Source organism: Microbulbifer maximicatervae (SeqCode), from assembly GCF_052467695.1.
The window spans coordinates 7501-122843 of the sequence record NZ_CP174320.1; the positions used below are offsets into that span (position 1 = coordinate 7501).

The window sequence follows — 115343 nt, forward strand, 5'->3', positions numbered from 1 at the left end:
TCAGCGCCGACCGGTGCCAGGATTCGGCATGCAACCCCAGGGGTATCCGGCACTCCACGAATTGTCAGTTTTGCTTCATCGCGATTAAACGCGATACCGGATACAACTGGCTGTTCCATATCGTTATCTTCCTCATCCAGGCTAATCAGGGTTCCGTTACCCTCTTCAAAAGTTGAGAGCACGCGCAGGGGAACCTTGTATTTACCGGCGAACTCTACGGCGCGGATCTGCAGAACCTTGGAGCCAAGACTGGCCATTTCCAACATTTCTTCAAATGTGATTCGATCGAGTCTGCGTGCACTGTCGACCACTCGAGGGTCAGTGGTATAGACCCCGTCCACGTCGGTATAAATCTGGCACTCGGTAGCATCTAACGCCGCAGCTAACGCCACACCCGTCGTGTCAGACCCGCCGCGCCCAAGTGTGGTGATATTGCCGTCGTCATCCACCCCCTGAAAACCAGCCACAACTATGACTTTGCCTTCATCGAGGTCGGTGCGCATTCGCTCCACATCGATACTTTGAATGCGAGCTTTGGTATGAGCATTATCCGTAAGAATTTTTACCTGCCCACCCGTGTAGGAACAGGCGTCATAACCACGCTTCTTCAGAGCCATGCTCAAAAGGGCAATTGTGACCTGCTCTCCTGTGGAAACCAGAACATCCAGTTCTCTGGGGTCTGGTTTTTCCTGGATTTGATAAGCGAGATCAATCAGGCGATTTGTTTCACCACTCATGGCAGACAATACGACAACCATGTCATGTCCCTGAGCGCGAAACGCGGCGACTTTATCGGCCACAGCTTCAATTCGCTCAATTGAGCCAACTGAAGTCCCGCCATACTTCTGCACGAACAAACTCATAACTTACTGTGTTTCCTTAGCTCCACAATAAGTACGCTTCCTGCCCAACTCGTGCAGGCGCGCACTTAATCACCAAACCTCTGCGAAATCAACTCAACTACGAATTCAGACCACGAATTTGACAAAACTTAACTAGTTTAAGGATTGCTCAATCCAATTTGGCACTTCTTTCAGCATATTAGGGAGCGCGGACACATCGGTTCCACCACCCTGGGCCATGTCTTTTCGACCGCCACCCTTGCCGCCCAGCTTCCCGGCAGCAAAGCGCATAAGGTCACCCGCAGAAAGCCGATCTGTCAGGTCTTGGGTAACTGCGGCAACCAAAGCCACCTTTTCATCGCCCGGGGCCGCCAGCAACACCACGCCGCTGCCCAGCTTGTTCTTCATCTGATCCGCCAGATCTCTCAGTGATTTGGGGTCAGCTCCGTCAATAGAGGTTGCCAGCAACTTAAAGCCAGCCAATTCAATAGCCTGAGTGGAAAGGTCTCCGCCAGCATCGCTGGCCAACTTGGTTTTTAACTGGGCAATCTCTTTTTCCAGCTTTCGATTGTTAAGCAGCAGCTGTTCAACTTTGTCAGCCAAGGAGTCCGGACGCGCCTTAAGCAGAGTCGCTACATGCTCCAGACGCTGCTGTGCCTGATCGAACAGAGACATTGCGTGAGCGCCAGTAACCGCTTCGATTCGACGCTGGCCGGAAGCAATGCCGCTTTCCCCAACAATGCGAATCAAACCGATATCACCGGTGCGCTTCACGTGAGTACCGCCACACAACTCAACGGAAAAAGCCTTGTCATCGGATTTGCCCATGGAAAGTACACGCACAGTATCGCCGTATTTTTCGCCAAACAGAGCCATAGCGCCCATCGCTTTTGCAGACTCAATATCGGTTTCGTGGGTTTCAACTGGGGTATTTGCGCGAATTTGACTATTAACCAGGGACTCAATCGCGTGCAGCTGCTTTGCCGTTACAGCTTCGGGGTGGGAGAAGTCAAAGCGCAGGCGCTCCGAGTCCACCAAGGAGCCCTTCTGGGTGACATGCTCGCCCAGCACTTTGCGCAAGGCGGCATGTAATAGATGGGTTGCAGAGTGATTCAGGGCGGTGGATTGACGAACATCTGCTGATACGACTGCCTCAAGGGTTTCGCCCACAGCGATACTTCCCTTCAACAACTTACCAGTATGCAAATGATGCGCGCTCTGCTTGGTGCAGTCGCGCACTTCAAAGCGGGCATCACCGGAACTCAAATAGCCACTATCACCTACCTGACCACCGGACTCTGCGTAGAAGGGAGTCCGATCCAGAACAATTGCACCCTCTTCACCTTCTTCCAAGCGTTCAACCTGCTCACCACCTTTAACGATGGCCAACACTTTGCCTGTTGCCTCAGTCGCGTTGTAACCGAGAAACTCTGTAGCCCCTTCCAGTTCGAGGACATCGGTATAGTCCTGTTTAAATTTGCCGGCAGCGCGAGCTCTCTGGCGCTGGGCTTCCATAGCAGCTTCATATCCATCCATATCCAGGGATAGACCGCGCTCACGGGCAATATCCTGGGTTAGGTCTGTTGGGAAGCCGTAAGTGTCATGCAGAGTAAATACCAACTCACCGGGGATCTCACTGCCTTCGAGGGACGCCAGGGCATCCTCTAGCAGCGCCATTCCCTTATCCAGAGTCTTCGCAAACTGTTCTTCCTCTTTGCGCAGCGCATTCTCAATCACCTGCTGCTTTTCACGCAGCTCCGGGTATGCGTCACCCATCTGCTCGGCGAGCGCTTCTACCAGCTTGTAGAAGAAGATGTCTTTGTGCCCAAGCTTGTGGCCATGGCGCACTGCGCGGCGAATAATACGGCGAAGTACAAATCCACGGCCTTCGTTGGAAGGCATTACGCCATCGGCAATCAAGAATGAACAAGAGCGGATATGGTCGGCGATCACTCGCAGGGATTTCTCTTCCAGGTCGCTGCAGCCAACCACTTCTCCCGCCGCTTTCAGCAGCGCTTGGAACAAGTCAATTTCATAATTGGAGTGTACTCCCTGCATTACGGCGGCAATACGCTCCAGCCCCATGCCGGTATCCACTGAGGGCTTGGGCAGTGGGTGCAGTTCACCATCAGCGGTGCGCTCATACTGCATAAATACCAGGTTCCAGATCTCGATATAGCGATCAAGGTCGTCATTATCGGAACCGGGAGGGCCGCCGGGCACATCGGCACCGTGATCGTAGAAAATCTCAGAACTTGGACCGCAGGGCCCAGTATCACCCATCTGCCAGAAGTTATCCTCGTCGAGACGGGAGAAGCGCTCGGCACTCACTCCCATTTCCTTCAGCCAAATATCAGCGGCTTCATCATCGCTGATATGTACGGTTACCCAAAGACGCTCCTCTGGCAAATTCAATACTTTGGTCAGGAACTCCCAGGCAAAGCGAATCGCTTCGCGCTTGAAGTAGTCGCCGAAGCTAAAGTTACCGAGCATTTCAAAAAACGTGTGGTGCCGTGCGGTGTAACCGACATTTTCAAGGTCGTTATGCTTGCCTCCTGCACGTACACAGCGCTGTGAACTGGTGGCGCGATTGTAGGAACGCTTTTCCTGCCCCAGGAAGGTGTCCTTAAACTGCACCATGCCGGCATTGGTGAATAACAGCGTCGGGTCATTGCCCGGAACCAGGGAACTGGAGGGCACAATGGCATGACCCTGCTCAGCAAAATAATTCAGAAAGGCGTCGCGAATCTGTGCGCTTTTCATCCGGCGTAATTCCACTTCGTTAGTTGAGTTTTATTTGATTGGCGTCAGTGACACGGTGTCACTTCTGTTCCACTACTGTGCCAGCCCCTGTTCGGGCATTCTTTTTTGGGCAAGCAGGTGAACATGCAGGTGAAAAACGGTTTGACCTGCGCTTCGACCGTTATTAACTACCAGTCGATAGCCCTCGAGCCCCAGCTTGCGCCCCAATTCTGCCGCCAGCCACATAAGGTGGCCGAGCAGGGATTTATCCTCAGCCTGAGCCGCGGATAAATTCACTAGGGGTTTGCGTGGGATAATGAGGAGATGGGTCGGCGCTTGTGGCGCGCGATCCTCAATAACGACACACTGGTCGTCCTCGTAGATCATCTCAGCAGGGATATCTCCCGAGATAATTTGACTGAAAACGCTGGGTTCACCCATTGGTTTACTTTTCCAGCTTTTCCTCGGCTGTCAGCTGCCGCGCTTCAGATTCCAGCATTACCGGTATACCGTCTCGCACCGGATAGGCTAGACCACTGGCCTTGCAAACCAGCTCCTGTGTGTCCTCCCGGTATTCAAGCGGCGCTTTACTCACCGGACATACCAACAGGCTCAGCAACTTTTTATCCATGTTCCACCCCACTATTTTCCCTCGGTAATACTTCCGATGGGCAAAAATGACCGCGTATCATACAATGCTTCATACGCTTTTACACGGTATTCGCCATAGCTTCTGCTGCGCCACCTGCTGGCTTTGCGCTTTTTTACCCTTATATGACAGAAGCAGTCTCTACTGAAACAGAATTGAGATGGCTAAGTAACAGCTCCCGGGCTAAACGCCCCTCCTCTATTTCATTAAATACCTCGTGGTAAGACCTTGAGAAACAGTGCAACTGCTTGTTTTTTGACCCCACCTGTCCAAACCACTTGCGGCTGAGTTCCACATCGACAATATGGTCTGATTCCGGCAATAACAGAAGGCAAGGCATGGATATCCCATTCAACCGGCCAGATAAAAACTCCCGCTCCTGCAAAAAAGTCTTAAACCAGCGTAGAGAGATACTGTGATGCACAAGTTCATCACTGACATACCGCTTGACCACATCCGGACTACGAGATATCCACTGACTATTTATCTGGCTGGAAAGAGCCAACCCCGGAAACCAGCGAGCCAAAAATAGCGCGAGCCATAACAGAAGGCCTTTTGGCTCACTTTTGCCGCGAAAGCCCGGCGCGGAAAGATTTAAACTGTCGACAGACTTATATCGAATAGCACAGCCACAGGCGATAACAGCTCCCATACTGTGGCCAAGAAGATGCATCCCAAGTCCGGAGTTTCCACTTTTTACCAAGGAGATAAATTCATTTAGATCCTCACTATAAAGTGCAAAATCCTCAATATCCCCACGCTTCCCATCCGACAATCCGTGGCCATAATGGTCTAGGGCATAAACACTGTACCCTGCTCGATTGAGGTCCTCCGCCAGCTCACCGTAACGCCCACTGTGCTCTCCCAACCCGTGGGATATAACTACTACACCCACGGCTTCTTCTACCCACCAGCGCCGGTAATACAGCGTCACTCCCCTGGTGACAAACTCCATTGCAATCTCCTTATTGATTATTATTTTGCTAGCTAATCGCTATTCCAGGGTTTCGCGGTACCTGCCCAGCATGGCCAAATGATTCATGCGGGACCGTTTAAGTAGCGCTTCCTGGGCTGCTTCAACATTCTCCGGGCGCCCCTGCCAAGCAGCGAGTGCTGGCTCTTGTAGTGCGCGCCCATAGGAAAAGCTCAACTGCCAGGGGCCACCACCTTGCTGATTCATTGCATTGAGATTGGCCGTGGCCTCTTCTGGTCCCTGCCCCCCGGAAAGAAAATTAATTCCCGGCACTGCTGCGGGGACCGTTCGCCGCAAGCTGCGCAGGGTGTATTCGGCCACCTGCTCAGGATCAGCCGTTTCCGCCTCCGCACCTGGGGTTACCATACTGGGCTTGAGCAACATCAGTTCCAGTATTACCCCGTGCTGGTGGAGGGCGTGGAACACATAGTGCCAAACCCGCTCATTTACCGCCGCACTGCGCTCTATATCGTGCTCACCGTCCATCAGAACCTCTGGCTCGACAATAGGAACCACCCCTTCGGCCTGGCATACCGCTGCATAGCGGGCCAACATCTCAGCATTTGCGGTAAGCCCCAGGCGCGTGGGGTTGTGATGGCCAATAGGATAGACTTCACGCCACTTGGCGAAGCGAGCTCCTTGCTTTTTATATTGCTGCAAGCGCTCAGACAACCCGTCCAGCCCGTAGGTGATCATATCCCCAGGCGCTCCAGGCAGCGGGCCCTTGCCCTTATCCACCTTAATGCCCGGCACTATCCCTTGTAACGCAGCGACTTGGGGCAAGGGCTGGCCCTCAGTATCTTTTTGCCCCAGAGTTTCCTCGAACAAAATAACGCCACTGATACATTCACCCAACCCCTTACAGGACAGCAGCGCAGCACGGTAGTCGCGCCGGTTTTTCTCAGTGGAATCCACTCCAATCGTGGCAAAGCGCTTTGCAATAGTGCCGCCACTCTCATCGGCAGCCAGGATGCCTCTTTGACCATCGACCAATGTTGCTACAGTTTCCTCCAGCATATCGATATGTGACATCTCTACCCCTCCCTTAGGTTATTACGCTAAGAGGATAGGCGGTCCAGCCTAAAAAGCTTTACAGGCTTTTACCGCCCTCCGCCAACCAGCCAACAACTGCTCCCTCTCCGCCTGAGTCATTGCCGGCATAAAGTCCCGTTCAATTTCCTGCAAACACTCCGGTAATTCCCTTGGTCGCCAAGTTCCACTGCCAATACCAGCCAGCAACGCAGCACCAATAGCCGTCGATTCAATCTGCTGGGGCCGTTCAACACGCAAAGAGGAAATGTCCGCCTGGAATTGCATCAGGAAATTATTCGCGCAAGCACCCCCATCCACACGCATATGGGTAATCGGCAAGCCCAGGGCCTGCTCCATCAAGCGGGCCAGCTCATCACTCTGGTAAGCTATAGATTCCAAAGTGGCACGCACCACCTCAGCTCGACCAGCCCCCCGACTCAAGCCGCAAATAGTCCCCCGTGCCGATGGGTCCCAGTGCGGCGCACCCAGCCCACTAAATGCAGGCACAAGATAAACGCCGCGGGTATGAGGAATACTCTGGGCGATAATTTCGGTATCCACCGCCTGCTGGATCATTCCCATCTCGTCCCGCAACCACTGTATAGCGGAGCCCGCTGTGAAAACTGAACCCTCTACGGCATAGGCCGGATTACCCTGGGCATCACAGGCCACTGTAGCCAGCAACCCCGGGGGTAGCTCCGGGCGATCCTCGCCGGCAAAAGCCAGCATAAAGCAGCCAGTTCCGTAGGTGTTTTTTATACTACCGGGCTCGGTACAACCCTGGCCAAACAGTGCTGCCTGCTGATCCCCGGCAACACCACAAATCGGAGCCGATGTGCCGAGAAAAGCGTGGGGGTCTGTATCGGTAAAGTGGCCAGCCGACGGTAGAATTCTGGGAAGAATGGATTCAGGGCACTGGAAAAAATCCAGCAGCTCACTATCCCAGGCTTTATCTTTTATGTTGTACAGGAGGGTACGACTGGCATTGGTGTGATCGGTGAGATGGGCTTTGCCACCGCTCATTTTCCAGATCAACCAGCTATCTACGGTGCCGAAACACAGGTCGCCATTTTGAGCTCGGGTTAGTAAATCCGGGTTACGGCGGAACAGCCAAGTCAACTTACTTGCGGAAAAGTAAGCATCCAGCAATAGGCCACTGCGCTCTCGCAACCAATCAGACCTGCCGAGTTCCCCCAACTCCCGGCATACCTCCGCCGAGCGCCGGCACTGCCACACAATCGCAGGAAAAACCGGCTCGCCGGTATACCTATCCCAGACGATCGTGGTCTCGCGCTGGTTAGTAATTCCCACTGTGGTGATATCCGACGCGCGAACACCAGCGCGCTGGAGTGCTGCGGCACAGACCCGGAGAGTTACCGACCAAATCTCTTCCGCATCCTGCTCAACCCAGCCAGGCTGGGGATAACGATTGGGAATTTCCGAGTAACTGCGACCAATCAGGTGGCCCTTACTATCGAAGATAAAAGCTGTGGTACCAGTGGTGCCCTGGTCAATAGACAGGATCATAGGGTTCTCGCGCTTATTCTTTTAGTCTCTTTCTGTACCTGAAAAATGGCCGAAACCTATCGACCAGTCATTCAGGTAGTAGTCAGAGTATAAGCCCGATTAATTGCCGTCCAGCGCCCAGCTAATCGCGTCCGTGGGGAAGCCCCGGTAAGCCAGGTATCGCTGGCGCCGCGCTCGCTCCTTCATCCACTGATCACGTGGAAGCTCTGCGCTCATAGGGGCCCGGTATTTTCTCTGAAGCATTTCCGCAGCTAACTCAAACCAATCCACTTCCAACTGATCAAGCGCCTGGGCAATTAGTTCACCGCGCACGCCGCGCTGCTGTAGCTCCTGGCGAATACGCATCGGCCCCTGACCGCGCTGGACACGGGAGCGGGCAAAAACTTCGGCAAAGCGTTGATCGGATTGATAGTTGAGTTCGTGTAGGCGCTCAAAAAGCGTGTCGAAATCGGCGCTGGGGAATTTTGCCGCGAGCTTTTGCCTCAATTCATGGCGGGAGTGCTCGCGGCGGGTCAACAGCTCAAGCGCCGCGCTGAAAAGCGCTTGAGCTGGATCAACGGAAAAATCCGCTTTTGAGTACGGCATTTACTCTTCCGGTAATTCCGCAGCCTCTTCAGGGGTCGCAGGCACTAAATCACCGAGCAGCTGCGCACGCAGCTGACCTTCAATCTCGTTGCGAATGTCGGGGTTATCGCGCAGGAACTTGGTAGCGTTCGCCTTGCCCTGGCCAATCTTGTCGCCCTTGTAGCTGTACCAAGCCCCCGCTTTATCCACCAGCCCCATCTTCACGCCGTAATCGACGATTTCACCAATCATGTTAATGCCTTCGCCATACATGATCTGGAACTCGGTCTGCTTAAACGGAGGAGCTACCTTGTTCTTAACCACTTTCACTCGGGTTTCGTTACCCACCACCTCATCGCCATCCTTAACGGAACCGATACGACGGATATCCAAGCGCACAGAAGAGTAGAACTTGAGGGCATTACCACCAGTGGTGGTTTCAGGGCTGCCGAACATAACACCGATCTTCATGCGAATCTGGTTAATGAAGATTGCCAGGGTGTTGGTGTTCTTGATATTACCAGTGAGCTTACGCAGAGCCTGGGACATCAAACGAGCCTGCAAGCCCACGTGGGAATCACCCATCTCACCTTCGATCTCAGCGCGCGGGGTCAGGGCCGCAACGGAGTCCACTACCAGCACATCAACGGCACCGGAGCGCACTAGCATATCGGCAACTTCCAGAGCCTGCTCACCGGTATCCGGCTGGGATACGATCAACTCATCGACGTTGACACCCAGTTTTTCAGCATAGATAGGGTCGAGGGCGTGCTCAGCATCTACGAAAGCACAAGTACCACCATTGCGCTGGGCCTCGGCAATCACCTGCAAGGTGAGGGTGGTTTTACCGGAGGATTCTGGTCCATAGATTTCAACGATACGGCCACGCGGCAAGCCGCCTATACCCAGGGCCACATCCAAGCCGAGGGAGCCGGTGGAGATCGCAGGAATACGCTCGCGCTCCTTGTCTCCCATACGCATCACAGTGCCTTTACCGAACTGACGTTCAATCTGAGATAGCGCCGCTTTTAATGCCTTGTCTTTATTGGAATCCATGACCATTCCCGTATTTCTGAGCTGAATTGAGTGGTGGCAAGCTTAACGAAGGATTACTGTATAGGCAACCAGTAATTCCTCATACTGAGTACCAGCTTCAGGCTGAGCGAGCCTCGCTTCAAAAAGAAGTCTGAAGCTGGAGCAAACGAACAAAGATTGACCCGGCGGACAGGTTCAAACCGGGTGCTCACGGACAACCTTTAACATTCCCTTCAGCGCCTCAACGACCGTCTGCGATTGCACCTCTGCCCGGTTACCACTGAACAGAAAACACTTCGCATCAATCTGCACTGGCTCTTGCCCCTCCGCATGGGCCCAGGCGATCCAAACTGTACCTACCGGCTTCTCGGCAGTGCCACCATCAGGCCCTGCGATACCACTGACCGCAACGGCGAGATTGGCATCCATCATCGCCAGAACCCCACAAGCCATCTGCCGGACGACCGGCTCACTCACTGCCCCAAACTGCTTGAGATCATTGCTGTCGACACCCAGAACACCGTTCTTGATACGATTCGCATAGCTCACGATCGATCCATCAAACCAATTCGAAGCACCCGCTATAGAGGTAATAGCCGCCGCAATCGCACCACCGGTGCAAGATTCTGCCGACGTCACACGCCAATCTCTCTTTTCCAGCTCCCCGCCCAACTCTCTGGCAAGCTCAATTATCTCTCTGTATTCCACCGTTTCTTCCTATTCAACCGCTCCTGGGCCACAACCAAATATTACAGCACAGAAGTGGGCTCTTATTCTGGGTGCCGACCTGCAGCAAGCTTACAAATTCCACTTTAAGTAAGCTGCCCCATACCAAATATACAACCGCCTCTCAGTGGTGAAGCCACAACCCCTTCAAAAAATCAATCCACGCCGGCTGCACACTGGTGCCGACACCAAAAGATAAATCTCACGCTGCCGAAGCGCTCGCAAGCGGCGGCAGCACTCTAGAAAAGTAAAACTACCTATGGGAACCAGGTTGCCAATTCTAATTTCCGCCGCCGGCCCACCTTTAAATTAGAATTTAAATTTTAAAAGGGGTCTTAAATCAGCAAATAATTTCAAGCGGGCAATCCAATAAGCAACAACAAATTTAAAAATAAAAACGTAAACAATGTAAAAACACATTAATACGCACTGGCTGATTCTAATTTTAAAGCAGAAAAATTTTGTATATGCGATAAGTTGGACCAGTCTCACGATAAAGGGCCCGGGCTTTCCCTATGCAACAATCGGCTTTTTGTTAGTCTGTTACTGCTGTACTGAATATATAAATATCACAATAAAAAAGCAGATAAATCCCCAAGCCCAACAAGCATTAATCATCGTGGCAGATCACCGCCATTATAAAAATACAATGAAGTTGGCACCCCCATAGATAATTAAAGAAAGACAAAATCATGAATTTAAAAAAATCAGCGATCGCGGCTGCTATTGTAGGCGCCTGTGTGTCCTCACTTGCCAATTCAAAAACTTTGGTCTGGGAAGATAATTTCGACGGCGACAGTATTGATAAGTCCGTTTGGACTTACGATGTGGGCAACTCAGGCTGGGGTAACAATGAGCTGCAAACCTACACCGATGATAGCGCCAATGCCTATGTCGAAGATGGCAACCTTATTATTCAAGCACTGCAAAACGACGACGGCAGTTTTACTTCCGCCCGCCTGAAATCCCTGGGTCGTATGACTTATAAATATGGCACCATTGAAGCCCGCATTAAATTACCTGACCTGGATGCCGGATTGTGGCCTGCCTTCTGGCAGCTGGGTGGCGACTACGGCCAAGTGGGCTGGCCCGCTTGCGGCGAACTGGATATTCTCGAGGCGGGCATGGCCGACGCTCTCAGTGCCGGCACGGTCAACTCAGAAGTTTCCGGCGCTTTCCATTGGTGGCATGAATCCGATGACTACACAGGCCAGGCGGACTACGGTCAATCGAAAAACCTTATTGATGACTTCGGCTCCAGCACTGACCTCACTGAGGACTACCATATTTTCGGTATGACCTGGACACCGGATAGCATCGTCATGTGGGTCGACGACGAAGCCAATGAAATTATTAGCATCGGCAGTGAAGACCCCGCATTTGACGAGTTCCGTCAACACCACTTCCTGATCCTGAACTTAGCGGTAGGTGGCGTCTTCCCAGAGATTTACGCTAACAGTGAAATCACCGCACCGATGCCCGCCAAAATGTATGTGGACTATGTTCGCATCTACGATAACGACGACAGCAGCTACAGCACAGAAATCTCCCTGGCTGAAGACACCGCCAAAACAGGTGATATCGGCGTATTTTCCGAGGGCAGCAACCTCTCCGAATCCTTGGAGCTTGGCACCGATACCGAGCTGTATGTCTGGAACCAAAACAGCATGTCAGCTACTGTCAGCGCCGAAGCTGCCGAGGGTGATGAAGCCCTGGAGTTTGATATTACCGCTGGTGAATGGTTCGGCATGGGCTTCTGGATGCACTATGACCTAAACCTAATGAACTGCGAAAACGGTCATCTCAATTTCAAAATGAAAACCACCAGCAGCCAAACTATCGGCATTGGTATTTCCAGTACTGGTGGCGGAGATGCCTGGGTAGACCTGGTGGATGGTGATGGTACCTACGGCCTGAAGCGCGATGGCGAATGGCATCAGGTAAGTATCCCCCTGAGTAAATTGGGAGTGGACTTCAACACTATCAGTCAGGCATTTATGATTCGAGGTGATGCCGCCGCTGAAGATTTTGTCCTATCCATTGACGACATCTACTTTAGCGAAAGTGTGGAAAAAAGAGCCCCGACCGATGTCTTTTCTCTCTACACCGAAACTACAGAGGCCAATTCAACTTTCACACTGGGAACTGATGGCAACCTGTATATTTGGGGCGACACCCTGCTGGAGGCCACTCAAACCCCATTTGAAGGTGAAGAATCCCTCTCCTATTACTCCTCCGGGGCCGGCTGGTTTGGAATGGCATTTACTGCCGACAGCTACTACGATCTATCCGCTTTCGATAATGATACTGCAACGCTGAATTTCGCCCTGAAAACCAGCTCAGAAACCACCTTTAAGATTGGCATGAAGAGCGGTAGCGTCAGCGATATTGGCCAGCAGTGGATTGAATTTGCTAGCGGCTCCGATCCTTATGAATTCGCGCGGGATGGCGAGTGGCACCAGATATCAATCCCCGTTACTGATTTCAGTAGCGAGGTAGATATGTCAAATGTTATTCAGTTATTTGAACTACTGGGCGTCGATGGAGATATCAGCGATATTGAGATTGACGATATCTATTTCTCTGGCGGAAGCTCAGACAGCGATAGCAATGGCAACTGCCGTCCTCACTCTCACAAGTGCCACCCTCATCATAAAAGGCACAAGCATCGCCATGGAAACTGCACCCCACCTGCACGATGCGCACAGGGACCCCGTAGACATTAAAAATACAAGGGCGCCGCTAAATAGCAGCGCCCTTTTCTTTTTTACGCCACCCAATTTTTTCACCAGCATCAAAACCCGCCCTGTCTGCCGTCAGATATTATCTTTATAGATATGATCCTGTGTGAGGGAAAGCGCAACAACAATAAATCCAGATTAAATTTGCTTGCACTTTTGCCCAACACAGAAAGACCAAAAACAGAATTCCCGCACAAAACACTTGCAAACAAAAACACAAAAAGGAATTTATTTTCTTGTAAAAAAATTACAAGGAAATAATTTTTCAAGTGTATGCGATAAGCAGGACTACAACTGCGATAAGGGGTCCAGATTCGCTTTCCTGTGGAACAATCGTTTTGCTAGGCTTTGCCCGTGACCAGCACCTGTTTTTCGCGTGAATTTTAGGCAATTACAATTTAAGTAATCTGCATTCATTAAATCCACAAGTAACATTTGACTGAGTCACACCATTCCTATCAGGCATTTTATTCTTATAAATAATTAACAACGAAAGAAAATTATGATTATTAAAAAATCAGCGATAGCCGCAGCTATTGTCGGCACCTTTGTGTCCTCAATAGCCAATGCAAAAACTTTGGTCTGGGAAGATAATTTTGACGGAGACACTATCGACACCTCCGTCTGGACCTACGATGTTGGCAACTCCGGCTGGGGTAACAACGAGTTACAAAATTATACCGATGACAGCGACAACGCTTATATCGAAGACGGCAACCTGATTATTCAGGCCGTACAGGAAAGTGACGGCAGTTTTACTTCTGCTCGCCTAAAGTCTCTCGGGCGTCTGTCCTACAAATACGGAACCATTGAAGCTCGAATTAAATTGCCGGATTTGGATGCGGGACTATGGCCAGCATTCTGGCAACTGGGCAGCGACTACGGTCAAGCCGGCTGGCCAGCCTGTGGCGAACTGGATATTCTCGAAGCGGGTATGGCCGAGGCGCTAGAAGCCGGCGTCGTAAATTCTGAAATTTCCGGAGCCTTCCACTGGTGGCACGAGTCCGACGACTACACCGGGCAAGCAGATTATGGTGTATCGCAAAACCTGGTTGAGGACTTCGGTTCCAGCTCCGACCTCACCGAGGATTACCATATCTTCGGTATGACCTGGACGCCCGATAGCATCGTTATGTGGGTGGATGACGAGTCCAACCAAATCGCAGCTTTGACGGATACCAGTGATTCCGCATTCGATGAATTTCGCCAGCATAACTTTTTAATTCTCAACCTGGCAGTAGGCGGCATCTTCCCGCAGATCTATGACAACAGCGAGATCACTGCCCCAATGCCCGCCAAGATGTATGTTGACTACGTACGTATCTACGACAACGATGACAGCAGCTACAGCACCGAGCTCTCACTGGCTGCCGATACCGCAAAAAGCGGCAATCTGGGCGTGTTCGGGGACAGCAGCGATATTTACGAATCCCTGACGTTTGGCACTGATATCGAGCTCTACGTCTGGAACAATATGGAAAGCCAATCCAGCGTCGACGAGAGTGATGCCCTGGAGTTCCAAATCGATACCGGCGAATGGTATGGCATGGGTGTATGGATGCACTACGACCTGAATTTGATGAACTATCAAAATGGTCACCTGAACTTCCGCATGAAAACCACTAGCGAAGAGACTATCGGCATCGGTATCAACAGTACCAGCGGTGGTGAGTCCTGGGTGGATCTGAGCGTAGAAGGCGATACTTTTGGCCTGGAACGGGATGGGCAATGGCACGAGGTGAGTATCCCCCTGAGCAAATTTGGGGTGGACTACAACACCATTAGCCAGGCATTTATGGTACGCGGCGATGGACCGTCAGAAGCCTTTACCCTTTCCATTGACGATATTTACTTTAGTGAGAGCGTCGAAAAAACCACGCCAAGCGGCACCTTCTCCCTATACAGTGAAAACACCGAGGCCGACTCCAGTTTCGAACTGGGCACTGATGGCAATCTGTATATCTGGGGCGAAACCCTGATCGAGACTTCTCCTTCCCCTTACGAAGGCTCTGAATCCCTGTCCTACACCTCCGCAGGTGCTGGCTGGTTTGGTATGGCTTTCACTGCTGACTATTACTACGACATGTCAGCCTTCGACAACGATACCGCCACGCTCAATTTTGCTTTGAAAAGCAGCTCCACCACGACCTTTAAGATCGGCATGAAGAGCGGCAGCATTGACGATGTAGAACAAAAGTGGATTGACTTTGCCAATGGCGCCGATCCCTACGGTTTCGCACGGGATGGCCAGTGGCACCAGATATCTATCCCCGTAAGCGACTTCAGTGACGAAGTAGACATGTCTAACGTGGTTCAACTATTCGAGCTTCTAGGCGTAGATGGAGAAATCAGCGATATCGAGATCGACAATATCTACTTCTCTGGCGGTACTGGCGGCAACGATGACTCCGGTGACGATTCCGATAGTGGAGGCGACGAGGACGACGGCGAAGGCTCTGGCGATAGCGGTGAAGCTGGCAGCCAGGACCTGATTGCACAGGCTACCGTCACCGCCAGCAACGAAATCCAGCCCATCGCAAATGCAGTTGATGATAACAGCAGCACCCGCTGGGAAAGCGCCCATGGCGGTGACTCAGTATGGGTATTACTGGACCTGGGTGAGGCAGAAGCTCTGAACACCCTGACAATCGACTGGGAAACAGCCAACGCTGCGATCTATACGGTACAAGGCAGTAACGACACTATTTCCTGGACCACACTGGCCAACTTTAGTGGTGGTAGTGCTGGAGAGAGAACCGATGAGCACTCCCTGAGTGGAAGCTATCGATATGTGCGCCTGTACTTCACTGAGCGCAGCACAAGCTATGGCTACTCCATCTGGGAGCTGGGCTTAACTGGTGGCGACGGTCAGGCTTCAAGTATCTCTGCAACCTCTGAACTGCAAAGTGCTGAACTGGCAATCGACGGAGATAGCAATACCCGCTGGGAGAGCGCCCACGGTGTGGACAATGTCAGCCTGACTTATGACTTGGGCTCTGTACAGTCCATTGGCACCCTCAATATCGACTGGGAAACTGCCAATGCGGCTGCCTACACTCTGCTCGGCAGTACCGATGGCAGCAACTGGACAACTGTTGAGTCATTTTCTGGAATGGGAACCGGTGAACGCACCGACGCAATCACCGTAGAGGGAAACTACCGTTACCTGAAAATTGACTGCACCGAACGCAATACCGTGTACGGCTACTCCATTTGGGAAATTAGCACTTACTAATAGCAGCTGGTAGTAGCAACTCGGGCAGCACTTTTACAGTGCTGCCCTGCCTATAATCTGTCCCCGAAAGAACTAAAATTCCAAAGCTAGAGGTACTACACACCTTTGCACAGTAATTCGTTCTAATTCAAAGCCAACCTGAAAATAATAACCTTCCCAAGGCTAACGGTAGACCATCGCCAGAATCGAGCGACCCTGCTTCACGTAACCGCGGAATAAATCCCCAACAGGACCACTTAACTCATTCACTTCAACCCTCTCAAACCCCAAAGAGGAGTAAAAAGGCTCTAGGTGGTCGTAGGGAAATGTATAGGTGTCACTATCAAAACGTTCAGCAAGGAGCATCAACAGCTGCCTTGCAACACCCTGCCCTTGATGATCTGGTGCAACAGCAACTCCGGCCAGGAGCTTAAAGCTCTCATAGCGCCGCAAATAACCGCAGGCAATCACCTCCCCCCGTTCGCCGCGCACTATCCCGCAGTCCTCATGGCGTTTGGCTTTGCCACGAAATCCATACATGCGATAAAATTTGTTCGCTAGCGGAATCTCTATATCTGCCAGCCACTGAACACTATTAGAAGGCTGCGTTTTCGCCATAAACCTGCCCCTGTACCCCTGAAGTAGAAAAATGCCCAGAGAGACCTGTAGCACTTGCCTGCGCCCGCCCAATGTCTGCTACTGCAGTGCGTTGGTGAGCTTGGCTAATACCATAAAAGTGGTGATCATACAGCACCCACAAGAAGAGAAGCACCCGTTCAATACCGGGCGTATGGCGAACCTGTGTTTAAATAACAGTGAAATGCTTATTTCTGAAACTCTTCCTAATCAACAGCTGGAAAGGCTACTCGATACACCCAGCGTTCTACTCTATCCGTCACTATCATGGCTACCCCAAACACCCCGATTAGCTGAAGGGAACAATACCCTTAGCCACCAGAATCAGCTGGAAAAGATTGAACAGCTAATTGTTATAGATGCGACTTGGAAAAAATCTAAAAAGATTCTTCACCTGAATCCCAAGCTACAACAGCTTCCAAGAGTCAATCTCAGTGGGGACTTGAAATCCAACTACGCTATTCGGAAAACCACCGTTGCGGATGGTCTGTCAACCATTGAAAGTATTGCCTTGGCTATGGCTCAACTTGAAGATAAAAATGAGTATTCCAAGCTTCTGCAACCATTTGAAAAGATGATTAGCCTGCAACAGCAGAGCTATTCAGTAGAGCCAGCTTAGGGCATTTGATTGTCACAGTCAGTGAGACCTCAAACAGAGAACCTAAACAATCGCACCATCAGGAAATACCAAATTAGAAATTCCCTGATAAGTCAGCACACACATAAAAATTGATAAAGCATACCGAATAATCGAACGATATCGTTCTTCATCAATCCTCGATTGAAGCTTAAATCCGATAATTAGTCCAAAATATGCAAATACGGTAATTGCAGATAGCGACATCAACTCCAAATCATCAAAACTCAAGTAAACTGAAAGTACAGAAAGCTGTATCAGCTTGCCAATCAAGAAACAAATATTGGAAATAAGGATTACTTCCTTTGAAGACTTGGCAACTTCCAATAAATAAATCATTAGTAGAGGCGCAATCGCATTAGTCGCGCCACCAATCACCCCAGCCAAACCGCCCATAATGATAGGAAAAAATACTGGCCGACTGGAGAATTTGGACAGATAACCCCTTAAACGATTGGAAAACAGGTAAATCAAGATTGATACCGCCAGTAACAACTTGAGAATATCCGGATTTGCCCAGGTTAACAGCCATGTTCCGGCAAGGCTTCCAAGAGACACCAATAATATTACTAAACTATATTTAGAAAAATTAATCCTATAATCTCGGCACTTATAAAGACTGGATATAATTACCATAAGCGACGGCAAGATGGTTAACACCACCGCCGTTTTCAAATCATAAGCAAGTGCCAGAATAGGCGTCGCAAGCATTGGGAAACCAAATCCCAATGCTCCGTGAGCCATACCTGCTACCAGAATAAGCAACAACCCAACTATAACTATCTCTATGACCACCCGTTAAGCAACCCTCGATATAGCAGGCATATTAAAACGTATTCGTTTAAGGTGCCTTTTCCTATCCTTTATTCCAGTTCTTGCGTGAAGGTATCGTCGATTATCCAATAACAATATCTGATTATTATTCAACCTAACCTTAAACATATTATGTGGCAACGATATTTTTAGCTCCAGCTCACGTAAAGCATCAAGCTCGTCTGAAGAGCAATACTCACGCTCGATAATATCATACCTGTATCTGAAACCATGGCTCTCATCAATTAAGGATGCCTCTATAAACTCAGACGACTTCCGAAATTCTTCAGGAACACGCAGTTTAAACTTACTATGTGAAAGCACCTGGAAGGTTTTATCGGAGAGGCTCTCGATTATCCTGTCGGCACAGACAAGAATATTTTCTCCGCCTCCATGCATATCAGCGTGCACAACGAAGAGACCAAAGTAGCCAGGCATCTCCGATTCAAAAGCACCGTCATTGTGCAAGAAGAATTCTCTATCACTATGAGATATAGCCAATGCCTCATCGCCTGTCTCACCACCAATCCTCACATCCCAAACCGTTCGCCCCATAGAATCATGCTCATGTACCAACCCAATGGTATTGACAATATCCTCCATCACTTCAGCAGAATCATCAGAAAATTTGAGATGGATAAGCGCAATCCCCTTTTTAAACAAGGCTATCTTATAACTTTCATACTCTATGTCCGAACAGGACCCAAGTTCAAAGCAGCAGTAACTTGGGACTCTAAGTGGCATGGCATGCGATGAAAAATAGAGTGACGACATTTTCAGCTCCCTTGATGAACAATTCCTTTACGATTCCCACAATATGAACTTCTACCCACAAGATAAAAGGAGCAATCTTTATGCCAAATATCACATATGTACCAAACTCATACGTCTCCAACTTTAGTCCCTGATGGCGTTTAAAGCTCTTTAACACCGAAAAAGTAAGTGTCCCCGTGGAAACTCTCTGAATCGTCTATCACAAAGTAACCCAGGTCATCCTAATTAAGGCCCTGTTTATTTCACAAAACAGCAACAATCCCCGGTTCAGGCCAAGATAACCTACCTCCAAACAGATAAAATTTATCGTAGTACGGCAAAACCACAGCGAAATAGCTCTCTAGTCATGACCATTTAATAAAACCACAACAAATACCCCTTAAAAAAGAAAAGAAAGCGTCGCAAGATAAGAGCCAGTATCGGAGACAAGCATGCCCTATTAATTCTCCAATCAGGTGGAATAATAAAAAGTCAGGCGCTAACAATAAAATATATAAAGCGAACTAAGGTCCCACCTATAAGGACCAATTCTGCTTTCGAGCCAAGCCGAGGGGAAAAGTATGGAAGATTTAAAGACACGGGAGCCATTTAAATGCCGTTACCAAACAGCTCCCAAGGAAATATCTAAACAAACCCTCCCCGATGGCAACCATATAAAGTTGAGCGCCACAACTAAAGTACTCGTCAATTATTCAGAGACACGCAGACGCATACGTCTATTAAATGGGGAGGCCCAAATAAGCATCTGTGAAGAGGTAACCTGGCCATTTATAGTAGAATCACGACAAGCATTGATCCGTACACATAAAGCCACTTTCAATATTGACCAGCGATATGGAGTAACAGAAGTCACTGTTCTCGAAGGGAATATCACTGTCAGCCCAATAAAACAAAATAAAAATCGCGCCGAAATAAAGAAAGGGGAGATGCTCAAAGTAACTGAGCACAACACCGGTGCAATCAAAGATTTTGAGGTTTCCAGCTATAAGGATTGGGGAAGTGGATTTACAAAGGCTGATAACATCAGATTAACAGAACTCCTAATATCGCTAAATCGCTTTACAAATACCCCACTTGTGACGAGAGACCAGAACACTAGTAGACTACTTGTTAGTGGGGTTTATGACCTGAATCATATAGAAGATACCGTCCTCTGTCTGAGCAAATCTTATAACCTGAAAGTCACAAAAGAAGAGTCTCACACAGTGCTAGAGTTGCTTCCAGAATAATAACCTAGCTTGTTAAATACCAACAAAAGTGGTCCTGTGTACCTAACAATAAAGATAAAACAGTACTTTTCTGTAATTCTACCAGCAAATACGGTCAATCTTAGGGGCTCAGTATTACTAAAAATACGTAATTTGCTAGCCTAGTACCCTCAGCTGGCAAGGGGTACCAGGAATTCTCTTTCTGGTCCAGAGACTCCGAACCTTGCCAGCTTTTTTTATCACTTTCACTCAAAGTAAGTGACAGTAGAGCCAAAGAAAAGGCTGTAAATCCTACTCAACCGTGTCCTTATCTTCTTGCCTCAAATAACCAGCCGCATTTTCATCCTGAGCTAATTGTCCCTGTTCTGTCATTGGCAGAGCGCGACTTTGCTGATTAATAGCATGAATATTCGAAGTGTTTTCCAAGTCTCTGCTGCTTGTAATGGAGGCAATAGACTCTCTATCTTTCAAGAAACTAATTACGTCATCCCTGATTTCAGATAAGTCGCGTTCAGACTTGTGCATTTCAAGTATATGCCTTGGATACTCCAAGTTTCTCATGCCAGATGCGGCAAATGTACTTGAGACAACCCTGGTTACTATCACCCAAGGCGTAATCGAGCTTCTGACTAGTACATTTTCAGAACGAGTACTGTCGTGTATTCCAGTGCCCGTTGAGATCTTAGATTCAGTGAATGTCCCTTCGCATTTAAAATACACCAATAGTGATTCAAACTGCATCTCAGCAAAGAAGATATGTGCCGCATTGACCAACAAGCGAGCAAATGTATTAAGAATAAATCCTATCAATAGCAGGTGAATTAGCGTCATACAGAGAGCGCCGCCTGCTGAAATATACTGTTCTAGCAGAGCTAAGCGGCCAGCTTCCTCATCTAAGGCGCCAAACTCCTGTTTAATGGCTGTAAGAGATTCCGGCTGAAAGAAGTGAATAACATCAATCAAAGAGTATGCCAGCCAAATAGCTAGCGCAGTAACAACGATATAGAGCCCATTACCTGCGAAAAGACTAATATCGCGAATCAGCTTGAATTTATCACCCAAATTAACAGGACGAACGGTAGGTTGTACTTCCTGTATCATTTCCCCATTGAATGAACCTTTACCATCCACTTGCTCTTCAAGTTTAGGGTCAAGCTCTCTGTAAATACGATTGGGCACTTCCTTATAACGACGATTTGCCATCACAAGGTTATCCAAGTTTATAAAGATTTCCTTCGGGTGAACCGATTCCTGCCAGTTATCCCTTAATTCAGAAACCTCAGTGACCGGGTTTGCAATTTCGCTTCTAAAGCGCAGCATATAGACAACAGCGAAACTACAAGCAGCGCCTACAAATATAACCCCAAGAATATACAAGAACGGGCTAAAGCTCGGTAAAGCCTCAGTCAATACACTGGACACACTGATTATTTCATCTAGGGAAGTAGTACCTTCTCCCTTAAAAGCCTCAACGCCTAAGCTTAACCCCAATCCCAGTAACAGGGGCACCACAATCGAAAATAATATCGTTTTTGCAATACTTCCCCCCGTAAGACTCGCTACACTTTTCTGGGCTTCCCGCGAAATACCTTTACTCGCAGAGTGCCATACAATCAATGTATAAAGTAAAGCGATGGCAGAGTACATCGGGAATAGCTTTTCCCCCATATCACCAGCAAAACCACTGAGACAAATAAAAGCGACAATGACATAAGAGAGCAAGACAGTTAACGTACTTACCCATGCGCCAAACTGTGCCTGAGCCATATTTCGAATGGGGTATGGCATATAAAGCAATTTAGGGAAGATACTGTGTAATACCCGAGCCAAAAAGCCCTTAGGCTCTAGAAAGGTTGGATTCTTACGGCCAACTAACATCTCTTCTAAGCCGGAAGCGGTATAAGCCACTTCATTTTTCTCTTCTGATGCCGTACTCGTTTCAGATTTAGAATGATTAAAAGCTAATGATACCGGATGATTTCGACCAACAAAGAAGCGCAATAAGGCCAAAATGCCGCCTGATAGAGCCCTGATACCGCCGACCAGCAGGATTGCCCCCATTACGACAAGCACCCAACCACTTACGGGGTCCGACTTTACTTGGCCAGCAGCGGTAAACAGCAAGGTTAGGGCAACAAGAAACTGAACTCCCCCCCTAATTGCGGTAACCCGGCCTTCTTTCTTAAAAGGGTTCTTCAGGCCCAAATCAATCGAGCCGTAATCAAACGCCATAGAGTATCCCCTTAGTACTGGTACTTATGCCTAAAGCCTTAATCTGCTAAAAGAAGATGTACTTCTCAACTCAACGCAGCTTAAGGCTTTCCTGACTATTTTTCACTCACTTTCTATAAAGATACTTGCTATGCACTAGTAAGCTAATTGCAGCCCTCTATGTATTGCATGAATTTCTGTATAATTGGATATTCTTGAAGGCTTGGATAAGGAGTTGTAGGCTGCTCACATATGGCCTGTACAACGCCTAGCCGATAAGTTACCTATACCTGTTCCCAGGCCAGGACATAGAATCGAGTTAATTCTCTCCGGGGAGTTTGATCGATTAAATAGCTGCACAGAGTTTAAGATTGCTCGAAAAACGTAATATGCATTTAGCGTATTGGAAACATCTTCCGGTACGCGCGTAGTTGGAGCTGATATTAAATATGGCCAATTTTCATGGGAGGTAGCTACTAATACAGCTGATCCTATCGGGAGTTCTACATGAAAGTCGGATTTGATCCGTGCTTGCACCCGATCCTCTACTTGAAAACCGAGCCTACCCATAATTGGCAGATCCAACCCTCCATCCCTAATTCCGAAGCTATTGGCAGGGCTAACCATTGCGTCAACTGGCTTGGAAAAAAATTACCCTCGAAAACGCCTACAATTTCAATATCTTCAAATACTGGACTCCAAGCTTCCACAAGCTCCTTGGACTTATCAATTAAATAGATTTAATCTGGCAACATAGGTATCTCGGCCTTCAGAAGAAAAGAAACTTGTAGCAACATATAATCAAAAGTATCTACAAATTCACAACTCTCTCACCTGATAATCAACTGTAAAATCCTTTACCCATGTAATTCCGGAGCCACTCATAACTTCATTCCCAAGTTCTATATCGGCAATAAATAGACCCTTGGGGATTAAACTATTTCGAACTGCGTAATTCAGTAATTCCAAACCAGGAATAGAGGCAATCATGGAAGGTTGCTTGGCCCTAAATGATACATACACCCAATTATTATCATTTACTCCCGACATATCCTTCCAATTTTTATGGTACCAAACCTCCCATGCTGAATCATTAATCGATACCTCACTATGTTTTATCCCCGCAGGGTTGAAATGTCCGTCAGTAAAATATGTCCAGATCATAATTTCAGCAGCTATTACTGAACGATTTGGTTTACGCCCCCTATAAGCTTCAGAAATTAACCACATCGTCGTAGCCGTATTATAATCTCCGCTCGACTTGCTTTCTGTATGATGTGAAATATCAAGATTCGCCAGACTGGATATCTTTAAGGGGAATGCATCATCAAACTTAGGTTCCGGCGCCCAGGGGGAAGATCCTATTTTTATTTGTGGCTGGGAGTAAATTACCCGTCGACCCACAGGCCAAGACCATGACCAACCAAATTGTAACTCCCCCTCTACCATTCGTTTCTCCAAGCATTGGGACCAAGGGTCATCTTCTGCAGCATATTTATTCCAGACGTTATTAGTCACGATACCCAGCTTCGTAGGTACATTGTGAAAGTCTTCACAGCTGATAGCTGTAGATTCTGGCTTTACCCAATTAGGATCATTACTAACTTTAGTAACACAAGAAGCAGTCATAACAATAAAAAAACACAATATAAATCTCAAAACTTCACTCCCCAGTAGGTTACCAAATAGCATTTTAACTCTTAAACTACTCAATTCTTTATTCTTTATTCTTTATAAAAAAACAAGATATTTTTCATCCAATATTAGCTCCAATATTCATATTTGCGGCAACTGGTACATAACGTATATTGTCCAGCTATAATAGAGAGAAACAGTATACGTTTATATACTTATTCTTACCTAACTCCAATTTTGAAAACCCGTTCCACTCATGGATAAATTGAGCCGCATCTTCGGCGGTCACCGAAGGCCTTGTTTGCCATATTTCGCTGCTGAGCCGGTTTATAAAGACCGTAAACAAGTATGAATGTGACAGGCACTCACTAGGCATAACCCGAATTGTAGGTTCAACCTGTCAAGGCAACACCCTGTTTAATAACCTGCTTTGGTGTCGCAAAGTTCAGAGTTTTTCTTGGCCTGCTATTAAGCTCGTTAGCAACTTGATTGAGTTTCCTCTGAGTATGCTGTGCCAAGCATGTCCTTTTTGGGAAGTACTGACGGATTAAGCTGTTGGTATTTTCATTCGTTCCCCTTTGCCAGGGGCTCTGAGGATCGCAGAAGAAGACAGGAACACCTGTCTTTTCTGTAAATTCAGCGCGCTTCGCCAGTTCCATTCCTCGGTCCCACGTCAGTGATTGGCAAAGCTCTTTTGGAAGTTTTTTAAACTTAGCAACAAGCGCCTGGTTCACAGAAGCTGCATCTTTCCCTTTCAACTTAAGAATGATCGTATACCGCGATTTTCGATCAACAAGCGTGGCAATATGAGTGTTGTTTGAACCTGACACCAAGTCACCCTCCCAATGACCTAAAACACATCGTTCTTGTATCTCCTGAGGACGCTCCCTTATCGATGTACCGTTGACGATGTTGATAGTACCGCGCTCGCCTTTACGTGAATGTTGTTTGCTGTGACGAAGACTGTGAGACCGTCGCAAATGCTTTACTAGCTTATGATGAAGCGCTGAACGCACACGGAAGTAAAGTGTTTTATAGATAGTCTCTGCTGATATCTTCATTGATTCATCAGCCTGATATGTCTTCCGTAACCAACCCGATATTTGCTCTGGTGACCAGTTCAACTCCAATTTTTCCAAAACAAGCTTCTTTAGCCTCGGGTTTTGCTCTAGCAAATACGGCTTGGGGCGCCTTGCCATCCGCTTTGCACGGTTGTTTGCGTCTACTGCTTTATAGTATCGTCGCCCCCGATTTCTCTGAATCTCGCGCGAGATTGTGGATGGGTTCCGTTTCAAGGAGCGAGCGATTGCTCGAATACTTTGTTTTGCAGAAAGACCTGCACGTATTTCCTCGCGTTCGGCTAATGTGAGGTGTTGAGGAGATGGCTTTCTGGGTATTGGTTTAATTCCGCCAGTATCTCTCAAAACAGTAAAAATGGTTCCAGGCTTAGAATCTATGGCATTGGCAATTTCACTAAAGCCAATGCCCTTTTTCCAAGCATCGAAAATCCACTCTTTTTCTTCTGCTGTAAATATACGCTTCATTCAATGATCCCCCGATAGGCCATATTCCTACAGGGGTGTTGCACTGATCAATTAAATCTACAGCTGCCTTTTTTAGAAACTCAACCTCCTGACGAGCTTCATGCAGCTCCTTCTTGAGCTTGCGAACTTCAGCGCTTTCCTGTTTGAAATAGTCGACACCGTCTAAACTATTGAACTACTTCTGCTGTGTGCTGACTCCTAGTCCTCGTGCGACAGAAGCCGTTGTTATTCCAGGCTTTTCCGCTCTCTTAACTGCTTCTCTGCGGAACTCCTCCGTTTACGCCTGAGTTCTTTTTTTACCCATGATACACCTCCGTGTTAGGCCTAAACCTAACTATACAGGGTGTCTACTAAACGTGGGTAAGTCTTATTGCTAACGCTCAGCGCAGGCGCAGCCAGCGCTGAGCACCTTTTGTGTTAATGCTTGAGCGCCAGCGAGTAACACAAAAGGTGCGTAGCGTTGGCTGTCGCTCTGCCGCTGATTGTCAGTACCTTTAACGGGCTAAGGGGCCAAATAATTTGTGATAGTAACACTTTGAATATCAACCAAATCTGAAGAACCATCATAGTCACGGAGATTATCATTCAGCTCCCCAAGTTGATCAGTAAACTCATTTACCTGTGGGTAGTAATCCCTTGATAAAACAGTTTCTTTATCGCGCCCAGAAAAAAGAACCGCCTCTACATTTGTTAAGACGTTGCCTCGCACCAAATTATCATATGTACTCTTGGTGAAATTTCCATGATAAAGCATAGTCAACTGTAAATACCCTTCCACATTGGTGAACTCATACGAAAGATCGCGTCCTTCAATAGTACAACACCAACCCACAGTATCCCCATAGCTATACCTGAAGAAATACTCTGTTTGGCCGCAAATTTCAAAGTCAATCACAAGCCGACAGCCCGTACTATAAACGAGCGAAAAGTCCTGCCCCATGACATCACCACTTCCATCTGTAGCCACTACAACATTTACTCTGATATTGTCGGCGTCTTCTCGTGACACGTTATTTGCAAATCGCACAACGACCTCAAAAGAAGGGGAGGTCAATTGAAAGTATTTCGGAGGAGGTAAAGCTAGGGGGGTTCTCTACTGTATCAGGAGCGTCTTCGCCGCTACTGCTGCTATTGCCGCCGCCGCATGCGAACAGTAGGCCCGTAATAGAAACGAGAGCGATCAAATTTAGGATTTTATTAATCATATGTTACATCTAAGTTTTGGTTAATATATTTCGGGCAACACTAAGCACTAACGCCGCGTTCAGGGGCTACCAATGCGGCGCACCCTTTTGTGTAAAATGTGAGCGCAGCGAACTACACAAATAAGGTGCATAGCTTTGGGAGTCCCACTACAACGCTTTGTTAGGAGTTGCCTGGCCACTTTGGGAGAGCCTCTTCAATTACAATCCCGTTTTCAGTGCTTATCTTTAGTTTTAAACGATCTTCAAGCAACTCAATTGAGTACTTCCCTAAAGGACACTTACTCCCTTCATATGATGTGTCTACTTCGAAGGAATAGCTCCCAGCATCCGCTTTCAAAACTGCATACCTGAATTGGCCTTTACCACACCGAAATATGAGTGCCAGCCCTCCGTTAGCGCGCCTTGCCCAATGAAACTCTCGATAGAGCTCAGCACTTTCTGGAGCTTTAGACAATGATCCATACACGGCGATTGTAGTTGCCTGATCCTTCTCAGCGGCAGCAGCTGAATCAACCATTGCCCAACATAAAGCTATCAAGAATAAAGCACGCAATACTCTAAACTCCTAACACCGCTAGCAAGGGCAGCCGAAGTAGCACGTAGTCTGTCCAGCCCAGCCCCGAAGGGGTTGGGCGAGCTTGTCTAGCCTGATTATGGCTGGCGCGCTCGGGACTGCCTACTAGCACCTTACCAGCTACATTTTGGCTGGCCGCTGCCCAATATTCACGAGGAAAGAATACCGCACTTTCCCCAACCAATTCCTATCTTACTGGCACTCCACGAAATTGCAGCGGACTGCCCCTTTTTACAGCAGCTGAGCGAACACTCTAGGAGTGAAACTGCCGAAATAATAATCAATAAAATTGCTCAATACCGAGTGCTATTTAGTGACGCTAAAGTCCCAGTTACTGCGTAAAATCAATAAAGCCGACCGCCACAATAATGCCCATCGCAGGCGCAGCCAGCGCGGAGCGCATTTTGTGTTAATGTTTGAGCGCCAGCGAGTAACACAAAAGGTACGTAACGTTGGCTGACGCTCTGCCGCTGCTTGTATGGTTGTTCTTGATCGATTCTAATGTTGAAAATCCTTTTCACTAACGGGTAAATTGAAACTCACCTTCGGCGGCCACCGAAGGCATTGTTTGTCACAGTTCGTTGCTGCGCCGGTTTATAAAGACCGTTAACAAGTAGGAACGTGACAGACACTCACTAGGCATAACTCGAATAGTCATGTGGGCCTCGAGCCCGAATAGCAAGGCGGAGATAGCTTATCTTATGGAACCTCAAGAGATCAATGTCGGTATCGATACCAGCAGTAAACAACTCGATGTCTATGTGAGACCTACTGGCCAATTCTTTAGTGTTGCCAATGATAAAAATGGCATTAAGGATGCCATTAAACAATTACAACCTCTTAAACCTCAAAGAGTATTAATAGAGTCTACAGGAAGACTCGAATTAGAGTTTGTTTGCGCCGCTAACAAAGCAGGATTACCTGTTGTTGTTTGCAACCCTTCACAGATAAGAAGCTTCGCTAAATCCGCAGGGCGACTCGCCAAAACTGACAAGCTAGATGCAATGGATATTGCACATTTTGGTGAGGCCATGAAGCCAAGACTATCGGAGCCAAAGCCAGAACCGTGATAGCCGCAGCTTCCAGGGAAAGAGATATATTCGGGGTGGAAGGCATCGTGTGCGAACGGTTTTGTTTGTTTCCATCATGTCGGCCATACAGCATCATCCCAAACTAAAGCCGATGTATAAGCGATTAGTCGACGCTGGCAAACCTAAAAAGGTCGCTCTGATTGCCTGCATGAGAAAGCAGATTACGATCCTGAATACGATGGTAAAAAATAACACCTACTGGGATGAAAGTATGGCTTAATAACTTGACGAACAACCATAGTCACTTGTTATGTGTTTGATTTAGCGGCAATAACCTTACCTAAAACAACTAAGCCAGCCCCTAAAATTAATGTAGCCAATACATAGTTTTGGCCACCCTATGTAGCTACAACTTTATAGTAAGTGTGACTATCCTCGCCGGTAAAGAAATTACTTATTGTTATCCAAAAATCTACCGGCAAGAAATTGCTCATAAAAGCCAACCCTGAATATGCAATAAATATCCAACCAAACCTTACAAACCACTTAGAGATATTTTTCATGGATTACACATAACGCCCAATTCAGTGGCCCGATGCGGAGTGCTTTTAATTATGTTGTAATGTAATGAAAGCAAAATTAAAAGCGCGGAGTATCGGGTCCGACTGCAATTTCTTGTTATGTGCTCTTACTCCGTTTTTTTGAACCAACCGTTTTCTCTTGAACTAAGTTCCTGCCAGGACTCTCTACTTAGAATTTCCATATTTGAATGCTTAGTACCTACTAATACTTTTTCAGAATCCCAGGACAGTACTTCTTCTAGGTCTTCAGGAGGAACACCACCAAATTTCGGGAAATACTCCGGTTTAAATGCCCATACTCCACTTTCGATAGCTTCGACCAATTGCTTAACATTCTTCGGTTCAGCGCACAATATTGGTAAAGTACAAATTACTTTAGATAATTCTTCCGGCTCATAGTAATCATCATCGAGAACCCAACCCTCATCTCGCCATAGATAAAATGTCGAGCTAGCTTGTGATACTACAATTGCTGTTTCAGAAATATTTGGACCGCACTGGTAGAACACAGAATATCTAATTTCATTAATATCAATGACTCTAACAGAAATTTCAGAGGAAATGGGAACCTCGTCGATTATCTGAGATAGCAAATCTGCAATTAATGGGTGCGCAGCCCTAATGGAGCTTTGAGTCTCCAAAATTTGAGCTAGGCGCTTCTCGATACTTTTTCTTAAATCTATGACTCTCATCCTCTTGTCACATAACGCCGCAAGTAGCTGCGGCTTTGTAGTGGATTAGTTTGCGGTAGCGTAGCGTTAAACCGCAAAATAAGGAACGAAAAAACCGTCAGGCTGGCTTGTATTGTTATGGCCTAGCATATTCGAACTTGGATACATCTAGCTGTTGAGATTCCAATTTTATTAAAACTGTGTAGTAATCAGTGTACCAAATATTGCCCCTAGAAAAGCCTTCAGTCGAAGAGATCTTTACTATGAATAGATCACTGGAAAGGGCATCCAATTTGTCGAAAGGCGTGTTTTCTGATCGATATATCTCATGGCCGACAAATACAGAAGAAAGATCTACACTTTTTAGTTTTACGAGCTGCTCTTTCGGCACCGAGAAAGTAAGAGCACCGACATTTATTTCAGCTTTTGAAACACTGCGATTACCTTCGTGTAAAGAAATGCTGACCTTAAATGAACCGTAAGGCATAGGCAGCGATCCACTGAGATAGTTTTCATGAACTTCAGCAACTTCAGTTTCACTAGATATAGCAAGTTGTGAGAAAACCAGTAAAACTATAGCGAGATATTTGTTCATAGTTACCTTAGCCATAACGCCTAGCACACGGGCGGCCGAAGCAAAGCGTAGGCCGTCCAGCCCACATATTTTGTGGGCAATCGTGCTGCTTTTTGTTATGCATTAGCCTCTCCGCCAGTCTTTAATAGTTGCAATAAGTAGGGCTATGAAAATTACTAGAAGGAAAAAGGCAACACCATAGCCCACGGCACCATCTACTTTAGCTCCTTTGGCCTCCCAATGCCCATAGGTTATAAGCTGATATAGCATTGCAAAAGATATGAAGCCACTAGTAAATACAGCTAGTAACATATGCCGCAAATTGAAAAGCTTTTTCCCAAAAGCAAGCTCCCCCCATGAAGGAGTCTTGATTTTTCTATCGAGGCCTTTTCGACGCCATCGGCGGTCTTTGAGATTAGACATAGTTTTTATTCATAACGCCCACAGCAGGGGCAGCTTACTTTGTGCGCGTTTTGCGCGAAAATGGGAGCGTAGCGACCCGCGCAAAATGTGCACAAAGTAAGCTGTCCCGCGGAGGGCCGGAGCTCTACTGCCTGTGTTTGTTATGGTGGCGAGAGTTCATTGTTTCTAGACTCTCTCCTCTCGACAAGTAGATACTTTGTTTTGGATAAACTGAAGATCGTTAAATCCTTCAGGAATCTTCCGCCTCTTCCGGCTGCCACCATCTGGTAAAGTCCTCAAAAGCAGAATCATCACATGCTGTTTGGCAGCGTCCCAGGATGTAAATATCTTCCCACCAATTGAGACTCCATTTTGGAAAATTTCATTGGTACATTGATCTAAGATCGACTTTAACTCCGGATCTGAATCCGGAGCAGTTGGATTACCATCCGGTGTTAGATAAAAAGGTTCGGAGCCTTCATGATTTTGCAAAGAGTGCTTGTCGCTGCTTGCACAAGAAGCCAAAAAGCACGTACAAAAAATTACTATGGAATTTTTGATCATTCTACTTCCATGAACCATAACGTCTGCAGCAACGGCCGCAATGTAGCAGCGAAGCTGCGAAATGGAGGTCCAGCCCCGTAGGGGCAATGTTGCCTGCACTTGGTACGCCCAGCATGGGCGTGAACTAATGGGGTGAAAGTCCCCTGTAGGAGGATCACCGTTTAATGGATTCCATTAAATGCTAACTACTAGCGAATGGCAACTGCAACACCGTGAGGTCTTGTGGGGAGGAAGCCGCTAGCAAAACTACGAGCTGACGGACAGAAACATCATATAAGGCTTAGCCTGGAGGCGAGGTGGCCAAGAACACCGAAGCCATGTGATCTAACGGGTAGAGTAAATGATGCTGTTGTGTAGTGAAAGTTCACGTTCTTATCTGGGGAGATCTGTTCAACCTGCTGCTGTAAAGCTGTCAGCGTGGCCGCTGACTCATAAGTAGGCCCAGCCCGCTAGCCACCATCGCGGGGGTAAACAAAATTGGTGGAACACAGCAGCGCCTCGGCCAGTAATGGCCAAGGTGATTGAACAGAAGTCAGCCGACGGCATAGTAGCCTAATGCCAAGATTAATACCTTGGATACGGTGAAGGCCTGAACCCAAAATCCACGAGTTAAAAGACAGGGCTAGCCTACCGATGTGTTGCCAGCCGGATATAAAATTGACGTAGCGCACTGCCATGACACTCAACTCAAATGAAAATCTGCTTGAAGCCATCCTCAGCAAAGAAAATCTTAATGCTGCATGGAAACACGTGCGAAGCAACAAAGGTGCCGCAGGCATTGACGGGATTACTGTCGATAATTTTGTGCAGCACTTCAAGGCAGTTGGCGACGACCTCATCGAGACTATTCGACAGGGTCATTACCAGCCGCTTCCCGTCAGGCGCGTCTACATTCGCAAGCCAGATGGGGGCCAGCGTGGGCTCGGGATACCTACGATCTTTGATCGTGTTATTCAGCAGGCTATCGCCCAAATCATCGGTCCCAGTTTCGATAAAACCTTTTCGGAGTTCAGCTATGGGTTCCGCCCAAAGCGATCGCAGCATCATGCGGTGAAAAAGCTGCGAAAGTATATCGAGGGAGGGAAACGAATAGCAGTGGATGTCGATTTATCTAAATTCTTCGACCGGGTAAATCATGATTTCCTCATGAGTTTACTTGGCCAAAGAATCAGCGATAAGCGCTTACTCAAACTGATCGCAAGCTACATGCGTACAGGAAGTGTAGAAGATGGATGCTGGAAAGCCTGTCATGAGGGGGTGCCACAAGGTGGCCCTTTATCGCCGCTGCTGTCCAATATTGTACTCGACCTGCTCGACAAAGAGCTGGAAAAACGCCAACACCTTTTTGTCCGCTATGCGGATGATTTTGTGATTGTAGTTTCCTCTAAACGCGCGGGTGAACGGGTTATGGCGAGTATTAAGCGCTTTGTTGAGCGCAAGCTTAAGCTCAAAGTTAACGATACTAAAAGCCAAGTGGTTCCTGTCAGCCGTTGTAAGTTCCTAGGCTTCTCTTTTCGGGGGGCAAAGCTTGTCTGGCATGATAAGTCACTGCGCCAATTTAAATACTGCGTCCGCCAGATTACAGGGCGATCTCGTGGTATTTCGATGGAGAAGAAAATGAAAGAGCTTACCGTATTCCTCCGTGGCTGGATTAATTATTTTGGTATAGCACAAGGCTATCAAAAATGTATAGATCTAGACTGCTGGATACGTCGGCGATTAAGAATGAGCTATTGGAAGAATTGGCGCAGAGTGAGAACGAAAGTTCGAAATTTACTGCGTATGGGTGTGAGTGAGTCGCTGGCAGTTACCTGCGGCTCGTCCGGTAAAAGTTACTGGCGAAGCGCAAAAACTGAGGGTATTCATATTGCGCTCAATAATGGGTTCTTCGAAGAGATGGGGTTGATTTCATTGCGAGATCGTTGGGTAGAGATTCATTACGGATAGGGAACCGCCCATTGCGGACCCGCACGATGGGTGGTGTGGGGGCCGGTAGCTAGAAACTACCGGCTACCCGATTATGGTTGTTCTTGCCTAATTCTGATGTTGAAAATCCTTTTCGCTAACGGGTAAATTGAGACCCACCTTCGGCGGCCACCGAAGGCCTTGTTTGTCACAGTTCGTTGCTGCGCCGGTTTATAAAGACCGTTAACAAGTAGGAACGTGACAGACACTCACTAGGCATAACTCGGATAGTCATGTGGGCCTCGAGCCCGAATAGCAAGGCGGAGATAGCTTATCTTATGGAACCTCAAGAGATCAATGTCGGTATCGATACCAGCAGTAAACAACTCGATATTTATGTGAGACCTACTGGCCAATTCTTTAGTGTTGCCAATGATAAAAATGGCATTAAACAATTACAACCTCTTAAACCTCAAAGAGTATTAATAGAGTCTACAGGAAGACTCGAATTAGAGTTTGTTTGCGCCGCTAACAAAGCAGGATTACCTGTTGTTGTTTGCAACCCTTCACAGATAAGGAGCTTCGCTAAATCCACAGGGCGACTCGCCAAAACTGACAAGCTAGATGCAATGGATATTGCACATTTTGGTGAGGCCATGAAGCCAAGACTATCGGAGCTAAAGCCAGAAAAGCTTAGGGAGATCAGTGACTTACTGGCGGTAAGAAGTCAGTGTTTAGAGATGAGCACAATGCAAAAGAACCGGCTTCAGAGGATGCCGAAATCGGTACACAAACCTATCCAGACCATTCTAAACACCATAAAGAAAGAGTTACAAGGTATCGACAAGCAACTGGATAAACTGGTTAACAGTGTGTCTGAGTGGCGGCAAAGGCGCGACCTATTGTTGAGCGCTAAAGGGGTTGGAAATGTATTGGCTTATACATTGATGAGTGAACTTCCCGAGCTAGGAAAATTGAACCGTAAAGAAATCGCTGCACTTGTCGGTATCGCCCCGATGAACCGTGATAGCGGCAGCTTCCAAGGAAAGAGATATATTCGGGGTGGAAGGCATCGTGTACGAACGGTTTTGTTTGTTTCCATCATGTCGGCCATACAGCATCATCCCAAACTAAAGCCGATGTACAAGCGATTAGTCAACGCTGGCAAACCTAAAAAGGTCGCTCTGATTGCCTGCATGAGAAAGCAGATTACGATCCTGAATACGATGGTGAAAAATAACACCTACTGGGATGAAAGTATGGCTTAATAACTTGACGAACAACCATAGTCACTTGTTAAATGCTGCTTGCACTTACTTGCCTTATAATTTTTTGAATAAAACTACGGCCTTGTGACAAAGGCTTGTTAGTAAAATAAGTTATGACATATACCTTATTATTTATATGAAACACATTATGGTAATAATTTAACCTACTTTCACCCGATTCTCGAGCAGCCTCAGCAACTAGAAGAGTACACTTATTATCACACTTTGCCTCACCTAAGCTTTCACCGTACTCTGATAATATTTCATTACTTTCTTGGATTACTGCCTCAAGATTATCAGTGCTAGCCATGTGAATAACGATCATCTCATACGGATGGCCAGTTTTTTTATTAGGGACAAAGGCTGCGAAATCTATTGAAGAGCCTGTTTCTTCAATGTGATAGTTTGAAGGCAAAGAAATCTCAAAGAACTCACTCTTCCAAGAAGCAGAGAACGCTGTTTGTGCGAGAAACAATATTAAAAGTGGTATCAGACGCATAACGTTTTCTCTAAAGACATTTAACGTTGCCAACAAGGGCGGCCGAAGCGTAACGTAGGCCGTCCAGCCCAGCTCATAGCTGGGCGAGCTTGCTTGGCCTGGTTATGTGCTGCTGTGTCATCCATGGCTTCCAGACTTCAACATAGATTCACCTAATTACCACTCTTGCTAAGTCATGTGTAACTGTATATAAATACAGTTATCTCGTTGATCTACAAGGGAATACGCCATGGCTCGCAACAAGGTACAGTTTCAGAAGGGTATTAGTTTGACCCAATTCCTCAAAATGTACGGCAGCGAGGAACAGTGCTTCGATGCACTGTCGCAGTGGCGTTGGCCCAATGGCTTTAGTTGTCCTCACTGCGGGCATGACAAGCATTGCGACCTCGCTTATCGCAAGCTTAAGCAATGTAACCATTGTCGGCGTCAGACATCGATTACCTCTCGTACAATTTTTGACTCCACGAAGCTCCCCCTCACCACCTGGTTTCTCGGTATTTTCCTGATTACTCAGGATAAGAAGGGCATTTCCTCTATGGAGCTATCTCGACATCTAGGTATCTCTTACAACGCAGCATGGCGTATGAAGCAGAAACTCATGCAAGTGATGATGGAACGAGACCAACGATACAAACTGTCCGGTTTTATTGAGCTAGATGATGCCTATCTCGGTGGTGAGCGTACTGGATGCAAGCCCGGACGCGGAGCCAAGGGTAAAACTCCCTTTGTGGCGGCCGTTGAAACAACCAAGGAGGGACGTCCAACCCGTATTAAGCTCTCAATTATCAAGGGCTTCAAAAGCAGTGAAATTTCAACCTGGAGTAAAAAGTCCCTTTGCAGTGGCAGCACAGTCATCTCAGATGGCCTTCCATGCTTCAATGCCATTAAGGAGGCCGGTTGTGTACATGACAAAGTTGTTTGTGGTGGTGGCCGAGCTTCTGTTGAAGAGCCTGAGTTCTATTGGGTAAATACAGTACTTGGTAATTTAAAGAGTGCGCTACGTAGCACTTACCATGCTATTAGGCCGAAATATGCACAGCGCTATTTGGCAGAATTTCAATATCGCTTTAATCGGAGGTTTGATTTGTCGGCACTCATTCCAAGATTGATTTACGTCTCTCTTCGGACACCACCGATGCCAGAAAGGTTGCTAAAAATTGGCTTAGCATAAGTGGTAATTAGGTAGATTCAAATAAAATTATTAAAAAAGCGCCACTTATAACTGGTAAAATTATTCCGGCGATAAGAAAAATAACAGCCAATGAGTGACTACCCATCTTATAGCGTCTATAACCCTCTATGAACGGATACAAGAAGAATCCTATCAGCACGCTATACAAGATGAACTCCGGGACCTTCAGTAAAGCTCCGCCCCCTAACCTTTCTAGGCCCAGGAGATAGATTATTGGATAAAGCAAGCCAGCCACGACAAAAACAACTATTAGGTAAAGCCATTTACTCAAAGTTCATATCTCTTCGTTGAAGCACATAACGCCTGGCCTGTGTTTTATACACATTATTTAAATCCATTTAAAACCTCTGCTGCTTCAACATAATGGAGCAACTTAGCATATCCTTGCCAAACAGTTTTAACCCCTGGCTCGCCATCGCCTTTACGCCCTAGAAATCCTCCTAGACCTGCCAGCATACGCGTTATATCTCTCATGCTTGGAGGTATATTCGGTGGGGAACTTTTATCTCGCATCATCCATACCATGCGCCATTCTTTTTCAGAGTAAGCGCTCGTACATGGTTCATCAGGAAGACTTTTTGCTTGTGTAGTTATCGAATGTAGTCGCCATCCAATAATCATATAGATCGCAATACAGTTCAACATTCGCTGCTCTGTTCTAAAACGATTACTTTCTATCTGGCATCCGCCTTTTACCACCCGAAAATAGGTTTCAATTTCCCACCGGCTTCGATACCACTCAATGATAACTCTCGCCTGTTTATAGTCTTCAACTGGAAGATCAGTTAACAGCATCCACTCAATGCCTTTTTCACCCTCTGGTGGGTTTAATTCTTTAGCCAATACAGCATAGAGAGAAAGTGGTCGTTTAGATTTTCCTTTTCCAAGTAGCCGTATCTCAATAGTGGATACGCTGACTTTGGCTTTTCTTCCAGGTTCCCCATTCCGTTTGGGAATGTCTACCGTGTATAGACCAATAGATTTCTGCTCATTCATATGATCCCAAAGCAAAACCGTTTCTTCTCCATCGAGTTCTAAAGTGCGATTGGCCTTAGCTCGAACGATATAGCTCGCCCGCCGCTGTTCACTTTGCTCTTCAGCCAGCTGAAACCACTCATGAATATCACCCTCTCTATCAGCAATACTCACAATTGTGCTTTCAGGGCAGTGCTCTTGTATCTGACAAGCCGTTTCGTAATGGTCTAGCCAGCGTCGACTCTCCTTATCCTTTATCGACTTGGTATAGCGGGAATTAGAACTTGATTCCTTATCTCTCTGCCACATACTACCTTCAACAACACCCAAATTAACTCTGGATGGTGTTATTGCGATGGAGGTGTGCAAGAGTTGTTGGTTGGTCTCTTTACGCCTAAGAGTTCCCATCTCTTTACTTTCTAGGTCAGTGGCAAAATTTAGAAAGGTAGTATCTTGTGGGATAAGAACAACAGGCTGCGCTTTGATTCTCTCAAGAGTTGCCGATTTATGACCGCTCATAATAGAGTCAAAGTTGACTTTATCATTTTCGATAAAGCGATAAGCTGCAAACGTTTCTGCCCAAGTTTTGTTTGCACAAGGAATGCTATTGTTTGGGGCTGAACTTAAATTACTGAGAATATTAGACAAGCGCTTATTCAAGCGTGTATTCAAGCGTGTATCACCCATAACCTGATTTTTTACTTCGTCCATGACCCAGTCCTGCATAATTATCCAGCCAAATCTGTAGTTCTTACTGGGCTAAACTGTAACTTATTGATTTACATAATAAAACTTAAAAAACTTGTGTATAAAACTTAGCGCCAAGGTAATGGGCAGCCTTGTGGCGAAGCCACGCTTAAGGCTGTCCAGCCGAAGGCGACATTGACCGCCTTGTTATGTTTATGGGTAGGTCATACCCTCTCATTGTGTCCCAAACTAACTTTCCTTGGCACTCATAGTAAGAAAAATATACAGCGCTAATGCTTAGTGTTTCAATTTCAGATGGAGCTGCGTAAAAGTATGCTTTGGAAAAACCTCTTTCGTTTTCTAAGGCTAGCCCTGACGCTAGCTTAATCTTTCCTTGTTCTTTTTTATGCAGATTAATACTGCTCAAATCTCTTGAGTTGTATTTTTGAGGCAAGGAAATAGACACATAATATAACTCGCCATCAAATTCACTTTTTATTGAGTAAGCGTCTATATCCATTTTATACCCATGCTCAGTACCTTCTACTCGACTAGGGCATGGATTGGGCTCTTCGACAGCAAAACAGCTAACCGAGAGGAAACTTAAAATCACGAAAAGAACTTTATTCATAAGTAAACATAACGCCTCAATAACCGGCAGCTGGAACGAAGCGTAGCGTAGAGTAAGCTGTCCGGCGCCGTAGGCGCGTAGTTAATTGATTTGTTAAGCCTTCTCACTACCATGCTGCGATTAACCCTAAACCAAAAGCCGGCCCAAGAAGAAACCCAACTATATACCGCCAGCGAAGACCTACCGTTTTTGGTAAAAATAGTCCCAGGAGGAAGCCTACACCTGCCAAAATACAATATATAAACAAACTCATTGCAAACGCAGCCATGAACATTGAAGGCTCTTCTGAGGGAAACACGTAATGATCGATAGTGCCAACAATTAGAAGCAGGACCATAGGAGTGACTGCCCCAAGAACAGGAACTAGTAAGCTACGTTTAGCTGGCTTCTTCAATATGAGATAAACCAAAAGAGCCGGAAGGCCGAACTCTATTAGCATTGACCCAATTGTTAAAAACGTATCCATACTCTCCTAGGGGCTTAACGCTTAGATAACCTGCACTGCAGGCGGTAAAAAAAATGACCTGGCATTGAATTTAGGCCGAACTAAAGAGGCCCATTCCTGCAGTGTCTGGTTCATCGCCATGTTGTACATTCCCGCCGGCACTATCTTGCCGAGCCGCCCCCTTTATAAAGGAAATTCCTTTTTTCGCCTTAGACCACACTCTGCCAGTCAACTTTGTAGATTCATGGCACTGCCCACACTCTACCACCAGATCTTGGATTTGCAATCCAGCTGGGAGTCGTTGATCTTTCATTAAACCCACTTGATTACTACATAGATCGTGCTTTTTCTTATTACACCCAGCATATAATCCATAACTCCGTACCATGTGTTTTCCTATTGGAGGTATGTGCTGCAAGACACGTCTTAAGAACTCTTCAGGCTTTAACCTTAGTCGCTTGCGTCGCTGGTCACGGTGATCAAAATAACGAAATTCCAACCCCTTATGATCCACGTTTAATATCTGCTTTGGCTTCAGCGGGCCACCTTTGATATATCGTGAAAAATACAGAAGCACTCCTTGTCCATGCTCATATCGATCCTGAATACGAACTGACCATTCTTTGCGATAGCAAGCTTTAAAGAGAATATCAAACTGGCCAATGGGCCAACTGGGAGGGAGCTTGATTAACCCAGCACGATACTGCTCTAGTAACAGCGCTTGAAACTTCCCCCTATAAAGACTCTTAACCACTCGAACAGGTAATAAATACTCACCTGTTTCTTTCCACTTTTCCCTTAAGGTCAAACCACCAGCGGTTATCAAGCAGTGTATATGAGGGTGTAAAGTTAACTGTCTTCCCCAAGTATGCAGAGCCATAAGCATCCCGGGAGTTACTCCGTGATAGTCTTTACTCGCCATTAATTCAAACAGGGTTTCTTTGCTCGACAAAAAGAGTATATCTGTAAGCTTCTCTTCGTTGTATTGCCATAACGGCAGATACTCATGAGGTATAGTAAAGACCACATGAAAATGTTCTGTATCAAATAATTTACGACGCTGCTGATCAACCCACTGGAGCTGTTTTCTGCCTGAGCAGAGGGGGCAACTTCTATGCCTACAAGAATGATGCTGTTCTGTGACATGGTTGTGCTTACAACGATAATAACTGCTTCCCATCGATTTTGTACGGCATTCTTGTATCGAGGAGATAGCCTTTAAATTTTTTAGTGGCTGCGCAGTTTTAGATAAATAACCACTGTACGCAGAAAATATATTTTGCAATACCCGGTTATGCATTTTCTAAAATGCCTCTTATAATTTAAAAGTAGCACCACTCCCGCGCAGCGGGTTTGTACAAACGCCTTGCTCACCGGGATAAAAAAGCGAAGCTTTTTTTGATCCGGTGCAGCAACTTGTTAGGTGACTCTTGCTCTGAGCCACCTCTCATTGATTCGGATGTATTTTGACCGAGAATACAATAGAAATAGATCTCATAATCTTCGTATTCGCCTAGAAACTCCCATTCTTCAGATTGATGAATAGGCATATGCATCATTACAATGTAATTTGACGCCTTCAGGACTAACTTAATCTGAAATATCTTCTCATAAACTTTAGCTTCGTCATCCACTACTTGATGTTGCGTACTAACCATATTCCTTTCTGTACAAAAGCATTCATCAAAGGCATTGATGCCAAAAACGTCATACTCATCTCCACTTTTGAAAATCTTAAATTGGACTTGCATATATCCAATTTCATCCCTAGGTATTTGATCCATGCATTCACCTAACGAGGGTGTAGAAAAACAGATTGACCAAAACCCCTATCCAATCAATCATCGCCCATCTAAAATTCTAGAGATTTCTTCTGAAGAACTAGAATTATATCACTACATAGAATTTTGGCTTCTTAAGTCCATATTACACCCTCAATCAGTGGATATTGCCATATCTCATCAACTTTTCAATGTTATGTACTAAGCAAAACATCTGCCATTGGCCTTGAACCTTGCTCTTCCCTCGCAAGGAGAACCGATTCAACCCTTTATTGGTACCAATGTTCCCAAACACAGGCTCAACAACCGACATACGGTGCGCATAAATGGTTTTACCTTTTATGCTATCAATTCGCTTTTTCATCCAATCGGTAGCAGTACGCCCGTTTGTCCAAGTTAGTGATACCTGCCGACCATGTCCCTTTCTCGTATCTGCTGAATCTGGGCTTCGCATGCATTGATGTTTCAGGTCACAATTTCTGCAATCCGTTAAACGCCCCTCAAAAAAGAGCTTTCTTTTACCCTCGCTAACATATTCCTCTCTTTGAAGAGACATCTCTTTACCCGCTGGGCAAATGCAGGTTTTCTTTCTTTTATTAAAGGTAAAATCTTTGGCCGGTATTATCTGGGGAACTCCAACCTTTTTTCCTTGATTACGTTTACCATATTTCTCTTTTTGCTCAGAGAAGCTGCTATCTCTTGACCTGAATTTATTGTCAGGAATGTAGGCATTGATTCCATTATCTCTCAAGTACTTATAATTAGACTCATTTGAAAACCCAGTATCAGCAGTGATAATGACATCTTTGTCTAAGATATCTTCATCAATCTCGGTATTTTTATAGCGTGTACTAATACCATTCAAAATAGGCTTCAAGGTATGGTGCTCTTGCCCCTCACCAAAAGCTTGTGCTTCAACGACTATTTGATGTTTCTTATCCACTGCCGCAATACCGGTATAACCTTGAATAGTCCCCTTGCTAGTAGTCATCTTCGCTGATTCATTATCTGTGATATTGCTCTTTACTTCTTTCGGTCTTTTGCCTTGCCCCATCCTTGGGGATGACTCTTTAGGAACTGATCAATTTTTTCAAAGTGCTTTCGTAATGTGTCAGCAGCCTTAGCAACAGCCTGTTTTCGCTCCCTTTCTTGAGGTTTTCTTCCATCAAGCCTTTTGTGTTCACTGAGACAGGATTTGATCTTCTTACGAATTTTCTCCCGCTTCTTTTTAAGCTCTTTAAAAGTGCCAGAATGCGCTTTGCTAGCATTTGATGACATTTTACAGCCATCTATCGCAAAGAGCTCATTGCCAAGAAGCCCCTGTTCACTACACACCATCAAGACCTGTTCAAATACAGACTCAATTGCATCAGGATAGCTACTAACGAAGTTCGCGATACTGGTGAAGTGTGGAGTGCTATCACATGAGAGCGCCTTAAAAATGATGCTGTGTTCACACTGCCACTGAATCTCACGGCTAGAGGTGATGCCTTTGGAGTAAGCAAATAAAACGATCTTCAGAATAATCGCGGGATCATAAGCTGAGCGGCCACCACCATCATTTTGATACTTATCATTAAAGGCAGATAGATCTATGTGATCATTGATCAGATGGTGGAGAGTAAACTCAAAAGTTTGAGGCTGTAACTGCTCTTCGAAGTTAATTACAACCATGGCATCTTGGTTGTAATCATAGTGCTTAAAGTTGGGCATGTTGAGGATCTCAATAACGAGATCCCATTTTATCAAAAAATACTATCTTTTAAGAGTTTTTCTACAGCCTGAACGCCGCCGGCAGGGGCAGCTTGCCTTGTGCGCGTTTTGCGCGAAAATGGGAGCGAAGCGACCTGCGCAAAAGGTGCACAAGGTAAGCTGTCCCGCGGAGGGCCGCAGGCCCGGAGTAAATTGCCCGGCTTTGTTAAGCGCCTTCACCGAACAGCCAATCAGGGTATATTTCTTTTGCCTTATTCATAACCGATTTTTCCGAAATACTTATTTCCTTGTCAGTGATAGGCACGCCCAACAGCCATTTTACCGACTGTCCATTTGATAGTTTTAAATCAAATGGAGACGGAACATAAGCCATATGCCTGTAGGCACTCTTCCCATTTATTCTAATCACATCTTCACAAACCAAAGGCCATTCATCGGAGCTACGCTCAGCTAACCAGTATATAGAGCTTGCCAACGAATTCGGTAACCATTGTTCAGAACCCACCGCAGTAAACTCAAAATTACCTGCAGGTAATGACAGCCCCATTTCAAATGCACCAATTGTCGAGAAAAAAACCTCCCCGAAGTGACCAATTGGGATAGGTCTACTACCACTGTTATCACGATATGCAGTAACAGTAGGAGTACCTCCAACTATCTCCTTCAAGAAAATTGCTAATTCTCTATGGTGGCTCGGTGGCATTTAGTCTCCTTTATCGCTTAACGCCGAGCTCTGGGGCAGCCTACTATATGCTCCTTTCTGTGTGAACGTGTGAGCGCAGCGAGCCACACAAAAAGGTGCATATAGTAGGCTGTCCCTCAGCAGCGAATTGTTATGTGATTTCTAACTCACCGTAATATGGTGTCGTCTTCGAGAAAGGCTATGCTTTAATTTTTATAGCGCCCATTTTGCATCCCCACTCACTCCCTGAATCGTCTGAATATATTGCCACCTGTTTTCCAGAAACTTGAGCGGAAAGTGCTGTCGAAAGCAACATCGATACACCTTCGGGGATCTGTGAAATTCCACCGGCAGCTTGATTTGGGTAAACATACCCCGTTTTATTTACCTCACTAGCATCACATAAGTCATCCTCAGCGGTAATATAGAATGCTCCATTCTGTAGAACAGTTACATCTTTGATTTTGGTAATTATCCCGCTGTTGTCCCATGCACTTGCTGTTCCTGAGGCAAGCATAGAAGCAACTAATGAAAAGCGTAAAATTAATTGTTTGTTCGTAATTCTCATGTATATCCTCTAGTTTTTATCTGCACTCATATAACGCCCGCAGCACACGCGAGCGTAGCGAGTCGAGGCCGATAGGCCGGTGTGGCTGCGTTTGTTAAATTCCTGCTCATACATCAACGCATTGACCAGTGTATGTCATGAAATTCATACAAAAACAAAGAAATGCGATTTTGTATTTTTGTCTATCCTTACGGTGAAATAAGTCATGACATTTCCGCTAATAGACTTATAGTAACCGTTAGATCCATCACTCACCACTTTCGGTGTGTATGAATCCAGAACGCTATTATCTAGTCCGCCATATATTCTTCCCGTTGATCGGTTGACATGAAACTCTGTTCCAATCGCGTCTGTATAAAAATCTTGAGTTAAAGGACCCGCGTTAAAATCCTTGACGGTACACCAAAAGGAACTCCCATAGGCACTAATGCTCATGCTTATAGCAGCAAGAATAGTGATGTATTTCATTCGTGGCTTATCTCCGAGTGGAATTTAACGTTGCCAACAAGGGCGGCCGGAGCAAAGCGTAGGCCGTCCAGCCCAGCCTGAGGCTGGGCGAACTTGCTTGGCCTGGTTATGTGTTTGCTTAATCATCTAGCTGCCCGAATGCCCATGGCTCGTTTTCATTATCCCTTTCTGCATACATTCCCGGCTTTAGCAATGTGAGTTCATTAATTGATGGATCACGCTTTATTAAGTGGCCTACTCCAACAAGGTGAGGTCCACCCTCATCAGTGCATCCGTCAATGCCACAGAGAAACTGCCAAGATCCATCGGTGTCTCGTACAGAATCAAGAACTGGCCGAGAGTTTTCAAGCACATGAGAGCAAATATATACACCGTAGTCATTGCGAAACTTCATTATCTCTCCCAACACATAACGCTGCTAGCAGGGGCGGCCGGAGCGGAGCGTAGGTCGTCCAGCCCAGCCCCGAAGGGGATGGGCGATCCTGCCTAGCCTAGTTATGGCTGGCGCGATCAGCACTACCTACCTGCACTCTGCCCGCCATTCTTGGTGCAGCGTCTTGTCATGTCTTCTTGGTTACTGACTCAATAGCTCTGGTGTGGGCCAGCTTGGCTATCAGGCTTGAAATATATACGCACCACGCTGAGATCAAAATATACGCCAAGTATTCAAGAAGAAAAAATGGAAATTCCCTTTTCATGCCTGGAGAAGATTCAGTGGCGTGCTTGTATAAACTAATAAATTCTTGAAAGTGAGTGTATGCATAACTACCACCTAAAAACGCTATTCCGAGAGCGATAGAGGCTAGAGTCGCCCACGCCATAAATATAATCCATTTTTTCATTTTTTATACTCACTAAACAGAACATAACGCCTTGCCTGTGTTTTATACACATTATTTAAGTCCATTTAAAACCTCTGCTGCTTCAATATAATGGAGTAATTTAGCATATCCTTGCGAAACAGTTTTAACCCCTGGCTCGCCATCCCCTTTACGTCCTAGAAATCCTCCTAGACCTGCCAGCATACGCGTTATATCTCTTATGCTCGGAGGTATATTTGGCGGGGAGCTTTTATCTCGCATCATCCATACCATGCGCCATTCTTTTTCAGAGTAAGCACTCGTACATGGTTCATCAGGAAGACTTCTTGCTTGTGTAGTTATCGAATGTAGTCGCCATCCAATAATCATATAGATCGCAATACAGTTCAACATTCGCTGCTCTGTTCTAAAACGATTACTTTCTATCTGGCATCCACCTTTTACCACCCGAAAATAGGTTTCAATTTCCCACCGGCTTCGATACCACTCAATGATAACTCTCGCCTGCTTATAGTCTTCAACTGGAAGATCAGTTAACAGCATCCACTCAATGCCTTTTTCACCCTCTGGTGGGTTTAATTCTTTAGCCAATACAGCATAGAGAGAAAGTGGTCGTTTAGATTTTCCTTTTCCAAGTAGCCGTATCTCAGTAGTGGATACGCTGACTTTGGCTTTTCTTCCAGGTTCCCCATTCCGTTTGGGAATGTCTACCGTGTATAGACCAATAGATTTCTGCTCGTTCATATGATCCCAAAGCAAAACCGTTTCTTCTCCATCGAGCTCTAAAGTGCGATTGGCCTTAGCTCGAACGATATAGCTCGCCCGCCGCTGTTCACTTTGCTCTTCAGCCAGCTGAAACCACTCATGAATATCACCCTCTCTATCAGCAATACTCACAATTGTGCTTTCAGGGCAGTGCTCTTGTATCTGACAAGCCGTTTCGTAATGGTCTAGCCAGCGTCGACTCTCCTTATCCTTTATCGACTTTGTATAGCGGGAATTAGAACTTGATTCCTTATCTCTCTGCCACATACTACCTTCAACAACACCCAAATTAATTCTGGATGGTGTTATTGCGATGGAGGTGTGCAAGAGTTGTTGGTTGGTCTCTTTACGCCTAAGTGTTCCCATCTCTTTACCTTCTAGGTCAGTGGCAAAATTTAGAAAGGTAGTATCTTGTGGGATAAGAACAACAGGCTGCGCCTTGATTCTCTCAAGAGTTGCCGATTTATGGCCGCTCATAATAGAGTCAAAATTGACTTTATCATTTTCGATAAAGCGATAAGCTGCAAACGTTTCTGCCCAAGTTTTGTTTGCACAAGGAATGCTATTCTTTGGGTCGGAGCTTAAATTACTAAGAATATTAGACAAGCGCTTATTCAAGCGTGTATCACCCATAACCTGATTTTTTACTTCGTCCATGACCCAGTCCTGCATAATTATCCAGCCAAATCTGTAGTTCTTACTGGGCTAAACTGTAACTTATTGATTTATATAATAAAACTGAAAAAACTTGTGTATAAAACTTAGCGCCTTGCTTTGGGGCAACCGGAACAAAGCGAAGCGGCGAGTAGGCTGTCCCAGCCACGTAGTGGCGACAACAGCAACTTGTTACGTGTTGGGCTTACCAATACCAATTGTTTCAAAGTACTTACCTTCCGGTGATTCTGTTACAGGGCGCCACAGCCATAAGCCTAAATCCGGTATTTCAAAAGTATACCCATCATCTTCGGAATGTGGCACCAAACCTGTTATTTCTTGTATTTTTTCTAGGGACTGAGGTACCGGCAAGTTAAGTACCTTAATACCCGACATTAATATTTCAAAACCACTATCCCGTGACAACTCTATGCTTTCTACTTTTGGAGATGAACCCTCATAGAATATTTGAAAGCCTGAAGAATAGAATGCATCTGTGGCATGCACAGAAGTAGGAGTTTTTATGAAGCTCTCTGGTTCTACACCCATGAATTTAATGGCTTCGGAACGGTTCATTCCCAATTTTACAGGACCAATTCCTATTTTTGGTTTCACTTCAAATTGCATGACTTTCTTCTTTAGTGCTCACGACTTAAGACACGTAACGCCTGGCGCATAGGCCGGAGCACGCAGTGCGTAGGTCCAGCCAGCTTTGCTGGCGATTATGCCGCCACTTGTTAAGTTTCAGATTCACCTTGAAAAATTTTATATACCCAATGAGCACCAACTAAAATTGGAAAAACCCATAGTGTAGTAACCAGATTGAACACTTGATTAATACTGAATTCACCCACTAAAAATAAGCAAACAATACTGAGAACTCCAGCAAAATAGTAATAGATATATTTTTTTGACCTTAAACCTACTGCAAACTCAAGATGCAAAAACATTCTCCACAGTGAATATACTCCAACGATACCGCCAATGTAAGCTGGAATAATGAGTTCAGGGCGGAGTAATGCTCCAAACGGGAAAAACAAAGTGGAAAACAAAACAATGCCCGTAGATGGTAATACGACCACGATGAACTCAATCCAGTGTATAAAGCGCTTGATCATAAAAAACTTAACGCTTCACTCAGCTGCGTTTTTGGAGAAGTCCGTTTGTGCTATAAGCATAAAAAGGAGCGCCGGAAAAAACGTCAGCTGGAGTGACTTGTTAGCCATGTAATTCGCCGATTCTATTTAATACTTTTAATTCGATACGCTGCCATTTAGCAATACCATCCTCTTGAGACAATATTCTTTTTCTTACTCCCCGAAGGTAGTTTAACTCTTCGAAAAAGACAATTTCTGATTCTTTGCCCTTATAGGTTTCATCCTCCCCAAGACTCCAAATTGCCTCTGAAGTATCGATATTATCAAGCAGTAAAGTATCTATATCAACGTAATAGCGTTGTAGCCCTTGACTAGTTTCAACGGGACCAAGTAATACCGCTTGAATCAACCCGTCTAGACTATCCAGGGATATAATTCCTTCTAAGTAATCGCCTATTAATTCTTTAATCTCGTATTTATCCATGAGCTACTTCTTACGGCTAACAGTTAATTCAAAAGAAGCGTCTTTATATCACCCTTCTATATAATTCTACTCACTTCTTTCAAGATAACCTAAAAAACCCAATAATATCAAAAAGTTAAGAACTTTGGCATATTTCTCAACAGGTAGATATATAGCAGGCGCTATATATCTACCTGCTTTTTCTGCTCTTTATAACATTACCAACCCTATTAAAATCAAAGAGATAGATCGTCACCTCCAGAAATAGGAGAAGCTTCTCTTGAATTCTGATATTGACAGCAGGACAAAAGAATAAATACTGTATATAAAAACAGTCTAAGGGCAATATCATGGACGACATTCGCCACAAAATCCCAGGTAAGCCTGAACGATTTATGGACAATCTGCGATTTCATATTCGAAAACAAGGACTATCGTACCGAACAGAGCAAACTTACACCCATTGGATTAAACGTTTCATTCATTTCAATAAAAAGAAGCACCCTAACGATATGGGAGCTGTTGAGATTGAGACATTTCTCTCTCACCTTGCAGTTCAAGGTCTTTGCTCAGCAAATACACAGCGAATAGCCCTGAATGCTTTGATATATCTGTACAAGAGATTCTTAGGCAGGGATATTCAGGCTCTGGACTTTAAACTGGCAAAACAACAGAAGTACTTGCCTGTGGTTTATAGCCGTAGAGAAATATCAGCAATTTTGGATCACCTTGAAGGCACCTACAGATTACAGGTTGGGCTAATGTACGGTAGTGGCCTTCGCAGCGCCGAACTGCTTTCTTTGCGTATAAAGGATATAGACTTCGACAGCAATAATATTTTTGTTCGAGGTGGTAAGGGGGATAAGGATCCAGGGCTGTCCCATATAAATCGGTGTAAAAACGAACAAAATAGACCTAGAATAGCTATCTTTTTTGATAAATAGAGTGTTTTTCAGACAAAATGGATAGCGTAAGCCTTTTACATCACTTTGACGACATGGAAGATCCTCGAGTTGATCGGCACAAGCTGCACGCCCTGCCCGATATTTTACTTATCATGTTTTGCGGTGTTATTTGTGGTGCTGAAAGCTGTAGAGATTTTGTCGATTTCGCAGAATCTAAAATAGATTACCTAAAACGATTCACCCCGCTAAATAGCGGAATACCCTCAAAAAACACTTTTAGCCGTGTTATTTCAAGCTTAGACCCCGAACAATTTAAGCGCTGCTTTCTGCAGTGGGTCCAAGGTATTCAGCAAGAACTCGGTAACGTAATTGCGATCGATGGCAAGGCGCTAAGGCGCAGCTTCGATCAGGCCAGCAAGCGATCTCCTATACATATGGTGAGTGCTTTTGCGTCCGAGGCGCGACTTGTCCTTGCTCAGCAAAAAGTAGAAGAAAAGTCGAATGAGATTACGGCCATACCGAAGTTACTGGAGGTTCTTGATCTTAATGGTGCGATTATTACGCTTGACGCCATGGGCTGCCAGAAAACGATCACCCAGAAAATTATCGAACGAGGCGGCGATTATGTGATTGCTGTGAAGGGCAATCAGGACAAACTGCACCAGCAAATTACCACGCATTTTAATAATTTGTTCGATATGCAGTACCACAAGGATGTCGATACTGATTGTGTGGAAGAGGTGAGCCGAGGCCGAATAGAATCCAGAAAATGTCTCTCTACTAACAGTATTGATTGGCTCGGAGGTAAAGAGCAATGGCACGGTCTAAGAAGTGTTATCGCAGTCCAGGCGAAGCGAACTGTAGATGGGCGAACTAGTTGCGAAACGCGCTACTATATCAGTAGTTTAGAGCCGTGCTCAGCAGAACTTAATCATATTATTCGCTCTCACTGGGGTGTTGAAAACTCGTTACACTGGATTTTAGATGTGGTTTTTCGTGAGGATGATAGTCGCTTCAGATCAGGAAATGCACCAGAAAACATGGCGATCTTGAGGCATTCGGCACTCAATCAGTTGCAAGCGGCAAAGCCCAGCTTTAAAAAAGACATGAGCATTAAAAGGCTTCGGAAAAAGGCTGGCTGGGATAATGAAACCTTGGACAAGATAATTACAGCCACCATTTAGACTGATTTATATGGGACAGCCCTGGATAAGGATCGCACTACGATATTACCTAACGGGTTAATTGTGCAGCTACATAGGCAGGTAGAGACTGTTTCCCTATTACACCAACAAGATATTTTGGCTGGTTTTGGTTCGGTTTATTTACCTAACGCTTTGGAAAGAAAGTATCCAAGTGCAAGCCGACAACTGGCTTGGCAATACCTTTTCCCTTCCAGCACCATCGGCCAATGTCCTCGCTCCGGTGAAAACAGAAGGCACCATATGCACGCGTCAACTTTAGCGCGCCAGGTTCGTATAGCTGTCAAGCTAGCGGGAGTCAACAAGCCGGCTCGTTGCCATGCATTTCGCCATAGCTTTGCGACTCACTTGCTCGAAGCAGGTTATGACTTGCGTACGATTCAGGAGTTGCTAGGGCATTCGGATGTTAGTACTACTGAAATTTATACCCATGTCGTAAATCGGGGAAATAAAGGCGTTTTAAGCCCCTCAGATCGACTGCGCAACATTAATAAAATTGAGGAGGATGGAGCTAACTATTTTGTTGGGAGTAAAGTTGGGGAAGTACAGGGGCTTAGCTTATTGGCTGCATCTTAGTAGTGCGGAGACCGGATACCGGCTCCCGCCGGTATCTAATAGAAAAAAGCCGATCGAATTATCCCGGTGTTACATCGCCATTCTGCGCGCGATGGCGCAGTGCGTGATCGATCAGAACCAGGGCCATCATGGCCTCTGCGATAGGCGTTGCTCGAATACCAACACAGGGGTCGTGGCGGCCTTTGGTAACGACTTCAATGGGATTGCCGGAGCGGTCAACGCTGCGGCCGGGAATACGCAGACTGGAAGTCGGCTTCAGGGCGATATGAGCAATGATATCCTGGCCACTGGAAATACCACCCAACACACCACCGGCATTATTCGACAGGAACCCCTCTTCTGGAGTGATCTCATCTCGGTGCTCAGTGCCCTTTTGCTCCACGCTGTCAAAGCCAGCTCCAATTTCCACGCCTTTTACCGCGTTAATGCTCATTAAGCCGTGGGCCAGATCTGCATCCAGGCGATCAAAAATAGGTTCACCCAGTCCGGCTGGGACGCCGCTGGCGTGTACTGAGATACGCGCACCAATGGAGTTCCCCTCTTTGATCAGCTCCTGCATATAGGTCTCCATTTCGGGGACCCGATCAGCATCCGGGCAAAAGAAGGGGTTTTGCTCTACTTGGCCCCAATCCAGCTTTTGTACTTTGATCGGGCCCAATTGCGAGAGATAACCGCGCACTTCAATGCCATATTTTTGTTTTAGCCATTTTTTGGCGATGGCCCCAGCGGCAACCCGCATGGCAGTTTCACGGGCGGAGGATCGACCACCCCCACGGTAGTCGCGAATGCCGTATTTTTGCCAATAGGTGAAATCGGCATGGGCTGGCCTTACCTGTTCAGCGATATTGCTGTAGTCCTTGGAGCGCTGGTCGGTATTTTCAATCAACAGACCAATAGGCGTGCCGGTGGTTTTTCCCTCGAAAACACCGGAAAGGATTTTTACCTGGTCGGGCTCGCGGCGCTGGGTGGTATAGCGGGAAGTGCCCGGCTTGCGGCGGTCCAGCTCTCGCTGAATTTCTTCTTCACTAATCTCCAGACCCGGAGGGCATCCATCGACGATACAGCCGAGCGCGGGGCCGTGGCTTTCGCCAAAGGTGGTGACACAAAACAGCTTGCCAAAGGTATTGCCCGACATAGACGACTTTTCCAGCTAGTAGGTGGTAAAACAGGATGGCCCACAATAGGGGCGCGCATTATAAATGATCTGCCCGCCCCAGTGCGCAGACTGGGGCAAAAAGCACAAGTGTCCGCAGAACCGGGCTTGTACCCATAACCCGGCAACCGAGATGGCCGGGGAGGCAAAAGGAATTATTCCTTTTCGAAGTAGGGTTGGTAGGCGAGCAGTTCTTCCCGGCTGATGGCAAAAACACCGTGGCCACCATCCTCAAACTCGGGCCACATAAACGGCACCTCCGGGAAGGCTTTTTCCAGGGCTTCCCAGCTATTGCCCACTTCGCAGATCAACAGGCCGTCGGGCTGTAAGTGGTTGGCAGCCTCGCGCAGCAAGCGGCGGGTAAAATCGAGACCGTCATCGCCAGAGCCCAGGGCTATATCCGGCTCAGCGTGGTATTCCTTGGGCATTTCGGCCAGATCGCGGGCATCGACATAGGGCGGGTTGCACACGATCAATTCGTAACTCATACCGTGCAGGCCGGAAAATAGGTCCGACTGCACTGCGCGCACGCGTTCGTTCAACTCGTGACGATTGATATTGATCTGTGCAACTTCGATCGCGTCCTCGGAAATATCACTCACATCGACACGCGCTTCCGGGAAGGCCTCGGCACAGGCGATACCGATACAACCGCTACCACAACAGAGGTCCAGAATCGCCAGGGGCTCAACATTGAGCCAGGGCTGGAAATTGTGGCGAATCATCTCGCCAATCGGTGAACGGGGTACCAGTACCCGCTCGTCCACATAAAATGTCATATCGCAGAAATGCGCTTCCTTCGTCAGGTAGGCCGCCGGTACCCGCTCGCTAAAGCGCCGCTCCAGGATAGTGAGTACGTCGCGGCGCTCCTCCATGGTCAAACGGGCCTGGAGTATCTCCGGCTTACTGTAAGGGGGGAGATGCAGGGCGTGGGTTACCAGCAAAACGGCCTCGTCCCAGGCGTTGTCGGTGCCATGGCCGTAGTAGAGGTCGGCCTCATTGAATCGGCTGGTCCCCCAGCGGATATAGTCCAAAACCGTGGTCAGTTCGTGGAGGCTTGTTTCACGCCTTTCTATCATCAATCTATCCTTAAGTGCTTTGTATCTCGTCGGGGCCCACTGTCACTAGCGGGTGTCCTCTGTTGTTGCTGCAGAGGGGCCAATCAATGCCCGGGGAGTGTAGTTTGCTCACACCAAATAAGCGACGAGTAAGGTTAAGTGGCCATTTTACAGCTGCTACCTAAAGGCCCTAAGCCATTTTTCCGCCCAACTTCCTCTGCCCTGCTAACAAAACAGCCTTCGCCAGTGGTCGTCAAATAACAGCTAACAGGCTCCTGGGGCCGCGTGGATCTTTACTCTCGGGTTACAAACGCTTAGGGTAGCGCACCCGCCCTTCGGGCTGAGATGTTGGAAAGAGCAGCATGAACGAACATTACGCGCGAATTATTGAAGCAATCGGCGAAGATCCGCAACGCCCTGGGCTCAAAGACACCCCGGAGCGCGCCGCCAAAGCCATGGAATACCTGACACGCGGCTATAAACAGACCGTGGAAGATGTAGTCAACGACGCGCTCTTCCCGTCCGACTGCAGCGAAATGGTGTTGGTTAAGGATATCGAACTCTACTCCCTGTGTGAGCACCACCTGCTGCCGTTTATCGGCCGCGCCCACGTAGCCTATATTCCCAATGGCAAGGTCGTTGGCCTGTCCAAGGTAGCACGCATTGTGGATATGTTTGCGCGCCGCCTGCAGATCCAGGAGCAGCTGACCGTAGAGATCGCCGAGACCCTGCAAAACGTTACCGGTGCTGCCGGTGTCGGCGTGATCATCGAAGCCAAGCATATGTGCATGATGATGCGCGGTGTGGAAAAACAGAACTCTGTGATGAAGACTTCGGCTATGCTCGGTACTTTCCGCAGCAACCAGGCCACCCGCAACGAGTTCCTCTCCCTGCTGCGCCAGTAAACGCCACAGGTACCCAGCGGCCGCCAGGGCCGCTTTGACCGAGGAGTGACCGCTATGCCTCACCTGATCATAGAGTATGCGAAAAATCTGGAAGAGAAGATTTCTGTCGCTGCACTGGTCAGCTCGGCTCAGGAGGCGATGCACCGTTCCGGTTTGTTCGCCTCCCACAATATCAAGACTCGCGCCAAGTCCTACGATCAGTTTATCGCTGGGGACAATGGCAACAGCTTTATCCACGCAGAGATCCGCTTGCTTGAAGGGCGCTCTACGCGGGAAAGGGAGGCATTGAGCTCGGCGGTTTTTAACAGCCTGTGCCAATTTGCCGAGGGAGTTCCCGCAGTCTCGGTAGAGGTGCGGGAGATGGATGCCAGCTGCTATTCCAAGCGGGTTCCCTTCTAAGCGGTTTCACCGCGCAAGAAAGGCCCAAACCACTCTGCAATCGCCCGGGCACCACTCTCCTCCAGGTGTAAGTGGTGGCTTCCGGGAATCTCACGCGCCTCAATACCCGGAAACTCTTGCAGTACAGGGCGCAGGCGCTTGAGCATATCTGCAATACCGTCTTCAGCGAGAACCAGCTGCACCGGCATCTTCAATCGGGATAAGTAAGCTTTAATCTGTGGCTCATTGAGCTTGGCCGTGGAAGCCGCCATCAGCCGGGGGTCATTACTCCACATATAACCCCCCTCCACTTCCCGGGTGCCCCGCTCGGTCAATACCTGCGCAGCCCACTCAGTTAGCGGGAACATGCCATTTTTGCGCGCTTCGACCGCCTCTTCGAAGGTACCGTAAACCCTCAGCTTGCGCGTGCCGTAACGGGCTCTCTGGGCAATGGCCTTGGCCAGATTCTCCGGAGCTTTTTCATCTTCGGTGGAGGGGGGCACCAGGCCATCGATCAGTGCCAAGCGCTTTACCCGATCGGGAAAAGCACCAGCGGTTATCACCCCGGCGATAGCGCCTCGAGAGTGCGCCACAATGGAGAACTTGCGCCAGCCGAGCGCGTGTACCGCCCCCAAAATATCTTCCGCCTCTTCCCAGATGTTGTAGTTGGCATCGAGTGAGCGGTGATAGCTGCGTCCGTGGCCCGGCATATCTATCGCTACCAGATTAATTCCGCTGAGCAGGGGAGCCAGCCGACTGAAGGTGGCACAGTTATCCAACCAGCCGTGAAGAGCAATTACCGGCTCTCCCTCTGGATCGCCCCACTGGCGTGCAGCAATCGACTTGTGATCAAACTCAAGGGTGATTTCACGGGGAGTTATTTGATTTATCGCCAAAGTGATATCCACCGGATAGTGACTAAAACAGGTGGTGAAATGGTGCGGCCCACCAACAACATCCGCAATGACAGTTGTGATCAGCGCAATAGGGATTTACTGGCAGACACAACCGGAAAAGTTACTCTGCGTGCTGCAACCACTCCAGGTCAGCGCAGCCATTAGCCCATACATCCGCACTGACGCAGGCGAGGCTGGAAGTGCCCATCGGATGCTCGTTACCGCTGCCACAGAGGCCATTGAGCAGGCTGCCCACCAGAGGCTGGTGACTAACCAGCAGAAGCGGAAAGGTATCCTGGGTTTGCAAATGATCGAGCAGTTGCTGTGGGTAAGTATTGCCGATGAGCAGCGGCTCGGTAATAACGGGCAACCCCAGTTGAGCGGCAGCAATCTCAGCGGTTTCCTGGGTGCGTACAAATGGGCTGGCCCAAATAGCCTTTACCGCCGCCAGTTCCTCGGCGCGCTTTTTACAAACCTGTGCAACCTGCCTGCGCCCGCGCTCTGTCAGGGCTCTTTCTGCATCATTGGCGAGCATGGGCTCGGCTTTACCGTGACGCAAAATAAACAGCTGCATGGGGCTTCCTCAAGGGTAGGTTGTGACTTTGTTGATATCTGCGGGAATATTCACAGGGAGGGCAGCAGATATTTATCCGGTGCCCACGGATAAGGCACCGGATAAATTAGCGATAGGAAAAGCGATCAGTTCTTGTCGACAGGTTTGTCGGCGTCGTCGGCACTTTCCTCTACTAGCTCGGGCTTTTCACTGCTCTCGGGCTCGGAGCTACCCAGGATAATGGCATCCTCGGCTTCGTCTTCAGCCTTGTCCTTTTCACGCTTTACTTCCGTAGAAACCACTTCTGCAGAAACATCTTCGGCGCCCTCGTAACCGGACAAATCTTCTACTTCAGATTCAGGCCACTCGGCAAACGGGAAAGGTTTTTCGTCGGAGTTGTAGATCAGGAACTGGATCGCCTGGTAAACATAGGAGGCGAGCTGATCGCCAAAGCGACGCAGATTATCGTTGGATTTCCCGCTGATAATCGAAAACAGGAATTGCAGTATCACTACCGCCATCAGTAACCACGCGGCAACCTGAAGGCACACTGCAAACAGCACCATATAGATAAGGCGCACCCACTGGTTGCCGGAAGTAAGATTGCGCTTTAGATCGTCATTTTTCATATGAGGCTTCCATTTAAGGCTTGGCCGAGTAGGCCACATCAAAAGTTTGTGCGCCCGACATCAAATTACGAATCACCTCAGGAATCGGCCGCTGTTCAAATAATATGGCGTGAATCGCGGAAACCAAGGGCATGTAGACACCCATTTCGTCAGCTTTCTGTTTAATCAGACGAACCGTATTCACACCTTCGGCCACCTGACCGATTTCTGCGACAGCCTGATCGAGCGGCTTGCCTTTACCGACCATATACCCCACCCGATAATTTCGGCTGAGGTCTGAGGAACAGGTCAGAATCAAGTCGCCGACACCGGCGAGGCCGATAAACGTCATGGGATCGGCACCCATCGCTTCGGCAAAACGCATCATTTCTGCCAGGGAGCGGGTGATCAATAAACTGATGGTATTTTGCCCGCGCTCCAGTGCCGCAGCCATACCAGTGATGATCGCGTAGATATTTTTTAGCGCACCGGCAAGCTCGACTCCAAACACATCGCTACTGGAATAAACCCGGAAAGTCTCCGAGTGCAGTGCCGATTGAATCGCTTTGCAAAGTGCCTCGTCTTCACTGGCCACCACCGTTGCAGTGTAGTGCCCCGCAACAATTTCTTTTGCAAAATTTGGTCCGCTCAAGACCCCGACACGCATGTCGGTGGTTTCCTCGCGCAGGATATCGCTCATTAAGTGGAAGTTGTCGTGCTCGATTCCCTTAGTGGTGGAGATCAGCATGGTGCCCGGCGCTAACAGCGGGGCTACTTTTTTTACCACCTCGCGAAAGGATTTACTGGGTATCGCGACAAAAACGATACTGCAACCATCGACCGCTTGCTCCAGGTCGCTGGTAAGTTGTAATTCCGGGTGCAGCGGCACGCCGGGCAGGTATTTATGGTTTTCTCGAGTGTCGCGACACTCAGCCGCCGTCTCCGCGTTGCGCATCCACTGGCGGGTGTCGTGGCCGTTGCCCGCCACAATGTTAGCAATCGCGGTTCCGAAACTGCCGCCGCCCAATACGGCAATAGCGAGGGGGTTGGAAGTTTCTTTTTGCATTGTCACACCGATAAAGCTTCTTATAAGACTTGCGGATTATAGAGGCATGACCCGCTGAGCCCAATGGGGTCAATTTGTTTTAAACTTCTGCCAATTGTGCGAAACGGCACAGTAAATAGCAAAAACGGCCCTCTGCCTTGACCAACCGATAAAACACCGTTCGATCCGGCAGGGGCCGCTTCTGGGACCAGCAAAGTCTAAAACAACTCCGCTGGCCATCGCTTAGCACCAATCAATAGCGCTGACTTAACCGTGCATTTCCAGCAACAGCGTGTTCAGGCGGCGCACATAATCCGCCGGATCTGCCAACTGGTTACCGGCGGCCAGGTTAGCCTGGTCCATCAGGATATTGGTGAGGTCCGCAAAACGATCTTCATCCGCCTCCTGGTCCAGACGCTTTACCAGTGGGTGGGACGGATTGATTTCAAAGATCGGCTTGGCATCTGGCAGGGCCTGGCCGGCCTGTTCCAGGATGCGGCGCATTTGCGGGCCCATATCCTGTTCGCTCACCACCAGACACGCTGGGGAGTCCACCAGGCGAGTGGTTGCGCGTACGGATTCAACGCGACCTTCCAGAACTTCCTGTACCCGCTCAACCAGGGCACCGGACTCCTGCTCAACTTTTTCGCGCTCAGCCTTGTCCTCATCGCTCTCGGCTTCACCCAGATCCAGCGCACCTTTGGCCACGTCTTGGAACTGCTTGCCGTCGAACTCGTTCATATGGCCCACGAACCACTCGTCCACCTGATCGGTGAGCAGCAGCACTTCGATACCCTTCTTGCGGAATACTTCCAGGTAGGGGCTGGACTTGGCCGTAGCGAAGTTGTCGGCACACACGTAGTAGATCGCCTTTTGGCCATCCTTCATGCGACCCACATAGTCTTCCAGGGATTGATCCTGCTTCTCGGTATCGGTATGGGTGCTGGCGAAGCGCAGCAGCTTGGCAATTTTCTCTTTGTTGGAGAAATCTTCAGCCGGACCTTCTTTCAATACATTGCCGAACAGATCCCAGAACTTCTGGTATTCATCGCCATCTTTCTTCGCCAATTTATCCAGCATATCCAGAACACGCTTGGTCAGCGCACTCTTGATCGCATCGGTATTGCGATCTTTTTGCAGGATTTCACGGGATACGTTCAGCGGCAAATCATTGGAGTCCAGAACACCTTTCACGAAACGCAAGTACAGCGGCAGGAACTGCTCCGCATCGTCCATGATAAAAGTGCGCTGCACATACAGCTTGAGGCCGCGAGCGGCATCGCGCTGGTACAGATCAAACGGTGCGCGCGCAGGGATGTAAAGCAGGCTGGTGTAATCCTGTTTGCCCTCTACGCGGTTGTGGCTCCAGGTTAAGGGATCGTCAAAATCGTGGGAGATATGCTTGTAGAACTCCTTGTACTCCTCAGATTTCACATCGGAGCGGGGACGAGTCCACAGAGCCTGGGCAGCGTTTACTGCTTCAAACTCAGGCGCCTTCTCTTCTTTCGGCTCTTCGCCCTCTTCCGCCGCCGGCATCTCCTCTTTCAACATCTCCACCGGAATGGCGATGTGATCGGAGTACTTTTTAATGATGGAGCGCAGGCGCCAGTTATCGGCAAACTCTTTCGCTTCTTCTTTCAGATGCAGAACCACTCGAGTGCCGCGCTGGGGCCACTCTACAGTCTCTACGGAGTATTCCGCTTCACCGTGACACTCCCAGTGCACGCCCTGGTCGGAGTTCAAGCCGGCGCGACGGGTGAATACGTCCACTTTGTCGGCAACGATAAAGGCGGAGTAGAAGCCCACACCGAACTGGCCGATCAGGTGCGCATCTTTTTTCTGGTCACCGGTCAGCTGCTGCATAAATGCAGAAGTGCCGGAGCGAGCGATGGTGCCGAGGTTTTCGATAACTTCATCGCGGCTCATACCAATACCGTTATCGGTAATGGTGAGTGTGCCCTCTTCCTTGTCAAACTCGATGCGAATGCGCAGGTCTGCATCTTCACCCAGTAATTCGGGCTTGGACAGCGATTCAAAACGCAGCTTGTCGGCGGCATCAGAAGCGTTGGATACCAGCTCGCGCAGGAAAATCTCCTTATTGGAGTAGAGCGAGTGGATCATCAGGTGCAGTAGCTGCTTGGCTTCCGTCTGGAATCCATGGCTCTCTTTTTGGGCCTCAACGGTCATCTATTCGGTCTCCCCGTAAACGTCAATCGGAACAGGGAGCAAATATTGGGATCAGCCAGCAGGTTTCAAGGGGGGGAGGGACAATCACTTACCAGTGGAGATCAGCGATCTCCACTGGTTTGAGCGGTAGCGAGATTGCCTTTGCCAGTAATATCGATCACGAAATTGGCAGTGAGATCTGAGATCACACGGGACTCCGCATTCATCAGGATGGCAATACCCACTTTCAACTTTTCCGAGTAGGCCACCGCCGCACGGAAGCCCGCAACCCAACCGCCGTGGTAAATAATGCGGTCATCACCAATGGTATAGAGGCGCCAGCCCAGACCATAGCCCGCGTGAGACAGGTAATCTCTCCAGATACGATGGCGCATATGGCGCTGGGTAGCGACTCGCTCAGTAGTCATATCGGCGATCACTTCCGGTGACAGCACCTTCGGGTAGTAGCCCATCTGCGCTTTCAGCCACTGGGCCATATCGGAGATACTGGCATTCACTCCCGCCGCCGGTGCAGCAAAGTAGTATTCCTTCTCCACTTTTACCGGGCGCCAGCCGCTGCCTGTCTGAATATGGGGTGCCGCACGGTTATCGGAGGCCATAAAGCTCTCCCAACCGACCGATGCGTTCTGCATTTTCAGCGGGACAAAAATTCGCTTTTTCAGCTGGCTGGCAAAGGAGACCCCGGTCGCCTCAAAAATCACATCTTCAATAAGGCTGAACAACACATTCTGGTAGCCGTAGCATTTTCCCGGCGTGCAGCGCGGATCGATATTGGCAAACTTGGGCAATATCTTGCTGAGAGGCTTGTTGTCCTCAAGGTAGTTGTCGTAGGCGTTGGGGGTCAGGCCCGAGGAATGGCTGAGCAAGTGCTCCACCTGAAGCTGGCGAGACAGCGAGGGCGTCTTAAAGCTCAGGTCCGGCACATAGTTGACCACCTTGTCATCCCATTTGAAGCGATCTTCATGCTCCAACATAGTGGCCATACTGGCAGCGAAGGTCTTGGATACCGAGGCCAGACGGAACACCGTGTCCTGATCCACCTTGCCGGATTTACCCCTGACCCTGACGCCATAGGTATCCATCGCGACCACCCGGTTGCCATCCACGATGACATAGGCGCCGCCGGGTATAGATTTACCCGCCATCATCTGTTTGAAGTATCGGCCAAACTGTTTGGCCCTGTCGTCTATATCAGCCGCTTGCGCAGGCAGGGACAGACTCCCCAGAATCACCAGGAAGAGGAAAAAACGTGCCATAGAGGCGCGCATGCCGTAGACGATATTTGAAAGAATTGCAGGTCTCATAAGCAAATCGAGCCGCCAAAGCAATCCGGTAGTTGCAGATAAGACTAGCAGCCAGCGGGCAAAAACTCTATTTAGGCGCCACGCAGGACTGACCGCTGAATTCTAGTCTGCACTTTTCTCCGGCGCGGGGACGGCCATGCCAATCAGCGCAGATCAGCGCAACAAGGCTTGTACAAACAAAAAAACCGCCTTGCGGCGGTTCTTCTTTTGGGGCCCGGGGACCCCAACGCAAAAAGCGTCTTACAGCTTCTCAGCGTTCTCGCTCAGGTAAGCCGCTACACCTTCCGGAGAAGCGTTCATACCTTTGTCGCCTTCCTGCCAGCCGGCGGGGCAAACTTCACCGTGCTCCTGGTGGAACGCCAGAGCGTCAACCATGCGCAGCATTTCGTCAACGTTACGGCCCAGCGGCAGATCGTTAACTACTTGGTGACGTACAGTGCCTTCTTCGTCGATCAGGAAGGAACCGCGGAAAGCAACACCAGCGTCAGCTTCTACGTCGTACGCCTGGCAGATTTCGTGCTTAACGTCTGCAACCAGAGTGTACTTAACCGGGCCGATACCACCGTCGTTGACGGAGGTATTACGCCATGCGTTGTGAGAGAACTGGGAATCGATGGATACACCGATTACCTCAACACCGCGCTTTTCAAACTCAGCGAAACGGTGGTCGAAAGCGATCAGCTCAGAAGGACATACGAAGGTGAAGTCCAGCGGGTAGAAGAAAACTACAGCCTTCTTACCTTTGATTGCTTCTTTCAGGTTAAAAGTATCGACGATTTCGCCGTTACCCAATACCGCTGCAGCGGTGAAATCCGGAGCCGGCTTGCCTACCAGAACTGCCATGAAAACCTCCTCAATCCAATGATGGGTTGTTGATGATACGTAGAGTGTTCAATTTATGAGCAACAGCTATAAATCGAATGGGAATTAATAGTGGGCCGCTATGATACACACCCACTTATTTCAGGCCCATAAATTTTTTAAATCAGGCTGATAGCAGAACGGCTATGCGTGAACTAACACCCAAAATAGGATGACCTACCCGCAAAAATGTACAAATAGCAAACAAAGAGGGCGAAATGCGACCATTCCGGAATCTTATTGACACTCATTCTCAATTGCAATAGGATTCCTACCTGACTACTATTGATTAAGAGTTGAACAGAGCCACCGCCATGTATGTATGTATTTGTAAGGGCATAACTGACCGCCAGATTAAAGAGGCGATCTATGATGGCTCCACTTCGGTGAAGGCGTTGAGACGCCAGCTGGGCGTTTCTTCTCAATGTGGACGCTGTGCCGAGCAGACCAAGGAGATCATTGATGAGACCATGAGCGGTGGGATGGTATCCTCTGCCAATAACGGCCTCTTCTACTCCGCCAGCTGATTTTGGCTTTTGACCTGCGATCGTGTCCCTGGCGATCGCCTCCCCTCTTCTTATATCTCAGCTTTCACTCAACACCTGCTAGTTATGTCAAGCTCCTTCCTTTAACGGCTTAGCGCGGTTCAACTGAAATTCAAAAACGGTGCCGCAGTTTCCCTGCTACGCACAAAAACGATTGTATTTAGATATAGCAACATTCCTAATCCATACATTTTTGTACCGCCCACTGACAACAACAAGTGCAGTGAACTGAACCAGAAATATGTATTTGTAAGTGCTTAGCAAACCGCCAGATCAAAGAGATAATCTATGGTGGCGCTATCTCGGTAAGGGCCTTGGGGCACCAGTTGGCGGTCTCATCCCTGTGTGGGAGGCCGAATAAACAAATTAGCTTATCGAATAGACCATGAACGGGAGCATGGTCTACTCAGCTAACTACCGCCGATTCTACTTCACCAGCTGACCCCGAATCCCGGCAACCACAATCTATAACCACTAAGTTACCTTCCCGAATGCTCCCTCTAAAGCTCATAGGCTAAGCTGATAGCACGCTGGCGTGCCTTTCTCCATCTATGAAGCAGTATCTTATACACCTCTATGAACGCCTCCACTCCAGTTTCTGGAGCGTCCCGCTGATTATGATCCTAGCGGCGCTAGCGCTCTGCGCCTTTACCGTTCACCTGGACACAGCGCTTCCTGCTCCTCCCCTTTTATTCCGGGGCAGTTTGCAATGGTTTAATTTGGGTAATATCGAAAATGCTCGAGCCCTTTTGTCAGTCATTGCTGGCTCCACTATCACGGTAGCCGGAACGGTATTCTCAATAACAATGGTTGCCCTCTCCCTCGCCTCTAATCAATTCGGCCCCCATTTGATCAGAAATTTTATCCGGGACCGAGCGACCCAGATATCCCTCGGGATTTTCCTGGCGACCTATGTCTATGCCATTGTCACTATGCGTTCGATTGGCACAGCGGAAAACGAAATAGCTAGCTATGGCATTAGCGTGCTCACGGCTTTGGTGCTGACTTTAATCAGTGTTATCTACCTTATTTACTTTATTCACAATGTCGCACAGTCAATTCAGGTCGATAACATTACCCACCGTATTAATCTCGAGTTTCAGCAGGCGATAGAGCGTGAATATCCAGATTGCCATGAATCTACGAACAAAAAAGTATTCGATGCTAAACGCCTGGACCTCGGCTCAAGTTGGATCGACATCCCCACCCCAAAGGGCGGTTATGTCCAATTTATCGATAAGCAAAGAATTACTCGCACAACCCAGAAATTCCAGTGCTGCCTAAAGCTGAACTGCCACCCGGGAAGCTACCTGCATCACTGGGAGATGATCGGCCAGGTTTATCCGGCAAATAACCCAGAAAGAATAATTCCTGCAATTCAGTCTGCAATACAGATCGGCACCCAGCCAACGGCAGAACAAGATGTGGTCTTTTCTATCCAGCAGCTTTCACAAATTGCTGTGCGGGCTTTATCTCCAGGCATTAATGACCCATTTACTGCTTATTCCTGCGTTGATCGCCTGATTGAGGGGCTTGGTACTGTATTATATCGACCTGAGCCCGCAAATTGTTTTACCGACTCATCGGGGGAATTGCGAATAATTTGCAGTAAGCTTGAGTTTTCTCAACTGCTCCAAGCTTCTCTCGACGAAATTGTCGAACACGGCAGATCAAGTAGTGTATTTATGTGCCATTTACTCAACGCACTAGAAACACTTGTTGAGGTTTGCCATAGGAAAACAGATAAACAGGCATTAAAGGACTATTTAAAGCGCCTGAATGACGACAACTCAGTTTTTATAAAAAGCAAAATCGATCAACAAATCATTAATGACAAATTAGTTTTTATTAGAGAAAAACTAAAAAGCTGAAATATTGCCCTGCAACCTAAATGAGAATTATTTTCGTTGCTATTTTCGGCTAAATTTGCGTTAAAACCCTTGTTTTTCCTGCATTCTGCAAGAAAAATTTTCTCTTGACTTGCCGCAAATCGCAACGCAAACTCGGCCCCGATTGCAGCTGAAATCCTAAAATAAAATTAGGTAAATCAGGCAGCCGCAGACTTTAGTGACTAATAAACTTTAGTAACTAAAAATATCAACTAATCTCTAGCGACTAACAAATAGGAACTCTCTGCAAACCTTATTGAGTTGGCAGGGCTTCAGGAGCACAGGCTATGAAAGGCGACCCCAAGGTAATTGAGCATTTAAATAAAGTACTGGGTAATGAACTGGTAGCTATTAACCAGTATTTCCTACACGCCCGCATGTACGACAATTGGGGTTTAAAAGAGCTGGGCAAACAGGAATATCACGAATCCATTGATGAAATGAAGCACGCCGATTGGCTGATCGAGCGCATTCTTTTCCTCGAAGGTATTCCCAACCTGCAGCACCTGGGCAAACTTCTGATCGGCGAAAATACCGAAGAGATGCTCAAGTGCGACCTGAAAATTGAATCCAAGGCCATTCCCGACTTGCGTGAAGCCATCGCCTATTGCGAGTCCGTTCGGGATTACGGCAGTCGTGAATTGCTGGAGAAAATCCTCGAGTCTGAGGAAGAGCATGTAGATTGGCTGGAAACCCAGCTGGAGCTGATCGACAAAGTTGGCATTCAAAACTACCTGCAAACTCAAATGGAAACTGCAGCCGGCCACTCTGGCAAGTAGTTTAAGTCCTCTCACAGGCATAAAAAAACCGCAGCTTCCGCTGCGGTTTTTTTGTTTCTACAGTATGCCTACCATCTATAGCAGCAGACATATTGGAGCAAAAGCGGAAATTAATCCTCGCCTTCGCTCTCCGCTGATGCCTCATCAATCAAGGTTTTCAGCTCACCGTTCTCATGCATTTCCATAATGATGTCACAGCCACCGATCAGCTCGCCCTTTACCCACAGCTGGGGGAAGGTCGGCCAGTTCGCATACTTAGGCAGCTCAGCGCGGATGTCCGGGTTAGCCAGAATATCAACGTAGGCAAAGCGCTTACCGCAAGCCATCATCGCCTGGGAGGCCCGCATGGAAAAGCCGCACTGGGGGGCATTAGGGCTACCTTTCATATAAAGCAGAATGGTGTTATCAGCGATCTGCTGCTTGATGTTCTCCAGTGTATCCATAAGCGTGAAAAACCTCAGGTGGTCGAAGCAAAAAGTAAGTGTACAGGCACCATACCATCATCTGGTATAGCGCGCCGGCATCCATTGTACCCCAGTGGGGCCGGCAATAAGTACACCATCCCCTCGATGAAAGCAAAAACCGCAGATCTGCAATACCGGATACCATGTTGAAAATTCAGCCAGCCAGATAGCACACAGCTTATAAAGGCTGTGTTACCATTGCTCCAATCGATATAAAGTGCAGATTAAAAAGCTTAAACAGAATTTTCTGCGGAAAATAAACAGTCCAAATAGTCAATATTTAAGGAGATGCCCCGGTGGCCACCCCGACACTCATGCAAAACTATGGCGATCGAACCCTCACACTGGTGCGGGGTGAAGGCAATTATGTATGGGATGATCAGGGCCGACGATACCTGGATGCAATCTCTGGAATCGCCGTCTGCGGCCTTGGCCACTGCCACCCCAAAGTGACCCTGGCCCTGCACGAGCAGATTCGGACCCTGTTACATGTATCCAATCTCTACAATATCCCTGCGCAGGAGAAACTGGCAGACAAGCTGGTACAACTATCCGGTATGGACAATGTGTTTTTCTCCAATTCTGGAGCTGAGGCCAATGAAGCAGCGATTAAATTAGCGCGGCGGCTAGGCAATAGCCGCAACATTGAAACCCCTCAAATCCTGGTAATGGAAAGCGCTTTCCACGGCCGCACCCTGGCTACCCTGACAGCAACCGGCAATGAAAAAATCCAAGAGGGCTTCGGCCCTCTGCCCGAGGGTTTTTTGCGTGTGCCGTTTAACGATACCGCAGCCATCGAAAAGCTCGCAGGTGAGCGCAACGATATTGTCGCAGTGCTGGTTGAGCCGGTTCAGGGAGAGGGCGGTGTACGCGTGCCCACTTCCAACTACCTGGGGCAATTACGCGAACTCTGCGATCAATATAACTGGCTCCTGATGCTGGATGAAGTGCAAACCGGAAACGGGCGCAGTGGCAAAATGTTTGCCTACCAGCATGCAGACATATTGCCCGACGTGGTGACCACTGCCAAAGGACTGGGTAACGGTGTCCCTATCGGAGCCTGCCTGGCCAGGGGAGTTGCCGCACAATTATTTTCTGCGGGCACCCACGGCTCCACTTTTGGCGGCAACCCTCTAGCCTGCAGTGCCGCACTGGCAGTGATCGATACGCTGGAAAGTGAATGGCTGTTAGAGCGCGCCGAGGCATTGGGGCAACGCCTGCTGCATCAACTCAAACAACAGTTATCCGATTGCGACCAGGTCAAAGAGGTGCGGGGCTTGGGGCTGATGATCGGAATAGAATTGCAGCAGCCCTGTGCCAAACTGGTGGACATAGCCCGCGAGCGCGGACTGCTGATTAATGTTACCGCCGGCAATGTAGTACGCCTGCTCCCCCCACTCACACTCAGCGACGACGAGTGCCATCAATTGGCAAACGATGTCAGCTCACTGATTCACCAGTTTGCACTGCAAGCAGTCTGATGCAAAAAAAGGAGAACAGCTTATGGCGATCAGACATTTTCTCACCCTGACAGACTTGTCCTCGGAAGAGCTCAAGCAAATTATTGAGCGCGCGATCGAACTCAAAACACTGCGCACTCAAGGAATAAATACTGACCTTTTTCGCGGCAAAGTGCTGGGGATGATTTTTGAAAAATCCTCTACTCGTACCCGCGTTTCATTTGAGGCCGGTATGGCACAGATGGGAGGCAGCGCCCTCTTCCTATCTCCCCGCGATACTCAGTTAGGCCGCGGGGAGCCCGTTGAAGACAGCGCCCGAGTAATTTCCAGCATGGTGGATATGGTGATGATTCGCACCTTTGGCCACCAGGTACTGGAGCGCTTCTCAGAATATTCAAAGGTACCGGTGATTAATGCCCTCTCCGACAGCTACCACCCCTGCCAGCTGCTCGCAGATATCCAAACCTTTGTGGAGCACCGCGGCAGCCCTGAGGGCAAGGTGGTCGCCTGGGTCGGCGATGGCAACAATATGTGCCACTCCTATATTAATGCTGCCCGCCTGTGCAATTTTGAGCTGCGTATAGCCTGCCCGCCCGGCTACGAGCCCAACGCCAATATCCTCGCTTCGGCAAGTGATCGGGTCACCGTAGTACACGATCCGGTGGAGGCTGTTAAAGGGGCCGATTGGGTGGCCACCGATGTGTGGGCTTCCATGGGACAGGAAACTGAACAACAGATCCGCCTGAAAGCCTTCGAGAGCTTCCTGGTGGACCATGAGCTGATGAGCCACGCCAATAGCGATGCCATCTTTATGCACTGCTTGCCCGCCCACCGTGGAGAGGAGGTGAGTGCCGAACTTTTAGAGGATGGCAACATCTCGGTGGTATGGGATGAGGCTGAAAACCGCCTTCACGCGCAAAAAGCCCTGATGGAATTCCTCCAAGACCACAGTCGCTAACCCCTGAAAGGGTACAGCCACTCCTACGGTTGTACCCTGCTACCTGTACCCACTCTCCCGCGCCTTTCCCCTACAATGTATAAAAGATGCGATTGGCGACAAAAAATCCAAGAGATCGCTAAATTTAGCAATCGGCGCCAACGACTAATTTACAGCCAGCCAAGATGTCAGAATTAAATAAGCGTCAGTAAATTGAGCAATTGAGTACCACTTTGCTCAAAGAGCAGCCATTTGCAAATGGTTATTGCCGTTGTTAATTTACAGCGCTCTAGCTATTAAAAAAAATTGTAAGACACTGTACCCAGCGTTCTTTCCCGGCACCCACTCCTTTGCAGCCCAGGGCTGGCGGGCTCTGCCGCGAAAGTGGCTACTGACTCAGCACCTCTACCCACAATTTATCCACAAACAACTACATAGTTATTCGCCTTGAACTGACCCGCCTACCGCATTATCTTGTAGCGCACTCGAGGCCGACCCCCTATATATTGGGGTAGAGGCTCAAGAGCACCCCCATTATGTGGGGCAAATTCCGGCGCACCACCACACTTTTTGGCGGTGGGCGTCAGGCGCTGCTTTTTTCAAAGCAGAATCAGAGGTAAGCGGGCGGAATGGAATTTCCGCCACAGGCAGCAGCTGGCAAACCTTTTCAGATAGCCGGTGACAAGCCGCCTGTTTCCAGTGTCCACAGCTGTGGATAAACACTGGCAAAGCGAAGGACACGCTCCGCCATGCCACACAGTCATGTGGCCGCCGTTCTTTTGAACGCACGCGGACAGACAACAGAACAAACCTTTCGGAGATTTACATGCACACAGAGACAGGGCGCTCTCAAGCCGTGCCTGCGGAAAAATCAGGCACCTCCAGCGACCAGGCGACTGGCGGCACGACTCTGGCCGCTACTGCACCGGGCCAGATCCGCGTAATCAAGCGCAATGGCACCGTTGTACCCTACGACGACAGCAAAATCGCCGTCGCCGTAACTAAAGCCTTCCTCGCTGTTGAAGGCGGCACCGCCGCTGCTTCCAGCCGTGTCCACGAGCAAGTTGAAGAACTGGTCGGCCAGATCAGTGCCACTTTCAAACGCCGCATGCCCTCTGGCGGCACTATCCACATTGAAGAGATCCAGGACCAGGTAGAGCTGGCCCTGATGCGCGCCGGTGAACAAAAGGTTGCCCGCGACTACGTACTCTACCGTGAAGAACACGCCCGCCTGCGCGCAGAGAAAGAAAAAACCGCTCAAATTGCCGAGCAAGCTGTCGATGCCCACCCCAGCATCCGTGTAAAGCAGGACGATGACAGCCTTGCACCCCTGGATATGGAACGCCTGCGCACCGTTGTCAAAGAAGCCTGTGAAGGCCTGAAAGATGTCGACAGCGCGGCAATTCTTAACGAAGCCCTGAAAAACCTGTACGACGGTGTTTCCGAAAACGATATCAATACCGCGCTGGTAATCACTGCGCGCACCTTGGTTGAGCAGGAGCCCAATTACACCTTCGCTACCGCCAGCCTGCTGCTGGACAAGCTGCGCTCCGAAGCTCTGCGCTTCCTCGGTGTTGCCGAGCGCGCCACCCAGCACGAGATGGAAAAGCTGTACGCCTCTACCCTGCCCACTTACGTGAAAAAGGGTATCGAGCTGGACCTGCTGGACCCTGCGCTGGCCACCTTCGACCTGGAAAAACTCGGCGAAGCTCTAAAAGGCGAGCGCGATCACCAGTTCACTTATCTGGGCCTGCAGACTCTGTACGACCGCTACTTCCTGCACAGCGACGATATTCGTTTCGAGCTGCCGCAAATCTTCTTTATGCGCGTCGCCATGGGCCTCAGCATCAATGAAGAGAACAAAAACGATCGCGCGGTAGAGTTCTACAACCTGTTGAGCTCTTTCGACTACATGAGTTCCACCCCGACCCTGTTCAACGCCGGCACCCTGCGCCCGCAGCTGTCCTCCTGCTACCTGACCACGGTACCGGACGACCTGCACGGCATTTACGGCGCTATTCGCGATAACGCCATGCTGTCCAAGTGGGCAGGCGGTCTCGGCAATGACTGGACGCCGGTGCGCTCCCTGGGTTCCTATATCAAAGGCACCAACGGCAAGTCCCAAGGTGTCGTGCCCTTCCTGAAAGTGGCCAATGACACCGCAGTAGCCGTCAACCAGGGCGGTAAGCGCAAAGGCGCTGTCTGTGCCTACCTGGAAACCTGGCACCTGGATATCGAGGAATTCCTAGAGCTGCGCAAAAACACTGGTGACGACCGCCGCCGCACCCACGATATGAACACCGCCAACTGGGTCCCCGACCTGTTTATGAAGCGCGTGTTCGAAGATAAAGAGTGGACCCTGTTCTCCCCGGCCGATTGCCCGGACCTGCACGATCTGTTCGGCACCGCATTCGAAGAGCGCTACAACCACTACGAGCAACTGGCTGCCGAAGGCAAGCTGCGTCTGTTCAAGAAGATCCGCGCACTAGACCTTTGGCGCAAGATGCTGGGCATGCTGTTCGAAACTGGCCACCCCTGGATCACCTTTAAAGACAGCTGCAACCTGCGCAGCCCGCAGCAACACGCCGGTGTGGTTCACAGCTCCAACCTGTGCACCGAGATCACTCTCAACACCAAGGCCGACGACGAAATCGCCGTGTGTAACCTGGGCTCCGTCAACCTGGCTCAACACATCGGTGAGAACGGTGAACTCGACCGCACCAAGCTGGCTAATACCGTAAAAACTGCGGTGCGTATGCTCGATAACGTTATCGACATCAACTACTACGCAGTTGAAAGTGCACGTCAGTCCAACATGCGTCACCGCCCTGTGGGCATGGGCCTGATGGGCTTCCAGGACGCACTGTACAAAGCCGGCATCGCCTACGCCAGCGATGAAGCCGTCGCCTTTGCCGACAACACCATGGAAGCGATCAGCTTCGAAGCCATCTCCGCTTCCAGCGACCTGGCTGCCGAGCGCGGCAAGTACCAGACCTACGAAGGCTCCCTGTGGAGCAAAGGTGTTCTGCCGCTGGATTCCATCCAGATCCTGGCTGAACAGCGCGGCCAGCAGTTTATCGAACAGGACACCAGCTCCACGCTGGACTGGGACGGCCTGCGCGAGAAAGTAAAAGCCCAAGGTATGCGCAACTCCAACGTGATGGCGATCGCTCCTACTGCGACCATTGCCAATATCACCGGGGTTTCCCAGTCGATCGAACCGACCTACCAAAACCTGTATGTGAAGTCGAACCTGTCCGGCGAATTCACCGTAGTAAACCCCTACCTGGTACACGATCTGAAAGATCGCGGCCTATGGGATCAGGTCATGGTTAACGACCTGAAATACTATGAAGGTTCTGTACAGAAAATCGATCGCGTACCGGAAGACCTGAAAGCAAAATACCGCACCGCGTTTGAAGTGGAGCCGCGCTGGATCGTGGACGCTGCCAGCCGTCGCCAGAAGTGGATCGACCAGGCCCAGTCCCTGAACCTGTATATTGCCGGCGCCGACGGCAAGAAGCTGGACCTGACCTATCGCATGGCTTGGTTCCGTGGCCTGAAAACCACTTACTACCTGCGCGCACTGGCTGCCACCACCACAGAGAAATCTACGGTAAATAGCGGCACCCTGAACGCGGTAAGTGCACATGGCGGTAGCAACGGAGTGGCTTCGGCAGCACCTGCTGAGCAAGCTGCACCTGCACCGGCCGCAGTGCCTCAGGCCTGCTCACTGGACGACCCGGATTGCGAGGCCTGCCAGTAAAATTTAAGCCCCTTTTTTATAGGGGCTGCACTGACTCTCGGGGGAGAGCGTCGTAACCGCAAGTGCGGGCATGACCATGCGCAGCGACCCCGGTCCACCCATTATTTTAATAGTGGGTAATACCATAGGGACCGGGGATCGGCTGCGGCTTATTTTCCCGAGAAAACCCAGTGCAATTGCCAGCGAAAATTCAGTGCAAATAACGCAGCAAAAATTGATCTGGCACAGGATTTTCTGTGCCCAGGCGAGTTAAAAATACGAGCCTGTAATGAATTATTACCGGTAAAAAATATCACCGGTATGTCATCCCTGGTTGCACACAATTAGTGAGTAATACACCAGGAAGATTTAAGAATTTTTTATCGAACTTTCGATAGTGAGACCGATCAAAAGGGCCAACTATGCTGAGCTGGGACGACATCGACACCAAGCCCCAACAACCTGAAAAAGCAACCGAACCGCGACCGACGCCGGAGGCCCAGGCAAAATCCGTGCAGGAGCCCAGCGCTTCCTACACAGCCGCTCCGGCGTCGCCTGCGGCCCAAAGCGGCTCCACTGCCGTTGATGCCGCCCGTGCCGCAGTTGCTAATATGGACCCGGCTCCCGGCCTGGAAGAACTGGAAATGGGTGCGGCCCGTATCCAGGTAGATGAAAAGCGCATTATTAATTGCCGCGCTGACCTCAACCAGCTGGTTCCCTTTAAATACGACTGGGCCTGGCAAAAATACCTGGACGGCTGCGCCAACCACTGGATGCCCCAGGAAATCAACATGAACAAAGACGTGTCCATGTGGAAAGACCCCAACGGTCTGACCGAGGACGAGCGTCGCATCGTGGAATACTCCCTAGGCTATTTCTCCACCGCAGACTCCCTGGTTGCTAACAACCTGGTATTGGCGATCTACCGCCATATCACCAACCCTGAGTGCCGCCAGTACCTGCTGCGTCAGTCTTTTGAAGAAGCCATTCACACCCACGCCTACCAGTACTGTGTAGAGTCCTTGGGTATGGACGAAGGTGAAGTCTTCAATATGTACCGCGAAGTGCCAGCGGTTGCCAAAAAGGCGGCCTGGAGCCTATCCCACACCCAGGCCATCGGTGATCCCAACTTCAAAACCGGCACCGTAGAATCCGACCAGGAGCTGCTGCGCAACCTGATCGCCTTCTACGCTGTCACTGAAGGTATCTTCTTCTACTGTGGCTTCAGCCAGATCCTGTCCATGGGTCGTCGCAACAAAATGACCGGTGTTGCCGAGCAGTTCCAGTACATCCTGCGCGACGAGTCTATGCACCTGAACTTCGGCATCGACGTCATCAACCAGATTAAGCTGGAAAACCCACACCTGTGGACAGCGGAATTCCAGCAGGAAGTCACCCAGATGATTCTCGAGGGTATGGAGCTTGAAGTAGCCTATGCCCGCGACACCATGCCCCGCGGCGTACTCGGCATGAATGCGAATATGATGGAGGAATACCTCCAGTTTATCGCCAACCGCCGGCTTAGCCAGCTGGGCCTGAAAGAGCAGTTCCCAGGCGCCCAGAATCCATTCCCGTGGATGTCCGAAATTATGGACTTGCGCAAAGAGAAAAATTTCTTTGAAACCCGCGTTATCGAATACCAAACCGGCGGCGCACTGCAGTGGTAAGCGCTTCCTGGTTAGCGAATTACTAAAAAGGAGAAAGTAGTCGCTCACAGGAAGAGAAGTATTGAAAACGGGCTTAATGCCCGTTTTTTTTATTTTGAGCATCCCAGTTTACTCTTCACTCTAACCATAGACTTAAGTTCTATAGAAACTCTTTCTCTCCCCCTGGCGCTGACCATCTCGGCAAAGCATTTGGATAGCGGCTTGTATTCGCGCATAATGCCCCGCATTAATTGGTATAACAGCTATGCCTCTAGATGAGCAGGCCTTCAGTTATCCCTACTCGCCTATTACCTAGCTACAATGAATTGATATATGAGCACCCCAGATTTAAGTGAAATAACTAATCTCAGCTGTGAAGATCGCTACGAGTATTTTCTGAGCATAGCCGGAGAAGAGCGGGAGATCTGGATACTGATCGATAGCCAAAATTGCTTTCTTAAAATACATACCGATGAAGATGGTGGCTTTGAATATCTGCCAGTATGGCCAAGCGCTGAATTTGCCCAAGCCTATGCTGAAAATGAAGCGGGCCTCACCCCTAAAAGCATTCCCTTACCACAGTTTTTAAAGAAGTGGCTTTCTGGCTTAAAAGGTGACGGCATTGAAATAGGTGTGTTTCCTGCGCCGGATAAAAGCGTATGGATTACTAGCTCAGAGGAACTAGAGATCGATCTACGGGAAGAGCTGAACAACTTCTAAATAGGCTATTCACGTTGACGCTACCGCTTCAAAAATCCGACAAAGAAAGTTCAGTTCTATTGAATAAAAGTGAGATAACAGAGTAAACACCTGTTATCTTACTTGGGTAATATACAATTACAGATTCGCCGCCTGATATTTATATATACTATTCACTTGAGGCGTTGCAATGAAAACCAGGAATAAAATAAGTTTCGACGCCACCAAAAACTATAAGGAAGAGAAAGATATAAAGCCGGCCTTGCCCGCTTATAGCAGCACAGTCGCCAGTGCAAAGCATTCGGAAAAGAAAAGCAAATAGTATCCGGTTGGATAACTTTCACGTCATCTAAATCTCCCCATAAGTCGATATCCGAACTCAAAGCAAAATCCAAAATTCTTCCTCTAGAGAGCAGGTAGATATTAACTCCCTGATCCAGAGACCACCAATCATGTAGGATAACTAACACTTTATCGAGAAATTGGTATTGAGCAACAATCTCTCTACCATAAACGGGTATAGCTCTTTGGTTGGAGCCATCAATTAATACGACTTTACTATTATCAATTGGATTAAGCTTGAAGTTATTCACCTCAGAGAGAAAAGCGTTCGTCACTACCCTCCCCCCTTAAATTCCAGACCTCTAACTTTACTACAAACTTATGATCCAAAATATAGCTCCCTGAATTAGCAGGGTATTTAAAAAAACCTTAATATGTTCCCCTAATTGGGTAATGGTTATCAGGATTTCGGATAAACTCGATACCCACCAATAGCGTTTGCAAGTCAGGCCTCGCAAAAGGTGCATTGGAAATGTCGACTATTTGCAGCCTTCCAGATTCGTTGATGACAAAAACACCCGGTTCAGCAAAGGGCCTATCTGTTTCTTCAGGGGAGCGGGGTTTTGAAATATAGAGCCCAAGCTGCTGCATTTGGGGTATTGATAAACCGTAACCGATAGTAAATCCCGGCTGAATTGTTTCCATATGCAGAGAAGCTTTTTCCTCCGTATCGGCAGAGACAGCGACCACATCAATACCCTCCGCGTGATAGCGGGGTAGTAGCACACTCAATACACGCAAATACTTGGTACAAAGAGGGCAGTGCTTACCTCGGTAAACGACTACCATCTGCCAAGGGAAACTACCTTCGGGCTTCCCCAGTACCAACTCACCTCCACCAAGTCGCTTTACTTCTATAGCAGGAAAATCGATACCAGCAGCAAGCTTTATATTGCTCATTAGCACCCCACTTGAGAATATAAGAAGAGAATTAGTCAACCAATGAATCCCACCGTTAGTATAGGAGACTCGATGAAAAAGCCCCTTATTCGTTTTCTATCAACGCTATTAGCAGCCGGACTGCTAAGTGGCTGCCCTGCTAACCACCAAAGTAACTCTTCTCCTGAAAGCCATTCCCAGCCTCTTGAATTTTTGCCTGCCCTGAAGGGGGACTACTTTAAGCTGGATTCAACAATTATTGGGCGCCCCTACCATATCTATACTCGCCTGCCTGAGGGCTATAATCCAAGCGAAGGTACAACTTACCCGGTCATTTATCTCCTTGACGGGGATTCCCTGTTCCCAATTTTGGCTACTAATCACTTATTTATGCATTACGATGATTACGCCCCCGAGGCGATTATCGTAGGTATTACTTACGGTTCATTTAAACCCGATATCAATCATCGCAGTTTTGACTTTTCACTACCCGGTGACAGTGACACACTTAAGTATGGCGGTGCACCGCAGTTTCTCAACTTTCTAGAGCGGGAGCTCTTGCCAGCAGTTGAAAGCCGCTACTCGGTAGACCCTCATCAACGAGTTCTCTTCGGTCAAAGTCGAGGGGGATATTTTGTGCTTTACACGGCATTTTCTAAGCCCGACTTGTTTAAAGGATTGATAGCCAGCAATGCCACCTTCCTACCACAACAGGAATTTTTCTACAGGGAACCTGTACAAGCGACAAGAGAGGATCTGACTCTGATAGTAACCAGTGGCTCCAAAGACATGCCAACCCTGCGCAAAGATGCACTCTCCTGGCATAAGCACTGGAAAGAACGAGAGAACACTCCCTGGCGCATTGCATTTACAACGATTCCAGGCGGTACCCATGCGGCAAATAGTACTGACAGTTACCGTTTCGGCATCCACGAGATTTTTGCAGAAGAGATCGAAATATCTCGTATGAAAGCAGAGAACAATTTGCAAGTGGTAGAGGATCACTAGAGCTAAATATTAATAGCAGTAGATATGTGATTCCCGCAAACTAAAAAGCCCACTTTTAAGCGGGCTTTTTTAAAACGATGAGCTAGTTACTCTGTACAGGCAGCAATACGACCAGCCGTATTTTTACCGGCACCACAGTTCAGGCCATCGGGGATACCAGTGTAGTCTGGGGCCATAATACCGCCGTTACGCTGAGCGTCATGATCGGTATAAATACTCGCCAGGTTATAGGAACGCGCTGTCCCCTTATTGTCATTATCGCAGGAGAAGATAGCGCTTCCGTAAGCGATACCCAGGAAGGTCTTGTATTCCTTCAGGTTTGACCACAAGTTGCGCTTAGCAGAACCAGAGCAGTTCATCTGGGAAGCCAGATTGATGTAACCATCGTCCTCACCGCCCAACAGCAAAGAGCTAGCACTCTCAATACCAGGGAAACCGGCGTAGCCTCCAATGGTATAAACCGGTGCAGCCAGGTTGGTGCCGACATAGTTGCGCACAGCATAGACATCATTAGTCTGCAGGTAACGTACTGCTGCGCACTCGCGACCGATAAACCAATCGTTGATCAAATCTTCGATCCAGCTACCGTTACACAGTCGATCAACCCCCTCAGTACCGGTGATTGCACCACCAGTAGTAAAGATTGCCGCGATACCGCTAATGGCAGTGTCAAAGTCCACTTCAACCGCGTAACTATCATTCAGGCCTGCGACATTAACGGTTTCGGTTTTCGTCTTACAGCTTTTCCAGAACCAGGAGCCAGTACAAACCTTCGAGGTTTCGGTCACAGTATTGGAATCCAGCTGGTTGTAAGCACGGTTATAGTAAGGGGACCCCGGTACGGCATTGCCTGCGAGGTACATCATCTGGGTGGCACCCTGACTGTGGGCAATCACGTAGAAAGTATCATCGGCAGCACACTGGTTTTCATGCTCATAATCATCGCCTTCGCCATTGCGAATAGCGATTATCTGCCGAGCGATTTCACCCGCTGTGCCGTCATGCCAGTAGGGCATCTCGCCCTCATCGGTTGAGTTGTAACCAACCACACCGTAATTGCCACCATTTACACGTAATTGTTCAATAAAGTCACTACCCGCGTATTCATCGAAGTAGGCCTCACTCCAATAATCTAAAGCCGGCTGCTCAAGATTACCCTGGGAGTTAGTACGCTGCTTGATATGGCCCTCAGTACCATGGCCATGAACCAGGATGTAGCAGTTATCCGCACTTGCAGAGGCTGATCCCAAAAGCCCCGCTAATAGTAAAGAGAAGCTCGCACCCAATCGTTGATAAAGTGTCATTGTGATGTCCTTTTATTTTTGCTCAGGCTTGGTCCCAATTTTTTAAATTGTCTTTTTATGTTGCCGAGACTGTTTTATGGCTTGCGAAAGGTATCCGGTTAATAAGTGCCAAGAATATGACTAATAGCGCCAAATAGAATCTTAGGGCGACAAGCAATATGACTTTTTAGTCATAAAGAGAAGGAGGCTTAGATGAATGTGACATAGTTCGCAAAAACTAAGAACCGCGACTTCGCTCTAGGTCACAGTATTGATGAAGCTAAAGGTGAGTGAGCACTTCTAAAAAACTTTTGGAGCAAGCTATCTTTTCGAAGAAATAACTTACGTAAAGAAAAGGTTGAAATCGTTTAAATTTTAATCAACCCCTATCGTAGCACACAAGTATCGTAGCCACTTTTCTATCGATATACCTATGACACGTTATGCACCCTTTCCATAAAAAATTGTGGCACTAAATTAAAACATGCAGCAAGAATTACAAGGTATAAATATATGAGCACCTCTACGGAGATAATTTTTAGAGTCTAACGATTCGGGAAATATACTACATACACTTAAAATCAAAAGATAACCATCTAGTAGTAGGTTATCCACCGATCGAATGCATACTCATTGAACATCTACGATAGGAAGGGAAAAATGATAGAGCCAAAAAGGTTTTGGGATAAAACTGCAGCGCGCTATGCCAAAAGCCCTATAAAAGATTTAAAAAGTTACAAGAGAAAACTGGCTATAACACAAGAATATTTGCAGGCAGACTGGTCTGTATTGGAATTCGGATGCGGTACCGGCAGCACCGCTATTCAGCACTCTCCATATGTGAACAGCATCATAGCTACAGATATTTCTGGGAAGATGCTGGATATTGCCAAACAAAAAATAAAAGATGACTCTATAAAAAATATTAGCCTCCAGCAAGGATCTCTGTGCACGTTAAAATTTGAACCTGAGAGTTTCAATGCCATCTTAGGGTTAAACATTCTGCATCTTTTACAAGATATAGAATTAACCATAGACAAAGCCTACAATTTATTAAAACCCGGGGGTATATTTATTTCCAGCACAGTCTTGCTGAGTAAGAGCAAGTGGAGATTTGTATTACCATTTATGCAGCTCTTAAACTTAGCACCATATGTACACCTACTCGACAAACACAATTTATTAAGTAAACTCACCCAAGCAGGGTTTACAATAGAAAAAGAATGGCAGCCGGGAATAGACTCTATTTTTATTGTTGCGAAAAAACAGTCTCCATATCTTTCAAACCTACAATTACAGACTGACCTTTTGCCCACTTAAACATCCTTATAAGTCATGCATAAAAATACTTTACATAGAACTAAATATTGAACACACACAAACACACCGATAAAATACATTAAAGATAAAAAATCAGCTAAACCAATCAGGCTTAAATTTAAACTCAAAAAGGACAAATACCTATGAAAAAAGTACTTTCTTGTCTGCTCATGTTAGGCATATCCAGCACCGCACAATCATTTACTGAGTGCACTTTCACACCAGAGCACGTTTGGCTTGGGCTTGACGGTGAAAACGTTTGGATAAAGTTCACTCAAGGAAATGCTGTATTTAAAACAACTGATACTGCAAGTGAACGCCAACTTAATTCCATATTATCTATGTCGATGGCGGCTATCAGTGCGGATAGGAATATAGTGGTAAGATATAACGATGATGATGTAATCTGTAGCGCTTTAACTAATGGCGACCAAACAAATAACATCCTTGGTATTAAATTTAAGTAGGAGTAGTCTTGGGCAGGCTTGGGGCTATATTTAAATTGTAGCCCTACCAACCTGGCGGCCGTGTAAAATCGACACATTGAAAACCACAACTCAGAGAATACCTTTACCTCAATTTTCAGCCCCAAAACTAACAGCTAAAATTAAAATACAGCTAACAATTCTTATCACCCATGAGAGGTAAGAATAAAACCCCTGAGAAGGAAATAAATTATATCTCGCAAAGAGTCCCTAAAGAACCCCGAAATTATTTAGAGTTTTATTATTTTAAATAGACTGCTAAAAATTACATTAATCATAACGTTCAGCAGTCACAAAAACACTTAGCAAGTATACAATTAACTATCTGATATCATCCAAGGAGAATTGGAGTCAGACCAAGTAGGCTGCTCAGCACAGGCTCCACCTTCATTATACTGCACCTTGATGGCCGACTGCTGTGCAATTGATGACAAAATCAATGAATACCAGCCTCTACAAGTTTCCGGAGCAACACTATTCCAGGAACTGGACATATTACAAATAAGCCGCCCTTCAGATGATCCGTATAAGTCATTAGAAATCAACTCGACGTTGCCAACACGAGTTAATTGCACCCTATCAACTACCCCCTCACAGGTAGAGCTTGCACCGACATTGACTGCGGCCAATAAAAGGAAAAAACCAAGTATATTTTTCATACTAACCTTTAAAATTTATCAATTGACTAACCTCATATATAAAAAATAGATAGCGTGGGATATATATTTTTTATACCATCTCCCTACCCCCACTTGGTGTATTGCAACTACATCAGGGAAAGGATCTAAGTATCGATTATATCACTGTGAGGCATCAAAATTAAAAGCTACAATCTTGCACTAGTGATATAAGGTATCCAAAGGTTAAGAAGTCAAAGCCCAGGCGAGAGTTTGTACGCTTATACCTTGCAGATGAAAGAGCCCTTGCTGCCTAAATGGTCTATGTCGACCTTAAGCCTATCCGTGCCAATATGACAAAAATACCAGAAGATCCTGATTACATCTTCATTCAGCTGCGTATTCGCCCAGCAAGTTCAGATGGACTACCCAAAGACCTGCTGCTACTTGTGGGCGGCGCGCACCTAAATATGCCGAAGGGACTGTCCTTCCAGTTAGACCAATACTTGGGACTGGCGTGACCGACATTTAGACACAAGAAAGCACGATACTATTTATCAAGGCACCTTCCCTACCCTCAAATGGCTGGGCACTTCACCAAAATACCGCTGCACCTCTATCGAAAATTTAAATGCCGCTTATAGGCCTAGTGAGCACAGAAGAGGCTGTATCCAGCTCGATAAACGTTAATTGCAGGGTATAAGCGATTGCAAGCGTTTCTTTTCTGCTAAAGTCTGCTAATTCCCATACAGTTTTCCAATGCTATCCTTCTACTTTTATCCAAATTCACCATTTCGAGCCCCAAGTGAAACTCAGCATAATTTCATAGCTCTTAGCTCTAAACTAGGTTAAAACGATCGCTTGAGATACCCGCCAGTAATACCGCTAACGCGCCTCTCTAAGCTACGGAAGTCGAGATTTTCTCTTGGATTTGCGGTGCAATAATATATAGCTATCCTAGATAGTTAATCAAAGTGCTATTTCTCTCCAAAATATATCATTGGGCAAATCTGCGTCACTTGCAAAAGCTACAAAAAGTTCAATTGCCTTTTCAATATTAAACCACTCATCATTCCGAAGCGGGATGTCTCCACCAGAAAAAGAAAGTATTGATCCATCAGGAAAAGGCACACTGGGACTATTAGAATAGGCTCTGTATTGAGCCCCATCGCTTGATCCACGTTTTTCCAATAAACAAGTAAATCTACCACCACCAACCTGAACATAACTTCCTGACGGTGACGTAAGTGATGCGTAAGAGCTTGGGCCTTCACTTTTAAGTGACCTCAAAGCACGCTCAATATCCTTTCGGGTTGGACTTTCTATCTTGGCTCTATTCTCGACTTCTAATATCATGATTATTCCCAATCTATGGTATATAAACCGTATTCACACTTTTTACAGTCTGACCACTTATAGCACCAGTACCTCGCGCACCAAAGAGGTTTATATATTGATCGGTAAAACGCTGATAACCTGTCTTTGTCGCACCGCCACTTTTCACCTCTATCCCATGTAAATTTCCTTTGGCATCACGAGTAACAATATCTAACCTTCGCTTGCCTACAGGGCCCCTAACAGTTAATTCTTCACCTACAACATCCATGCCATTCTTGCGTAAAAAATCTGCAAACTCAGTTGATTTCTTTGTTCCCGGAGATGGCGATCCAGACCGGCTAGCAAATTTACCATCTGGTGTGCGAAGACTTCCATCAGAATATTCCTTAACATTGACCTTTGCTGCCTGCGTTAAAGAATCCTCAAGCTTCTCCTCCTGCTTCTCAAGCTTCGAGACCATATTAACTGCTTTCAGAGGCTTTACGACAGTCTGTGCTGCCTTAGAAAGGGCCCCCCCTAGATTTCCTGCTGCCGCTTCATCTACCGAATGCAAAGCATCAGCAATAAACACCTCAAATATCGTGGTTGACCCAACATAGGTAAATGCCCCTAAGAGCCCTCCTTGTTGAACACCATAATCCTGGATCTTCTGGAGGTTGCGCATGGCCGCTTCATAGGCGCCAAGGTTATCGATCCAAAAACTTCCATTCTTAGGTGGATGACCAACCACTATGATTTCGCCATCATCAAGAACCCCAGGGTCATTGAAACGATGAGTAGACTGCTCGCTATTACCAACTACATAGTAGCCACTGGGATCAACAAAGCTGAGCGGGTTATTAAAGGTATAGGTATACCGGTTGAAGCTCTGGCTATTGTAAGGCGACTGAATAAACAGATCCGTGCTCATAAAGCGGCCAATGACTGGATCATAGACCCGCCCATTCATATGCACCAAAGAGAGCTGATCCAGCATTTCATGGCCGGTGTAACCCTTTGTGGTCGGTAGAGTCTCTGGGTCACCATTAGTTGGATCGCCATCACTCCAATCATCCATACGGCGCAATCCAAATGGGCTGTAAGCTAACCGCTCCACCAGGTTGCCATCGTCATCGGTAATACTCTCTACAGACCCCAGGTGATCCAGGTGCATATAGAGTATTTGTGTATCGCCGGAATCAGCTTCACTGTGCAAAAGGTAGCTACCCAGGTAGCTCTTTTGGGTGGTGCCGTTCTCCCCAACCACTACCTCATACTGGCCTCCCGCCAGGTAGTAAGTAGTTACTGAATCATTGACCTGCTTATAGCGAGCGCGGTCCGGGCCATAACTGAAGTAGGTGCTATCAATACGGGTGGGCTTATTAAATACATCGTACTCCGCAGCAACATCTGCCCGACTAGTCATATTGCCGTAAACATCGTACTGGTATGAAAGACCGCCCGCTTCAGTTACTGCATGGACGCCAGCATTACCGCTACGCTCGTACTTAAGGGTCCCCACATCGGTACGGGAGGTCAGATTACCCAGGTCATCATAACCGTAATTGATAACCCGACTGCCAGAGGAAAGGCCGGTGGTACTCGCTTTGGTCAGGCGGTTAAGGTCATCAAAAGTAAAGCTCTCGACAATCGCTTCCTGCGCTGAACCCGCACTGTCCTCTCTGCTACTCGCCCGATTCAGCAGGTTGCCCATGCTGTCATATTGATAACTTAGGGATTGGATATTGCCGGTAACCGCCCCCCCCAGGTTTCCATCTCCGGTAATAATTCCGGTTAACAAGCCACTGTCGCTATCGTAAATACTTTTACTGACCAGGCCATTGCCGTACTGCTGATAAATCAGGTTGCCCCGCTCATCCTCAGTATCATCCGCCTGCCACAGCAAGGCTGGGGCACTGAGATCGGTAATATCGTAGGCGTACAGCGGGAAACCTTTGCTGTCATAGCTATGCTCAACAGCAAACCCTCCGGGATAAGTAACTGATTGCTCCCGACTGAAAGCATCGTAACTATAAGAAAAACTCTTTGTGCCCAGCCCAGTAATTGATGTCGATATCTGGTCAACTCGTGTCAGGCTGTCGTAATGATAGGATTCACTAAAGTCCGCCTTGGATTTACTACTGAGCAGACCGTACTTGGTTGTATCGTAAACCCAACTGCTGGTCTCAGACGTATTATCTGCCGCAGTATCTATACGGGAGGTAACCCGGCCCAGTAAATCAAACTCCTGGGTAAAATACTTTTCATTAGCCGTTCCCTGCGCCCAAGTCTGCCTGCGCAACTGACCCAGCCCATCGTATTCAAAGTTGAGCTGCCCCGAGTCGGGGTCTTGTATCTGAACTTTATTGCCAGACAAGTCGTAATCAATAGAAATCCGACTATTCGAATCACCATTAACTTCAGTTTGCACCAGGTTACCCTGGCTATCGTACTCATAGGAGATAGGCGTGCCGTTGGCATCGACTACACGAACAACCTGCCCCAAACTATTTAAGTAGGTGTAGTGCTCTTGCTGGCTACTGCCTCCATCACCATCTTCTACCGTCACCGTACGCTTTATTTTTTGTGCGTAAGTGCTGTCGCTACTGTAACTAATTACAAGGCTGCCACCTGCATCACGCTGCTTGGTCTCCATCCGTAACAGCTCGTCATAGGTATAAGTCGTCCAGGCCGTCGCTGAGCTTCCAGTAAAAGGCTCTGATTCACGGTAGACTTGGCCAGCCGTATTGTATTCAGTATCCACTTTAATGCTGCCGCCACTCATGGTGAGTTGCTCACTGCGCACCTCTCGCCCCAGCATATCGTAGTAGACCGCTGAGGTCGGAGCGCCGAGATAGCCTGGCAAGGCATCATTGGTTATCTCAGAAATTACCACATATACAGCGTCTGCAGGGCAAGACACCTCAACAGAGTCACAGAAGTAACGGAAAATCTCTGTGTAGGTGCCATCTGCAGACTGCTCAACCTCAGCACGGCCAAATGCGTCATACAGCGTAGTTTGGGTCAGCCCGTTGGCATCGGTAGTAGAGTTAACCAGGCCATACCGTGTGTCATAGGTTAAGGTGACGGTATGGTCCAGTGCATTTTTTACAGTCTGGGGATAGAGCTGATCCAGGAAATCACTGAGCGTTTCAATGGAGCGGCTACTTAAATTACCGCCATCGATATCGCCGCCGGTAATCTTGGTATTGGTCACCAAGCCCTGGCTATTGCGTGTGTAAGTGGTTTGCAGCCAGTTATCCTCGCCCACAAACTCCTTGCTGACCGCTACCGCAAGAGTATCCGGTTCTGCAGTGTAGGTATGGGTATAGGAACGCTGATCAGAGCTACTACCATTATTAGTAGTTACCGTACGGCTATCTACAAAGGAAATCAGCCAGTCACTTTCATTGGGAGATACACTACTAACTGTTTTCTTAGTGCCCTCCACCCCTGTCACCGTACTGCCAGAGAGGCCTGCACCGGAGGTTAAAGTAACCGTTAGCGGGTTTCCGTAGACATCAAAACTACTCTCTATTTTGCTAACTTTTAGAGGAGACGATGTACTACTCGTTGTTAAGCCGTATTCACGGGTAATACTATCGGCCAAATAGGGGAAACGATCATTACTGCTATGTAGCTCGTAGTTATTGTCGATTATCTCTACCAGCTTACCGCTGGAGTTTTTAATTGTTTTGGAAGACAAAAATCCAGTATAGGGAAACTCTTGCAAGTATTCGCTAGTAGTTACCAGGCTGGAAACAGCATCTTCAACTATCTGCTCTTCAAAGCCCAAGAAACCACGACCGTGTAGATCGCGCTTGAATCCCTCGTAGTGATAATAACGATTTCTATCTCCTCCTAAGCCATCACTGGTTTCCGTTTGGTAAACCACATAGTGGCCACTGACATCATTAATAACTGGGAAATCAGAGCCCTGTACACTGGTATATACGTTATCGCCATTCACTGAACGACTAGATATCAGGGGACTGTATGAAAATTCTACGCCAGCTCCAAGACTGTTAGTGGCACTCTTTAAGAGATCAGTCCTACTCTCAGCTCCCATTAATAATTGAACAGGGTCTCCAGCTCCTCCAACCTCAGGTGGAGCCGCCCTACTATAGTAAACATCTGCTTGGCCATCGCTATTGATATCAAATATCACTGGAGGGTTATCTTCAGAGATATCGTAATCCAACAGGTGCTCCAGAATTCCACCAAAGGGGTCAACATCGAGCTCTACAAAAGCTGGAGTTGCCTGCCCCTGCGAATCGGTTACTTGTGTCGACAGCAATACTCTCCAGGCTGAACCATCTGCCTTCTGGGCGACGATATCCATTAACCCATCGCGGTTATAGTCCATTGGGAAGGACACCTGATTTTGATGATCACCAGTACTAATACCGGTGTCAATTTCATCACCAAATGTACCGCCCTCGTTTAAATAGATCCGCCAGCTACCGTTTGTTGCACCATCATCTGTAATTCGGACCAAGAAGTCTTGCAGTCCATCACCATTAATATCGGTAAATATACCGTTATAGTTAGTGTCGTAATGCTTGTGTTTCGTCGTTTTTATATGCCACTTATTAGTCCTAAAAATTGATCGGTTTGTGCCTGACAATTCGGAAACCTGCACAATATCTACATCTTCACCATCACCGCGCGGTAAAATCGGTGTGGAATCATATTCAAGAGCTCCATCGCCCTTGTTTCTGAGAATGTAGCGCCCACTACTGCTATGAACAGAAAGATCTAGCAGACCATCATTATCTACATCAACAAGCAAGGGGCTTCTTGTGCTGAAACGATCCGAACTCCCGTACATGGAGCCATCACCTTTATCTACAAAATTATCCCCGCCATCATCCCATTCAGCGTCATTTCTCAACCATACAGAACCACCAAACCCAATGCGACTTAGGAAAAAGTCATCGCGACCATCGCTATTAAAATCCGCAACTATCACAGTAGCCTGGGGGGAAACCATATTGGCACAACAGTCATCATCCTTAGGGAAAACCTTGGTAATTGTAGAGTTACCAGAACCATCGAGATCAAATCGGACTACATATAAAGCTAAATATGCTTGGCCTGTAGGAGCAACGGACCGGTCTCCCAAAAGCATCCCGTACTCACTACCAAGCCTAATGGGCTGAACGATATCCCCATCATCGGTGCCCTCTATAATGACACCATCTGCCGTGGTTACCGCTGTAGAAGTAAAACAACCCTCCTCAGTCCCCCGGGCAACAAACCAACTATCCCCCTTAAAAACAATGTCCTTAATACCATCATTATCGACATCCATGATCAAAGGAGATACAGAACGGAGGTAATCAGCTGGATCATTTTCACAGTGACTAAAATCTGAGCTCTCAAAGCCCATTTCACCATCTTGCCAAGCAAAAGTAGCCGGGCGCGCGCAATCCTGGGTCACCCCATCATCGCGATACCCACACTCGGTGATACCCGCCAGGCGATATCGGTGAGTAATACCACCGCGCTCATAGTGCAGGTTATATACCCGCACAGGGGTTCCACTGGTGGAATTTGAAGGATTGGTAACATCAATATAGGTGGTTACAGATTTAAGTAGCTTGCTAGTGACGATACTGCCACCATCGTCATAACCCCAGGGGCGATCTGTCAGGTAGCTGGCACTATCAGTTTCGCGATCTTCATATTCAAAACGAACAGCTGAATCGGGACCATAATCCACTCGCTGAGGATAAAACTCACCAGAAGAATTATTCTCGTAATAGGTAACCGTATAACTATTACCAAAACGGTCTGTTACTTTATTGACAGCCCAGGTACCTATAGGACCGCTGGATTGGCCCGGAGCTTCTACCCGACTATCGGAAGTATTACCAAATTCAAGAATTAGGCCACTTCGGGTCCAGGCTTTAAAATACTTGGGGCCATTACTTTGTGAACCACTGGAAACAATCTTGGTAAATACATCAATCTCAGTGCGGTACTCTGTACCGCTTGCCCAGTATTGGCTATTGGTTGCAGGATCACTAGAAGCACTGATAGCAATCAGTTTTTTCCCATCCAGACAAAGACGCTCACTGGTGCTGTAGCGCTCCGCCCCCGATTGGGCAGACGTGCCCTCTGTTGCCAGTGTAGGCTTGCAGCGATGAATGTAGGAAAGGCCGTTTAGTTGCCACCCCATTCCCAGCAAACCATTACCACTTTGACTGCTGTATCCTAAAGAGAGCTTGGGCTCAATCCCGTTAATGCCTGCAGGGATCTCAAGGGGCATATTGTATGAAGCTGCCCCAGTAGGACCCACTCCAGCATCGCCTTTGGAGAGGGCAACAAAACTACTACTGTTGTCCAGGTAAGTTTTAACTGCTGATAGCTCACCATTGCTATCACCATAAGCTACTTCATGAACACCATTAGAGCCCTCCAGTAGCAGATCATCTACCCCATCTCCATCGACATCCGATACCGACACAGATGCCCGATTAGATGCAAATAAATTGCTGTCCAAGTAATCTGAGATAACTAGACTGCTCCCTGATAATAAGATCAGGCTGTCATCACTGGCGCTGGCGCCTTGCAGGAAATAGTCAGTATTACCATCCCCATCAAAATCGCCCGTCAAAAGTGATTGGCGCGCACTGGACCAACTGACACTATCGAGCGTTGACTGATTGGGAGAGGCGACTACGCTATAAGTCCCATCACCTTTAGAGAGCAGTACAATTGCCTCGTACAACGAATCAGTAACAATAGGGGTAATTACATCTCCGTGAAGCAAGATGTAATTGGGATTTGGTGACAGGTAGAGGTCATCATTACCATCTCCATCATAATCACCCGTTAAGATTTCATGGCCAATACTTGTCCACTCTGCTTCATCAGCGTTTGCCACTCCTGAAAAAGCTGCAAAAGTCAAAAACAATGTTAATTTAATTGGTTTTAGAAATCCCAGAAGACGACCCAACATCGATTTCACTTTTAACATATTTCTTCATTCCCCAGAATGATGCTCTTGTAGGCTACTTACACTTCTTTAGCTTAAAAATAGAGACCAAACTCTTACTATTTTAAACGCGGAATTAGAAGGTGTACCCCCGAGACAACCGCACTCATAAGCATTTGTGAATCGTATAAATTTGGCGAAATACTATTCCGTAAAAAAGAAATTTACAAGGAAACCCTAAACCAACAAGATCAAATTTGGGAAAAACATTAATGCATGAAAAGTCACATCTTAATTTCGTATATTTACTGAGATTTTTATAGGTGTGCACAAATAGCAATCCCGCAATCCCGCAATCCCGCATTACCGCATTACCGCATTACCGCATTACCGCATTACCGCATTACCGCATTACCGCATTACCGCATTACCGCATAAAGCGTCCGCACCACCTTAAATACAGAAATGGCACTTGACATCAAAAGAAAAGAAAAAACAAAGGTCACTATCAAACGAAAAGAAAATGAGAAGTCGAAAAAAAACACTAAAAAATTGCAATTTAGCCCAAGAAGAAGCTGGGAACGACAAAAACTGTAAAGAACACCTATATTCATCAACAAGGGGGAGACATAGCTCCCCCAATATGATTAATTCACACTATTCGAATGATACACCATCGCCTGCCAAACATTTTGCTGACCACTCACATAGTTATCGTGAGTGGGGTTTTTAATATAAGTCCAAGCTACTTTTCCATCACCTAAGTACATAGGCTCATCCAAACCACCCCATCCATAATTAGGTAACTCGATTGGCCCTTCAAGTACGTTTAGATCTGCATCAACTTCCATTACATAATAGGCTTTTGGCACTAATAATCTTTTAGAGCCGCTGTCGGCATAAATACGGTTATAGGCTAGGTTATCAGAAATACACTGGAACTTTGCATACCCAAATAAGTAACGTCCATTTTTTAAATCAATAAGTTGTGGATCACTAATTTGGCAATCATCATCCTCAACCAACCAATTAAAACCCTGGCCTTCCATACTACCGGTAGAGCTGACTTTAGCGATGCCAATACGGGTTAAAGAGCTGGAATCTAGTGCATCACCGGAATAAAGTCCCTGCCTTGTTATTGTGGAGAAACTATCATCATCTTCCCAATAGTTATAACTCATATAGGACAGGAAACAGTTTGTGGTGTCGTAATCTGCACAATCTTCATCGAACGGACCTTCCCCAGACGGATCAATACCGACTTCATCCTGGAGAAAGCGATCCATATCCGCATCCTCAATATATTTAGGCGAGACGATCAAAGAAAGGTTCGTATTGGCATCCACTGGTACAACAGTATGACCACCACCATTAGATACCATCGCAGACGTTGATGGTACGAAGTGATTAAAGCGCCCTTCTGTAGACGAACTGGAAGTTTCCATTTTCACTGCAATGGTACCCAGTTGCCCATGAGTGCTACCTATCCAGTCGTTCCAATCACTGGTGCAAATTGCACCAAACATCTCATTGTCTGGATTATAGAATGAGCGAATGTTTACTACGTGACCATCGCCGCAGGCCCAATACCAACCGCGATTATCTGAGCTGCTCATATCCAGGGACCAATTACTACGGTCAATAACCGTTAAGCCCGCCGAATAGTGAGAACTCCCATTTCCATCAAATACCCGTGCAGAAACTGAGAAACCATAGCTACTACGACCCTGGCTGTCATCCTCAACATAAATCAGCTCTTGTGCGCCAAGATGAGTTCCACCGTGCATTTTATTTACTACGTAAGCATCAGGAACTTCACTTAAAGGCTGATTTTCCCACTCTAGCAGCCAAATCTGCTCGTTATAGCTGTAACTGGCATCTCGAATGTGCTGCAGTAAATCGTCATAGTCGCCAGAGGAAAGACTGGAAATAATATACTCCATCTCCTCTTGCATATCGGACCCTTTAATAGTGGTAAAGGATGGCGAGTCCCCAAAATCAGTATCCGGGAAGTTTGCCTTCAAACCAGGAAGGAAATCGTCAAACGTCAGCGTAGGGTGTTCAGTAAAAAAGTCGATATATTTACCGTGATTGGTCGCAACCAGAAGACCAATTTCATTCGCAATACGGGATTCAATGGTGTCAATGTTATCTTCCATTTTCATCCACGTTGAACCGTATTGCTCAACAAGGTCAGCTTCAACCTCATAACGCTCATTGGCTTGATAATCTGTATTGCATAGAACTGCTACTGTGGAGCAATCAGAGCTTACAGCCACACCGTGGGATTCATAACACTGATTTAACAGCGTTGCATTACCTGTTGGCTCAAAACTGGAAGTATCCGGATCATACTGTAGCTCATAAATAGAACCGTGAGTTGTATCCGCAGCAGTGTCCCCCTCTGACAAAGTAGTGGAAACAAACATTCTCGGAGTATCAGTATCTGTTGCACAGGTCGCAGTATAACTACGAATCGGGATATCAATATCCTCTTCATCCTGCTCCCCGTCAGTTCGCGCTATATAGTGTGCCATCTGGTAAACCTCACGGGCATTGTTCATACCTTCTGGCAACGTTACGTCAATGGCAGTCAATGAGGCGAAGCCTAAATCTGTATGCTCTACGTCTCCCACCACAACTGTAGTGCCCACATTATCCGAGATCGGATTATCATCGCTGCCGGACGAACCCTGATCGCTACCGCCACTATTATTATCACTACCGCTATTATCTGAGGAGGGGTTATCCGAATCCGAAGAGGAGCTCCCTCCACCACCTCCACACGCGGCCAGCAATGCCGTCAAAGAAAGCGCTATTAACTTCTTATTTATCAGTAAACCCATCAGTTCTGCCCAACTCGTATGTCACTAAGATAATTTGTTATTGCTTGCTGTCATCCATTGAATTTTTATACTCAATTGATGACCAAGTGCGCACTTTAAAGTGATGCAATCGATTGTCTGTGAACTGGTTTTAGAACCTGGCTGAGACCGATAAGTGGTAATTTTGCAGCGATAAACGGTACTAAAATACCAAAGCAGTAATAGTCATATCATGAATGGTAATTGGGCGATATTTTGCGAATATACAACTACAACGAACGGTTTCAGCTGCAACAATTGGATAGAAACTAGGAAAGCCGATATAGTGCTATTGATCGGCTATAAGCCAGTTTCCTGATAGATTGTCATTTATTCACAGTTTGGAAGTGTCAATATGAAAAGACTTGCTCTTTTAGCTTCGCTACTCATTCCCAGCCTTTCAATGGCAACCCCAGAGATTAAAGGCTCCCCCCAGGACTTACGTGACCTAATTTACCCAATATCAAGAGTTGTGACTCTCCACGGCAGTGCAAAAGAAACGGCTTATTCAGACCAAGCTATAGTCAATATTATTGTCACCACTGAAGAGTCTCTCCTATCAGACGCCATTGCCAGCAATAGTTCTTTGCGTGAACAAATAACCGAGAGCTTAATAAAGGCTGGCATAGACCGAGCTAAGATTAAAAATTCAAAATTTTCATCTTCCCCACAATTTGGTTGGCTAGGCAAAAATCCTTCCAGCTATAAAGTTATTAACAGGGTCGCAATAACTATTAACAAGGAGGGACATTTACAGTCTATCGCAAGGCTAACCGATGAAAATAAAGAAATAGAAATAGTGAGTACTTCTTTTGAGCATTCAGAAGTATCTGAATATACAAAAAAGGTCCGATCTAAGGCACTAGCCAAAATCATGGAACAAAAAGCTGACTATGAGAGAACCCTGAGTATTCAGTTAACACCAGTTAATGTCCGTACAAATAATATCGGCTATCATGGGACAGCGGGAGCTGGAGCAATAGAAGAGGTTATCGTTACTGCTTCCAGAACTCGAAACAGTAAATTTGAAGATAGCTTTTCAGAAGCATATATAGAAACAGAGGTTAGTTCCTTCGACGAAGTTCAGTATGAGGCTTCGTTGTCCGTGGACTTTCAGGTTGTGCCGTCAGCTACAACCGATTAACTTTCGATCAAGTATTCAGGTTGGTAGGAGTGAAATAGATACTTCTACCAACTAAATACCCCAGTTGATTAACCTACCGAAAGTGATAATATCTGGCTAATCTCATTCAAACTACGACTTGACTGGGACTGCCAAGTTTCGATGGCTGCTTTTAGTGCAGCCCAGTCTTTCTTGGAGGAGGGAGACTTGTCGACTACCCCTTCTCGGATTAGGGCTCGAATGGTATCACTTGCAAAAACCAAAGTATCAACTCCCATTCGTCTTAGAAATACTTGGGCAGTCTTACCGCCGAGTCGATCACCACCTTTACGCAAGTAGAGAAGATTCTCAATATAGTTGCCTGTATTCCAGCTAGAGAAATACGCTCCCAAACTTCCATGCTCATTAGATAAATGCCAAAAGAAGTCTGCATTTCTCTGAATGGAGCGAGTTTTAGTCCAGTGCTTGATCATTCCTTCCTGCCGCATTAGGTCATCTAATGCCTCCTCCGGTAAGTAACGACAGAATGAAACATCAAAGCCATAAAAGATCTTCTCTATATCCGGCCACTTTTTTTCAACAACCTTCCAACTAAAACCGGCTTGAAAAACAGCCCGGGATGCCGATGACAACCACTGACTGTCATGTATCTCTCTCAAGAGCTGCGCAGGCTTTGGCTTAACCAGCTTCGACTGAAGTCCGTCTAACCCTCCAAATCGATCAATCACAGGTGCCTCAATGGCGGCGAACTCACGCATAATTCAGACCTTCCAGTAAATCTATCTCCATTCTACGCCTATAAATAGAAATTCAAAGCATTTGGAGTTTTAGCGGAATACTAAAAAGGTGGTGCGTGTTTATCCTGCCCAAACAACACGAAAAGCCAATTGACTCTAGAAGTTAATATTTCAGAAAGCTGAAAAAGAAAAGGACATTTCAACTTCCCCAACAAATAAAGGGGAGCTAGCTCCCCTTTATTTACATGATACTTAAGTAGAGATATAAAGAATAATTAGCTACCCATAATCAGACCTATATCTCTAAAATAAGCATAACATATTTATTACTTAACCTTCTTATCAGTCTCTCCATTTTTATACCCAAGTAAATCGAGGTAAAATGCATACTGTAAAGCGGTCTCCTTATAGCGACGGAAACGACCCGAAGAGCCACCGTGACCTGCTTCCATATTGGTATTGAATAACAACTGATTTTCATCGGTCTTCAATTCGCGTAACTTTGCCACCCATTTCATTGGCTCAAAGTATTGCACCTGGGAATCATGTAGCCCAGTGGTTACCAACATATTGGGGTAATCCTGAGCTTTCACCTGGTCATAGGGAGAATAGGAAAGCATATATTCATAACTATCCTTATTATTAGGATTGCCCCACTCGTCATACTCATTAACAGTCAGGGGAATTGACTCATCCAGCATGGTAGTTACCACATCAACAAATGGCACCGCCGCAGTAACACCCCGGTACAAACCCGGTTCCATATTGACTACCGCGCCCATCAACAGCCCCCCAGCACTACCACCTGAAGCAAAGATCTTATCAGGGGCCCCATATTTTAATTTCCCCAACGCCTTGGTAACGTCGATAAAATCAGTGAAAGTATTCTTTTTATTGAACATCTTTCCATCTTCGTACCAGGCACGTCCCAGTTTTTGGCCGCCACGAATATGGGCAATAGCAAATACAAAACCTCGGTCAAGCAAGGACACCACTGAAGAGCGGAACCAGGGGTCTACGGTACTACCGTATGAGCCATAGGCATATTGCAGTAATGGATTAGAGCCATCTTTCTTAAATTTATCTTTACGATAAACCAAAGATACCGGCACCTTAACGCCATCTCGTGCCGCTACCAGGATACCCTCGCTCTGATAGTGCTCTGGGTCAAAACCACCCAGAACTTTGTCTTGCTTAAGCAATTCCAAATCGCCACTATCCAACTTGGCTTCATAAACACTATTTGGTGTCGTTAAACTCGAATAAGATACTCGAACACTCTCTGAGTCCAAGTTTGGGTTTGAACTCAAGCCCAGCCTGTATACTGGATCATTAAACCCGACTTGAAGGTCCTTATTATTCTCTAAATTAATAATTCGGAGACCCGTTTGCCCCGCTTTTCGTTCTATTACTGCCAGATGATGATCAAATAAAGTGAAATCTTCCAACAAAACTTTACTACTATGAGGTATGACTTCCTGCCAATTAGACTTATCTTTTGCGTCGTCCATGGCAACCTTCATAAGGCGGAAGTTTTCAGCTTGCCAGTTGGTCATGATATAAAAATCATTCCCTAACTTTAGCGCTGAATACTCATGATCCTCTTCCCGAGGGTATAAGGGAGCAAAATCCGCGAGAGGGGTGTTTGCGTCCAGGATTGACTGGCCACTGCTAGTTGTAGAGCTGTGGTGAATGCGTATCAGCTCTCCATCCCGGGATTTGGAAATCCACGTATAGAAAGCCTTATCCATCTCTTCGTAAACAACAACATCTTCACTCTGTGGCGTGCCCAGCTTATGGCGCATTACCTGATAGCCGAGCAGAGTTTGATGGTCTTTATTGATATAGAAGACAGTCTGATTATCATTTGCCCACACGGCAACTGGTGAAGCATTCTCCAATTTATCTGGCAGCATCTCACCAGTCTTTAAGTCCTTGAAGCGAATCGTGTAAACACGGCGCCCAACGCTATCTTCAGGATATGCTACCAACTGATTACTGGGAGAAACCGCCAGGCGCCCTACACTAAAGTAGCCGTGGCCTTCAGCCAGCGTATTCACATCCAGCATAACCTCTTCAGGTGCTTCCTGGGTGCCTTTACGTCGCGCGTGGATCGCGTATTCTTTCTCGGGAAGATAGCGGCTGTAATACCAGTAGCCATTATAATAAACGGGAACCGTTGATTTATCTTTCTCCAGACGGCCAGTCATTTCCTCAAAGAGTAATTCCTGTAACTCTTTGGTGTGGTGCATTACCGAATCGGTATAAGCATTTTCTGCTTCGAGATGAGCAATAACATCTGGCGCTTTACGTTCATCATCGCGCATCCAGTAGTAATTATCGATACGCTCATGGCCATGCATAACCATTTTATGAGGCACTTTCTTGGCTACAGGAGCGGAAGCCTGCTCGCTAAACAAGGTTTTGTCATCTGCTACTTGGTTATTTTCTGTCTCGCCACACCCTACTAAACCAAGGGTGAGTAACAGCGTTGCTGTGGTTTTATTCATAGAGCTCTATCTCTCCTACCTATTTTTCTTTGTTCCATTGATATTTTATTATCTGAATTTGATCCTCAGAGACTCAATCAGCGTGTGAATTCCAAAGCCCAACCGTTAAATACATATTCTAACAACTATTTAAGCCCTACTTTTATGGCCTTGGCGAACACTAACCAGCCAGGATCAACCAACTCATCCCCGCTATTATCAGCGATGCCGTCACACTAAGTATCGCGCCCTCTCGAACCATATCCTGTATACGTACTTTACCGGTTCCATACGCAATCGCATTAGGCGCTGTAGCTACAGGCAACATAAATGCACAACTGGCACTCATCGCCGCAGGTATCATCAGCACCATGGGCTCAAAACCCGCTGAAGTGGCGGCTACAGCTAAAATTGGCATAAGTAGGGTTGCCGTAGCTGTATTGCTGGTTATCTCTGTCAAGAAGGTCACACTAAGGCATAGAATTACCAACAACAACCACAGTGGCATCGCCGTCAGGAAAGAAAGACCGTTGCCGAGCATATCGCTCAGTCCGGAACTGGAGAAACCTTTTGCTAGCGCTATACCACCAGCAAACAGTAATAGCATTCCCCAGGGGATCGTCTCTGCCGTCTGCCAATCCAGCAAGCGCCCTCCCTTACCGTTGGGCACTAGAAACATAGCGACAACGGCTGCTAGAGCCACGGTTCCATCACCGGCAGCATCAATACCTATCAATTCGCTCCAACCACCAAACGGTGCATTGCGAGTAACCCATAGGAGAATTGCCACACCGAAAACCATTAAGGTTCGCTTTTCCTCTTGCCTCCACTCTCCCACTTGAGGGGGCTCAATATCATTTTTCAGATGCACATGACGGGTCAGCCAGAGGGCCATTATAGGCAGCGTCACCAAAGCAACTGGGACTCCTATTTTCATCCAGCCCAGGAAGCTAAACTCTCGTCCGGTTACTTCCTCGTATATTCCCATAAAAATAACATTGGGCGGCGTGCCCAGAGGAGTACCTACCCCACCCAGACTTGCGGCATAGGCAATACCCAGGATCAGGGCAATACTTAAGCGCTCGTTGTCGATCTTACTGAGAATTGCCAGGGCTATAGGCAGCATCATCAATGTGGTAGCAGTGTTGGAAATCCACATGCTCAGGAAGCCTGCTGCCAGCATAAATCCGAGCACCAGCCTGCGGCCGCTGGAGACGCCCACAATACGCAACATATACAGGGCAAGGCGCTCGTGGGCCCCACTTTTCTCCAGGGCCTTGGACAAAATAAAGGCCCCCATCAGCAACAGAATGACATGACTTCCCAAGGAAGCTGCCACCTCCCGATGATCCGCTACTCCAAATAGAGGCAAGAGGACAAAAGGCACCAGTGACGTTGCGGGGATTGGCAGTGCCTCCGTTATCCACCAAATCACAGTTAACAAGGTAATTGCAGCAGTTACTGCCGGTAGATACTGCATTCCCAACGCTGATACAAAGAAATAGAAGGCCACAGCAAAAAGAGGCCCCAAAACTATAAAGCGCTGTCGCGCGATTGACATACCTGCCCCCAACTACTCAAGGGTTTATTTTTTTAGTTTGAATCTTAGGAAGGGTGTAAACCCCTCGGTCAAGATGGACAATAAAAATACAAGAAACTTACCCTTTTGCGCAGACCTATAACCAAGAAATTATTCAAAATTCAAAGCACCCACATCTTCTCTTATCCTTACCACCATCCAAAGTTGGCGCTCACTTACTAGTAGATCCTTACTAAAACAAGGTTAATAACTTTCAGCTGAGGCGGTACAAGTGTAAAATAAGCAGATTGGTACAAACTACTTAAACTCTGCTGTATGTCCCATTTGAATACAGAGATATCGCGAATCTATGACCAATCGTTAGTTTTCTTTTATAGAGGTACCCCTTGAGACGCATCACTCCCCTATCCCTGTCCATTCTCGCATTGGCATCAGGTGCCAACACTTACGCTTCAGAAAAACCCTTTTATGCCAAAGCTACACTGGGCTATATGAGCTTTGATACCAGAGCCCGCTATACAGAGAGTGAAGACCTTAATTCAACTGGATATAGCTTTACTCTTGGCTATCGCATAAATAACTATTTAGCTGTCGAAGGTGGGATGGTGGATTTGGGAGAGATTCGCCAGGAGTATAAAGGTGATGGGGAGTTCTATTATTCGGACTATTACCAAGGCCAGGATGTAAATGTAGTTGATAGCTATACTTACGATTCGAACATTAAAACTGACTATAAATCCTACAGCCTGGGACTTGCTCTCACCCAAAAATTCCAGCAAAACTTCAATGCAATTGTTCGCTTAGGTGTACACCAGTGGTGCGCGAATAAAAGCGGGCAAAGACAAATTACAGGCACTCGTAGCTACTACGAAAACGGCGGTATTTATGATGTCTATATGACGTCGGAACCCTACGAAATCAGCTACAACCCAGATAGCGCCACAGACGGCTCAGACCTCTACTATGGTGCTGAGATATCCTGGTCTACCGGCACTTGGGATATTGGCCTTGAACACACCATCTATGAAGTCGAGGATGAAAAGGCCGACTTTACTGCACTGGGAGTAACTTACAACTTCTAGCCCGGGTTGTAAGGCCCTAGCTGTAGGTAATCACTTACATTTAGGGCCTGCTTTGGAACATCTAGAGCCACCCCCGTAGTCCAAACTTTCGAATCTGGTCATCTCCCCTGTACATCTCGCTGGCATCCGTCAAACTATCGCCCACAATAGCTAGAAGTAGAATGAGGGCGGAAAGGAATCATGAGCACTATACCCAATACCGTGGAAGTCCTGGAGAAGCTCCGCTGGAATGCTCACCTGTGCAAACACAGCCACTTTCGAGCCTCTATGAAGGGGCGCAATTTGCATGTGCTTTGCGGGGTGCCCATCGTTGTCGTCAACTTATTCCTCGGTTCGCTTTTCTTCTCCTTGATCAATGCGGAGCTGCCTGATTGGACCAAGTGGAGTGGTGCGGCGCTGGCCCTGCTGGCCGCGCTATTGGGCGGTGTGCAAACTTTCTTCAATTTTAAAAAGAACTATGAGGGACACCGGCAGGTAGGCAACGAGTACCTTGCAATCGCCAGGGAGTGCGAGCGGCTGATCGCCCTTTACTTCGACGATATCCTGGATCTTGAACATCTATCCAAGAAGATCTCAGAACTGAATACACGCTACAGCGAAATCAACCAGCGAGCGGAAGAGTTTATTGTGTCAGATAAGGTATACAGGCAAGCGGTGCATATCCAGAATCAAAAGGCCAACCGAGAGCCCTCTCTGGTAGAGCAGATGCGTAATCGCCAGGCTGCTGCGCAAAGAGTCGCCGAGGAGGCTCTCGAAATCGCAGAGAGCAGCCACTAACTCCCCCATCAATACCGCAGTACTTTCCTGGGGAAGTTGTGACTTCCCCACTTCCTATAGTAACAAACCGAAAAATGCAGACAGATCACAGTAGTCATCAACCCAGCACAGACACTTACCCATTATGCTATTTAGCCACCGATATCGGTACACCGAGCAATGTCGGCGGCCTATTTCGTATCGCCGATGCACTCGGCGTAGAGAAAATTTATTTAACTGGTGAAAGCCTGGTTCCACCTAATTCCAAAATTCGGAAAGTTTCCCGGTCTACAGAAAAGTACGTTCCCTACGAATATCACTCATCTGCAGTCAATATCGCGCAAACCTTAAAAAATAAGGGCTATCGATTAATTTGCCTGGAGATTGCCTCAAATAGCGTCGAACTCAAAGATACCCCCGTTTCCAAGGGGAATAAAATATGTTTGGTATTGGGTTCTGAAAAAGATGGGGTCAACCCTGAACTTCTGGAACTGGCAGATGCTGTGGTACACATACCTATGCAGGGTATCAATTCCTCAATGAATGTTACTTCCGCCTGCGCTATAGCGACCTATGCTTTGTTGGAAAAAATTTAATCGGGCACTTTGACCATTATATTTTTCTGATTAACATAATCGGGATCACCGCCCAACCTTTTATTGCAGTTCAATCCATTAATTGCCTGGATCTCCGCATTGCTCAAATTAAAATCAGATAATAAGAAGTTATTGCGTATGTGATCCAGGCTTTCCGCCTTGGGAATAACTATGCGATGCTGCTGGATATTCCACTTAAGGATAACCTGCCCCGAAGTCACCCCGTGATTTTTCGCAATATCCACAATTACTGGATCTATGAGAGGTTTTTCATGAGCCTCGACACCGCTCCATGTAGATCCCGACCCCAAAGGAGACCAGCTGCAAATCGCAATTTTATGGAACTGGCAATAATCTACTAAAGGCTGCTGAGTGAAGTAGGGATGCAGTTCAATTTGATTAAAAACAGGGCGCACTTCCGAGAAAGTCGCCAGTTGTTCAATATCAGATTTACGAAAGTTTGACACTCCCAGGGCCCGCACTTTTTTCTGCTGGTAAAGCGCCTCCATTGCACCCCAGGTCTCCCGGGTATAGGCCGGCATGGGCCAATGGATCAGATATAGGTCCAGGTATTCCAGCTGCAAACGCTCCAGACTACGGGCAAAAGCATCGTGAGTTTTACTGGTTCCCTGCTCCGTATCCCAAACTTTACTGGTAATAAAAAGCTCTTCCCTCGCTAGGCCGGATTCTTTGATCGCTCTTCCCAGCGCTCGCTCATTTCCGTAGACAGATCCTGTGTCAAAATGACGATACCCAACAGACATGGCTTTCAAAATAACTTCTGTTACATACTCATCATCCTGCTGCCAGCTGCCAATCGCAGCCATTCCCATGCCGAGCTGAGGTATCTCTACACCGTTATTCAATTCGAGAAAATACATAGTTAATATCCTTTCAGACTACTGAGCGGAAAATCAGCAAGGACCAAGAGGGAATAGAACCGGGGTCACATTTATTTCGCTGAGTGTAGGCCGTACAGAAGTCAACGCGTAGAAAACGGCGAACTCACGCCAACTCCTGACTGCTATTCACTCACCATGCAATAAAAAAATTAATTTTCTAAGTTCAGTGAATATAAGCGATTATTTTGGAGGAAGTGAGCCCGCAAATATCGCTCCACGACTGACCCAGTTATCCAAATCTTCTGCGACAGCATCTTCTTCCACATACACCATGCCTTTTAAGGGGCGCCCGGTGTAATCCATAGGCCGGGTATAGCGTTCGGCCAACGCAGTTTGATACTCATCGGGCCCAACCCGGACCATCAACTCCTCTCCAACAACCCCACAGGCCATATTGCCATTCAACATAAAAGCGAGACCTCCAAACATCTGCTTTTCACTGAGGCCTTCATTTCCCTGAAGTAATTTGCGCACTTTTTCAGCCAGAGTTTCGCTGTACGCCATAGTTTTCTCCTTAATCACTTTTACCAGGCAGGAATACCCCCTCAGAGACTGCTTTTTTCTGAAAAGGTTAAAAACGATGAAATTTGAAAAGAATCGAGCGGAATTAAATGTGAACCCTAATCCCAACAAGACATTGGATGGAGCAATGAGCAAGTAAACTGCAAATACAACAGATAACTGCACCATAGCAAAAACGTTATTTCGAATAATCGTTTAAGTATAGCAGTAGCTGAAGTTTCTACTTTAAGGAAGGGAAAAAATACGCCAAGAAATGAAAGGGCTGAAAAATATTACAGAAATATTTCTATTTTTACTAAAGAGTGTGGTGACCTGAAACGGCCACCACAATCTTTACGCGTACCTCGGCAGGCAAAAACCGAGGGAATGACTTGTCTTAGTCGACAAACACCCGCGCGTTGCGGAACAAGCGCATCCAGCCGGAATCTTCTTTCCACTCATCTGGATGCCAGCTATTGCTGACAGCTCGAGCAACACGCTCAGGATGCGGCATCATAATAGTCACGCGGCCATCCTCAGAACTCAGGGAGGTAATACCATTTACCGAGCCGTTGGGGTTGGCCGGATAAGTTTGGGTGATTTCCCCTTTGTTATTCAGGTAGCGCATCGCGATAGTGCCGGAAGCTTCACACTTCTCCAGCGCCTGCTGGTCAGCAAACTCTACGCGCCCCTCACCGTGAGCAACGGCAACCGGCATATAGGTACCCGCCATACCTTTAAACAACACGGAAGGTGAGTCTTCAATGCCTACCAGTGCGAAGCGCGCTTCATACTGCTCAGAGAGGTTGCGCACAAAGCGCGGCCAGTGATCAGCACCTGGAATCAGCTCTTTGATCACCGAGAACATCTGGCAACCGTTACACACCCCCAAGCCGAAGGTATCGTTGCGATTGAAGAAGCCCTCAAATTGATCGCGGGCACGATCGTTAAACAGGATGGTTTTAGCCCACCCCTCACCAGCACCCAGTACGTCGCCGTAAGAGAAGCCACCACAGCCCACCAAGCCTTTGAACTCATCCAACGCTACACGGCCAGACAGGATGTCACTCATATGTACGTCGACAGCGTTAAAGCCAGCGCGGTGGAAAGAGTGCGCCATTTCCACTTGGCTATTCACGCCCTGCTCTCGCAGTACAGCAACTTTCGGGCGAACACCTTTAGCGATATAAGGTGCGCTGATATCGTCGTTGATATCGAAAGTGAGGTTTACTGTCAGGCCCGGGTCTTCCTTGGCAATTGCAGCGAATTCCTGCTCGGCACACTCGGCGTTATCACGCAGGGACTGGATACGGTAGCTGGTTTCCGACCAGATCTGCTGCAATTCAGCACGGGAGCGCTTGAAGATTTCAACACCGTTATTAGTGATGCACAGGTGTTCGTTATTGTTCAGGTAACCGATCTTGTGGGTGGGTACACCCACAGCGGCAAAGCGCTGTACCAGCATATCCGCTTCACAGGCGGGAACCTGCAATACCGCACCCAGCTCTTCACTGAACAGCGCCGCAATCGGGTCTTCACCCAATTCGTAGATTTCCACATCCATACCCACGCGGCCGGCAAAGCCCATTTCCGCCAGGGTTGTAAACAGACCGCCGTCAGCGCGGTCGTGGTAGGCCATGATCAGGTCTTCATTCAGAGCCTGCTGTACCACCTCGAAGAAACCTTTCAGCTTCTTGGCATCGTCCAGGTCTGCGGGCTTGTCACCCAGCTCGTTGTAGACCTGCGCCAGACAGGAGCCGCCCAAGCGATTTTTGCCGGCACCCAGATCGATAAACAGTAACTCACTCTCACCTTTATCGGTGCGCAGCTGCGGTGTCACTGTCTTGCGAACATCAGTTACCGGAGTAAAGGCAGAAATTACCAGAGACAGCGGTGCAGTAACCGATTTCTGCTCGCCCTCTTCCTCCCAGGCAGTGCGCATAGACATGGAGTCTTTACCCACAGGGATGGTAATGCCCAATTCAGGACACAACTCCATACCCACCGCTTCTACGGTGCGATAAAGTTTTTCCTCTTCACCCGGATGGCCCGCTGCACACATCCAGTTGGCGGAGAGTTTGATATCGGACAGTTGCTTCACTGGGGTACAGGCGATATTGGTAATTGCCTCACCCACTGCCAGGCGGCCCGAGGCCGGTGCATCCAGCAATGCCACCGGGGTGCGCTCACCCATAGACATGGCTTCGCCTGCGTAGCTGTCATAGGCAACGGTAGTTACCGCGCAATCGGCCACCGGCACCTGCCAGGGACCAACCATTTGGTCGCGGGAAACCTGACCGGTTACAGTGCGGTCACCGATAGTGATCAGGAAGCTCTTGCTAGCCACTGTGGGCAGGCGCAGCACCCGCTCAGCCGCTTCATTCAGGTCGATATCCGCTGTGGAAAATGCCTTGCTTTCCACCTGGCGAGTCGCTGCTTCACGGTGCATGCGCGGCGGCTTGCCGAACAACACCGACATCGGCAGGTCTACTGGCTTGGATTCGAATTGCTTGTCATTTAACAGCAGGTGCTTGTCTTCGGTAGCTTCACCGACAACGGCGTAAGGCGCGCGCTCACGCTCACAGATTTGCTCGAAGCGCTCCAGATCTTCCGGCATCACTGCCAGTACATAGCGCTCCTGGGACTCGTTACACCAAATTTCCAGCGGGCTCATACCCGGCTCATCACAGGGCACATTGCGCAGTTCAAAATTACCGCCGGTACCGCCATCTTTCACCAGCTCAGGGAAAGCATTGGACAAACCGCCCGCACCCACATCGTGGATAAAGGCAATGGGGTTGCTCTCACCCAACTGCCAGCACTGGTCGATCACCTCTTGGCAGCGACGCTCGATTTCCGGGTTTTGGCGCTGTACTGAAGCGAAATCCAGATCTTCAGAGCTGGAGCCGCTGGCCATACTGGAGGCTGCACCACCACCGAGGCCAATCAACATCGCCGGGCCACCCAGCACTACCAGTTTGGCGCCAGGGGAAAACTCGGGCTTGTCTACATGCTCTTCGCGGATATTGCCGTAACCACCAGCCAACATGATCGGCTTGTGATAGCCGCGACGCTCGCCATCGAAATTTTCTTCAAAGGTACGGAAGTAACCGCAGATATTCGGGCGGCCAAACTCATTGTTAAATGCTGCACCACCGATCGGGCCTTCGATCATAATATCCAGAGCGGTAACAATACGCTCAGGCTTGCCATAGTTGGCTTCCCAAGGCTGCTCCCAGCCGGGAATGCGCAAGTTGGAAACCGTAAAACCGGTCAGGCCCACTTTTGGTTTGGAGCCACGGCCAACTGCACCTTCATCACGAATTTCACCACCGGCCCCGGTACCAGCACCGGAGAAAGGAGCAATCGCGGTAGGGTGATTGTGGGTTTCCACTTTCATCAGCAGATGAATGGCTTCAGTGCTGAAACCGTATTCCTTGCTGTCAGGATCCGGGTAGAAACGCCCCGCTTCGCTACCAGTAACGACGGCTGCATTATCCGCATAGGCGGACAACACATTGTCACCACCCTTCTGGTAGGTATTCTTAATCATGCCGAACAGGGAGTGCGGCATTTCTTCGCCGTCGATGGTCCAGGAGGCATTGAAGATCTTGTGGCGGCAGTGCTCGGAGTTTGCCTGGGCAAACATCATCAGCTCTACATCTGTGGGATTGCGCTCCAGCTCTTGGAAACTGGTGAGCAGGTAATCAATCTCATCCTCAGCCAAGGCCAAGCCCAAGGTGACATTGGCATCTTCCAGAGCTTCGCGGCCGCCCTCGAGAATATCCACACCGCGCAACGGGCGCGGCGCTTCTTCCACAAATAATTGCTCAGCTTGAGCAAAATCGGTGAATACCGCTTCAACCATACGATCGTGTAAGCGGGAGGCCAGCACAAGGCGTTCAGCTTCAGTTAACTCGACACCGGTAACGTAGTAGGCGATGCCACGCTCCAAGCGATGAACTTTGTTCAGGCCAGTGTTATGAGCAATGTCAGTAGCCTTGGAAGACCAGGGAGAAATTGTGCCCGGACGCGGCACTACCAGGATCAACTCGCCTTTCGGCTCGTGCTTTTCCTCGGTTGGGCCGTATTGGAGCAGTCGCTCCAGCAGGGCCATCTCCTGGTTATCCAGTGAGTCGCTGTCTGCAAAGTGAACGAACTCAGCGTAGAGATCGTCGATGGTCGGTTGCAGCGCGCGCAGTTGATTGAGCAGGTTTTTATGGCGGAATTTCGACAGTGCAGGAGCACCACGCAGAACTAACATTGCGGGAGATAGCCTCTTGTCTAAATGAGAAAGATTGCGCGAATGGGATTTCGCACAAGGCCCCGGAAATTTGAGAGGCGCAATTGTACCTGAAGCATCGCCACTCCAACACACCCGCCCAACACTTGGGTACACATGAACTAATTAGTAACCTGAATGTTCAAAAGACCAGCAAGCTTGGCTGTAAATAAACCAACTTTGTATCAAAGTCAGGTTCGCCTACCTAAGTCTGTAATGCTTTGCAAGCGCGCAGATCACAGTGTTCAAAAGACAAACTGGGCAGATTGTCGTCAAATAATGTAAAATTGGCGGACTGCGTCAAATTTTGCCCTCGTATTTGAGAGCGAAATCGACATACAGGGCCTTAGGCACAACAGCAAATAAACCAACGGACTAGCTAGAGAGGACAGCCTATGATGATGAAAAGCCGTATGCTGCGCTACGTCCGCCGTGTGTGCAAAGGGATCGCCCTGTCCTGCTGCGCCTCCCTGCTGGTTGCCAGTAAAGCACCGAATACACTCGAGCGTGTCAAAGCCACCGGTGAATTGGTTGTCCTGTCACAAAACGGCCCCACCACTTATTACGAAGACGCCTCCGGCAACCCGACAGGCTTTGAATACGGCATGCTGCGTGCATTTGCTGAAGAGCTGGGGGTGAAATTGGTAATTCGCGACGTGCACGATCTGGACGAAATGTTCGATCAGCTGCGCGACCCGGAGGGTGGCGCGCACTTCGCAGCTGCCGGCCTCACGGTAACTCCAGAGCGTCGCGAACAAGTCCGCTTTACCCCATCCTATTTTGAAATTCGCCAGCAGGTTATCTACCGAGTTGGCGAACAGCGGCCGCGCAAAACTAGCGATCTCGAAGGAAAAAAGGTCGCCGTCATTGCCGGTAGTGCTCACGCAGAAGAAATGAAGAAACTCTCCACCCGCTATACCGAGTTGGATTGGGAGGAAGTCTCCGACGTGGACGCCATGGAATTGGTGGAGATGGTGCAGGAAGGAAAATACAATTATGCAATTGTCGATTCCAACGCCTATGCAGTTCACCGCGGCCTTTACCCAAACACCGCGGTTGCGTTCAACCTCACCCAATTCCAACCGGTTTCCTGGGCCTTCCCACAAAGTGATGACGACAGCCTCTATCGCAGTGCGCGTCGCTTTATGTTGCGCGCCAATACCAATGGCATGATTGCCCAGTTGCGGGAAGAGTTTTTTGGCCACGTCAGCGACCTAAATGTGGGCGGCGCCAAGGCCTTTGCCAAGCGCAGCCGCGAGCGCCTGCCCCAGTGGCGCGGCACCATGCAAAAGGTTGCCGACCAATATGACCTCGACTGGCACTTACTCGCAGCCCTCAGCTACCAGGAATCCTATTGGAATCCGCGTGCCCGCTCTCGCACCGGTGTACGCGGCCTGATGATGCTGACCCTGAATACCGCAAAAGATCTCGGTGTAAACCGCCTAAACCCCGAAGAGAGCATTGAGGGTGGTGCCCGCTATATCGTACAAATCCGCAACAAACTGCCGGATCGCATTCGCGAACCCGACAGAACCTGGATGGCACTGGCTGCCTACAACGTAGGCTATGGCCACCTTGAGGATGCCCGGGTACTGACAGAACGAATGGGCGGCAATCCAGATCTTTGGCCCGATGTGCGCGAACACCTGCCCCTTCTGGCCAAGCGTCAGTATTACAAGACCACCAAACACGGCTATGCCCGAGGCTGGGAACCGGTGACTTATGTACAGAATATCCGCCACTATCAAGCCCTTCTGAGCTGGAGTAGCCGCATTGAGGAACAACGACTGGCCGCAGCCAATGATGAAAACGGCGGGATCCTTGCTGAGAACAGCGCAGTGAATTCCGAAGCCAGCGCCGCCCCCGCTCTCTAATCCCCCTCTAGGCCAGCTTAGCCTGGCCGAAGAAAGCCCCAAATATCTCCACCTTAATCTATATTCATCTGGTCCCGGTTGGAGTGCCTGAGCGATGGATAATCCAGATACGGTAAGAGAGATCGAGCAGTTTATTGACTACCTCGTGCAGGCCGGGGTGTACTGCAGAGAAGATGAACTGGAAAGTGTCTACCACCGGGAAATGCAGGTCTTCATACTAGACCCTTCGGACCGGGTCACAGTGGCAGACAAAACGGCCTTCATCAATATGTTTAAAGCCAAGCGTGACGCGGGTGAACTACCTCTCAACGACTGGAAAAAAATTCACCACATAGTGGCAAATGAAAACAGTGCTTTAGTAATCTTCTCGCGAAAAAACAATTTGGCTGGCCAGGAGCAACTGTTAAAACTGGCGATCGATTTGGTTCATGAAGATGGGCGTTGGCAGGTCACGCGGGAAGTTATATTCCTAGAGCCAGCACTTCCTGGTTCAAGCTAGAAATACTCCTTACTCTCGATTACTTTTAATCTGCTTCCCGAAAACCTGCCAGACGCCTCGAAAGAACTCCAGGTAAAAACTGCAAATCCTCAGGATCATCAATATCCGCAAGCACATCCAATTGCTGACACTGCATATCACATTCCTGTAATCGCTCCAGGGTTTGCTGGGCAACGACTTCAGTACTCCAACATATATCTTCAAACAAGCGAGAATGCAGATACTTCAATCCCAACAGGGTGTAGCCTCCATCATTTGCGGAGTACATAACGGAGTCTGTATGCACTAGCGCCACAGCTGCGGCTCGGAGTCTTTCTGCATTTAATGCCGGGCAATCTGTCCCCATCAAAAAGAACCCCTGGCCAGCGGCGTAAGAACTTTTCGCAGCCCGCCACAAGCGCTGACCGAGATCACCTTCTGACTGGCTGTAAAGCTTTACTCCCTGAGGCAATTTGAACTCCTGCCAGAAAGGATGCCGGGAGTTGGGCGCAGCATGCAGCTCGACAGGACCTAGATCCGCCTTCACCGCTTCTGCCAATGTATCCTGCAATAACTGTAATGCGAGAGCGGCTGCGCCCTTCTCTCCCAAAGTAGGAATTAGCCGAGTTTTTGCATACCCTGGCAACGGAGCCTTAGCCATCACTACAAGACGCATGGGCGGCAATAGAAAACTACTCATAGCGCTTTGCCAAACTCTCTGCTGATACGCCCCGCCAGTAATCAAAACGCAATCGCCACATCAATAAAATAGTTCTCAATACGCCGTACTTTTCCCAGCGACGCCCTGAGGTTTCTACTTTTTCCCGAGAACAATAGGGCCAGTAATAACTACGCAAACGACGACTCAGCTCAATATCTTCCATCAACGGCTGCGCAGGGAATCCACCGATAGCTTCGAACAAACCACGGCGCACAAAAATGGCCTGATCCCCTGTAGCAATACCACTAAAACGAGAGCGTAAATTAACTAAAGTCGCAATCAAGGGAAACCAAAAACTGTGTCCGACAATTTGAATATTAAAACGCCCCCAGTGGGCATTCTCCTTTTCGAGGTTTGTGATGGACTTGAGGGCATCTGCGGGTAGACGGCTATCGGCATGCAAAAACACTAACCACTGACCTTTAGCCATTAACGCACCGGCATTCATCTGAACCGCCCTACCCCGAGTGGCGTGGACCAGCTGCAAACCAGACTGCTCTAGGGTCTCAACACTACCATCGGTACTGCCGCCGTCTACGACAATAACCTCACAATCTTCCTGCACGCTCAATTGCTGCAAGTGCTCCAGTAAAGAGGCTATGTGTTCCTTTTCATTTAATAGAGGAACTATCACACTGAATTGCATTAGTTGCGCCTCCAGCGGTTAAAAACCTCTAAGAAACATAAAATAGCTGCTGGTGCGTGAGCACGTTTCCAATTGCCCGCGACAAATTTATTGGCTTCACTCATGGTCGGATAGATATGGATGGTTGAGAGAATTTTATTCAACCCCAACCCATGCTTCATCGCTAAAATAAACTCCGCAATTAGTTCTGCAGCATTTTCCCCAACAATAGAAACACCTAGTATTTTATCTTTTCCCGGCACCGTAAGGACTTTGACAAATCCTCGCCGCGCACCATCGACTATAGCTCGGTCCAAATGCTCGATATCATAGCGGGTTATCTCGTAATTCACTCCCTGCTCACTAGCAGTTTTTTCAGAAAGGCCTACAGTCGCCACTTCCGGATCGACAAATACAGCACTGGGAACCAGAGAGTAGTCTACGGCAAATTTTTTAATGTCACCGAAAAGGGCATTTACCGCTGCATACCAAGCTTGGTGTGAGGCCATATGGGTAAATTGGTATGGCCCTGCCACATCCCCAGCTGCAAGGATATGTGGATAGCGAGTTCGCAGGTAGCCATCAAGTTTCAACCTGCCATTATCCAGCAAGTCCAGGTTCTCGAGACCTTCGTCGGTTACTTTCGCCTTTCTGCCGAGAGCTAGTATCACCTCATCAAACTCGAGCTTAACCCTATCGCCCTTATTTTCTACAATGAGTATGCCTCCTTCTCGATCAGGAACACCTTCAAACTCAACAGCTTCGTGGTCTGTCAAAATTTTAACGCCATCCAGAGTAAGCGCCTCAGCGACGGCCGCAGATACGTCAGCATCCAACTCCAATAATATAGTGTCGGACCTCTCCACCAGAACCACTTCCGAACCCAACCTGGCCATGGCTTGTGCCAGCTCACAACCAATAGCTCCCCCACCCAGTAATACCAGCCTGTGGGGAGGGGTTTTTAACTGAGAAAACCGCTCCCATAAAGTATCACTGGTGAGGTAATTCACTTGATCGAGCCCAGGAAAAGGCGGAACACTCGGCTCGGCGCCAGTGGCTAGTACAATAGCCCTTGCCGTCAGGGTTTTCTCCCCTCCACTATTTAATTGGGTTTTAACTGTCCAGGGATCGATAAGCTCTGCAGTTCCCTTGAGCACTTCAACCCCCAGCTCGTTATAGCGCTCCACACTATCATTGGGTTCAATAGTTTTAATCGACTCCTTGATATGTTGCATAACCCGGGGAAAATTAATTGTTGGCTCATGGAGTACAACCCCAAACTCACCCGCACATCTTGCCCTATGGGCCTGTCGCGCACACATAATCAATGCTTTACTGGGTACACAGCCGGTATTGAGACAATCTCCCCCCATTTTACCTGCTTCGATCAAAGTGACTCTTGCTTTTATCGCCGCAGAGATGTAAGCCGTAACCAGGCCCGCCGCACCACCACCAACGACAATTAAGTTACGATCAAACTTCTTAGGTTTCTGCATAATTAGATCATCCAGCCTGACGCCTGCGCTTAAGCCAGTTGAGCGCATATTTTGCAATTAAGGGAAACACACCCAATAGAACAAAAGACAATAACAGTGGCAAAGATAAAATATCCTTGAGATTTTCCACTCTCATCAACTGGGTGCCGGCATTTACGTAAACTATCGTACCCGCCAGCATTCCGAGCTGACTAACCCAGTAGAAAGTCCAGGCTTTAATATGGGTGAGCCCCATCAGGATATTAATTAGGAAAAAAGGGAAAGCCGGCACCAATCGCAGCGCAAAAAGGTAAAATGCCCCCTCCCGCTCAATTCCCTTATTGACGACTTGAAGCCGCTCGGAGAAACGCCCCTGAATATAGTCCCGGAATAAATATCGAGCCATTAAAAAGGCCAGGGTGGCACCGATACTGGAAGCAAAAGAAACGATTACAGTACCCCAGAAAAGACCGAACAATGCGCCGGCTGCAATAGTTAGAATTGCCGCCCCGGGAAGTGATAAGCCAGTCACCAAAATATAGAAGACCAGAAACAAAAACTCGACTAAAAGCGGTGACGACATCTGCCAGCGCTTAAAGTCCTCCGCTCCATCCTTTAACTTTTCCAGGCTCAACCAATGGTGTAGATCAAGCAAGTAGAAAGCCACCACCAATACGACAATAGCGGCTACCAGCAGGATTTTTTTACTCATCGTTTTCAGGTTCCATCTGCGTTAACAGAAAGTTAGAGAGCCCCACCACAACTACTTCCCTGCCCGGCTGTACAACCGTAACAGTGATCTGCAACGCAAATTGCCGCCCCCTTTAGATCTATCTCGATTAAATCTCGCAAATGTAATCGGCCGGGAATAGGCATGTTGAGCTGTTGGTTAAAATCGCAATCAAATAGGTTTCCCTGCCAATCGACACTAACCAAGCTACGACACATAACATCAGCGAGATTATCCGCACTGTAACTGTCTTTAAGTAGCGCCATATAATCGTGAAACTGCCCCTTGGAAACCAACATGGAACCAAAACGCTTGATTGGCATATTGGCGAGAGCGAACAAATGATTAAATTTAATGGAAAAGTGGTTCGCCAACTCTCTTCGGTAGTCCGCCTCCAAAGCACTTTGCTCCGGGGGTAAAAAGGGTCCTTGGGGGTTATAGACCAAGTTGAGCTCTAAGCCACTGCCGGGCTTGCCATAGCCCAATGCATTTAATTTTTGTAGCGCCGCAATGCTCTTATCGAATACTCCTTTACCTCGTTGCTTATCGACATTATCGATTGAGTAACACGGCAGGGAGGCAACGACCTCAACCTGGTTTTCAGCGAGGAATTCAGCGGTATCTTCCTGGCCCGGCTCAAAAAGAACTGTCAGGTTACAGCGATCAATTACATGTACTCCGCGCTCTCGCGCCCCTCTTACAAGGGATCGAAAACCCCAGTGCAATTCCGGGGCCCCACCAGTCACATCCAGCACACGGGGTTTACGGACCGTAAGAACTTCCAATAACAGCGCCAAATTGTCGTCCGACATCATCTCGGTTCGATTAGGCCCAGCATTGACGTGGCAGTGTAAACAGCGCTGATTACAACGGTAGCCAATGTTGACCTGCAAGGTCTCAATGGCCCCTCGGTGCAGAGAGGGGAAGTCCGATAGCTCCAGCAGAGGTAAGGTCTCACGCATCGATATCACTGCTCCATTTCTTCAAGCTCCGGTTCTGTCGGAGCGAGCAGTGGTTTTATTACAGCTTGTGTTTCCTCAGGCATAGCTTCGAGGGGAGTCACCAGACCGCTCAACAGTGCTGTATGAGCGGAGGACTCCGGTTGCTCAGCCCCTAAAATACGTATGGTTTCCATCGCAATTTGCTGCGCGCGCGTGGCATTTTGCTGAAGATTCGCAATCGCTACCTCTGCGGTTACCGCCTCCTCACGAGGGTGCCAACAATCATAGTCAGTAGCCATAGCCAGCGTGGCGTAGGCAATTTGTGCCTCCCGGGCCAACTTGGCCTCAGGCATATTGGTCATGCCGATAACCGACGCCCCCATACTGCGATACCAGTGGGACTCGGCACGGGTGGAAAACTGTGGGCCCTCGATACAGATATAACTGCCGCCTCGGTGTAACTCAATTGGCTGCCCTGCCTGGGTCTGCGTGAAAGCACGCGCCAAACTATCAGCGACAGCAGAGCATACTGGATCGGCCATGGACACATGGGCAACCGCGCCATCTCCAAAAAAGGTACTCTGCCGCCGGCGAGTCATATCAATGAACTGATCGGGGATTAACATATCCAGCGGCCGTACCTCTTCCTGTAGGGAGCCCACAGCCGAGAGAGACAGGATGTAGCGCACGCCGAGCTGGCGCAGGGCATGGATATTTGCCCGATAAGGCACTTGGGAGGGGATCAGGTGATGATTGCGACCATGACGGGCCAGGAAAGCTACTGATACACCTGCGAGCTTACCGCAGACAATGGCGTCCGAAGTCCTGCCAAAGGGAGTGTCGATATGGACCTCCTCCACCTCAGTCAGCCCCGGCATATCGTAAAGACCACTTCCTCCAATCACCCCAATCAATGCCCTGGTCATATTCGCTCCTAAACAATTGGTTTTCGGCAGTATAGGAGTGGGGGCAAGTCGTGTATATCACCAGCTACGAGAAAGGAAAATTAGAAAAGCAGTGGCACCTATATTAGCTATACCCCAGGCCGCTAAAATTTTACAGGTGAGCTAGAGTTACTCTTCAGAATTTAGATCAATAGGGCGCCACGATTTACGGCTTACGATAATGAATTTTTATCCACCACATTAAGAGCTGACAGTTAATAATCTGCCCACACCGAAAAGACAATATTTTTTAGCAAAACCCAGCAAAGTCTTTTCTTAATTAATAGATATGAAGTTGAACTTTAAAGAGGCCGCTACAGCTCAGCCCGAAACCATGTAGCAACATAAAAAAGGGAGCAAAAAACTCCCTTATTTTTATTCTAAAAAAATAACCGCATCGCATCCTAGTTCTTTCGGCTACATGAAAGGCCCGGCAAAAGAACTCAGCAGAGTCTGACACTTGCCGTCATAGAGATAAGAAAGCATATCCAAATCTCCAGCGCTGGGATTCCAGGTGGAGCTATTCACTTGATTGGCCGATATTTTACAGCCCCCCTCACGAGTGTTTTTTACAATCCCCAGTGCCCTTGCCTGGTCGTCATACATTATGATGGAGTTTCCATCAAAAGCAGAATAAAGGAGCATCAACAGACATCTACTCGTAGACAAAATCCAGTGTGTATAGGATTACACAGGGAGGGGAGGAGAAGAGATCGCGCCCCGTTTAGCTCACCTAGCTACATTGATGTATTGATTATTATTATCAGCAGTCCCAATTTCTGCTCTCAGGATACCCTCAACATCATGGAAGTAGCTGAGTACGGATGAGCCCTGTCGACAATCAACTATAACTAAACCCTCTATTCTTAATTACTTTTTTTCTTACAAACTGATTGTTAGCAAATTAGACGAAGAATAGAATGGGCGAAAGTTACAATATATCAAACAGAGATTATTTAAATGAGCAAAACGAAAGTAGTGCGCTTTCATCAGGCTGGTGATGCTTCAGTATTAAAAATTGACACGTTAGATTTACCTGAACCCCAAAAGGGAGAAGTCAGAATTAAAGCTGCCGCAATTGGCTTAAATCGTGCTGAAGTTATGTTTAGAAATGGCGCCTATATTGAGCAGCCTAAATTTCCCTCTAAAATAGGGTATGAGGTTTCTGGGGTAGTTGATGCTGTAGGTGAAGGAGTTACCGAATTAAAATGTGGTGATATTGTCAGCACCATCCCTGCTTTTACCATGGGTGAATACGGAGTCTATGGCGAGCACCCTATTGTGCCAGCTTTTGCAGTCGCTAAATACCCAACTAATTTAACGGCCATAGAAGGCACAGCCATATGGATGCAATATGTCACAGCATATGGAGCACTGTGTGAGGTAGGGAAACTTACTGACAAACAGACCGTCTTGATTACAGCAGCAAGTTCAAGTGTAGGCATCGCTGCCATCCAGATTGCTAACTGGATTGGCGCAAAAGTCATAGCCACGACTCGGGGTTCATCAAAAGTTGCCAGTTTAAAAGAGGCTGGCGCTCATTACGTAATAGAAAGCGATGTTGAATCCATTAGCGAAGCTGTCAACAAAATTACAGATGGGCAAGGCGCAAACTTAATTTTTGACCCTATTGGTGGACCCTTATTAAATGAACTGGGTAACGCAGCAGCAAAAGCTGGCACAATCATCGAATATGGCGCATTAGACCCAAATCCAAGTATTTACCCTCTATTCAAGGCACTGGAAAAAGCATTAACCATTGTTGGTTATACTCTATTTGAGCTAACTCAAGATCCAACAAGAATAGAAAGAGCCAAAGAATTTATTTATCGAGGCCTAGAGCAGAAAAAATTAGTCCCAAAAGTAGATAAAGTTTTTGCTTTTGAAGATATCCAGGCAGCACATCAATATATGGAAGCCAGTAATCAAGTTGGTAAGATTGTCGTAAAAATTTAATCGGCCTCATAGTAGTCATAAAAAAAGCCACCCAATGGGTGGCTTTTTTGAAAACTAAAAGTTGGCAACTACTTACCAGCCAGTAATTTCCTTCAGAGCATCGCCAATCTGAGCCAGGGAGCGCACGGTTTTAACACCAGCGTCTTCCAGAGCAGCGAATTTCTCGTCTGCGGTGCCTTTACCACCGGAGATAATCGCGCCCGCGTGACCCATACGCTTGCCGGGAGGAGCAGTTACACCAGCGATGTAGGAAACTACAGGCTTGGTAACATTTTCCTTGATGTAAGCAGCTGCTTCTTCTTCAGCAGTGCCACCGATCTCACCGATCATAACGATTGCTTCGGTCTGCGGATCGTTCTGGAACATTTCCAGGATATCGATGAAGTTGGAACCCGGGATGGGGTCACCACCGATGCCCACACAGGTGGACTGGCCAAAGCCGTAGTCGGTGGTTTGCTTAACCGCTTCATAGGTCAGGGTACCGGAACGGGAAACGATGCCCACTTTACCCGGCTTGTGGATGTGACCTGGCATAATACCGATCTTGCACTCACCCGGAGTGATAACACCCGGGCAGTTCGGGCCGATCAGGCGCACGCCCAGCTCGTCGCACTTCACTTTAGCGTCGAGCATATCCAGAGTCGGAATACCTTCGGTGATACAAACAATCAGCTTGATACCAGCGTTGGCCGCTTCCAGGATGGAATCCTTACAGAAAGGCGCAGGTACGTAGATTACGGAAGCTTCAGCGCCGGTCTTCTCTACCGCTTCTTTAACGGTGTCGAATACTGGCAGGCCCAGGTGAGTCTGGCCGCCTTTACCCGGAGTTACACCACCAACCATCTTGGTGCCGTAAGCAATCGCTTGCTCGGAGTGGAAAGTACCCTGGGAGCCGGTGAAGCCCTGGCAGATTACTTTAGTGTCTTTGTTAATCAATACTGACATGATTATTTACCCTCCGCAGCTTTAACCACTTGCTGAGCCGCATCGGTCAGACTGGTAGCCGCGATAATGTTCAG

101 protein-coding genes and 3 pseudogenes (2 of these 104 only partly in view) are annotated in these 115343 nt (G+C 47.8%); 33 read left to right on the plus strand and 71 right to left on the minus strand.

Annotation, left to right across the window (positions count from 1 at the left end; translation table 11 throughout):
* The 10 genes from ACJJI8_RS00040 to ACJJI8_RS00085 form a co-directional block, all read right to left on the minus strand.
* Positions 1-863, minus strand: the 5' portion of a protein-coding gene (locus tag ACJJI8_RS00040) for an aspartate kinase (RefSeq protein WP_413662880.1). 370 nt of this gene lie to the left of the window's left edge; the window shows 863 of its 1233 coding nt (coding positions 1-863); the start codon lies at positions 861-863; its stop codon lies off the left edge, out of view.
* 132 nt (positions 864-995) lie between these two features.
* A complete protein-coding gene (gene alaS / locus ACJJI8_RS00045; protein WP_444933882.1) occupies positions 996-3605 on the minus strand; it encodes an alanine--tRNA ligase in 2610 nt (869 codons plus the stop codon).
* A gap of 72 nt (positions 3606-3677) precedes the next feature.
* Positions 3678-4025: a histidine triad nucleotide-binding protein gene (locus tag ACJJI8_RS00050; protein ID WP_413662882.1), complete on the minus strand. Its 348-nt coding sequence runs from the start codon at positions 4023-4025 to the stop codon at positions 3678-3680.
* Positions 4026-4029: 4 nt separating this feature from the next.
* Positions 4030-4215 carry a Trm112 family protein gene (locus ACJJI8_RS00055; RefSeq protein ID WP_108734085.1) on the minus strand — a complete coding sequence of 62 codons (186 nt, stop codon included), beginning with the start codon at positions 4213-4215 and terminating at the stop codon, positions 4030-4032.
* A 139-nt stretch (positions 4216-4354) separates the two neighbouring features.
* Positions 4355-5188: an alpha/beta hydrolase gene (locus ACJJI8_RS00060; protein WP_444933883.1), complete on the minus strand. Its 834-nt coding sequence runs from the start codon at positions 5186-5188 to the stop codon at positions 4355-4357.
* 39 nt (positions 5189-5227) lie between these two features.
* The gene (locus ACJJI8_RS00065) at positions 5228-6238 is read right to left on the minus strand and encodes a class I fructose-bisphosphate aldolase (protein ID WP_444933884.1); all 1011 of its coding nucleotides are present in this window, start codon (positions 6236-6238) and stop codon (positions 5228-5230) included.
* A gap of 48 nt (positions 6239-6286) precedes the next feature.
* Positions 6287-7765 (minus strand): glycerol kinase GlpK, encoded by a 1479-nt coding sequence (glpK, locus tag ACJJI8_RS00070; RefSeq protein WP_444933885.1) that lies wholly within the window; start codon positions 7763-7765, stop codon positions 6287-6289.
* Between the two features lie 99 nt (positions 7766-7864).
* Complete coding sequence (locus tag ACJJI8_RS00075) at positions 7865-8350, minus strand: regulatory protein RecX (RefSeq protein ID WP_413662886.1); 486 nt, start codon at positions 8348-8350, stop codon at positions 7865-7867.
* Positions 8351-9385 (minus strand): recombinase RecA, encoded by a 1035-nt coding sequence (recA, locus tag ACJJI8_RS00080; protein ID WP_108735301.1) that lies wholly within the window; start codon positions 9383-9385, stop codon positions 8351-8353.
* A gap of 174 nt (positions 9386-9559) precedes the next feature.
* The gene (locus ACJJI8_RS00085) at positions 9560-10072 is read right to left on the minus strand and encodes a CinA family protein (protein WP_413662887.1); all 513 of its coding nucleotides are present in this window, start codon (positions 10070-10072) and stop codon (positions 9560-9562) included.
* Positions 10073-10782: 710 nt separating this feature from the next.
* Here ACJJI8_RS00085 and ACJJI8_RS00090 point away from each other — a divergent pair.
* Both ACJJI8_RS00090 and ACJJI8_RS00095 read left to right on the plus strand, forming a co-directional pair.
* Positions 10783-12816 carry a glycoside hydrolase family 16 protein gene (locus tag ACJJI8_RS00090; protein ID WP_444933886.1) on the plus strand — a complete coding sequence of 678 codons (2034 nt, stop codon included), beginning with the start codon at positions 10783-10785 and terminating at the stop codon, positions 12814-12816.
* A 517-nt stretch (positions 12817-13333) separates the two neighbouring features.
* A complete protein-coding gene (locus ACJJI8_RS00095; RefSeq protein WP_444933887.1) occupies positions 13334-16066 on the plus strand; it encodes a discoidin domain-containing protein in 2733 nt (910 codons plus the stop codon).
* 162 nt (positions 16067-16228) lie between these two features.
* Here ACJJI8_RS00095 and ACJJI8_RS00100 read toward each other — a convergent pair whose 3' ends face one another.
* A complete protein-coding gene (locus tag ACJJI8_RS00100) occupies positions 16229-16663 on the minus strand; it encodes a GNAT family N-acetyltransferase (protein ID WP_444933888.1) in 435 nt (144 codons plus the stop codon).
* Positions 16664-16694: 31 nt separating this feature from the next.
* Between ACJJI8_RS00100 and ACJJI8_RS00105 the strand changes: the two genes are divergently transcribed.
* Positions 16695-17300: a tRNA-uridine aminocarboxypropyltransferase gene (locus ACJJI8_RS00105; RefSeq protein ID WP_444933889.1), complete on the plus strand. Its 606-nt coding sequence runs from the start codon at positions 16695-16697 to the stop codon at positions 17298-17300.
* 42 nt (positions 17301-17342) lie between these two features.
* On the opposite strand, the gene ACJJI8_RS00110 is transcribed toward ACJJI8_RS00105, so the two are convergent.
* Complete coding sequence (locus ACJJI8_RS00110) at positions 17343-18113, minus strand: sulfite exporter TauE/SafE family protein (protein ID WP_444933890.1); 771 nt, start codon at positions 18111-18113, stop codon at positions 17343-17345.
* Positions 18114-18116: 3 nt separating this feature from the next.
* Positions 18117-18905 (minus strand): TauD/TfdA family dioxygenase, encoded by a 789-nt coding sequence (locus ACJJI8_RS00115; protein WP_413662893.1) that lies wholly within the window; start codon positions 18903-18905, stop codon positions 18117-18119.
* Positions 18906-19465: 560 nt separating this feature from the next.
* Here ACJJI8_RS00115 and ACJJI8_RS00120 point away from each other — a divergent pair.
* Positions 19466-20134 (plus strand): FecR family protein, encoded by a 669-nt coding sequence (locus ACJJI8_RS00120; RefSeq protein WP_444933891.1) that lies wholly within the window; start codon positions 19466-19468, stop codon positions 20132-20134.
* Between the two features lie 270 nt (positions 20135-20404).
* Here ACJJI8_RS00120 and ACJJI8_RS00125 read toward each other — a convergent pair whose 3' ends face one another.
* The 7 genes and pseudogenes from ACJJI8_RS00125 to ACJJI8_RS00155 form a co-directional block, all read right to left on the minus strand.
* Entirely contained in the window at positions 20405-22345 is a 1941-nt protein-coding gene (locus ACJJI8_RS00125) for a hypothetical protein (RefSeq protein ID WP_444933892.1), read from the minus strand.
* Between the two features lie 225 nt (positions 22346-22570).
* Entirely contained in the window at positions 22571-22951 is a 381-nt protein-coding gene (locus ACJJI8_RS00130; RefSeq protein WP_444933893.1) for a macro domain-containing protein, read from the minus strand.
* A gap of 192 nt (positions 22952-23143) precedes the next feature.
* Entirely contained in the window at positions 23144-24037 is an 894-nt protein-coding gene (locus tag ACJJI8_RS00135) for a GH12 family glycosyl hydrolase domain-containing protein (protein WP_444933894.1), read from the minus strand.
* A gap of 314 nt (positions 24038-24351) precedes the next feature.
* Entirely contained in the window at positions 24352-25503 is a 1152-nt protein-coding gene (locus ACJJI8_RS00140) for an IS30 family transposase (protein WP_444933895.1), read from the minus strand.
* Between the two features lie 175 nt (positions 25504-25678).
* Positions 25679-25768: pseudogene (locus ACJJI8_RS00145) on the minus strand (hypothetical protein); the annotation flags it as partial.
* A 237-nt stretch (positions 25769-26005) separates the two neighbouring features.
* Positions 26006-26512: a hypothetical protein gene (locus ACJJI8_RS00150; RefSeq protein ID WP_444933896.1), complete on the minus strand. Its 507-nt coding sequence runs from the start codon at positions 26510-26512 to the stop codon at positions 26006-26008.
* A 356-nt stretch (positions 26513-26868) separates the two neighbouring features.
* Positions 26869-27225 (minus strand): hypothetical protein, encoded by a 357-nt coding sequence (locus ACJJI8_RS00155; protein WP_444933897.1) that lies wholly within the window; start codon positions 27223-27225, stop codon positions 26869-26871.
* 370 nt (positions 27226-27595) lie between these two features.
* On the opposite strand from ACJJI8_RS00155, the gene ACJJI8_RS00160 reads away from it, so the two are divergent.
* Together ACJJI8_RS00160 and ACJJI8_RS00165 are read left to right on the plus strand one after the other, a co-directional pair.
* Positions 27596-27742: a hypothetical protein gene (locus ACJJI8_RS00160; RefSeq protein ID WP_444933898.1), complete on the plus strand. Its 147-nt coding sequence runs from the start codon at positions 27596-27598 to the stop codon at positions 27740-27742.
* A 241-nt stretch (positions 27743-27983) separates the two neighbouring features.
* Positions 27984-28593: pseudogene (locus ACJJI8_RS00165) on the plus strand (IS110 family transposase).
* Positions 28594-29001: 408 nt separating this feature from the next.
* Here ACJJI8_RS00165 and ACJJI8_RS00170 read toward each other — a convergent pair.
* From ACJJI8_RS00170 to ACJJI8_RS00185, 4 genes are all read right to left on the minus strand, one after another.
* On the minus strand, positions 29002-29586 hold the full coding sequence (locus ACJJI8_RS00170) for a hypothetical protein (protein ID WP_444933899.1): 585 nt from the start codon (positions 29584-29586) through the stop codon (positions 29002-29004).
* A gap of 115 nt (positions 29587-29701) precedes the next feature.
* Complete coding sequence (locus ACJJI8_RS00175; protein WP_444933900.1) at positions 29702-30175, minus strand: hypothetical protein; 474 nt, start codon at positions 30173-30175, stop codon at positions 29702-29704.
* Positions 30176-30262: 87 nt separating this feature from the next.
* Complete coding sequence (locus tag ACJJI8_RS00180) at positions 30263-30562, minus strand: hypothetical protein (RefSeq protein WP_444907573.1); 300 nt, start codon at positions 30560-30562, stop codon at positions 30263-30265.
* Positions 30563-30727: 165 nt separating this feature from the next.
* The gene (locus tag ACJJI8_RS00185; RefSeq protein ID WP_444933901.1) at positions 30728-31105 is read right to left on the minus strand and encodes a hypothetical protein; all 378 of its coding nucleotides are present in this window, start codon (positions 31103-31105) and stop codon (positions 30728-30730) included.
* A 675-nt stretch (positions 31106-31780) separates the two neighbouring features.
* Between ACJJI8_RS00185 and ltrA the strand changes: the two genes are divergently transcribed.
* Complete coding sequence (gene ltrA, locus ACJJI8_RS00190; RefSeq protein WP_444932936.1) at positions 31781-33052, plus strand: group II intron reverse transcriptase/maturase; 1272 nt, start codon at positions 31781-31783, stop codon at positions 33050-33052.
* A gap of 296 nt (positions 33053-33348) precedes the next feature.
* Entirely contained in the window at positions 33349-34278 is a 930-nt protein-coding gene (locus tag ACJJI8_RS00195) for an IS110 family RNA-guided transposase (RefSeq protein WP_444933902.1), read from the plus strand.
* A gap of 28 nt (positions 34279-34306) precedes the next feature.
* Here ACJJI8_RS00195 and ACJJI8_RS00200 read toward each other — a convergent pair whose 3' ends face one another.
* Positions 34307-34777 (minus strand): hypothetical protein, encoded by a 471-nt coding sequence (locus tag ACJJI8_RS00200; RefSeq protein ID WP_444933903.1) that lies wholly within the window; start codon positions 34775-34777, stop codon positions 34307-34309.
* 229 nt (positions 34778-35006) lie between these two features.
* Between ACJJI8_RS00200 and ACJJI8_RS00205 the strand changes: the two genes are divergently transcribed.
* Entirely contained in the window at positions 35007-35948 is a 942-nt protein-coding gene (locus ACJJI8_RS00205; RefSeq protein ID WP_444933904.1) for an IS1595 family transposase, read from the plus strand.
* Between the two features lie 345 nt (positions 35949-36293).
* Here the strand turns inward: ACJJI8_RS00205 and ACJJI8_RS00210 are convergent, their stop codons facing one another.
* The 15 genes and pseudogenes from ACJJI8_RS00210 to ACJJI8_RS00280 all read right to left on the minus strand — a co-directional run bounded on the left by ACJJI8_RS00210 (position 36294) and on the right by ACJJI8_RS00280 (position 47740).
* A complete protein-coding gene (locus tag ACJJI8_RS00210; protein WP_507021832.1) occupies positions 36294-37670 on the minus strand; it encodes an IS4 family transposase in 1377 nt (458 codons plus the stop codon).
* Between the two features lie 130 nt (positions 37671-37800).
* Positions 37801-38262 carry a hypothetical protein gene (locus tag ACJJI8_RS00215; protein WP_444933906.1) on the minus strand — a complete coding sequence of 154 codons (462 nt, stop codon included), beginning with the start codon at positions 38260-38262 and terminating at the stop codon, positions 37801-37803.
* Between the two features lie 106 nt (positions 38263-38368).
* A complete protein-coding gene (locus ACJJI8_RS00220) occupies positions 38369-38728 on the minus strand; it encodes a hypothetical protein (RefSeq protein ID WP_444914440.1) in 360 nt (119 codons plus the stop codon).
* A gap of 70 nt (positions 38729-38798) precedes the next feature.
* Positions 38799-40007, minus strand: a complete 1209-nt coding sequence (locus ACJJI8_RS00225) for an IS91 family transposase (protein WP_444932871.1) — start codon at positions 40005-40007, stop codon at positions 38799-38801.
* Positions 40008-40077: 70 nt separating this feature from the next.
* The gene (locus tag ACJJI8_RS00230) at positions 40078-40491 is read right to left on the minus strand and encodes a hypothetical protein (RefSeq protein WP_444933907.1); all 414 of its coding nucleotides are present in this window, start codon (positions 40489-40491) and stop codon (positions 40078-40080) included.
* A gap of 154 nt (positions 40492-40645) precedes the next feature.
* A pseudogene (locus ACJJI8_RS00235) lies at positions 40646-42201 on the minus strand (IS1182 family transposase).
* Positions 42202-42406: 205 nt separating this feature from the next.
* Positions 42407-42904 carry a suppressor of fused domain protein gene (locus tag ACJJI8_RS00240; protein WP_444908040.1) on the minus strand — a complete coding sequence of 166 codons (498 nt, stop codon included), beginning with the start codon at positions 42902-42904 and terminating at the stop codon, positions 42407-42409.
* A gap of 178 nt (positions 42905-43082) precedes the next feature.
* Positions 43083-43451, minus strand: coding sequence for a hypothetical protein (locus ACJJI8_RS00245; protein WP_444933908.1), 369 nt, complete (start codon positions 43449-43451; stop codon positions 43083-43085).
* A 144-nt stretch (positions 43452-43595) separates the two neighbouring features.
* Positions 43596-43919: a hypothetical protein gene (locus tag ACJJI8_RS00250; RefSeq protein WP_444933909.1), complete on the minus strand. Its 324-nt coding sequence runs from the start codon at positions 43917-43919 to the stop codon at positions 43596-43598.
* Positions 43920-44037: 118 nt separating this feature from the next.
* Positions 44038-44313, minus strand: a complete 276-nt coding sequence (locus tag ACJJI8_RS00255; protein ID WP_444933910.1) for a hypothetical protein — start codon at positions 44311-44313, stop codon at positions 44038-44040.
* A 166-nt stretch (positions 44314-44479) separates the two neighbouring features.
* Complete coding sequence (locus ACJJI8_RS00260) at positions 44480-44761, minus strand: hypothetical protein (protein ID WP_444933911.1); 282 nt, start codon at positions 44759-44761, stop codon at positions 44480-44482.
* Between the two features lie 51 nt (positions 44762-44812).
* Complete coding sequence (locus tag ACJJI8_RS00265; protein ID WP_507021833.1) at positions 44813-46177, minus strand: IS4 family transposase; 1365 nt, start codon at positions 46175-46177, stop codon at positions 44813-44815.
* Between the two features lie 174 nt (positions 46178-46351).
* The gene (locus ACJJI8_RS00270) at positions 46352-46786 is read right to left on the minus strand and encodes a hypothetical protein (RefSeq protein WP_444905962.1); all 435 of its coding nucleotides are present in this window, start codon (positions 46784-46786) and stop codon (positions 46352-46354) included.
* Between the two features lie 110 nt (positions 46787-46896).
* On the minus strand, positions 46897-47277 hold the full coding sequence (locus ACJJI8_RS00275) for a hypothetical protein (RefSeq protein ID WP_444896464.1): 381 nt from the start codon (positions 47275-47277) through the stop codon (positions 46897-46899).
* 100 nt (positions 47278-47377) lie between these two features.
* Positions 47378-47740, minus strand: coding sequence for a hypothetical protein (locus tag ACJJI8_RS00280; protein ID WP_444933913.1), 363 nt, complete (start codon positions 47738-47740; stop codon positions 47378-47380).
* Positions 47741-48069: 329 nt separating this feature from the next.
* On the opposite strand from ACJJI8_RS00280, the gene ACJJI8_RS00285 reads away from it, so the two are divergent.
* From ACJJI8_RS00285 to ACJJI8_RS00295, 3 genes are all read left to right on the plus strand, one after another.
* Complete coding sequence (locus ACJJI8_RS00285; RefSeq protein ID WP_444933914.1) at positions 48070-48663, plus strand: phage integrase N-terminal SAM-like domain-containing protein; 594 nt, start codon at positions 48070-48072, stop codon at positions 48661-48663.
* 17 nt (positions 48664-48680) lie between these two features.
* Positions 48681-49808 (plus strand): ISAs1 family transposase, encoded by a 1128-nt coding sequence (locus tag ACJJI8_RS00290; RefSeq protein ID WP_444932648.1) that lies wholly within the window; start codon positions 48681-48683, stop codon positions 49806-49808.
* A gap of 63 nt (positions 49809-49871) precedes the next feature.
* Complete coding sequence (locus tag ACJJI8_RS00295; RefSeq protein WP_444933915.1) at positions 49872-50402, plus strand: tyrosine-type recombinase/integrase; 531 nt, start codon at positions 49872-49874, stop codon at positions 50400-50402.
* A 58-nt stretch (positions 50403-50460) separates the two neighbouring features.
* Here the strand turns inward: ACJJI8_RS00295 and aroC are convergent, their stop codons facing one another.
* Positions 50461-51537 (minus strand): chorismate synthase, encoded by a 1077-nt coding sequence (gene aroC / locus ACJJI8_RS00300; protein ID WP_444933916.1) that lies wholly within the window; start codon positions 51535-51537, stop codon positions 50461-50463.
* Between the two features lie 173 nt (positions 51538-51710).
* Positions 51711-52634: a 50S ribosomal protein L3 N(5)-glutamine methyltransferase gene (gene prmB, locus ACJJI8_RS00305; RefSeq protein ID WP_444907556.1), complete on the minus strand. Its 924-nt coding sequence runs from the start codon at positions 52632-52634 to the stop codon at positions 51711-51713.
* A 341-nt stretch (positions 52635-52975) separates the two neighbouring features.
* Between prmB and folE the strand changes: the two genes are divergently transcribed.
* Together folE and ACJJI8_RS00315 are read left to right on the plus strand one after the other, a co-directional pair.
* Complete coding sequence (gene folE / locus ACJJI8_RS00310) at positions 52976-53518, plus strand: GTP cyclohydrolase I FolE (RefSeq protein WP_282933775.1); 543 nt, start codon at positions 52976-52978, stop codon at positions 53516-53518.
* Positions 53519-53572: 54 nt separating this feature from the next.
* A complete protein-coding gene (locus ACJJI8_RS00315; RefSeq protein ID WP_282933776.1) occupies positions 53573-53917 on the plus strand; it encodes a 5-carboxymethyl-2-hydroxymuconate Delta-isomerase in 345 nt (114 codons plus the stop codon).
* On the opposite strand, the gene ACJJI8_RS00320 is transcribed toward ACJJI8_RS00315, so the two are convergent.
* The 7 genes from ACJJI8_RS00320 to ACJJI8_RS00350 form a co-directional block, all read right to left on the minus strand.
* Positions 53914-54792, minus strand: a complete 879-nt coding sequence (locus ACJJI8_RS00320) for an alpha/beta fold hydrolase (RefSeq protein ID WP_413662950.1) — start codon at positions 54790-54792, stop codon at positions 53914-53916. The two genes, ACJJI8_RS00315 and ACJJI8_RS00320, sit on opposite strands and share 4 nt — an antisense overlap.
* A 121-nt stretch (positions 54793-54913) precedes the next feature.
* A complete protein-coding gene (gene sixA / locus ACJJI8_RS00325; protein WP_444896453.1) occupies positions 54914-55366 on the minus strand; it encodes a phosphohistidine phosphatase SixA in 453 nt (150 codons plus the stop codon).
* A gap of 125 nt (positions 55367-55491) precedes the next feature.
* Positions 55492-55974 carry a DUF4389 domain-containing protein gene (locus tag ACJJI8_RS00330; RefSeq protein WP_282933779.1) on the minus strand — a complete coding sequence of 161 codons (483 nt, stop codon included), beginning with the start codon at positions 55972-55974 and terminating at the stop codon, positions 55492-55494.
* Between the two features lie 13 nt (positions 55975-55987).
* The gene (locus ACJJI8_RS00335) at positions 55988-57019 is read right to left on the minus strand and encodes an NAD(P)H-dependent glycerol-3-phosphate dehydrogenase (protein ID WP_413662953.1); all 1032 of its coding nucleotides are present in this window, start codon (positions 57017-57019) and stop codon (positions 55988-55990) included.
* Positions 57020-57265: 246 nt separating this feature from the next.
* The gene (gene htpG, locus ACJJI8_RS00340; RefSeq protein ID WP_444933917.1) at positions 57266-59185 is read right to left on the minus strand and encodes a molecular chaperone HtpG; all 1920 of its coding nucleotides are present in this window, start codon (positions 59183-59185) and stop codon (positions 57266-57268) included.
* Positions 59186-59286: 101 nt separating this feature from the next.
* Positions 59287-60489, minus strand: coding sequence for a serine hydrolase domain-containing protein (locus ACJJI8_RS00345; RefSeq protein ID WP_444925620.1), 1203 nt, complete (start codon positions 60487-60489; stop codon positions 59287-59289).
* A 240-nt stretch (positions 60490-60729) separates the two neighbouring features.
* A complete protein-coding gene (locus ACJJI8_RS00350) occupies positions 60730-61332 on the minus strand; it encodes a peroxiredoxin (RefSeq protein ID WP_444896448.1) in 603 nt (200 codons plus the stop codon).
* Between the two features lie 314 nt (positions 61333-61646).
* Between ACJJI8_RS00350 and ACJJI8_RS00355 the strand changes: the two genes are divergently transcribed.
* The 3 genes from ACJJI8_RS00355 (at position 61647) to bfr (ending at position 64563) form a co-directional block, all read left to right on the plus strand.
* A complete protein-coding gene (locus tag ACJJI8_RS00355) occupies positions 61647-61877 on the plus strand; it encodes a bacterioferritin-associated ferredoxin (RefSeq protein ID WP_413662956.1) in 231 nt (76 codons plus the stop codon).
* 569 nt (positions 61878-62446) lie between these two features.
* The gene (locus tag ACJJI8_RS00360) at positions 62447-63766 is read left to right on the plus strand and encodes a DUF2254 domain-containing protein (protein ID WP_444933918.1); all 1320 of its coding nucleotides are present in this window, start codon (positions 62447-62449) and stop codon (positions 63764-63766) included.
* A 305-nt stretch (positions 63767-64071) separates the two neighbouring features.
* Positions 64072-64563 carry a bacterioferritin gene (gene bfr, locus ACJJI8_RS00365; protein WP_020412720.1) on the plus strand — a complete coding sequence of 164 codons (492 nt, stop codon included), beginning with the start codon at positions 64072-64074 and terminating at the stop codon, positions 64561-64563.
* 110 nt (positions 64564-64673) lie between these two features.
* Here bfr and grxD read toward each other — a convergent pair whose 3' ends face one another.
* Entirely contained in the window at positions 64674-65006 is a 333-nt protein-coding gene (gene grxD / locus ACJJI8_RS00370; RefSeq protein ID WP_282933784.1) for a Grx4 family monothiol glutaredoxin, read from the minus strand.
* A 317-nt stretch (positions 65007-65323) separates the two neighbouring features.
* Here grxD and ACJJI8_RS00375 point away from each other — a divergent pair, with 317 nt between their 5' ends.
* The 5 genes from ACJJI8_RS00375 (at position 65324) to ACJJI8_RS00395 (ending at position 73535) form a co-directional block, all read left to right on the plus strand.
* Positions 65324-66508: an aspartate aminotransferase family protein gene (locus ACJJI8_RS00375; protein ID WP_444917918.1), complete on the plus strand. Its 1185-nt coding sequence runs from the start codon at positions 65324-65326 to the stop codon at positions 66506-66508.
* A gap of 22 nt (positions 66509-66530) precedes the next feature.
* A complete protein-coding gene (gene argF, locus ACJJI8_RS00380) occupies positions 66531-67445 on the plus strand; it encodes an ornithine carbamoyltransferase (protein ID WP_444917919.1) in 915 nt (304 codons plus the stop codon).
* 805 nt (positions 67446-68250) lie between these two features.
* A complete protein-coding gene (locus ACJJI8_RS00385) occupies positions 68251-71190 on the plus strand; it encodes a ribonucleoside-diphosphate reductase subunit alpha (RefSeq protein WP_444933919.1) in 2940 nt (979 codons plus the stop codon).
* 401 nt (positions 71191-71591) lie between these two features.
* Positions 71592-72836, plus strand: coding sequence for a ribonucleotide-diphosphate reductase subunit beta (locus ACJJI8_RS00390; RefSeq protein ID WP_108734126.1), 1245 nt, complete (start codon positions 71592-71594; stop codon positions 72834-72836).
* Between the two features lie 312 nt (positions 72837-73148).
* Positions 73149-73535, plus strand: a complete 387-nt coding sequence (locus tag ACJJI8_RS00395; protein WP_444933920.1) for a DUF2750 domain-containing protein — start codon at positions 73149-73151, stop codon at positions 73533-73535.
* A 152-nt stretch (positions 73536-73687) separates the two neighbouring features.
* Here the strand turns inward: ACJJI8_RS00395 and ACJJI8_RS00400 are convergent, their stop codons facing one another.
* Both ACJJI8_RS00400 and ACJJI8_RS00405 read right to left on the minus strand, forming a co-directional pair.
* Positions 73688-74131, minus strand: coding sequence for a hypothetical protein (locus ACJJI8_RS00400; RefSeq protein WP_444933921.1), 444 nt, complete (start codon positions 74129-74131; stop codon positions 73688-73690).
* A gap of 94 nt (positions 74132-74225) precedes the next feature.
* The gene (locus ACJJI8_RS00405) at positions 74226-74756 is read right to left on the minus strand and encodes a redoxin domain-containing protein (RefSeq protein WP_444933922.1); all 531 of its coding nucleotides are present in this window, start codon (positions 74754-74756) and stop codon (positions 74226-74228) included.
* A 72-nt stretch (positions 74757-74828) separates the two neighbouring features.
* Here ACJJI8_RS00405 and ACJJI8_RS00410 point away from each other — a divergent pair, with 72 nt between their 5' ends.
* Positions 74829-75743, plus strand: a complete 915-nt coding sequence (locus ACJJI8_RS00410) for an alpha/beta hydrolase (protein WP_444933923.1) — start codon at positions 74829-74831, stop codon at positions 75741-75743.
* 86 nt (positions 75744-75829) lie between these two features.
* On the opposite strand, the gene ACJJI8_RS00415 is transcribed toward ACJJI8_RS00410, so the two are convergent.
* A complete protein-coding gene (locus ACJJI8_RS00415; RefSeq protein ID WP_444907544.1) occupies positions 75830-77047 on the minus strand; it encodes a hypothetical protein in 1218 nt (405 codons plus the stop codon).
* 639 nt (positions 77048-77686) lie between these two features.
* Between ACJJI8_RS00415 and ACJJI8_RS00420 the strand changes: the two genes are divergently transcribed.
* Both ACJJI8_RS00420 and ACJJI8_RS00425 read left to right on the plus strand, forming a co-directional pair.
* Positions 77687-78346: a class I SAM-dependent methyltransferase gene (locus ACJJI8_RS00420; RefSeq protein ID WP_444933924.1), complete on the plus strand. Its 660-nt coding sequence runs from the start codon at positions 77687-77689 to the stop codon at positions 78344-78346.
* Between the two features lie 143 nt (positions 78347-78489).
* Positions 78490-78813 carry a hypothetical protein gene (locus tag ACJJI8_RS00425; protein ID WP_444933925.1) on the plus strand — a complete coding sequence of 108 codons (324 nt, stop codon included), beginning with the start codon at positions 78490-78492 and terminating at the stop codon, positions 78811-78813.
* Between the two features lie 335 nt (positions 78814-79148).
* Here ACJJI8_RS00425 and ACJJI8_RS00430 read toward each other — a convergent pair whose 3' ends face one another.
* A complete protein-coding gene (locus ACJJI8_RS00430; RefSeq protein WP_444933926.1) occupies positions 79149-79490 on the minus strand; it encodes a hypothetical protein in 342 nt (113 codons plus the stop codon).
* 275 nt (positions 79491-79765) lie between these two features.
* Here ACJJI8_RS00430 and ACJJI8_RS00435 point away from each other — a divergent pair, with 275 nt between their 5' ends.
* Positions 79766-79969, plus strand: coding sequence for a hypothetical protein (locus tag ACJJI8_RS00435; protein ID WP_444933927.1), 204 nt, complete (start codon positions 79766-79768; stop codon positions 79967-79969).
* Positions 79970-80417: 448 nt separating this feature from the next.
* Here ACJJI8_RS00435 and ACJJI8_RS00440 read toward each other — a convergent pair whose 3' ends face one another.
* The 3 genes from ACJJI8_RS00440 to ACJJI8_RS00450 form a co-directional block, all read right to left on the minus strand.
* On the minus strand, positions 80418-80804 hold the full coding sequence (locus ACJJI8_RS00440; protein WP_444933928.1) for a hypothetical protein: 387 nt from the start codon (positions 80802-80804) through the stop codon (positions 80418-80420).
* Positions 80805-80817: 13 nt separating this feature from the next.
* Positions 80818-87750 carry an FG-GAP-like repeat-containing protein gene (locus ACJJI8_RS00445; protein ID WP_444933929.1) on the minus strand — a complete coding sequence of 2311 codons (6933 nt, stop codon included), beginning with the start codon at positions 87748-87750 and terminating at the stop codon, positions 80818-80820.
* A gap of 605 nt (positions 87751-88355) precedes the next feature.
* Complete coding sequence (locus ACJJI8_RS00450; protein ID WP_444933930.1) at positions 88356-90554, minus strand: hypothetical protein; 2199 nt, start codon at positions 90552-90554, stop codon at positions 88356-88358.
* Positions 90555-90927: 373 nt separating this feature from the next.
* Between ACJJI8_RS00450 and ACJJI8_RS00455 the strand changes: the two genes are divergently transcribed.
* Positions 90928-91716 carry an SIMPL domain-containing protein gene (locus tag ACJJI8_RS00455; protein ID WP_444933931.1) on the plus strand — a complete coding sequence of 263 codons (789 nt, stop codon included), beginning with the start codon at positions 90928-90930 and terminating at the stop codon, positions 91714-91716.
* A gap of 68 nt (positions 91717-91784) precedes the next feature.
* Here the strand turns inward: ACJJI8_RS00455 and ACJJI8_RS00460 are convergent, their stop codons facing one another.
* From ACJJI8_RS00460 to ACJJI8_RS00470, 3 genes are all read right to left on the minus strand, one after another.
* Positions 91785-92453 (minus strand): DNA-3-methyladenine glycosylase I, encoded by a 669-nt coding sequence (locus ACJJI8_RS00460; RefSeq protein WP_444933932.1) that lies wholly within the window; start codon positions 92451-92453, stop codon positions 91785-91787.
* A gap of 305 nt (positions 92454-92758) precedes the next feature.
* Positions 92759-94942, minus strand: a complete 2184-nt coding sequence (locus tag ACJJI8_RS00465; RefSeq protein WP_444933933.1) for a S9 family peptidase — start codon at positions 94940-94942, stop codon at positions 92759-92761.
* 160 nt (positions 94943-95102) lie between these two features.
* On the minus strand, positions 95103-96482 hold the full coding sequence (locus tag ACJJI8_RS00470) for an SLC13 family permease (RefSeq protein WP_444933934.1): 1380 nt from the start codon (positions 96480-96482) through the stop codon (positions 95103-95105).
* A gap of 365 nt (positions 96483-96847) precedes the next feature.
* On the opposite strand from ACJJI8_RS00470, the gene ACJJI8_RS00475 reads away from it, so the two are divergent.
* The 3 genes from ACJJI8_RS00475 to ACJJI8_RS00485 all read left to right on the plus strand — a co-directional run bounded on the left by ACJJI8_RS00475 (position 96848) and on the right by ACJJI8_RS00485 (position 98895).
* Complete coding sequence (locus ACJJI8_RS00475) at positions 96848-97543, plus strand: outer membrane beta-barrel protein (protein WP_444933935.1); 696 nt, start codon at positions 96848-96850, stop codon at positions 97541-97543.
* A gap of 180 nt (positions 97544-97723) precedes the next feature.
* On the plus strand, positions 97724-98320 hold the full coding sequence (locus tag ACJJI8_RS00480) for an SLATT domain-containing protein (RefSeq protein WP_413662971.1): 597 nt from the start codon (positions 97724-97726) through the stop codon (positions 98318-98320).
* A gap of 74 nt (positions 98321-98394) precedes the next feature.
* Positions 98395-98895 carry a TrmH family RNA methyltransferase gene (locus ACJJI8_RS00485; RefSeq protein WP_282933805.1) on the plus strand — a complete coding sequence of 167 codons (501 nt, stop codon included), beginning with the start codon at positions 98395-98397 and terminating at the stop codon, positions 98893-98895.
* Here ACJJI8_RS00485 and ACJJI8_RS00490 read toward each other — a convergent pair.
* The 3 genes from ACJJI8_RS00490 to purL all read right to left on the minus strand — a co-directional run bounded on the left by ACJJI8_RS00490 (position 98892) and on the right by purL (position 104562).
* Complete coding sequence (locus tag ACJJI8_RS00490; RefSeq protein ID WP_444933936.1) at positions 98892-99776, minus strand: aldo/keto reductase; 885 nt, start codon at positions 99774-99776, stop codon at positions 98892-98894. The genes ACJJI8_RS00485 and ACJJI8_RS00490 overlap by 4 nt on opposite strands.
* Before the next feature lie 201 nt (positions 99777-99977).
* Positions 99978-100301: a TfoX/Sxy family protein gene (locus ACJJI8_RS00495; RefSeq protein ID WP_444933937.1), complete on the minus strand. Its 324-nt coding sequence runs from the start codon at positions 100299-100301 to the stop codon at positions 99978-99980.
* 394 nt (positions 100302-100695) lie between these two features.
* Positions 100696-104562, minus strand: a complete 3867-nt coding sequence (gene purL / locus ACJJI8_RS00500; RefSeq protein ID WP_444933938.1) for a phosphoribosylformylglycinamidine synthase — start codon at positions 104560-104562, stop codon at positions 100696-100698.
* A gap of 413 nt (positions 104563-104975) precedes the next feature.
* On the opposite strand from purL, the gene mltF reads away from it, so the two are divergent.
* Positions 104976-106454, plus strand: a complete 1479-nt coding sequence (gene mltF / locus ACJJI8_RS00505; RefSeq protein ID WP_413662975.1) for a membrane-bound lytic murein transglycosylase MltF — start codon at positions 104976-104978, stop codon at positions 106452-106454.
* 94 nt (positions 106455-106548) lie between these two features.
* Positions 106549-106953 (plus strand): hypothetical protein, encoded by a 405-nt coding sequence (locus ACJJI8_RS00510; RefSeq protein ID WP_413662976.1) that lies wholly within the window; start codon positions 106549-106551, stop codon positions 106951-106953.
* A 25-nt stretch (positions 106954-106978) separates the two neighbouring features.
* Here ACJJI8_RS00510 and ACJJI8_RS00515 read toward each other — a convergent pair whose 3' ends face one another.
* From ACJJI8_RS00515 to mtnP, 6 genes are read right to left on the minus strand one after another with little or no spacing between them, the layout of a single operon-like run.
* Complete coding sequence (locus tag ACJJI8_RS00515; RefSeq protein WP_413662977.1) at positions 106979-107632, minus strand: TIGR04282 family arsenosugar biosynthesis glycosyltransferase; 654 nt, start codon at positions 107630-107632, stop codon at positions 106979-106981.
* Complete coding sequence (locus ACJJI8_RS00520; RefSeq protein ID WP_444933939.1) at positions 107625-108299, minus strand: TIGR04283 family arsenosugar biosynthesis glycosyltransferase; 675 nt, start codon at positions 108297-108299, stop codon at positions 107625-107627. Before ACJJI8_RS00520 ends, ACJJI8_RS00515 begins: the two co-directional genes overlap by 8 nt.
* Positions 108299-109774 (minus strand): dihydrolipoyl dehydrogenase family protein, encoded by a 1476-nt coding sequence (locus tag ACJJI8_RS00525; RefSeq protein ID WP_444933940.1) that lies wholly within the window; start codon positions 109772-109774, stop codon positions 108299-108301. The genes ACJJI8_RS00520 and ACJJI8_RS00525 overlap by 1 nt, the downstream gene beginning before the upstream one ends.
* A gap of 7 nt (positions 109775-109781) precedes the next feature.
* Entirely contained in the window at positions 109782-110465 is a 684-nt protein-coding gene (locus ACJJI8_RS00530; protein WP_444933941.1) for a TVP38/TMEM64 family protein, read from the minus strand.
* 32 nt (positions 110466-110497) lie between these two features.
* Entirely contained in the window at positions 110498-111445 is a 948-nt protein-coding gene (gene arsS / locus ACJJI8_RS00535; RefSeq protein ID WP_444933942.1) for an arsenosugar biosynthesis radical SAM (seleno)protein ArsS, read from the minus strand.
* 5 nt (positions 111446-111450) lie between these two features.
* Complete coding sequence (gene mtnP / locus ACJJI8_RS00540) at positions 111451-112350, minus strand: S-methyl-5'-thioadenosine phosphorylase (protein ID WP_444933943.1); 900 nt, start codon at positions 112348-112350, stop codon at positions 111451-111453.
* A 978-nt stretch (positions 112351-113328) separates the two neighbouring features.
* Here mtnP and ACJJI8_RS00545 point away from each other — a divergent pair.
* Entirely contained in the window at positions 113329-114324 is a 996-nt protein-coding gene (locus tag ACJJI8_RS00545; protein ID WP_444915772.1) for a zinc-dependent alcohol dehydrogenase family protein, read from the plus strand.
* 72 nt (positions 114325-114396) lie between these two features.
* On the opposite strand, the gene sucD is transcribed toward ACJJI8_RS00545, so the two are convergent.
* Positions 114397-115269 (minus strand): succinate--CoA ligase subunit alpha, encoded by an 873-nt coding sequence (gene sucD, locus ACJJI8_RS00550; RefSeq protein ID WP_108734154.1) that lies wholly within the window; start codon positions 115267-115269, stop codon positions 114397-114399.
* Positions 115270-115271: 2 nt separating this feature from the next.
* Positions 115272-115343 carry the 3' end of an ADP-forming succinate--CoA ligase subunit beta gene (gene sucC, locus ACJJI8_RS00555; RefSeq protein ID WP_282933818.1) on the minus strand. The gene runs 1095 nt beyond the window's last position, so 72 of the gene's 1167 nt are visible here — the last part of the coding sequence; its start codon lies beyond the right edge, outside the window — the gene reads right to left on this strand; its stop codon occupies positions 115272-115274.

What these genes read in the sequence shown, in the direction of transcription:
- ACJJI8_RS00185 (WP_444933901.1), bottom strand. Translation starts at nt 31,105, where the DNA reads ATGATCAAAAATTCCATAGTAATTTTTTGTACGTGCTTTTTGGCTTCT.
- alaS (WP_444933882.1), bottom strand. Translation starts at nt 3,605, where the DNA reads ATGAAAAGCGCACAGATTCGCGACGCCTTTCTGAATTATTTTGCTGAG.
- ACJJI8_RS00255 (WP_444933910.1), bottom strand. Translation starts at nt 44,313, where the DNA reads ATGAAGTTTCGCAATGACTACGGTGTATATATTTGCTCTCATGTGCTT.
- ACJJI8_RS00200 (WP_444933903.1), bottom strand. Translation starts at nt 34,777, where the DNA reads ATGCGTCTGATACCACTTTTAATATTGTTTCTCGCACAAACAGCGTTC.
- ACJJI8_RS00360 (WP_444933918.1), top strand. Translation starts at nt 62,447, where the DNA reads ATGAAGCAGTATCTTATACACCTCTATGAACGCCTCCACTCCAGTTTC.
- prmB (WP_444907556.1), bottom strand. Translation starts at nt 52,634, where the DNA reads ATGATAGAAAGGCGTGAAACAAGCCTCCACGAACTGACCACGGTTTTG.
- ACJJI8_RS00175 (WP_444933900.1), bottom strand. Translation starts at nt 30,175, where the DNA reads ATGGCTAAGGTAACTATGAACAAATATCTCGCTATAGTTTTACTGGTT.
- ACJJI8_RS00350 (WP_444896448.1), bottom strand. Translation starts at nt 61,332, where the DNA reads ATGGCAGTTCTGGTAGGCAAGCCGGCTCCGGATTTCACCGCTGCAGCG.
- ACJJI8_RS00205 (WP_444933904.1), top strand. Translation starts at nt 35,007, where the DNA reads ATGGCTCGCAACAAGGTACAGTTTCAGAAGGGTATTAGTTTGACCCAA.
- ACJJI8_RS00155 (WP_444933897.1), bottom strand. Translation starts at nt 27,225, where the DNA reads ATGGTTGATTCAGCTGCTGCCGCTGAGAAGGATCAGGCAACTACAATC.
- mtnP (WP_444933943.1), bottom strand. Translation starts at nt 112,350, where the DNA reads ATGACCAGGGCATTGATTGGGGTGATTGGAGGAAGTGGTCTTTACGAT.
- ACJJI8_RS00125 (WP_444933892.1), bottom strand. Translation starts at nt 22,345, where the DNA reads ATGGCGTTTGATTACGGCTCGATTGATTTGGGCCTGAAGAACCCTTTT.
- grxD (WP_282933784.1), bottom strand. Translation starts at nt 65,006, where the DNA reads ATGGATACACTGGAGAACATCAAGCAGCAGATCGCTGATAACACCATT.
- ACJJI8_RS00510 (WP_413662976.1), top strand. Translation starts at nt 106,549, where the DNA reads ATGGATAATCCAGATACGGTAAGAGAGATCGAGCAGTTTATTGACTAC.
- ACJJI8_RS00170 (WP_444933899.1), bottom strand. Translation starts at nt 29,586, where the DNA reads ATGAGAGTCATAGATTTAAGAAAAAGTATCGAGAAGCGCCTAGCTCAA.
- ACJJI8_RS00460 (WP_444933932.1), bottom strand. Translation starts at nt 92,453, where the DNA reads ATGCGTGAGTTCGCCGCCATTGAGGCACCTGTGATTGATCGATTTGGA.
- ACJJI8_RS00195 (WP_444933902.1), top strand. Translation starts at nt 33,349, where the DNA reads ATGGAACCTCAAGAGATCAATGTCGGTATCGATACCAGCAGTAAACAA.
- ACJJI8_RS00490 (WP_444933936.1), bottom strand. Translation starts at nt 99,776, where the DNA reads ATGTATTTTCTCGAATTGAATAACGGTGTAGAGATACCTCAGCTCGGC.
- ACJJI8_RS00065 (WP_444933884.1), bottom strand. Translation starts at nt 6,238, where the DNA reads ATGTCACATATCGATATGCTGGAGGAAACTGTAGCAACATTGGTCGAT.
- ACJJI8_RS00100 (WP_444933888.1), bottom strand. Translation starts at nt 16,663, where the DNA reads ATGGCGAAAACGCAGCCTTCTAATAGTGTTCAGTGGCTGGCAGATATA.
- ACJJI8_RS00520 (WP_444933939.1), bottom strand. Translation starts at nt 108,299, where the DNA reads ATGCAATTCAGTGTGATAGTTCCTCTATTAAATGAAAAGGAACACATA.
- ACJJI8_RS00220 (WP_444914440.1), bottom strand. Translation starts at nt 38,728, where the DNA reads ATGGATACGTTTTTAACAATTGGGTCAATGCTAATAGAGTTCGGCCTT.
- ACJJI8_RS00115 (WP_413662893.1), bottom strand. Translation starts at nt 18,905, where the DNA reads ATGTCGTCACTCTATTTTTCATCGCATGCCATGCCACTTAGAGTCCCA.
- ACJJI8_RS00330 (WP_282933779.1), bottom strand. Translation starts at nt 55,974, where the DNA reads ATGAAAAATGACGATCTAAAGCGCAATCTTACTTCCGGCAACCAGTGG.
- arsS (WP_444933942.1), bottom strand. Translation starts at nt 111,445, where the DNA reads ATGCGTGAGACCTTACCTCTGCTGGAGCTATCGGACTTCCCCTCTCTG.
- ACJJI8_RS00440 (WP_444933928.1), bottom strand. Translation starts at nt 80,804, where the DNA reads ATGATATTAGAAGTCGAGAATAGAGCCAAGATAGAAAGTCCAACCCGA.
- ACJJI8_RS00230 (WP_444933907.1), bottom strand. Translation starts at nt 40,491, where the DNA reads ATGGATCAAATACCTAGGGATGAAATTGGATATATGCAAGTCCAATTT.
- aroC (WP_444933916.1), bottom strand. Translation starts at nt 51,537, where the DNA reads ATGTCGGGCAATACCTTTGGCAAGCTGTTTTGTGTCACCACCTTTGGC.
- ACJJI8_RS00290 (WP_444932648.1), top strand. Translation starts at nt 48,681, where the DNA reads ATGGATAGCGTAAGCCTTTTACATCACTTTGACGACATGGAAGATCCT.
- ACJJI8_RS00480 (WP_413662971.1), top strand. Translation starts at nt 97,724, where the DNA reads ATGAGCACTATACCCAATACCGTGGAAGTCCTGGAGAAGCTCCGCTGG.
- ACJJI8_RS00210 (WP_507021832.1), bottom strand. Translation starts at nt 37,670, where the DNA reads ATGCAGGACTGGGTCATGGACGAAGTAAAAAATCAGGTTATGGGTGAT.
- glpK (WP_444933885.1), bottom strand. Translation starts at nt 7,765, where the DNA reads ATGATCCTGTCTATTGACCAGGGCACCACTGGTACCACAGCTTTTATC.
- purL (WP_444933938.1), bottom strand. Translation starts at nt 104,562, where the DNA reads ATGTTAGTTCTGCGTGGTGCTCCTGCACTGTCGAAATTCCGCCATAAA.
- ACJJI8_RS00260 (WP_444933911.1), bottom strand. Translation starts at nt 44,761, where the DNA reads ATGAAAAAATGGATTATATTTATGGCGTGGGCGACTCTAGCCTCTATC.
- ACJJI8_RS00265 (WP_507021833.1), bottom strand. Translation starts at nt 46,177, where the DNA reads ATGCAGGACTGGGTCATGGACGAAGTAAAAAATCAGGTTATGGGTGAT.
- ACJJI8_RS00225 (WP_444932871.1), bottom strand. Translation starts at nt 40,007, where the DNA reads ATGCATAACCGGGTATTGCAAAATATATTTTCTGCGTACAGTGGTTAT.
- ACJJI8_RS00530 (WP_444933941.1), bottom strand. Translation starts at nt 110,465, where the DNA reads ATGAGTAAAAAAATCCTGCTGGTAGCCGCTATTGTCGTATTGGTGGTG.
- ACJJI8_RS00430 (WP_444933926.1), bottom strand. Translation starts at nt 79,490, where the DNA reads ATGAAAAATATACTTGGTTTTTTCCTTTTATTGGCCGCAGTCAATGTC.
- ACJJI8_RS00180 (WP_444907573.1), bottom strand. Translation starts at nt 30,562, where the DNA reads ATGTCTAATCTCAAAGACCGCCGATGGCGTCGAAAAGGCCTCGATAGA.
- ACJJI8_RS00435 (WP_444933927.1), top strand. Translation starts at nt 79,766, where the DNA reads ATGGTCTATGTCGACCTTAAGCCTATCCGTGCCAATATGACAAAAATA.
- ACJJI8_RS00060 (WP_444933883.1), bottom strand. Translation starts at nt 5,188, where the DNA reads ATGGAGTTTGTCACCAGGGGAGTGACGCTGTATTACCGGCGCTGGTGG.
- argF (WP_444917919.1), top strand. Translation starts at nt 66,531, where the DNA reads ATGGCGATCAGACATTTTCTCACCCTGACAGACTTGTCCTCGGAAGAG.
- ACJJI8_RS00525 (WP_444933940.1), bottom strand. Translation starts at nt 109,774, where the DNA reads ATGCAGAAACCTAAGAAGTTTGATCGTAACTTAATTGTCGTTGGTGGT.
- ACJJI8_RS00390 (WP_108734126.1), top strand. Translation starts at nt 71,592, where the DNA reads ATGCTGAGCTGGGACGACATCGACACCAAGCCCCAACAACCTGAAAAA.
- ACJJI8_RS00240 (WP_444908040.1), bottom strand. Translation starts at nt 42,904, where the DNA reads ATGCCACCGAGCCACCATAGAGAATTAGCAATTTTCTTGAAGGAGATA.
- ACJJI8_RS00215 (WP_444933906.1), bottom strand. Translation starts at nt 38,262, where the DNA reads ATGAATAAAGTTCTTTTCGTGATTTTAAGTTTCCTCTCGGTTAGCTGT.
- ACJJI8_RS00410 (WP_444933923.1), top strand. Translation starts at nt 74,829, where the DNA reads ATGAAAAAGCCCCTTATTCGTTTTCTATCAACGCTATTAGCAGCCGGA.
- recA (WP_108735301.1), bottom strand. Translation starts at nt 9,385, where the DNA reads ATGGATTCCAATAAAGACAAGGCATTAAAAGCGGCGCTATCTCAGATT.
- ACJJI8_RS00095 (WP_444933887.1), top strand. Translation starts at nt 13,334, where the DNA reads ATGATTATTAAAAAATCAGCGATAGCCGCAGCTATTGTCGGCACCTTT.
- ACJJI8_RS00105 (WP_444933889.1), top strand. Translation starts at nt 16,695, where the DNA reads ATGCCCAGAGAGACCTGTAGCACTTGCCTGCGCCCGCCCAATGTCTGC.
- ACJJI8_RS00130 (WP_444933893.1), bottom strand. Translation starts at nt 22,951, where the DNA reads ATGGTTAGCCCTGCCAATAGCTTCGGAATTAGGGATGGAGGGTTGGAT.
- ACJJI8_RS00050 (WP_413662882.1), bottom strand. Translation starts at nt 4,025, where the DNA reads ATGGGTGAACCCAGCGTTTTCAGTCAAATTATCTCGGGAGATATCCCT.
- ACJJI8_RS00075 (WP_413662886.1), bottom strand. Translation starts at nt 8,350, where the DNA reads ATGCCGTACTCAAAAGCGGATTTTTCCGTTGATCCAGCTCAAGCGCTT.
- ACJJI8_RS00420 (WP_444933924.1), top strand. Translation starts at nt 77,687, where the DNA reads ATGATAGAGCCAAAAAGGTTTTGGGATAAAACTGCAGCGCGCTATGCC.
- ACJJI8_RS00275 (WP_444896464.1), bottom strand. Translation starts at nt 47,277, where the DNA reads ATGATCAAGCGCTTTATACACTGGATTGAGTTCATCGTGGTCGTATTA.
- ACJJI8_RS00470 (WP_444933934.1), bottom strand. Translation starts at nt 96,482, where the DNA reads ATGTCAATCGCGCGACAGCGCTTTATAGTTTTGGGGCCTCTTTTTGCT.
- ACJJI8_RS00495 (WP_444933937.1), bottom strand. Translation starts at nt 100,301, where the DNA reads ATGGCGTACAGCGAAACTCTGGCTGAAAAAGTGCGCAAATTACTTCAG.
- ACJJI8_RS00270 (WP_444905962.1), bottom strand. Translation starts at nt 46,786, where the DNA reads ATGCAATTTGAAGTGAAACCAAAAATAGGAATTGGTCCTGTAAAATTG.
- sucD (WP_108734154.1), bottom strand. Translation starts at nt 115,269, where the DNA reads ATGTCAGTATTGATTAACAAAGACACTAAAGTAATCTGCCAGGGCTTC.
- ACJJI8_RS00335 (WP_413662953.1), bottom strand. Translation starts at nt 57,019, where the DNA reads ATGCAAAAAGAAACTTCCAACCCCCTCGCTATTGCCGTATTGGGCGGC.
- ACJJI8_RS00545 (WP_444915772.1), top strand. Translation starts at nt 113,329, where the DNA reads ATGAGCAAAACGAAAGTAGTGCGCTTTCATCAGGCTGGTGATGCTTCA.
- ACJJI8_RS00455 (WP_444933931.1), top strand. Translation starts at nt 90,928, where the DNA reads ATGAAAAGACTTGCTCTTTTAGCTTCGCTACTCATTCCCAGCCTTTCA.
- ACJJI8_RS00415 (WP_444907544.1), bottom strand. Translation starts at nt 77,047, where the DNA reads ATGACACTTTATCAACGATTGGGTGCGAGCTTCTCTTTACTATTAGCG.
- ACJJI8_RS00425 (WP_444933925.1), top strand. Translation starts at nt 78,490, where the DNA reads ATGAAAAAAGTACTTTCTTGTCTGCTCATGTTAGGCATATCCAGCACC.
- ACJJI8_RS00285 (WP_444933914.1), top strand. Translation starts at nt 48,070, where the DNA reads ATGGACGACATTCGCCACAAAATCCCAGGTAAGCCTGAACGATTTATG.
- ACJJI8_RS00245 (WP_444933908.1), bottom strand. Translation starts at nt 43,451, where the DNA reads ATGAGAATTACGAACAAACAATTAATTTTACGCTTTTCATTAGTTGCT.
- ACJJI8_RS00465 (WP_444933933.1), bottom strand. Translation starts at nt 94,942, where the DNA reads ATGAATAAAACCACAGCAACGCTGTTACTCACCCTTGGTTTAGTAGGG.
- ACJJI8_RS00250 (WP_444933909.1), bottom strand. Translation starts at nt 43,919, where the DNA reads ATGAAATACATCACTATTCTTGCTGCTATAAGCATGAGCATTAGTGCC.
- ACJJI8_RS00405 (WP_444933922.1), bottom strand. Translation starts at nt 74,756, where the DNA reads ATGAGCAATATAAAGCTTGCTGCTGGTATCGATTTTCCTGCTATAGAA.
- ACJJI8_RS00450 (WP_444933930.1), bottom strand. Translation starts at nt 90,554, where the DNA reads ATGGGTTTACTGATAAATAAGAAGTTAATAGCGCTTTCTTTGACGGCA.
- ACJJI8_RS00485 (WP_282933805.1), top strand. Translation starts at nt 98,395, where the DNA reads ATGCAGACAGATCACAGTAGTCATCAACCCAGCACAGACACTTACCCA.
- sixA (WP_444896453.1), bottom strand. Translation starts at nt 55,366, where the DNA reads ATGCAGCTGTTTATTTTGCGTCACGGTAAAGCCGAGCCCATGCTCGCC.
- ACJJI8_RS00385 (WP_444933919.1), top strand. Translation starts at nt 68,251, where the DNA reads ATGCACACAGAGACAGGGCGCTCTCAAGCCGTGCCTGCGGAAAAATCA.
- ltrA (WP_444932936.1), top strand. Translation starts at nt 31,781, where the DNA reads ATGACACTCAACTCAAATGAAAATCTGCTTGAAGCCATCCTCAGCAAA.
- ACJJI8_RS00345 (WP_444925620.1), bottom strand. Translation starts at nt 60,489, where the DNA reads ATGAGACCTGCAATTCTTTCAAATATCGTCTACGGCATGCGCGCCTCT.
- ACJJI8_RS00515 (WP_413662977.1), bottom strand. Translation starts at nt 107,632, where the DNA reads ATGAGTAGTTTTCTATTGCCGCCCATGCGTCTTGTAGTGATGGCTAAG.
- ACJJI8_RS00315 (WP_282933776.1), top strand. Translation starts at nt 53,573, where the DNA reads ATGCCTCACCTGATCATAGAGTATGCGAAAAATCTGGAAGAGAAGATT.
- htpG (WP_444933917.1), bottom strand. Translation starts at nt 59,185, where the DNA reads ATGACCGTTGAGGCCCAAAAAGAGAGCCATGGATTCCAGACGGAAGCC.
- ACJJI8_RS00090 (WP_444933886.1), top strand. Translation starts at nt 10,783, where the DNA reads ATGAATTTAAAAAAATCAGCGATCGCGGCTGCTATTGTAGGCGCCTGT.
- bfr (WP_020412720.1), top strand. Translation starts at nt 64,072, where the DNA reads ATGAAAGGCGACCCCAAGGTAATTGAGCATTTAAATAAAGTACTGGGT.
- ACJJI8_RS00395 (WP_444933920.1), top strand. Translation starts at nt 73,149, where the DNA reads ATGAGCACCCCAGATTTAAGTGAAATAACTAATCTCAGCTGTGAAGAT.
- folE (WP_282933775.1), top strand. Translation starts at nt 52,976, where the DNA reads ATGAACGAACATTACGCGCGAATTATTGAAGCAATCGGCGAAGATCCG.
- ACJJI8_RS00120 (WP_444933891.1), top strand. Translation starts at nt 19,466, where the DNA reads ATGGAAGATTTAAAGACACGGGAGCCATTTAAATGCCGTTACCAAACA.
- ACJJI8_RS00140 (WP_444933895.1), bottom strand. Translation starts at nt 25,503, where the DNA reads ATGAAGCGTATATTTACAGCAGAAGAAAAAGAGTGGATTTTCGATGCT.
- ACJJI8_RS00055 (WP_108734085.1), bottom strand. Translation starts at nt 4,215, where the DNA reads ATGGATAAAAAGTTGCTGAGCCTGTTGGTATGTCCGGTGAGTAAAGCG.
- ACJJI8_RS00280 (WP_444933913.1), bottom strand. Translation starts at nt 47,740, where the DNA reads ATGGATAAATACGAGATTAAAGAATTAATAGGCGATTACTTAGAAGGA.
- mltF (WP_413662975.1), top strand. Translation starts at nt 104,976, where the DNA reads ATGATGATGAAAAGCCGTATGCTGCGCTACGTCCGCCGTGTGTGCAAA.
- ACJJI8_RS00445 (WP_444933929.1), bottom strand. Translation starts at nt 87,750, where the DNA reads ATGTTAAAAGTGAAATCGATGTTGGGTCGTCTTCTGGGATTTCTAAAA.